111 protein-coding genes, 2 tRNA genes and 3 pseudogenes (2 of these 116 cut by a window edge) are annotated in these 111,587 nt (G+C 64.2%); 63 read left to right on the top strand and 53 right to left on the bottom strand.

Features of this window, described 5'->3' with window-relative positions; genetic code table 11:
• Window positions 1-687 carry the 5' portion of a ribose-5-phosphate isomerase RpiA gene (gene rpiA, locus C6W92_RS01105; protein WP_129431233.1) on the bottom strand. It extends 102 nt beyond the left edge of the window, so 687 of the gene's 789 nt are visible here — the first part of the coding sequence; it begins with the start codon at window positions 685-687; its stop codon lies off the left edge, out of view.
• Window positions 688-768: 81 nt separating this feature from the next.
• The gene (locus tag C6W92_RS01100; protein WP_129431232.1) at window positions 769-1,194 is read right to left on the bottom strand and encodes a tellurite resistance TerB family protein; all 426 of its coding nucleotides are present in this window, start codon (window positions 1,192-1,194) and stop codon (window positions 769-771) included.
• Between the two features lie 119 nt (window positions 1,195-1,313).
• Between C6W92_RS01100 and C6W92_RS01095 the strand changes: the two genes are divergently transcribed.
• Window positions 1,314-2,888: a lysine--tRNA ligase gene (locus C6W92_RS01095; RefSeq protein WP_129431231.1), complete on the top strand. Its 1,575-nt coding sequence runs from the start codon at window positions 1,314-1,316 to the stop codon at window positions 2,886-2,888.
• Window positions 2,889-2,953: 65 nt separating this feature from the next.
• Window positions 2,954-3,358: a cytochrome c gene (locus C6W92_RS01090; RefSeq protein WP_241691035.1), complete on the top strand. Its 405-nt coding sequence runs from the start codon at window positions 2,954-2,956 to the stop codon at window positions 3,356-3,358.
• 13 nt (window positions 3,359-3,371) lie between these two features.
• Here C6W92_RS01090 and C6W92_RS01085 read toward each other — a convergent pair whose 3' ends face one another.
• The 6 genes from C6W92_RS01085 to C6W92_RS01060 all read right to left on the bottom strand — a co-directional run bounded on the left by C6W92_RS01085 (window position 3,372) and on the right by C6W92_RS01060 (window position 8,357).
• Window positions 3,372-3,698 carry a DUF3775 domain-containing protein gene (locus tag C6W92_RS01085; protein WP_129431229.1) on the bottom strand — a complete coding sequence of 109 codons (327 nt, stop codon included), beginning with the start codon at window positions 3,696-3,698 and terminating at the stop codon, window positions 3,372-3,374.
• Between the two features lie 65 nt (window positions 3,699-3,763).
• Window positions 3,764-4,498 (bottom strand): SDR family NAD(P)-dependent oxidoreductase, encoded by a 735-nt coding sequence (locus C6W92_RS01080; protein WP_129431228.1) that lies wholly within the window; start codon window positions 4,496-4,498, stop codon window positions 3,764-3,766.
• Window positions 4,495-5,055, bottom strand: a complete 561-nt coding sequence (locus C6W92_RS01075; RefSeq protein ID WP_129431227.1) for a DUF3833 family protein — start codon at window positions 5,053-5,055, stop codon at window positions 4,495-4,497. The genes C6W92_RS01080 and C6W92_RS01075 overlap by 4 nt, the downstream gene beginning before the upstream one ends.
• A 4-nt stretch (window positions 5,056-5,059) precedes the next feature.
• Window positions 5,060-6,307, bottom strand: a complete 1,248-nt coding sequence (locus C6W92_RS01070) for an MFS transporter (RefSeq protein WP_129431226.1) — start codon at window positions 6,305-6,307, stop codon at window positions 5,060-5,062.
• Window positions 6,304-7,062 carry a DUF1365 domain-containing protein gene (locus C6W92_RS01065; RefSeq protein WP_129431225.1) on the bottom strand — a complete coding sequence of 253 codons (759 nt, stop codon included), beginning with the start codon at window positions 7,060-7,062 and terminating at the stop codon, window positions 6,304-6,306. Before C6W92_RS01065 ends, C6W92_RS01070 begins: the two co-directional genes overlap by 4 nt.
• Window positions 7,059-8,357, bottom strand: a complete 1,299-nt coding sequence (locus C6W92_RS01060; protein ID WP_206735481.1) for an FAD-dependent oxidoreductase — start codon at window positions 8,355-8,357, stop codon at window positions 7,059-7,061. Before C6W92_RS01060 ends, C6W92_RS01065 begins: the two co-directional genes overlap by 4 nt.
• 273 nt (window positions 8,358-8,630) lie before the next feature.
• Between C6W92_RS01060 and C6W92_RS01055 the strand changes: the two genes are divergently transcribed.
• The 4 genes from C6W92_RS01055 to C6W92_RS01040 all read left to right on the top strand — a co-directional run bounded on the left by C6W92_RS01055 (window position 8,631) and on the right by C6W92_RS01040 (window position 10,376).
• On the top strand, window positions 8,631-9,170 hold the full coding sequence (locus C6W92_RS01055) for a sigma-70 family RNA polymerase sigma factor (protein WP_206018391.1): 540 nt from the start codon (window positions 8,631-8,633) through the stop codon (window positions 9,168-9,170).
• A 5-nt stretch (window positions 9,171-9,175) separates the two neighbouring features.
• Window positions 9,176-9,829 (top strand): ChrR family anti-sigma-E factor, encoded by a 654-nt coding sequence (locus C6W92_RS01050; protein ID WP_129431223.1) that lies wholly within the window; start codon window positions 9,176-9,178, stop codon window positions 9,827-9,829.
• Window positions 9,830-9,963: 134 nt separating this feature from the next.
• Window positions 9,964-10,173, top strand: coding sequence for a mercury resistance system transport protein MerF (gene merF, locus C6W92_RS01045; protein WP_104020104.1), 210 nt, complete (start codon window positions 9,964-9,966; stop codon window positions 10,171-10,173).
• Window positions 10,170-10,376, top strand: coding sequence for a GDCCVxC domain-containing (seleno)protein (locus C6W92_RS01040; protein ID WP_129431222.1), 207 nt, complete (start codon window positions 10,170-10,172; stop codon window positions 10,374-10,376). The genes merF and C6W92_RS01040 overlap by 4 nt, the downstream gene beginning before the upstream one ends.
• Here C6W92_RS01040 and C6W92_RS01035 read toward each other — a convergent pair.
• The gene (locus tag C6W92_RS01035; RefSeq protein WP_129431221.1) at window positions 10,371-10,670 is read right to left on the bottom strand and encodes an SCP2 sterol-binding domain-containing protein; all 300 of its coding nucleotides are present in this window, start codon (window positions 10,668-10,670) and stop codon (window positions 10,371-10,373) included. The two genes, C6W92_RS01040 and C6W92_RS01035, sit on opposite strands and share 6 nt — an antisense overlap.
• Before the next feature lie 179 nt (window positions 10,671-10,849).
• Here C6W92_RS01035 and dddP point away from each other — a divergent pair, with 179 nt between their 5' ends.
• On the top strand, window positions 10,850-12,190 hold the full coding sequence (dddP, locus tag C6W92_RS01030; RefSeq protein WP_129431220.1) for a dimethylsulfonioproprionate lyase DddP: 1,341 nt from the start codon (window positions 10,850-10,852) through the stop codon (window positions 12,188-12,190).
• Between the two features lie 6 nt (window positions 12,191-12,196).
• On the opposite strand, the gene C6W92_RS01025 is transcribed toward dddP, so the two are convergent.
• The gene (locus C6W92_RS01025) at window positions 12,197-12,385 is read right to left on the bottom strand and encodes a hypothetical protein (protein WP_129431219.1); all 189 of its coding nucleotides are present in this window, start codon (window positions 12,383-12,385) and stop codon (window positions 12,197-12,199) included.
• Between the two features lie 123 nt (window positions 12,386-12,508).
• Window positions 12,509-13,258: a GGDEF domain-containing protein gene (locus C6W92_RS01020; protein ID WP_129431218.1), complete on the bottom strand. Its 750-nt coding sequence runs from the start codon at window positions 13,256-13,258 to the stop codon at window positions 12,509-12,511.
• Window positions 13,259-13,457: 199 nt separating this feature from the next.
• Between C6W92_RS01020 and C6W92_RS01015 the strand changes: the two genes are divergently transcribed.
• The 13 genes from C6W92_RS01015 to rpmE all read left to right on the top strand — a co-directional run bounded on the left by C6W92_RS01015 (window position 13,458) and on the right by rpmE (window position 22,858).
• Window positions 13,458-14,669 carry a bifunctional alpha/beta hydrolase/OsmC family protein gene (locus tag C6W92_RS01015; RefSeq protein WP_129431217.1) on the top strand — a complete coding sequence of 404 codons (1,212 nt, stop codon included), beginning with the start codon at window positions 13,458-13,460 and terminating at the stop codon, window positions 14,667-14,669.
• A 120-nt stretch (window positions 14,670-14,789) separates the two neighbouring features.
• Window positions 14,790-15,596, top strand: coding sequence for a mechanosensitive ion channel domain-containing protein (locus C6W92_RS01010; RefSeq protein WP_129431216.1), 807 nt, complete (start codon window positions 14,790-14,792; stop codon window positions 15,594-15,596).
• Window positions 15,597-15,813: 217 nt separating this feature from the next.
• Window positions 15,814-17,301 (top strand): signal recognition particle protein, encoded by a 1,488-nt coding sequence (ffh, locus tag C6W92_RS01005; protein WP_129431215.1) that lies wholly within the window; start codon window positions 15,814-15,816, stop codon window positions 17,299-17,301.
• Window positions 17,302-17,352: 51 nt separating this feature from the next.
• Window positions 17,353-17,916 carry a GNAT family N-acetyltransferase gene (locus C6W92_RS01000; RefSeq protein WP_129431214.1) on the top strand — a complete coding sequence of 188 codons (564 nt, stop codon included), beginning with the start codon at window positions 17,353-17,355 and terminating at the stop codon, window positions 17,914-17,916.
• The gene (locus tag C6W92_RS00995) at window positions 17,913-18,521 is read left to right on the top strand and encodes a GNAT family N-acetyltransferase (protein ID WP_129431213.1); all 609 of its coding nucleotides are present in this window, start codon (window positions 17,913-17,915) and stop codon (window positions 18,519-18,521) included. Before C6W92_RS01000 ends, C6W92_RS00995 begins: the two co-directional genes overlap by 4 nt.
• Before the next feature lie 83 nt (window positions 18,522-18,604).
• Window positions 18,605-18,904, top strand: coding sequence for a chorismate mutase (locus tag C6W92_RS00990; protein WP_104020091.1), 300 nt, complete (start codon window positions 18,605-18,607; stop codon window positions 18,902-18,904).
• A gap of 48 nt (window positions 18,905-18,952) precedes the next feature.
• Window positions 18,953-19,318: a 30S ribosomal protein S16 gene (gene rpsP / locus C6W92_RS00985; protein ID WP_129431212.1), complete on the top strand. Its 366-nt coding sequence runs from the start codon at window positions 18,953-18,955 to the stop codon at window positions 19,316-19,318.
• 18 nt (window positions 19,319-19,336) lie between these two features.
• Window positions 19,337-19,966, top strand: a complete 630-nt coding sequence (gene bluB / locus C6W92_RS00980) for a 5,6-dimethylbenzimidazole synthase (RefSeq protein ID WP_129431211.1) — start codon at window positions 19,337-19,339, stop codon at window positions 19,964-19,966.
• Window positions 19,967-19,991: 25 nt separating this feature from the next.
• Window positions 19,992-20,495 carry a ribosome maturation factor RimM gene (rimM, locus tag C6W92_RS00975; protein ID WP_129431210.1) on the top strand — a complete coding sequence of 168 codons (504 nt, stop codon included), beginning with the start codon at window positions 19,992-19,994 and terminating at the stop codon, window positions 20,493-20,495.
• A 5-nt stretch (window positions 20,496-20,500) separates the two neighbouring features.
• A complete protein-coding gene (gene trmD / locus C6W92_RS00970; RefSeq protein WP_129431209.1) occupies window positions 20,501-21,307 on the top strand; it encodes a tRNA (guanosine(37)-N1)-methyltransferase TrmD in 807 nt (268 codons plus the stop codon).
• Window positions 21,308-21,368: 61 nt separating this feature from the next.
• A complete protein-coding gene (cobO, locus tag C6W92_RS00965; protein ID WP_129431208.1) occupies window positions 21,369-21,980 on the top strand; it encodes a cob(I)yrinic acid a,c-diamide adenosyltransferase in 612 nt (203 codons plus the stop codon).
• A 261-nt stretch (window positions 21,981-22,241) separates the two neighbouring features.
• Complete coding sequence (gene rplS, locus C6W92_RS00960) at window positions 22,242-22,625, top strand: 50S ribosomal protein L19 (RefSeq protein WP_129431207.1); 384 nt, start codon at window positions 22,242-22,244, stop codon at window positions 22,623-22,625.
• Window positions 22,626-22,636: 11 nt separating this feature from the next.
• Complete coding sequence (rpmE, locus tag C6W92_RS00955; protein WP_129431206.1) at window positions 22,637-22,858, top strand: 50S ribosomal protein L31; 222 nt, start codon at window positions 22,637-22,639, stop codon at window positions 22,856-22,858.
• Between the two features lie 375 nt (window positions 22,859-23,233).
• Here rpmE and C6W92_RS00950 read toward each other — a convergent pair whose 3' ends face one another.
• Window positions 23,234-26,689, bottom strand: a complete 3,456-nt coding sequence (locus C6W92_RS00950; protein ID WP_129431205.1) for an AAA family ATPase — start codon at window positions 26,687-26,689, stop codon at window positions 23,234-23,236.
• A 180-nt stretch (window positions 26,690-26,869) separates the two neighbouring features.
• Between C6W92_RS00950 and C6W92_RS00945 the strand changes: the two genes are divergently transcribed.
• Window positions 26,870-27,337: a GNAT family N-acetyltransferase gene (locus C6W92_RS00945; RefSeq protein ID WP_129431204.1), complete on the top strand. Its 468-nt coding sequence runs from the start codon at window positions 26,870-26,872 to the stop codon at window positions 27,335-27,337.
• On the opposite strand, the gene C6W92_RS00940 is transcribed toward C6W92_RS00945, so the two are convergent.
• Genes C6W92_RS00940 through C6W92_RS00930 form a run of 3 tightly spaced genes read right to left on the bottom strand, consistent with a single transcriptional unit; the run spans window position 27,334 to window position 31,765 of the window.
• On the bottom strand, window positions 27,334-27,726 hold the full coding sequence (locus tag C6W92_RS00940) for a hypothetical protein (RefSeq protein ID WP_129431203.1): 393 nt from the start codon (window positions 27,724-27,726) through the stop codon (window positions 27,334-27,336). The genes C6W92_RS00945 and C6W92_RS00940 overlap by 4 nt on opposite strands.
• 48 nt (window positions 27,727-27,774) lie before the next feature.
• On the bottom strand, window positions 27,775-31,275 hold the full coding sequence (gene dnaE, locus C6W92_RS00935) for a DNA polymerase III subunit alpha (protein ID WP_129431202.1): 3,501 nt from the start codon (window positions 31,273-31,275) through the stop codon (window positions 27,775-27,777).
• A 46-nt stretch (window positions 31,276-31,321) separates the two neighbouring features.
• Window positions 31,322-31,765, bottom strand: a complete 444-nt coding sequence (locus C6W92_RS00930; protein WP_129431201.1) for a hypothetical protein — start codon at window positions 31,763-31,765, stop codon at window positions 31,322-31,324.
• A 244-nt stretch (window positions 31,766-32,009) separates the two neighbouring features.
• Here C6W92_RS00930 and C6W92_RS00925 point away from each other — a divergent pair, with 244 nt between their 5' ends.
• Genes C6W92_RS00925 through C6W92_RS00910 form a run of 4 tightly spaced genes read left to right on the top strand, consistent with a single transcriptional unit; the run spans window position 32,010 to window position 36,668 of the window.
• Window positions 32,010-33,527, top strand: coding sequence for an ABC transporter ATP-binding protein (locus C6W92_RS00925; RefSeq protein ID WP_129431200.1), 1,518 nt, complete (start codon window positions 32,010-32,012; stop codon window positions 33,525-33,527).
• A gap of 48 nt (window positions 33,528-33,575) precedes the next feature.
• Window positions 33,576-34,658 (top strand): ABC transporter permease, encoded by a 1,083-nt coding sequence (locus tag C6W92_RS00920; RefSeq protein ID WP_129431199.1) that lies wholly within the window; start codon window positions 33,576-33,578, stop codon window positions 34,656-34,658.
• Window positions 34,658-35,572, top strand: coding sequence for an ABC transporter permease (locus C6W92_RS00915; protein ID WP_129431198.1), 915 nt, complete (start codon window positions 34,658-34,660; stop codon window positions 35,570-35,572). The genes C6W92_RS00920 and C6W92_RS00915 overlap by 1 nt, the downstream gene beginning before the upstream one ends.
• Before the next feature lie 22 nt (window positions 35,573-35,594).
• Window positions 35,595-36,668 (top strand): BMP family ABC transporter substrate-binding protein, encoded by a 1,074-nt coding sequence (locus C6W92_RS00910; protein ID WP_129431197.1) that lies wholly within the window; start codon window positions 35,595-35,597, stop codon window positions 36,666-36,668.
• A gap of 56 nt (window positions 36,669-36,724) precedes the next feature.
• Here C6W92_RS00910 and C6W92_RS00905 read toward each other — a convergent pair whose 3' ends face one another.
• From C6W92_RS00905 to C6W92_RS00895, 3 genes are read right to left on the bottom strand one after another with little or no spacing between them, the layout of a single operon-like run.
• Entirely contained in the window at window positions 36,725-37,345 is a 621-nt protein-coding gene (locus C6W92_RS00905) for a methyltransferase domain-containing protein (RefSeq protein WP_129431294.1), read from the bottom strand.
• Between the two features lie 19 nt (window positions 37,346-37,364).
• Window positions 37,365-38,108 (bottom strand): phosphatidylcholine/phosphatidylserine synthase, encoded by a 744-nt coding sequence (locus C6W92_RS00900; RefSeq protein ID WP_129431196.1) that lies wholly within the window; start codon window positions 38,106-38,108, stop codon window positions 37,365-37,367.
• Window positions 38,105-38,767: a phosphatidylserine decarboxylase gene (locus tag C6W92_RS00895; RefSeq protein ID WP_129431195.1), complete on the bottom strand. Its 663-nt coding sequence runs from the start codon at window positions 38,765-38,767 to the stop codon at window positions 38,105-38,107. Before C6W92_RS00895 ends, C6W92_RS00900 begins: the two co-directional genes overlap by 4 nt.
• A gap of 110 nt (window positions 38,768-38,877) precedes the next feature.
• Here C6W92_RS00895 and C6W92_RS00890 point away from each other — a divergent pair, with 110 nt between their 5' ends.
• The 4 genes from C6W92_RS00890 to C6W92_RS00875 all read left to right on the top strand — a co-directional run bounded on the left by C6W92_RS00890 (window position 38,878) and on the right by C6W92_RS00875 (window position 41,707).
• The gene (locus C6W92_RS00890) at window positions 38,878-39,816 is read left to right on the top strand and encodes an aldo/keto reductase (RefSeq protein WP_241691034.1); all 939 of its coding nucleotides are present in this window, start codon (window positions 38,878-38,880) and stop codon (window positions 39,814-39,816) included.
• Window positions 39,813-40,472, top strand: a complete 660-nt coding sequence (locus C6W92_RS00885) for a DUF938 domain-containing protein (RefSeq protein WP_129431193.1) — start codon at window positions 39,813-39,815, stop codon at window positions 40,470-40,472. Before C6W92_RS00890 ends, C6W92_RS00885 begins: the two co-directional genes overlap by 4 nt.
• A 72-nt stretch (window positions 40,473-40,544) precedes the next feature.
• On the top strand, window positions 40,545-40,886 hold the full coding sequence (locus C6W92_RS00880; protein ID WP_129431192.1) for a carboxymuconolactone decarboxylase family protein: 342 nt from the start codon (window positions 40,545-40,547) through the stop codon (window positions 40,884-40,886).
• A gap of 83 nt (window positions 40,887-40,969) precedes the next feature.
• Complete coding sequence (locus tag C6W92_RS00875; protein ID WP_129431191.1) at window positions 40,970-41,707, top strand: GH25 family lysozyme; 738 nt, start codon at window positions 40,970-40,972, stop codon at window positions 41,705-41,707.
• A gap of 30 nt (window positions 41,708-41,737) precedes the next feature.
• Here the strand turns inward: C6W92_RS00875 and C6W92_RS00870 are convergent, their stop codons facing one another.
• Window positions 41,738-44,245 carry an FAD-dependent oxidoreductase gene (locus C6W92_RS00870; protein WP_129431190.1) on the bottom strand — a complete coding sequence of 836 codons (2,508 nt, stop codon included), beginning with the start codon at window positions 44,243-44,245 and terminating at the stop codon, window positions 41,738-41,740.
• Between the two features lie 195 nt (window positions 44,246-44,440).
• Here C6W92_RS00870 and panB point away from each other — a divergent pair, with 195 nt between their 5' ends.
• Both panB and panC read left to right on the top strand, forming a co-directional pair.
• Window positions 44,441-45,265, top strand: a complete 825-nt coding sequence (panB, locus tag C6W92_RS00865; protein WP_129431189.1) for a 3-methyl-2-oxobutanoate hydroxymethyltransferase — start codon at window positions 44,441-44,443, stop codon at window positions 45,263-45,265.
• A complete protein-coding gene (gene panC / locus C6W92_RS00860) occupies window positions 45,262-46,107 on the top strand; it encodes a pantoate--beta-alanine ligase (RefSeq protein WP_129431188.1) in 846 nt (281 codons plus the stop codon). The genes panB and panC overlap by 4 nt, the downstream gene beginning before the upstream one ends.
• Before the next feature lie 211 nt (window positions 46,108-46,318).
• On the opposite strand, the gene C6W92_RS00855 is transcribed toward panC, so the two are convergent.
• Window positions 46,319-47,311, bottom strand: a complete 993-nt coding sequence (locus C6W92_RS00855; protein WP_129431187.1) for a P1 family peptidase — start codon at window positions 47,309-47,311, stop codon at window positions 46,319-46,321.
• A 152-nt stretch (window positions 47,312-47,463) separates the two neighbouring features.
• On the opposite strand from C6W92_RS00855, the gene C6W92_RS00850 reads away from it, so the two are divergent.
• Window positions 47,464-48,672 (top strand): aminopeptidase P family protein, encoded by a 1,209-nt coding sequence (locus C6W92_RS00850; RefSeq protein ID WP_129431186.1) that lies wholly within the window; start codon window positions 47,464-47,466, stop codon window positions 48,670-48,672.
• 41 nt (window positions 48,673-48,713) lie between these two features.
• Here the strand turns inward: C6W92_RS00850 and C6W92_RS00845 are convergent, their stop codons facing one another.
• The 4 genes from C6W92_RS00845 to C6W92_RS00830 are packed head-to-tail and all read right to left on the bottom strand — an operon-like array spanning window position 48,714 to window position 52,218.
• The gene (locus tag C6W92_RS00845) at window positions 48,714-49,856 is read right to left on the bottom strand and encodes a saccharopine dehydrogenase family protein (protein WP_129431185.1); all 1,143 of its coding nucleotides are present in this window, start codon (window positions 49,854-49,856) and stop codon (window positions 48,714-48,716) included.
• A 3-nt stretch (window positions 49,857-49,859) separates the two neighbouring features.
• On the bottom strand, window positions 49,860-50,915 hold the full coding sequence (locus tag C6W92_RS00840) for a saccharopine dehydrogenase (RefSeq protein ID WP_129431184.1): 1,056 nt from the start codon (window positions 50,913-50,915) through the stop codon (window positions 49,860-49,862).
• A 10-nt stretch (window positions 50,916-50,925) separates the two neighbouring features.
• Window positions 50,926-51,540, bottom strand: a complete 615-nt coding sequence (locus tag C6W92_RS00835) for a glutathione S-transferase family protein (RefSeq protein ID WP_129431183.1) — start codon at window positions 51,538-51,540, stop codon at window positions 50,926-50,928.
• 27 nt (window positions 51,541-51,567) lie between these two features.
• Entirely contained in the window at window positions 51,568-52,218 is a 651-nt protein-coding gene (locus C6W92_RS00830; protein WP_129431182.1) for a histidine phosphatase family protein, read from the bottom strand.
• Window positions 52,219-52,545: 327 nt separating this feature from the next.
• Between C6W92_RS00830 and C6W92_RS00825 the strand changes: the two genes are divergently transcribed.
• Together C6W92_RS00825 and C6W92_RS00820 are read left to right on the top strand one after the other, a co-directional pair.
• Window positions 52,546-52,621, top strand: a tRNA-Thr gene (locus C6W92_RS00825).
• A gap of 299 nt (window positions 52,622-52,920) precedes the next feature.
• A complete protein-coding gene (locus tag C6W92_RS00820; protein WP_129431181.1) occupies window positions 52,921-53,670 on the top strand; it encodes a hypothetical protein in 750 nt (249 codons plus the stop codon).
• A gap of 315 nt (window positions 53,671-53,985) precedes the next feature.
• On the opposite strand, the gene C6W92_RS00815 is transcribed toward C6W92_RS00820, so the two are convergent.
• The 10 genes from C6W92_RS00815 to C6W92_RS00770 form a co-directional block, all read right to left on the bottom strand.
• Window positions 53,986-56,283 (bottom strand): VapE domain-containing protein, encoded by a 2,298-nt coding sequence (locus C6W92_RS00815; protein WP_129431180.1) that lies wholly within the window; start codon window positions 56,281-56,283, stop codon window positions 53,986-53,988.
• 725 nt (window positions 56,284-57,008) lie between these two features.
• Window positions 57,009-58,166, bottom strand: a complete 1,158-nt coding sequence (locus C6W92_RS00810; RefSeq protein ID WP_129431179.1) for a tyrosine-type recombinase/integrase — start codon at window positions 58,164-58,166, stop codon at window positions 57,009-57,011.
• A 282-nt stretch (window positions 58,167-58,448) separates the two neighbouring features.
• Entirely contained in the window at window positions 58,449-59,621 is a 1,173-nt protein-coding gene (locus C6W92_RS00805; protein ID WP_164989149.1) for a hypothetical protein, read from the bottom strand.
• A 457-nt stretch (window positions 59,622-60,078) separates the two neighbouring features.
• A complete protein-coding gene (locus tag C6W92_RS00800; protein WP_129431177.1) occupies window positions 60,079-61,929 on the bottom strand; it encodes a Z1 domain-containing protein in 1,851 nt (616 codons plus the stop codon).
• Between the two features lie 1,047 nt (window positions 61,930-62,976).
• On the bottom strand, window positions 62,977-64,371 hold the full coding sequence (locus C6W92_RS00795; protein WP_129431176.1) for an NAD(P)/FAD-dependent oxidoreductase: 1,395 nt from the start codon (window positions 64,369-64,371) through the stop codon (window positions 62,977-62,979).
• Window positions 64,358-64,660 (bottom strand): 2Fe-2S iron-sulfur cluster-binding protein, encoded by a 303-nt coding sequence (locus C6W92_RS17900; RefSeq protein WP_277815875.1) that lies wholly within the window; start codon window positions 64,658-64,660, stop codon window positions 64,358-64,360. The genes C6W92_RS00795 and C6W92_RS17900 overlap by 14 nt, the downstream gene beginning before the upstream one ends.
• Window positions 64,641-65,735: an FAD-dependent oxidoreductase gene (locus tag C6W92_RS00785; protein ID WP_129431174.1), complete on the bottom strand. Its 1,095-nt coding sequence runs from the start codon at window positions 65,733-65,735 to the stop codon at window positions 64,641-64,643. Before C6W92_RS00785 ends, C6W92_RS17900 begins: the two co-directional genes overlap by 20 nt.
• A 61-nt stretch (window positions 65,736-65,796) precedes the next feature.
• Window positions 65,797-66,792: a TRAP transporter substrate-binding protein DctP gene (gene dctP, locus C6W92_RS00780; RefSeq protein ID WP_129431173.1), complete on the bottom strand. Its 996-nt coding sequence runs from the start codon at window positions 66,790-66,792 to the stop codon at window positions 65,797-65,799.
• Between the two features lie 41 nt (window positions 66,793-66,833).
• Complete coding sequence (locus tag C6W92_RS00775; RefSeq protein WP_129431172.1) at window positions 66,834-68,144, bottom strand: TRAP transporter large permease; 1,311 nt, start codon at window positions 68,142-68,144, stop codon at window positions 66,834-66,836.
• Window positions 68,141-68,611 (bottom strand): TRAP transporter small permease subunit, encoded by a 471-nt coding sequence (locus C6W92_RS00770; protein ID WP_129431171.1) that lies wholly within the window; start codon window positions 68,609-68,611, stop codon window positions 68,141-68,143. The genes C6W92_RS00775 and C6W92_RS00770 overlap by 4 nt, the downstream gene beginning before the upstream one ends.
• A 116-nt stretch (window positions 68,612-68,727) precedes the next feature.
• Here C6W92_RS00770 and C6W92_RS00765 point away from each other — a divergent pair, with 116 nt between their 5' ends.
• The 5 genes from C6W92_RS00765 to C6W92_RS00750 all read left to right on the top strand — a co-directional run bounded on the left by C6W92_RS00765 (window position 68,728) and on the right by C6W92_RS00750 (window position 72,740).
• Complete coding sequence (locus tag C6W92_RS00765) at window positions 68,728-69,663, top strand: LysR family transcriptional regulator (RefSeq protein WP_104020055.1); 936 nt, start codon at window positions 68,728-68,730, stop codon at window positions 69,661-69,663.
• Between the two features lie 16 nt (window positions 69,664-69,679).
• Window positions 69,680-69,853: a hypothetical protein gene (locus C6W92_RS17595; protein ID WP_164989148.1), complete on the top strand. Its 174-nt coding sequence runs from the start codon at window positions 69,680-69,682 to the stop codon at window positions 69,851-69,853.
• A 312-nt stretch (window positions 69,854-70,165) separates the two neighbouring features.
• A complete protein-coding gene (locus C6W92_RS00760) occupies window positions 70,166-71,014 on the top strand; it encodes a 3-methyl-2-oxobutanoate hydroxymethyltransferase (RefSeq protein WP_129431170.1) in 849 nt (282 codons plus the stop codon).
• A gap of 47 nt (window positions 71,015-71,061) precedes the next feature.
• Window positions 71,062-71,760: a class I SAM-dependent methyltransferase gene (locus C6W92_RS00755; RefSeq protein ID WP_164989147.1), complete on the top strand. Its 699-nt coding sequence runs from the start codon at window positions 71,062-71,064 to the stop codon at window positions 71,758-71,760.
• A complete protein-coding gene (locus tag C6W92_RS00750; protein ID WP_129431168.1) occupies window positions 71,757-72,740 on the top strand; it encodes a helix-turn-helix domain-containing protein in 984 nt (327 codons plus the stop codon). Before C6W92_RS00755 ends, C6W92_RS00750 begins: the two co-directional genes overlap by 4 nt.
• A 4-nt stretch (window positions 72,741-72,744) precedes the next feature.
• On the opposite strand, the gene C6W92_RS00745 is transcribed toward C6W92_RS00750, so the two are convergent.
• From C6W92_RS00745 to C6W92_RS00735, 3 genes are all read right to left on the bottom strand, one after another.
• The gene (locus C6W92_RS00745; protein WP_164989146.1) at window positions 72,745-73,233 is read right to left on the bottom strand and encodes a MerR family transcriptional regulator; all 489 of its coding nucleotides are present in this window, start codon (window positions 73,231-73,233) and stop codon (window positions 72,745-72,747) included.
• The gene (gene nrtS, locus C6W92_RS00740) at window positions 73,166-73,456 is read right to left on the bottom strand and encodes a nitrate/nitrite transporter NrtS (protein ID WP_129431166.1); all 291 of its coding nucleotides are present in this window, start codon (window positions 73,454-73,456) and stop codon (window positions 73,166-73,168) included. Before nrtS ends, C6W92_RS00745 begins: the two co-directional genes overlap by 68 nt.
• A gap of 92 nt (window positions 73,457-73,548) precedes the next feature.
• On the bottom strand, window positions 73,549-74,250 hold the full coding sequence (locus C6W92_RS00735) for an OmpW family outer membrane protein (protein WP_129431165.1): 702 nt from the start codon (window positions 74,248-74,250) through the stop codon (window positions 73,549-73,551).
• A gap of 291 nt (window positions 74,251-74,541) precedes the next feature.
• Between C6W92_RS00735 and C6W92_RS00730 the strand changes: the two are divergent.
• A pseudogene (locus C6W92_RS00730) lies at window positions 74,542-74,901 on the top strand (ATP-binding cassette domain-containing protein); the annotation flags it as partial.
• Window positions 74,902-75,302: 401 nt separating this feature from the next.
• Here the strand turns inward: C6W92_RS00730 and C6W92_RS00725 are convergent.
• Window positions 75,303-75,872, bottom strand: coding sequence for a NapC/NirT family cytochrome c (locus C6W92_RS00725; protein ID WP_129431164.1), 570 nt, complete (start codon window positions 75,870-75,872; stop codon window positions 75,303-75,305).
• A gap of 94 nt (window positions 75,873-75,966) precedes the next feature.
• A complete protein-coding gene (locus C6W92_RS00720) occupies window positions 75,967-77,298 on the bottom strand; it encodes an ethylbenzene dehydrogenase-related protein (RefSeq protein ID WP_129431163.1) in 1,332 nt (443 codons plus the stop codon).
• A gap of 400 nt (window positions 77,299-77,698) precedes the next feature.
• Between C6W92_RS00720 and C6W92_RS17590 the strand changes: the two are divergent.
• Window positions 77,699-77,852 (top strand): annotated as a pseudogene (locus C6W92_RS17590) (IS481 family transposase); the annotation flags it as partial.
• Window positions 77,853-78,129: 277 nt separating this feature from the next.
• Here C6W92_RS17590 and C6W92_RS00710 read toward each other — a convergent pair.
• Entirely contained in the window at window positions 78,130-79,056 is a 927-nt protein-coding gene (locus C6W92_RS00710; protein ID WP_129431162.1) for an isoaspartyl peptidase/L-asparaginase, read from the bottom strand.
• 204 nt (window positions 79,057-79,260) lie between these two features.
• On the opposite strand from C6W92_RS00710, the gene C6W92_RS00705 reads away from it, so the two are divergent.
• The 4 genes from C6W92_RS00705 (at window position 79,261) to C6W92_RS00690 (ending at window position 84,741) form a co-directional block, all read left to right on the top strand.
• Window positions 79,261-80,121, top strand: coding sequence for a cyanophycinase (locus tag C6W92_RS00705; RefSeq protein WP_129431161.1), 861 nt, complete (start codon window positions 79,261-79,263; stop codon window positions 80,119-80,121).
• Window positions 80,108-82,750 carry a cyanophycin synthetase gene (gene cphA, locus C6W92_RS00700; RefSeq protein WP_129431160.1) on the top strand — a complete coding sequence of 881 codons (2,643 nt, stop codon included), beginning with the start codon at window positions 80,108-80,110 and terminating at the stop codon, window positions 82,748-82,750. Before C6W92_RS00705 ends, cphA begins: the two co-directional genes overlap by 14 nt.
• Before the next feature lie 70 nt (window positions 82,751-82,820).
• Window positions 82,821-84,119 (top strand): ATP-grasp domain-containing protein, encoded by a 1,299-nt coding sequence (locus tag C6W92_RS00695; protein WP_129431159.1) that lies wholly within the window; start codon window positions 82,821-82,823, stop codon window positions 84,117-84,119.
• A gap of 82 nt (window positions 84,120-84,201) precedes the next feature.
• The gene (locus C6W92_RS00690; protein ID WP_241691033.1) at window positions 84,202-84,741 is read left to right on the top strand and encodes a CocE/NonD family hydrolase; all 540 of its coding nucleotides are present in this window, start codon (window positions 84,202-84,204) and stop codon (window positions 84,739-84,741) included.
• A gap of 21 nt (window positions 84,742-84,762) precedes the next feature.
• Here C6W92_RS00690 and C6W92_RS00685 read toward each other — a convergent pair.
• From C6W92_RS00685 to C6W92_RS00660, 6 genes are all read right to left on the bottom strand, one after another.
• Window positions 84,763-84,837, bottom strand: a tRNA-Phe gene (locus C6W92_RS00685).
• Window positions 84,838-84,913: 76 nt separating this feature from the next.
• On the bottom strand, window positions 84,914-85,096 hold the full coding sequence (gene yacG, locus C6W92_RS00680; protein WP_129431158.1) for a DNA gyrase inhibitor YacG: 183 nt from the start codon (window positions 85,094-85,096) through the stop codon (window positions 84,914-84,916).
• The gene (locus C6W92_RS00675; protein ID WP_129431157.1) at window positions 85,093-86,121 is read right to left on the bottom strand and encodes a ribonuclease E/G; all 1,029 of its coding nucleotides are present in this window, start codon (window positions 86,119-86,121) and stop codon (window positions 85,093-85,095) included. Before C6W92_RS00675 ends, yacG begins: the two co-directional genes overlap by 4 nt.
• Window positions 86,118-86,696: a nucleoside triphosphate pyrophosphatase gene (locus C6W92_RS00670; protein ID WP_129431156.1), complete on the bottom strand. Its 579-nt coding sequence runs from the start codon at window positions 86,694-86,696 to the stop codon at window positions 86,118-86,120. Before C6W92_RS00670 ends, C6W92_RS00675 begins: the two co-directional genes overlap by 4 nt.
• A 10-nt stretch (window positions 86,697-86,706) precedes the next feature.
• Entirely contained in the window at window positions 86,707-86,925 is a 219-nt protein-coding gene (gene infA, locus C6W92_RS00665; protein WP_005978431.1) for a translation initiation factor IF-1, read from the bottom strand.
• Between the two features lie 82 nt (window positions 86,926-87,007).
• Window positions 87,008-87,892, bottom strand: coding sequence for a carbon-nitrogen hydrolase family protein (locus C6W92_RS00660; protein WP_129431155.1), 885 nt, complete (start codon window positions 87,890-87,892; stop codon window positions 87,008-87,010).
• Window positions 87,893-88,016: 124 nt separating this feature from the next.
• Here C6W92_RS00660 and C6W92_RS00655 point away from each other — a divergent pair, with 124 nt between their 5' ends.
• Entirely contained in the window at window positions 88,017-89,051 is a 1,035-nt protein-coding gene (locus C6W92_RS00655; RefSeq protein ID WP_129431154.1) for a hypothetical protein, read from the top strand.
• 106 nt (window positions 89,052-89,157) lie between these two features.
• Here C6W92_RS00655 and C6W92_RS00650 read toward each other — a convergent pair whose 3' ends face one another.
• The 3 genes from C6W92_RS00650 to C6W92_RS00640 are packed head-to-tail and all read right to left on the bottom strand — an operon-like array spanning window position 89,158 to window position 90,948.
• On the bottom strand, window positions 89,158-90,207 hold the full coding sequence (locus tag C6W92_RS00650; protein WP_129431153.1) for a YeeE/YedE family protein: 1,050 nt from the start codon (window positions 90,205-90,207) through the stop codon (window positions 89,158-89,160).
• A gap of 36 nt (window positions 90,208-90,243) precedes the next feature.
• Window positions 90,244-90,558, bottom strand: a complete 315-nt coding sequence (locus C6W92_RS00645) for a metalloregulator ArsR/SmtB family transcription factor (RefSeq protein WP_104020036.1) — start codon at window positions 90,556-90,558, stop codon at window positions 90,244-90,246.
• Window positions 90,559-90,585: 27 nt separating this feature from the next.
• On the bottom strand, window positions 90,586-90,948 hold the full coding sequence (locus C6W92_RS00640) for a hypothetical protein (RefSeq protein WP_129431152.1): 363 nt from the start codon (window positions 90,946-90,948) through the stop codon (window positions 90,586-90,588).
• Window positions 90,949-91,026: 78 nt separating this feature from the next.
• Between C6W92_RS00640 and C6W92_RS00635 the strand changes: the two genes are divergently transcribed.
• The 13 genes from C6W92_RS00635 (at window position 91,027) to C6W92_RS00575 (ending at window position 102,416) form a co-directional block, all read left to right on the top strand.
• Window positions 91,027-91,764, top strand: a complete 738-nt coding sequence (locus C6W92_RS00635) for a cytochrome c biogenesis protein CcdA (RefSeq protein ID WP_104020034.1) — start codon at window positions 91,027-91,029, stop codon at window positions 91,762-91,764.
• Between the two features lie 12 nt (window positions 91,765-91,776).
• Window positions 91,777-92,355 carry a thioredoxin family protein gene (locus C6W92_RS00630; RefSeq protein WP_129431151.1) on the top strand — a complete coding sequence of 193 codons (579 nt, stop codon included), beginning with the start codon at window positions 91,777-91,779 and terminating at the stop codon, window positions 92,353-92,355.
• A 117-nt stretch (window positions 92,356-92,472) separates the two neighbouring features.
• Window positions 92,473-92,943 carry a sulfur oxidation c-type cytochrome SoxX gene (soxX, locus tag C6W92_RS00625; protein ID WP_129431150.1) on the top strand — a complete coding sequence of 157 codons (471 nt, stop codon included), beginning with the start codon at window positions 92,473-92,475 and terminating at the stop codon, window positions 92,941-92,943.
• Between the two features lie 44 nt (window positions 92,944-92,987).
• Window positions 92,988-93,404 (top strand): thiosulfate oxidation carrier protein SoxY, encoded by a 417-nt coding sequence (soxY, locus tag C6W92_RS00620; RefSeq protein WP_104020031.1) that lies wholly within the window; start codon window positions 92,988-92,990, stop codon window positions 93,402-93,404.
• Between the two features lie 23 nt (window positions 93,405-93,427).
• Window positions 93,428-93,757, top strand: coding sequence for a thiosulfate oxidation carrier complex protein SoxZ (gene soxZ / locus C6W92_RS00615; RefSeq protein WP_129431149.1), 330 nt, complete (start codon window positions 93,428-93,430; stop codon window positions 93,755-93,757).
• 28 nt (window positions 93,758-93,785) lie between these two features.
• Complete coding sequence (gene soxA, locus C6W92_RS00610) at window positions 93,786-94,637, top strand: sulfur oxidation c-type cytochrome SoxA (RefSeq protein ID WP_129431148.1); 852 nt, start codon at window positions 93,786-93,788, stop codon at window positions 94,635-94,637.
• Window positions 94,638-94,736: 99 nt separating this feature from the next.
• Window positions 94,737-96,437, top strand: a complete 1,701-nt coding sequence (soxB, locus tag C6W92_RS00605; RefSeq protein WP_129431293.1) for a thiosulfohydrolase SoxB — start codon at window positions 94,737-94,739, stop codon at window positions 96,435-96,437.
• A gap of 26 nt (window positions 96,438-96,463) precedes the next feature.
• Window positions 96,464-97,747, top strand: coding sequence for a sulfite dehydrogenase (soxC, locus tag C6W92_RS00600; protein ID WP_129431147.1), 1,284 nt, complete (start codon window positions 96,464-96,466; stop codon window positions 97,745-97,747).
• Window positions 97,731-98,780, top strand: coding sequence for a c-type cytochrome (locus C6W92_RS00595; protein WP_129431146.1), 1,050 nt, complete (start codon window positions 97,731-97,733; stop codon window positions 98,778-98,780). Before soxC ends, C6W92_RS00595 begins: the two co-directional genes overlap by 17 nt.
• Window positions 98,781-98,805: 25 nt before the next feature.
• Window positions 98,806-99,486: a c-type cytochrome gene (locus C6W92_RS00590; protein WP_241691032.1), complete on the top strand. Its 681-nt coding sequence runs from the start codon at window positions 98,806-98,808 to the stop codon at window positions 99,484-99,486.
• Window positions 99,487-99,514: 28 nt separating this feature from the next.
• A complete protein-coding gene (locus tag C6W92_RS00585) occupies window positions 99,515-100,783 on the top strand; it encodes an NAD(P)/FAD-dependent oxidoreductase (protein WP_129431144.1) in 1,269 nt (422 codons plus the stop codon).
• Window positions 100,784-100,822: 39 nt separating this feature from the next.
• Complete coding sequence (locus C6W92_RS00580; protein WP_104020023.1) at window positions 100,823-101,251, top strand: DUF302 domain-containing protein; 429 nt, start codon at window positions 100,823-100,825, stop codon at window positions 101,249-101,251.
• A 100-nt stretch (window positions 101,252-101,351) separates the two neighbouring features.
• Entirely contained in the window at window positions 101,352-102,416 is a 1,065-nt protein-coding gene (locus tag C6W92_RS00575) for a YeeE/YedE family protein (protein ID WP_129431143.1), read from the top strand.
• A gap of 98 nt (window positions 102,417-102,514) precedes the next feature.
• Here C6W92_RS00575 and C6W92_RS00570 read toward each other — a convergent pair whose 3' ends face one another.
• The 4 genes from C6W92_RS00570 to C6W92_RS00555 all read right to left on the bottom strand — a co-directional run bounded on the left by C6W92_RS00570 (window position 102,515) and on the right by C6W92_RS00555 (window position 108,019).
• Window positions 102,515-103,459, bottom strand: a complete 945-nt coding sequence (locus tag C6W92_RS00570; RefSeq protein WP_129431142.1) for an MBL fold metallo-hydrolase — start codon at window positions 103,457-103,459, stop codon at window positions 102,515-102,517.
• Window positions 103,460-103,463: 4 nt separating this feature from the next.
• A complete protein-coding gene (locus C6W92_RS00565) occupies window positions 103,464-104,378 on the bottom strand; it encodes an MBL fold metallo-hydrolase (protein ID WP_129431141.1) in 915 nt (304 codons plus the stop codon).
• 295 nt (window positions 104,379-104,673) lie between these two features.
• Window positions 104,674-106,962 carry an adenosylcobalamin-dependent ribonucleoside-diphosphate reductase gene (locus C6W92_RS00560; RefSeq protein ID WP_129431140.1) on the bottom strand — a complete coding sequence of 763 codons (2,289 nt, stop codon included), beginning with the start codon at window positions 106,960-106,962 and terminating at the stop codon, window positions 104,674-104,676.
• A gap of 82 nt (window positions 106,963-107,044) precedes the next feature.
• Window positions 107,045-108,019, bottom strand: a complete 975-nt coding sequence (locus tag C6W92_RS00555) for a GlxA family transcriptional regulator (protein ID WP_129431139.1) — start codon at window positions 108,017-108,019, stop codon at window positions 107,045-107,047.
• A 70-nt stretch (window positions 108,020-108,089) separates the two neighbouring features.
• Here C6W92_RS00555 and C6W92_RS00550 point away from each other — a divergent pair, with 70 nt between their 5' ends.
• From C6W92_RS00550 to C6W92_RS00535, 4 genes and pseudogenes are all read left to right on the top strand, one after another.
• Window positions 108,090-108,998, top strand: a complete 909-nt coding sequence (locus tag C6W92_RS00550) for a 3-keto-5-aminohexanoate cleavage protein (RefSeq protein WP_129431138.1) — start codon at window positions 108,090-108,092, stop codon at window positions 108,996-108,998.
• Window positions 108,995-109,957: pseudogene (locus C6W92_RS00545) on the top strand (3-hydroxyacyl-CoA dehydrogenase NAD-binding domain-containing protein); the annotation flags it as partial. The gene C6W92_RS00550 and the pseudogene C6W92_RS00545, both read left to right, overlap by 4 nt.
• A 32-nt stretch (window positions 109,958-109,989) precedes the next feature.
• Entirely contained in the window at window positions 109,990-111,153 is a 1,164-nt protein-coding gene (locus tag C6W92_RS00540; protein WP_129431136.1) for an acyl-CoA dehydrogenase family protein, read from the top strand.
• Window positions 111,154-111,163: 10 nt separating this feature from the next.
• On the top strand, window positions 111,164-111,587 hold the beginning of the coding sequence (locus C6W92_RS00535) for an acetate--CoA ligase family protein (protein ID WP_129431135.1). Its footprint extends 1,571 nt past the window's final position; the window shows 424 of its 1,995 coding nt (coding positions 1-424); it begins with the start codon at window positions 111,164-111,166; its stop codon lies beyond the right edge, outside the window.

Below are 111,587 nucleotides of genomic sequence, written 5' to 3'. Positions count from 1 at the left end.
GCCAAAACCGAGAATCACCACGTCGCAGATATCGAGGAACAGACCGTTCTCGACCACCCCCGGCATCTGGTTGAGCGCCATCGAAAGCCGGTGCGGGTGGCCGATGCGGGCAAGGTGCAGATCGACGATATAATTGCCCTCGTCGGTGACGAAGGGACGGTCGCCATTCATCCGCAGTGACGCATCGCGCCCGAGCACGTCCATGTTGATGAGCAGTTCCTCGATCAGCGATTTCGTGGTCTGCCAACCGAACGGGATCACCTCGACCGGCAGCGGAAAGGCGCCGAGATGCTCGACCTCCTTGCCGATATCGGCGATCACGATCATCTGGTCGCTGGCGGTGGCGACGATCTTTTCCTGCAACAGCGCCCCGCCGCCACCCTTGATCAGGTTGAGGTTTGCATCGAACTCATCCGCGCCGTCGATGGTCACGTCCAGCCATTTCGCCTCGTCGAGGCTGATGACCTCGATGCCCACCTCGCGGGCAAGCTCGGCGGTGCGGGTGGAGGTCGGCACGCCCTTGATCTTGAGCCCGTCCTCGCGCACCAATTCGCCGAGGCAGCGCACCATCCACGCTGCGGTAGACCCGGTGCCAAGCCCCACGCGCATCCCGTCCTCGATGTAGTCGACCGAACGTTTGGCAGCGACGAACTTGGCCTTGTCGATGGGCGAAAGCTCTCCGGTCATGGCGGCGTCCCTCCAGGCTGTGGCACCTGACGTTATAGGCGCGTTGCGGTGGCGGCGCGAGTGGCAATCGCCGTCCCGCACTCAGATCGTGAGGTGGCGCGCGCGCGCGCCACGCTCGATCGCGGCGGCGTGCAGCCGATCAATATCGAGCTCGTAGCGCATTTCCTCCAACAGCCGCAACTCACGGTCGTTGAGCGTGCCATCGGCCGCCGCAACGTCGCAGGCAAGCGCGTAGGCGGTCTCGTTCAGCGCCTCGGGCAGGTTGGCACGCATGAGACCAAACAGCGCGTCAAGCCCGTCCTCGACCGAGAACAGGTCGAACACCGTCTGCGACATCACGCGCAGCCGGTCGAGATCGTAGCTGGCAAAGATGGGCAGGTTGTTGATCGTGCTCTCGATCTTGACGAGTTCGGCGGTTCGCATGTTCTCGTCGGAGGCGGAGACCGCGATCATCAGGGCGACGAGGCAATCCTGCGGCGAGAGCGAGTGGGGGATCGGGTCTGACATGGGGGGGCCTTTCAGGGGGCGCGTGTTGCGGTGCAGAATATTGACTGTCTCGCGCCCCGGCAATAGGAACCCGCAAGGTCGCGCGGGCCATTGCCTGCGACAAAACCGGAGTTTGAGCGATGTCCGATCTGCGCGAAGCGGCGATGAATTCGAAGGCGTGGCCTTTTGAAGAGGCGCGCCGCGTGCTCAAACGCTACGAAAAGGCCCCGCCGGAAAAGGGGCACGTGCTGTTCGAGACCGGCTATGGCCCGAGCGGATTGCCACATATCGGCACCTTCGGCGAGGTGCTGCGCACCACCATAATCCGCCGCGCCTTCGAGACGATCAGCGACATCCCCACGCGGCTCATCTGTTTTTCCGACGATCTCGACGGGATGCGCAAGGTGCCGGGCAACGTGCCCGATCGCGAAATGCTGGCCGAGCACCTGCAAAAGCCGCTGACATCCGTGCCCGACCCGTTCGGCACGCACGAAAGCTTTGGCGCGCACAACAATGCCATGCTGCGGCGGTTTCTCGATACGTTCGGGTTCGAGTATGAATTCGTCAGCGCCACGGAGTTCTACCGCTCCGGGCAGTTCGACGAGGTGCTGTTGCGCGCCGCCTCCGCCTATGACGACATCATGAAGATCATGCTCAAATCCCTGCGCGAAGAGCGTCAGCAGACCTATTCGATCTTCCTGCCCATCCACCCCGAGACGGGGCGCGTGCTCTACGTCCCGATGAAGCATGTGGACGGCGCCAGAGGCGAGATTACCTTCGACGACGAGCAGGGGCGCGAATGGACGCTTCCTGTCACCGGCGGCCGGGTAAAGCTGCAATGGAAGCCCGATTTCGGGGCGCGCTGGGCGGCGCTGGGTGTCGACTTCGAAATGTATGGCAAGGACCATTCCACCAACACGCCCATCTATGACGGCATCTGCCGGGCGCTGGGCGTGCGCCCGCCCGAGCATTTCACCTACGAGCTGTTCCTCGACGAGAGCGGGCAGAAGATCTCGAAATCCTCCGGCAACGGCATCTCGATCGACGAATGGCTGCGCTATGCCTCGACCGAGAGCCTCAGCTATTTCATGTATCAAAAGCCCAAGACCGCCAAGCGGCTGCATTTCGACGTGATCCCCAAGGCGGTGGACGAGTATCACCAGCAATTGCGCGCCTATGCCGGTCAGGACGCGGCGCAGCGGGCGGCCAACCCGGTCCATCACATCCACAACGGCGACGTGCCCCAGAGCCGGATGGTGGTGCCCTTCTCGATGCTGCTCAACCTCGCCTCTGTTTCCGCCGCCCATGACAAGGAGACGCTCTGGGGCTTCATCCGCCGCTACGCGCCCGGGGCAAGCGCCGCGACACATCCCGATCTCGATGCCGCGGCGGGCGGGGCGGTGCGCTATTACGAGGATTTCGTCGCCCCTACCAAGGTCTATCGCGCGCCCACCGATCTGGAGCGCGAGGCGCTGACCGATCTGCGCGATCAACTGGTAGCCTATGACGGGCCCACGGATGACGAGGCGCTGCAATCCATCGTCTACGCCGTGGGGCGCGACCGGTTCGACCCGCTCCGCGACTGGTTCAAGGCGCTCTACGAGGTGCTGCTGGGGGCCTCTCAGGGCCCGCGCTTCGGCGGATTCATCGCGCTCTATGGCGTGGCAGAGACGGTGGCGCTGATCGACCGGGCGCTGGGGGGCGAACTCGCGTGATCGGGACCATTGCGCCACGCGGGCGACGCGGATAGCCTCGGATGCAAACGCGAATGAGGCCCCCGATGCAGACCCGTCCCCTGTTCCTTGTCGCCGTGCTGGGCGTTGCCGCCTGCGTGCAGGCCGTTTCCATGCCCGATGCGGGCGAAGGCGCGGCGATCTATGCCGATAACTGCGCGCAGTGCCACGGCACGTCCGGAAAGGGTGACGGACCCTGGGCCCCGGCGATGACCCCGCCGCCCGCCGATCTGACCCGACTTTCCGAGGATGGCACCTTCCCGCGCCGTCACGTGCTGTCGGTGATCGACGGCTACGACCGCACCGGCCTGCCGGGGCAGGACATGCCGGAATTCGGCCTGCTGCTGGAGGGCGAGACAGTGCCGGTGGATGTGGGCGACGGGGTGCTCACGCCCACACCGCGCCCGCTCGCGGCGCTGATGGCCTACCTTGAGAGCATCCAGGAGGGGTGAGGGCAGCCCCCGGCTAGCCGCCGCGGATCAGGTCGTCCTCATCCGCCGCCGCCGACAGGCCGAGCGCGTCCAGCCCGTTCTCGAGGTGATCGGACAGGTGCGGCGTGCCGATCAGGTAATCGGCGCAAGGCGTCGTCGCCTCCTCAAAGGCGGTGCGCTTTGCCTCCTCGATCTCCTCGGCCTCAAAGCTGCCGCGCCCGATCCACATGACCGCGACGAGGCTGGCCTGCTCCTCCTCGCTCAGCCGGTCGATGAAGGCACGCAACTCGCCCTCGGCACGGCCAAGCTCGCGCGCCATAAGAACGATCTGAGCAATCTTGTAAACGGTGATGTCCAGCATGGGTGGCCTCCTCGCGCACGATCATGCCACACATTTGCCCGCGCGCAGAGACCCTTTCCTTGATCTCACGCAAACAGGCGATAATAGAGCCCGTCCGGCAAAAATCGCGACAGGCGAAACACGTAGCTGAAAAGCCGGGGAAAATGGCGCTGAAAGGCGCCCGCGTCGCACATCAGCTCGAACATTTCCTGCGCGGCGGCCTCGGGCGACATGATGAACGGCATGTGAAACGCGTTCTTGTCGGTGAGCCGTGTCCTGATAAAGCCGGGATTGGCAAGCTGCACGCGCACGCCACTGCGCCACAGGTCCGCACGCATCGATTCGGCGAGGCTCATCACCCCGGCCTTCGACGCCGCATACCCGATGGCGCCGGGCAGGCCGCGAAACCCCGACAGCGAGCCGGTCAGCACGATGTGCCCCTCGCCCTTCGCCACCATGCCGGGCACGACATGGCCCAGAACCCGCACCGCGCCGGTGAAATTCACATCGGCCATCGCCGTGGCCTCCTCCGCGCGCCATTCGGTCGCGGGCATCGGCCAGTAGACGCCAGCGAGGTAGACCAGGCCGTCGATCTCGCCCACCGCTTCAGCCGCCTGTGCCACGCTCGCATCGTCGCGCACGTCCACCGGCACGGCGCGCGCACGTCCCGGCAGTGCGGCGACAAGCTCCGCAAGCCGCGCCTCGTTGCGGGCGGACACGATCACCTCCACCCCCGCCGCGCTCAGCTTGTGCGCCAGCGCCGCGCCGAGCCCCTCGCTCGCACCAACCAGCCAGTAGCGCTTGCCCTGCCAGCCGGTCATGGCTCCACCCGGCGCATGGTGGCGACAAGCTCTGCCACCTTGATCCCGAACTTGCGGAACTGGCTGCGGTTCACGATCACGCCACCGGGGGTGAGATACATCCAGTCGGTCACGCTCAGCACATGGCCACCCGCCTCCCGCGGCAGGCGGATGCGATAGCTCAGCCGCGCCGCCGCGCCGGTCTGCTGCCCGTGGCCGGGGCCCACGAGATCGTCGGCCTCGGCGCGAATGGTTCCGTCATTGCTGAGCGTGAGCTGCCATTCGCGATCCTGCCGGTTGCCGCTGTCATAGCGGAAATGCTCGCGCATGATGCCACGCCCACCATGCCATTCCGCCTCGAAATCGGCGTCGAACCGCGAGGCGACCCGCCCCAGCGGGCCATAGATCACGCCCTCGCACTTGATCGGGCCATTGAGATGCTCGCGCAGGTCGAGACGCGGCGCAGAGGCGGCATAGTCACCGAGCCGCTGCGCGCCGAACCCGGCAAATCGCGCGGCCACCGCCATGAGCACCAGCATCCCGACCGCACCGAGGAGAATCAGTCCCACCGCGTCCATCCCGTCATCCTTTCCCGTCGTCGAGGTCCGTGCGCAAGAGCAGCGCGATAGCCCCCAGTTTCAGCAGGCAGGGCAGCCCGCCATACATCAGCGCAAGCAGCCACAGCGCCTGCGCGTCGTTCTCCCCACCCGCACGAAAGCCGCCCACCTCCAGCGTCGGCAACACCGCCACGGCGGCGAGCGCCAGCGTGAATTTCGACACAAAGGCCCAGAGGCCAAAGCCCTCGGCGCCACCCGGCGCGATGGCCGCCATGCGGCGGGCGAAAAGCGCGGGGAGCAGCGTCATGTCCGCCCCCGTGGCCGCGCCCGAGACCACGCAAATCACCGCAAAGGCCGCGAGATCGCCCGCGCCCAACGTGACCGCCCAGCCAAAGGCGACAATCGAGACGCCCATCGCCCAGAGCAGCATCCGTTTCGCACCATACCGCTCGGCCAGCGCACCCCAGAGCGGCGCGGCACAGGCGGCGCTGAGAAAGAACAACACGAGGTAAGGCCCCTCCCATCCCGGCGCGGCGAGGCGGCTTTCAACGAAAAACAGAAACAGCGTCGAGGTGACGGCCACCGGCGCGGCATTGACCAGCGCCACCGCCAGCAACCGCCGGGCGCGCGCGTCGCGCAGCACGGTGCCAAAGCCCGTTGCGGCCGTGCCATCGCCTCCGCCCTGCCATTGCCCAACCATCGCCAGCCAGGCCACCACCACCAGCGCGGCAAAGGCCAGCGCAAATCCCGCGTAGCCGCCCAACAGCGTCGGCGCCGTCGCCGCGGCACAGATGCCCAGCAGCGCGCCGGTCTCGCGCCAGCGCGCCAGCCGCAAATGCCCCGCGCCGGGCAGCCGGTCGGCGGCGGCGACGCCCTCGGCATACATGCAGATGGTCAGAAAGCTGAACGCGCTGAACACCAGCGTCAGCATCAGCGCGAACCAGACGAGCGGCGCGACGGGTGGGGCGATGGCAAAAAGCCCCAGCATCCCGCCCGCGATCATCGCGGCAGCGGCGCTCACCGCCAGCCCCCGCCAGCGCGCGCTGCGCGCCGCCAGCCAGCCAAGCGCCGGATCCTGCACCACGTCGATCAGCCGCAGCGCGAACAGCACCGTGCCCAGCGCCGCAAGCGAGACGCCATGCGCGTCGGCATAGACCTTGGGCGCGTGGATATAGACCGGCAATCCCGCCGCCGCGAGCATCCCGGCAAAAAGCGCGTAGCCAGGCAGGCGCGGGGTGGGGGCCGCACCGGACAGGGTGGCGGCGTGGCTCATCGACTGACCTCGTCGGCGGGCGGCGCGGGGCGTGCGTGAAACCGCGCCCCCTTCCACCACAGCCGCAGCGCCTGCCAATGGATCAGCGCCAGCACCCGGCGCGACCCGAACGGGCGGCGCAGCAGCGCCCCCGCCATGCCCCGCAGGCTCAGCGGGCGCACGGGGCCGGTGAGCGTGGCCACCACCCCGCCATTGCCCGCCGTCAGGTCGATCCAGATGCCGATGCGGTCGGGGCGCAGATCAAACCGGAATTCATACGCCCCCTCGACCGGCTGAAACGGCGAGACGTGGAATACCTTGCGCGCGCGCAGCCTGTCCGTGGCGGTGATCGGCGCGTGGTCGTCGCGGTGGCACAGGTAGGAATGGCGATCGCCATAGGTATTGGTCACCTCCGCGATGATGCAGCGGATCGCGCCGCCTTCGTCGTGGCACAGCCAGAATGCGACCGGGTTGAACACATGCCCCAGCACGCGCGGCTGCGCCAAAAGCTCGATCCGCGCAGGCTCGGGCAGACCGTGAGCGGCCAGCACCTCGCGCACCCATGCCGCGCCGCGCCCCTTGCCCGGCGGGCCACCGTGGTCGCGGTCATGAAGCGACATCACCCCCGCGCGGCCCCGCGCAAACAGGCGTGGCGCGGTCGGCGCGGCGTCCTCGGCATCCAGCAATAGGTAATCCACCCGATAGCGAAACGCGTTCTCCACCGCGCCCTTGCGCCCGTGCCATGTGTGGCCCGCGATATGGCGGACGATACTCATTCGGCGGCAATATCTGCGACGACCGGCGCGCTATCGCGGGCGAGGATCGCGTCGGCCACCTCGAGCCCGGTGGCAAGCCCGTCCTCGTGAAAACCGTGGCGCAGCCACGCACCGCAGAACCACGTATGTCGCGCACCGTTGCCCGCGCGCACGCGCTCCTGCGCGGCCAGCGCACTGAGGTCATAGACCGGGTGGCGCAGCGTCACCTGGTCATAGATCAGCTCTTCGCGGATGGGGCGCGTGGTGTTGAGGGTGACGAAATGCGGATCGTCCCGCGGGATCGGCTGCAGGCTGTTCATCCAGTAGGTCAGGTCGATCTGGCCCGCGCGCTTGGCCGGGCCCTCGGTATAGTTCCACGACGACCACACCGCCCGGCGCCGCGGCATGAGGCTCGTGTCGGCGTGCAACGTGATGTCGTTGGGCTGATAGGCGATGGCCCCGAGATTGCGGCGCTCCTCTGCACTTGGATCGGACAGCAGCGCCAGGCTGTCGTCGGAATGAGTGGCAAATACCACCTCGTCGAACCGCTCCCACTCCGCACCCTCGGCGCGCAGCATCACCCCGTGCGCATCGCGCCGCACACCCCGGACCGGCGTGCCGGGCCGCAGCGCAACGCCCCGCGCCCGCATCGACCTCTCCAGCCGGTCCACATAGGCCCGCGAGCCGCCCGCGACGGTGTACCACTGATGCTGTTCGTCATACCCCAGCAGCCCGTGGTTCTTGAAGAAACGCACCAGCGCATGCGCCGGGAAGTCGAGGACCTTTTCAACCGGGGTGGACCAGATCGCACCCGAGAACGGCGTGAGGTAATACTCGCGAAACCACCGCCCCAGCCGCATCCGGTCCATCAGCGCGCCGATGCTGAGGCTGCCATCCTCCGACACCGCCAGCGCGCGCGCGTTAAAGCGAAAGATGTCGCGCAGCATGAGCCAATGCCGCGGGTCGAGGGCGCGCGCCCCTTGGGCAAAATAGGCACGCGCACCCTCCAGCCCGTATTCAAAGGCACCGCCGCGGAACGACGCGCCAAAGCTCATGGTGCTTTCCGTCACCGGCACGTCCAGCCGGTCGAACATGGCCGTAAGCTCGGGATAGGTGGCGTAGTTGAAGACGATGAAGCCGGTATCGACCGGCTGATCGCCGCGCTTGCCCGCGATCACCGTGCGCGCATGCCCTCCAAGCCGCGGCTCGCCCTCGTAGAGCGTCACCGCGTGACGACAGGCCAGCCGCTCGGCCACCCCCATGCCGGTGATCCCGGCGCCGATGACGGCGATCTTTCGTTGCGCGGGATGGAGCATGGCGGGGTGGTCCTTCATTATCAAAACACTTCCCACGTTTACGCGGCACGGTCGCCACCGGATTAGAATGCGTGCGACACGGTCGTGGAACGGTGGTCAGCCCGGCAAAGTGATCCGGCCCGGTGCGCGGTGCGTAACAGGGGCATGTTCACCGAAACACTCCCCGCGACCGCCGCCCGCGTCGCCCCCCCCTCGCCGCCCGCACGCCTACGTGCTATGTGGCACGCTGACAGACGCAAGGGAGCGGACAGCAGCGTGGTATCAAAGGACCGGATGACCAGAGGCCAGGACGCTTGGGTGACGTCCATGATCGCGGTGCGCGACGCACGTGACGAGGCGGCTTTCGCCCGCCTGTTCGGCCACTTCGCCCCGCGGGTAAAGGCGTTCCTCATGCGCTCGGGCGCCGATGCCACGCTGGCCGAGGAATGCGCGCAAGAGACGATGGCGACGCTATGGCACAAGGCGCACCTGTTCGATCCGAACCGCGCCTCGGTGGCAACGTGGATATTCACCATCGCGCGTAACCGGCGCATCGACGTGCTTCGCCGCACAAGACACCCCGAGCCCGAAGACCTGCCCTGGGGCCCCGAGCCAGAGCCCGACCAGGCCGATGCGCTGGCCCTGCAACAGGAAAGCAAACAACTGGGCGAAGCGCTGGCCGCCCTGCCCGAGAAACAGCGCGTGCTGATCGAAAAGGCCTATTTCGGCGATCTCACCCATTCCGAGATCGCCACAGAGACCGGCCTGCCGCTCGGCACCATCAAATCCCGCATCAGACTGGCGCTCGACCGTCTGCGCCACGCAATGAAGTGACGACCATGACCATGCATGACATCAACCACCACCTGACCGACAAGCTGCTGATGGCTTATTCTGCGGGCGCATTGCCCGAAGCGTTCAGCCTGGCCGTGGCCACGCATGTCTCGATGTGCGACGACTGCCGCGCGCGGCTCGGCGCCTACGAGAGCCTTGGCGGCGCGGTCCTGGAACGGGCCGATACCGTGGCGATGGCCCCCGATAGCCTTGACGAGACAATGGCGCGCATCCGCAACGGCGCGCCCGTCGTCAACACCCCCGCGCCGCGCAGACGCGGCGTGCTGCCCGCGCCGCTTTGCGATTACGTGGGCGGCGATCTCGACGATGTGCGCTGGCGGTCCATCGGCATGGGGGTGAAACAGGCGATCCTGCCCACCTCGCGCGACGCCACGGCACGGCTTCTGTTCATCCCGGCGGGCGCGGCGGTCCCCGATCATGGACACCGCGGCACGGAACTGACACTGGTGCTGCAAGGCGCCTTCGTGGACGAAACCGACCGCTACGGTCCCGGCGATATCGAAATCGCCGACGAGGATCTCCACCACATGCCGGTCGCCGATATCGGGGCGGATTGCATCTGCCTCGCCGCTACCGACGCCCCCCTGCGCTTCCGCGGGGTGATCCCGCGTCTGGCACAACCCTTCCTGCGCATCTGACGGTTTGCGCGCGGGACCGGTTGTTCGCCCCCCCGGAATGAGCGCCCATCATGTCAATGTGACCGATATCCCCTTGATCCAGTAGCGGCGACAGGATGTAGACTGTGCCGAGAACTGACCCAGACGGGCAGCGTATGGCGGATTGGCGACTGGCATTCGGATTTGGGGGGACCACGATCACCGCACTTTGCTGCGTGACACCGCTCCTGCCGTGGGTGCTCGGGGCGCTTGGCCTGTCGGGACTGATCGGCGTTCTCTATCGCGACGCGGTGCTGTTGCCGCTGCTGGCCGGATTTCTGATCTTCACGGGGGTTACGCTATGGCGCCGCAAGAACCGCAAATGAGCCTGTCCTCACGGCTGACCTGCCCGCATTGCGGCGCCGCCGAGGATCTGGAGATGCCCACCGACTCCTGCCAATGGTTCCACGAATGCAGCGCCTGCGGCGCGGTGCTGCACCCGCAACCGGGCGATTGCTGCGTGTTCTGCTCCTACGGCACGGTGCCCTGCCCGCCTGTCCAGGCGGGCAAAGGATGCTGCGGCTCATGACCCGGTGAGGATGCCCGACACCTTGAGCGCGCGCTGCACGTTGCCCTCCACCCGCAGCTTGCCGGTCATGTAGGCGGTAATCGGGTTCTGCGCGCCCGACAGGATCGCGCGAAACACCGCGTCGCTGGCGCCGAGCACGACGTCGGCAGCGGCGTCGGACGTGCCCGGCTCGGCCCCCGCCTCGCTCAGCAGCACGCTGCCGTGATCCGCGATTTCCAGTCGGGCACGGCCCCGGATCCGACCCGTGGCCCGAGGCCCGAGCGTAGCGACATATTCGGCGATGAGGGGGCTCATGGGCACTATGGTCCTTGCTTCGCGCGCGTTGCGGTCACGGCCGAGCATGGGCCGCACGGCGGCGCGTGCAAGCCGGACCCTGCGTCACGAAGGGCGAAAATCGACATTGGCCCGCGTCGCAATCCGGCGCGCGGGCAATACCCGCCGCTTGCCAATCTGGCGGGAGGGAGGACCAACCGATGAACCGCCACTATCGCGATACCCGCAAGATCGACCCGACACGCGGCACCACGCTTGGCGACAATACCCCCAACGATGCCGACCGGATCGAGATCGGGCCGACGCGGCTCGCCTTCGACGAATGGGCGGCGGCGGGGCTGGAGCTGCCGGACTTGCAGGCGATGCGCCGCTATCGCTGGGCGCGGCTCACGCGGCACATCGTGGACCGAGATTACGCGGGCCTCCTGATGTTCGATCCCCTCAACATCCGCTACGCCACCGACAGCACCAACATGCAGCTCTGGAACGCGCATAACCCGTTTCGCGCGCTGCTGCTCTGTGCCGATGGCCACATGGTGATGTGGGATTACAAGAACGCGCCGTTCCTGTCCTCCTTCAACCCGCTGGTGGCCGAGGTTCGCTCGGGCGCGGACCTGTTTTATTTCGACCGGGGCGACAAGGTGGACGTGGCCGCCGACCTGTTCGCGGGTGACGTCCGCACGATCTTGGCCGAACACGCCCCCGGCAACACGCGGCTCGCCGTGGACAAGCCGATGATCCACGGGCTTCGCGCGCTAGAGGCGCAAGGACTCACCATCATGGAGGGCGAGGAGGTCACCGAAAAGGCGCGCAGCGTCAAGGGCCCCGACGAGATCCGCGCCATGCGCTGCGCGAGCCATGCCTGCGAGCGGGCCGTGCGCGCGATGGAGGATTTCGCCCGCGCCAACGTGGGCGACGGCAAAACCTGCGAGGATGACATCTGGGCCGTGCTGCACGCCGAGAACATCCGCCGCGGCGGCGAGTGGATCGAAACTCGGCTCTTGGCCTCGGGACCGCGCAGCAACCCGTGGTTCCAGGAATGCGGGCCGCGGGTGTGCCAGCGAAACGAGATCATCAGCTTCGACACCGACCTGATCGGCAGCTATGGCATCTGCGTGGACATCTCGCGCAGCTGGTGGATCGGCGATCAGCGGCCGCGCCCGGACATGGTCTATGCCATGCAGCACGCGGTGGAGCATATCCGCACCAACATGGAGATGCTGAAGCCGGGCGTGAACATCCAGGACCTGAGCCGCAACACCCACGTCCTGGACGAGAAATTCCAGGCGCAGAAGTACGGCTGCCTCATGCACGGGGTGGGGCTGTGCGACGAGTGGCCGCTGGTGGCCTACCCCGAAAAGATGGTCGAGGGGGCCTTCGACTACGTGCTGGAACCGGGCATGGTGCTCTGCGTCGAGGCGCTGGTGGGCGAGGTTGGCGGCGATTTCTCGATCAAGCTGGAGGACCAGGTTCTCATCACCGAGGACGGCTTTGAGAACCTGACGCGCTATCCGTTCGATGCGGCGCTGATGGGCGACTGACGCCGGTCAGCGCGACCGGCGGACATTGCCGTGCCAGTCCTCGTAGGCGGGCTCGGCCCCCTCGACGTTGCGCGGTTCCGGGGTTTCGCCGGAGACGATCACCGCCATCAGCAACGCCGCAAGGCCAAGTGTCACTGTAAAACGGGGAACGCGACCGGTGCGAGAGGCCGGGGGGAGGCAGATATCCTGGGGCATTGTGCTGTCCTTTCCTTGAGCATGGTACAAGGATAGATAGACCCGCGCCTTCAATCACCAAAACAAATGTTTATAGTGTTAATCATCAAATTTCGTTATGCACCGTGTTCCCTTCTTCAGCCCTCATTCCGCCGCCGTTCCCATCGGGATCGCCGCATCGTCACAGCCCGGATCGTAGAGCAAGGCGCGGTCGCGCCCGGCGTGCTTGGCACGGTAGAGCGCGCGATCGGCCTGCTGGATCGCGGTATCCATGTCGCCGCCGGGCGGCAGCGCCGCAACCCCGAAACTCGTCGTCAGACGCAGGGTATGCGCGCCGTGGTAGATCGCCGAGGCACGGACCCGCGCGGCGAGCCGCTCGGCCACGGCGAGCCCCTCATCGGCACCCACGTCGCGCAGCACGATCACGAATTCCTCGCCGCCGAACCGCGCGACGATATCGGCATGGCGGCAATTCCCGGTCAGCATGGCGGCGAACTGGCGCAGCGCCTGGTCGCCCGCGAAATGGCCGTAACGGTCGTTGAACCCCTTGAAATTGTCGATATCCGTGACGATCACCGCACAGGCCCCCGCGGTCATCGGTCCGGTGCGCTCGTAAAACGCCCTGCGCGTGTGCACGCCAGTGAGCAGGTCGTGGTTGATCGCGTGTTCCAGCCGCGTGCCGAGGCGGTGCACCTCGTACATCCGGCGGCCCACGAACCACGCGATCGGCGCGGCGAGCATCAACGCCATCGCCGACCCGGGAACGAGCGTGCGCGCGGCGAGATCGGGCGGCAGCATCCCGAAGCGCAGGCCCAGGCTGCCCAGCAGAACGATCACCGAGATCGCCACGGTGAATCGCCACACATCCCCTTTCGTGCGCACGCGCCAAGTCATCTCTCACCCTCCTGTTGCGCCCCGTTTCAACATGGCGCGATCCGGGTTAATGACGGGTGGCGGCGCGCCGGGATAATGTGGTCAATTCGATGCGAAAACCACGAAGCCTCACCATCGCGTGACGACCCGCGCCCGATGCTGGAAGCCGCGGCACCGCGCGCCTAGTCTCTAGGCGACGGAATTGAAAGGGGACGGGGATATGCCCACCGAACGCTTCACCTTCGCGGGCCATGACGGCCACGAGCTTGCCGCGCGGCTTGACCTGCCCGAGGGACCGCATCTGGCCACGGCCCTCTTCGCGCATTGCTTTACCTGCTCCAAGGACATTCCCGCCGCGCGCCGCATCGCGGCGCGGCTGGCCGGTGCCGGCATCGCCGTGCTGCGTTTCGATTTCACCGGGCTGGGTCATTCGGGTGGCGAATTCGAGAACACGTCATTTGCCTCGAACGTGGCCGATCTCGAACTCGCGGCGGCGGCGCTGGCCGCGCGCGGCATGGCGCCGGGGTTGATGATCGGGCACAGCCTTGGCGGTGCGGCGGTGCTGGCGGCGGCGGGCGGTATCGACAGCGTGCGCGCGGTCGTCACCATCGGCGCGCCGTTCGATCCCGGCCACGTCACCCATAATTTCGCCGGCGCGCTGGACCGGATCGAGGCCGAGGGCGCGGCCGAGGTCACGCTTGGCGGGCGGGCGATCCGCATCGGGCAAGGCTTCGTCGAGGACGTGCGCGCCGAACGGCTTGCCCCGAAAATCGAGGGCCTGCGGCGCGCTTTGCTGGTGATGCACGCGCCGCGCGACGCAGTGGTGGGGATCGAGAACGCCGCCGAGATCTTCAAGGTGGCAAAGCATCCCAAGAGCTTCGTCACCCTCGACGGGGCCGACCACCTGGTGACCGATCCGGGAGATGCCGAATACGCCGCAGAGGTGATCGCCGCATGGGCAGCGCGATACCTCGACCTGCGCACCCCCGCCCCGCCACCGGGCGCACCCGAGGGCGTCGTGCGGGTGAGCGAGGCCAATCCCGGCGGCTTCTTGCAGGACGTGAACGCCGGGCCGTCGCACCACGTTCTGGCCGACGAACCCGAGGCCTATGGCGGCACCGATCGCGGCATGTCACCCTATGGTTTTCTCGCCGCCGGTCTCGGGGCCTGCACCTCGATGACCATCCGCATGTATGCCCGACGCAAGCGATGGCCACTCGACCATGTCAGCGTCGATGTCTGCCACGACAAGGTCCACGCGCAGGACGCCGACAGCCGCGGCACGGCCAAGGCCGACCGCTTCCTGCGGGTGATCCGGCTGGAGGGCGACCTCGACGAGGATCAGCGCGCGCGCCTGATGGAAATTGCCGACCGCTGCCCGGTGCACCGCACGCTGGAAAAGAGCGCGGTGGTGGAGACGCGGGCGGGATAGACGGCGGGTGCGACGGGCGCAAGACGCACGATCTCGCATCCGGCGACGGCCGCGCCATTGCGAAACCGGCGGTCCTGCTGCAAGGCTGTGGACAGTTCATTCGTACAGACGGAGATCCAAATGCAGGACATCCTTTCATCTCTGGGCGGCTATGCCCCGCTCGTCATCGCCGCGGCCAAGGCGCTGGCGGTCCTTGTGGTGGGCTGGATCGTCGCCGGAGCGGTCAGCGCAACGGTGCGCCGCCGCGTCACCGCCAGCCCCCGCATCGACAAGACCATCGGCAATTTCGCCGTCTCCGTCGTGAAATGGGTGATCCTGCTCATGGTGCTCATCGCGGTCCTGGGCATCTTCGGCATCGAGGCCACCAGCCTCGTCGCGGTTCTGGGCGCGGCAACCCTCGCCATCGGCCTCGCGCTCCAGGGCACACTGAGCGATCTCGCGGCGGGGTTCATGCTGATCCTGTTCCGCCCCTACAAGATGGGCCAATACGTCGATATCGGCGGCACCTCCGGCACGGTGGTCGATCTCAACCTCTTCATCACAGAGCTTTCGACGCCCGACAACGTGCAGATCATCGTGCCCAACGGACAGGCATGGGGGGCGATCATCACCAATTATTCGCACCACGCCACGCGGCGCTGCGATCTCGGCTTCGGCATCGACTACGGCGACGACGCGGATCGCGCGATCGGGATCATCCTCGAACTCGCGCGCGCCGACGAGCGCGTGCATGACGATCCCGAGCCATGGGCGCGGGTGGTGAACCTCGGCGACAGCAGCGTCGATATCGGCGTGCGGCTGTGGTGCGACGCCGCCGATTACTGGGATCTGAAATTCCACATGACCAAGGCGGTCAAGGAGGCATTCGACGCGGGCGGCATCTCGATCCCCTATCCGCACCAGGTGAACGTGGAAAAGACGGGGTAACGCGGGGTGGGCCTGACCGCCGCGCTTCACCTTGACTCGCCCGCACGCCCGGCGTAAACGCCCCCAATCCCCGGAGGCTTGCCGCTTCCGGTCCCTTGGGCTGAATGCCCGGGATCGCCCCCCGTCAGCGCATTGCGCCCACGGGGGCATTTATCGTTTGAGACGTCACCCCCATCTCGGGTGACAGCCATGCAACCGGCGCGAAGGAGCGCGAGCGATGTTCGAAAACCTGTCCGAGCGCCTCTCCGGCGTCCTCGACCGGCTCACCCGGCAGGGGTCGCTCTCCGAAGACGACGTCAAGACCGCCCTGCGCGAGGTGCGCGTCGCCCTGCTCGAGGCCGACGTCTCGCTACCGGTGGCACGCGACTTCATCAAGCGGGTTGAGAAAGAGGCCACCGGCCAGGCGGTCACCAAATCCGTCACCCCCGGCCAGCAGGTCGTCAAGATCGTCCACGACGCGCTCATCGACACGCTGCGCGGCGAGGGCGATCCCGGCGCCCTCAAGATCGACAACCCGCCCGCGCCGATCCTGATGGTCGGCCTTCAGGGCTCGGGCAAGACCACCACCACCGCCAAGCTCGCCAAGCGCCTGACAGAGCGCGACGGCAAGCGCGTGCTGATGGCGTCGCTCGACACCAACCGCCCCGCCGCGATGGAACAGCTCGCCATTCTGGGTAAACAGATCGGCGTCGATACCCTGCCCATCGTCAAGGGCGAAGACCCCGTCGCCATCGCCAAACGCGCTAAGACCCAAGCCTCCTTGGGCGGCTACGACGTCTACATGCTGGATACGGCAGGCCGCCTCCACATCGACGCCGAACTCATCGCGCAGGCGGCGGCGGTGCGCGACGTGGCAAACCCGCGCGAGACGCTCCTCGTGGTCGATGGCCTCACCGGTCAGGATGCCGTCAACGTCGCCACCGAGTTCGACGACAAGATCGGCGTGACCGGCGTGGTGCTCACCCGGATGGACGGCGACGGGCGCGGCGGTGCCGCCCTCTCCATGCGCGCCATCACCGGCAAGCCGATCCGCTTCGTCGGCCTGGGCGAGAAGATGGACGCCATCGAGACGTTCGAGGCCGAGCGCATCGCCGGCCGCATCCTCGGCATGGGCGACATCGTCAGCCTCGTGGAAAAGGCGCAGGAAACGCTAGAGGCCGAACAGGCCGAGCGCATGATGCGCCGGATGCAAAAGGGTCAGTTCAACATGAACGACCTGCGCAGCCAGCTCGAACAGATGCAGAAGATGGGCGGCATGGAAGGGCTGATGGGCATGATGCCCGGCATGGGCAAGATGGCCAAGCAGGTGCAGGAATCCGGCTTCGACGACAAGATGATCACCCGCCAGATCGCCCTCATCCAGTCGATGACGAAAAAGGAACGCGCCAACCCCGCCCTGTTGCAGGCCAGCCGCAAGAAACGCATCGCCGCGGGCGCCGGGCAAGAGGTGTCGGACCTCAACAAGCTGCTGAAAATGCACCGCCAGATGGCCGACATGATGAAGAAACTCGGCAAGAAGGGCGGCAAGGGCATGCTCAAGCAGGCGCTTGGCGGCATGATGGGCAAGGGCGGCGGCATGCCCGACATGAACGACCCCAAGGCGATGGAAGAAGCCGCCCGCGCCATGGGCGGCAAACTGCCCGGCGGCATGGGCGGCGGCATGGGCCTGCCCCCCGGCCTCTCGGGTTTTGGCAAGAAGAAATAGCCCCATGACTTCATCTTGCCAAAAATATCCAGATTCAACGGGGGCCCGCCCATGACCCTCACCAACGCCCCCGTGCTCGACACGCCCCGCCTGATCCTGCGCGGGCCGGAACCGCGCGACATCGAGCCGATGATCGCCTTCCTGCTCGATCAGGAGCGCGCAGCGGGCTTCGGCGCGTCCCCCAACCGCGGCGACGCATGGCGCTGGTTCGCGCTCAACGTCGGGCACTGGCACATCCACGGCCACGGCTATTTCACGATAGAGGACCGCGAGACCGGCCAGCCCGCCGGCATCACCGGCATCTGGTATCCCGAAGGCTGGCCCGAACCGGAACTGGGCTGGGTGGTGTTCGACGGGTTCGAGGGCCGCGGCATCGCCTACGAGGCCGCGATGCGCGCGCGCCGCTATGCCTACGAGGATCTCGGCCTGACCACGCTCACCTCCAACATCGTGCCCGGCAACACCCGCTCCATCGCGCTGGCCGAACGTCTGGGCTGCTGGTTCGAGCGCGAATACGAAAACATCCACATGGGCCGCGATTACCTCTATCGCCACCCCGGCCCCGACGCAGCCTTGGGCCGCGACGACGATGGCTCGGTCGAGGCTTACGCATGACCAACTATCCCGACATCCCGGTGATCGAGACCCGCCGCCTCGTGCTGCGCGGGCCAGAGGTGGACGATTACCCCGATTTCAAGGCGACCTTCGCCTCCTACCGCTCGCGATTCATGGGCGGGCCTCTCAACGGCTACGAGGCATGGATGCTCTACGCTGCCGAGATCGGCCACTGGGCGATCCGCGGCTTCGGCATGTGGATGATCCACGACAAGGCAACCGACGAGACCCTCGGCATGACCGGCGGCTGGTTCCCCGCGAAATGGCCCGAGCGCGAGATCGCCTGGATCATCTGGCCCGACAAGGCCGGGCGCGGCTACGCGCTCGAGGCCACCCACGCCGTGCGCCGCCATTTCTACGAACATCAGGGCTGGGACGGCGCGGTGAGCTATATCGACCCCAAGAACCTCGACTCGATCCGCCTCGCCGAGCGTTTGGGCTGCACCAAGGACCACGATGCCGCGACCATCGACGGCTCCGACGCGGTCTATCGCCACCCCGCCCCCGGTGCCGCCGCATCGGGGCAGATCCGCGACGGCATCGAACTGGAAATCAACCACTACTGCGATCCGCTGTTCAAACCGAGGGGGATGCCCGTTGACTGATCCTTGCCCCACCGTCCGCCGCACAGGCCGAACCGTGCGGTTCGGCGCGCGAACCGTGAGGTTCGCCTTGCATGGAGGCCGTGATGCCTGACGCCACGACCACCCGCGCCGCTGAGCTTCTGGCCGAGCACCGCGAGAGCATCGACCGCCTCGACGCGATCCTCGTCTTCACGCTCGCAGAGCGTTTCAAACACACACAAGCCGTGGGCCGGCTCAAGGCCGCGCACGACCTTCCCCCGTCCGATCCCGCGCGCGAAGCCGCACAGATCGAACGGCTCGAAGAGCTGGCGAACGCCGCTGATCTCGACCCGGAATTCGCCCGCGAATTCCTCAACTTCATCATCGCCGAGGTGATCCGTCATCACCGAAAGCAGCAATCGTAAGGTGGGATTACACCTCACCAAACCCCTGCCATTAAAGGAGAAATCAAAATGGCCATGAAAATCCGCCTTGCCCGTGGTGGCTCCAAGAAACGCCCCTTCTACCGCATCGTCGCGGCCGACAGCCGCATGCCGCGCGACGGCCGCTTCATCGAGAAGCTGGGCACCTACAACCCGCTCCTGCCCAAGGACAGCGAGGACCGCGTCAAGATGGATGTCGAGCGCATCCAGCACTGGCTCGAAAAGGGCGCGCAGCCCACGGACCGCATCGCCCGCATGTTGGAGGCCGCCGGCGTCCGCGAAAAGGCCGAACGCGCCAACATGAAAAAGGCCCAGCCCGGCAAGAAGGCACAGGAACGCGCCGCCGAGAAGGCCGAGAAAGCCGCCGCCGCCGCCGAGGCACCAGCGGAAGAGTAAGATATGTAAGGCACTGGAATGTCAGAGTTTTCCATCGACTTCCAGGCCGATCTGCTGCGGCTGATGCGTTGGCGGCGCGACGTGCGCCGCTTTCGCACCGGCCCGGTGGACGAGGCGATCCTGCGCGATTGCCTCGCCACCTTCACCCTCGCGCCCTCGGTGGGGTTGAGCGAGCCGTGGCGCGTGATCCGCGTGCAATCCGACGCCGCCCGCGCCGCCGCGCTGGCGAACTTCACCGCCGCCAACGCCACCGCGCTCGACGGCTACGCGGGGGAAAAGGCACGCCTTTACAGCGGCTTGAAGCTTTCGGGCATGCAGGAAGCCCCTGTGCAGCTCGCCGTTTTCTGCGACGAGGGCACGGACAAGGGCGCCGGACTCGGGGCGCAGACCATGCCCGAGGCGCGCCGCTATTCGGTGGTGGGCGCGATCACGCAATTCTGGCTCGCCGCCCGTGCCCGCGGTCTCGGCCTTGGCTGGGTGTCGATCCTCGACCCCGCCCGCCTTTCCCAAGACCTTGATATTCCACAAGATTGGCGCCTCGTCGCCTATCTCTGCATCGGCTGGCCCGAGACCGACAGCGACACCCCTGAGCTCGAGCTTGCCGGATGGGAAGACCGCCGTCAGGATGTCCCGGTAGAGACACGATGATACCCCGCAACGAAAGGGTCCATCCATGAGCGACAAGGTCTGCGTCGGCGCCATAGCCGGGGGATTCGGTGTCCATGGCGAGGTGCGGCTCAAGAGCTTCACCGCCCAAGCCGAGGACATCGCCGCCTATGGCGCGCTCACCACGGAGGACGGCAAAAGAAGCTTCGACGTCACCCTCACCGGACAGACGTCGGGTGCGCTCACCGCGCGGCTGTCGGGCGTCAGGACGCGGGATGAGGCCGAACACTTGCGCGGCACGCGCCTCTACGTGCCGCGCGAGCGCCTGCCGGACCTGCCCGAGGACGAATTCTATCACGCTGATCTCATTGGACTTTCCGTTCATGACAGCGGTGGTGCGCTGCTGGGCCGCGTGCGCGCGGTGCTCAACCACGGGGCCTCGGACCTGCTCGAGATCGAGGTACCGGGCGAGAGCCGCACCGTGCTTCTGCCCTTCACCCGCGACGCGGTGCCGACCGTCGATCTCGCCGCTGGCCGGATCGTTGCCGACCCTCCCGAGGGGATATTCTGATCGCCATGACCGACACCCCCCGATCCCACGGTCGCAAGAGCATCCGCCCTTCGGCGCAACCCCGCGACCTGATCACGCCTGCCCCGACGCTCGCCGGGGTGTGGACCGCGCGCGTCATCACCCTGCTACCGCAGGCTTTTCCCGGCATCCTCGGCGAGAGCCTGACCGGCCGCGCGCTGCGTGAGGGGCTTTGGTCGCTCGATACCATCGACTTGCGCGACTTCGGCGAAGGGCGGCACCGCAACGTCGATGACACCCCCGCAGGCGGCGGCGCGGGCATGGTGCTGCGCGCCGACGTGATGGGCCGCGCCATCGACACGGCACAGGCCGGCACGCCGCCCGACCAGCCCCTGATCTATCTCAGCCCCCGCGGAGCCCCGCTCACGCAGGCACGCGCGCGCAGGCTCGCGGCAGGCCCCGGTGTCACGCTCATCTGCGGGCGATTCGAGGGGTTGGATCAACGGGTTATCGACCATTACGACATCGAGGAAATCAGCCTCGGCGATTTCGTCATGACCGGCGGAGAGATCGCCGCGCAGGCGGTGATTGACGCCTGCGTGCGGCTTTTGCCCGGCGTTCTCGGCAACGAGGCATCGACCGAGGAAGAGAGCTTTTCCGAGGGGCTTCTGGAACACCCCCACTACACCCGCCCCGCCGAATGGCGGGGGCACACCATCCCCGAGGTGCTCACCTCGGGCGATCATGGCCGCGTAGCCCGCTGGCGGCGCGAGATGTCCGAGCACCTCACCGCCGAACGCCGGCCCGACCTGTGGCAAGCACATCTTTCCCCGCGCGCGGATGAAAGCGACTGACTTGCGGCACCGGGCACGACCGGGCTAGGTCAGGTTTGACGCGCAGGAACAGGAGCCGCCGATGACCACCGACTCACAGGCCCATACCGAAAAGATGAAGCGGATCAAGGCCGCCCGCGACAGGCTGATGAAACACAAGACGGGCGAGAAGGGGCTAATCATCGTCCATACCGGCAACGGCAAGGGCAAGAGCAGCTCGGGTTTTGGCATGATCCTGCGCTGCATCGGCCACGGGATGCCCTGTGCGGTGGTGCAGTTCATCAAGGGCTCGATGCAGAGCGGCGAGCGCGACGTGCTCAAGGAGCGATTTTCCGATATCTGCGCCTTTCACGTCATGGGCGAAGGCTTCACCTGGGAGACGCAGGACCGCGACCGCGACACAGAGATGGCGCAGGCAGCATGGGACAAGGCCAAGGACCTGATCCGGGACGAGAGAAACCGCATGGTGCTTCTGGACGAGATCAACATCGCCCTGCGCTACGACTATCTCGACATCGACGACGTGGTGCGCTTCCTCGCCGAGGAAAAGCCGCCAATGACCCATGTCGTGCTGACCGGCCGCAGCGCCAAGGCGCCGCTGATCGAGATCGCCGATCTGGTCAGCGAGATGACCGAGGTCAAGCACCCCTTCCGCGAGCAGAACATCAAGGCACAGGCTGGCGTGGAATTCTGAACCGAAGGGTTGATCGCCGCCGCGAACCCGCCTATACGCCTCTGGTCTGGAATCGCCTTGGCGGTTGCGGGCATGTTTCCTGTGGCTTCCTTTCGTTCGGCTTTCTTCGGTCGATCACGGCAGCCACGGCGAACGCCGACAAACGAAATGACGACCTGATCTCTGGCGGGCGCATCCGCGGACCCGGAAGAAGACCAAGAGCTCTCAAGGACGCGACACATCTTTGCGGACCAAACCGCAAGCAAACCAGGAGATGCAGCGATGGATATTATCGCTCAGTTGGATGCGGAACAGATCGCCTCGCTCGGGAAGACCATTCCCGATTTCAAGGCCGGCGACACGATTCGCGTCGGCTACAAGGTGACCGAAGGCACCCGGAGCCGCGTGCAGAATTTCGAAGGCGTCTGCATCAGCCGCAAGAACGGCAAGGGCGTCGCCGGCTCGTTCACCGTGCGCAAGATTTCCTTTGGCGAAGGGGTGGAGCGCGTGTTCCCGCTCTACTCGACCAATATAGAGAACATCGAGGTTGTGCGCCGCGGCCGTGTGCGCCGCGCCAAGCTCTACTATCTGCGCTCGCGCCGGGGCAAATCCGCCCGGATCGCGGAAGACACCCACTACAAGCCCCTCAAGGGCAAGTCGGCGTAAGGACTGGCACGATGAAAAAAAACATCCATCCCGATTACCACATCATCGACGTCAAGCTGACCGACGGCACCGTCGTGCAGATGCGCTCCACCTACGGGTCCGAGGGCGAGACGCTGTCGCTCGACATCGACCCGTCCGTGCATCCTGCCTGGACCGGCGGCGGCACCCGCCTCACCGATGCTGGCGGTCGCGTGTCGAAGTTCAAGAACAAGTACGCGGGCCTCGGCTTCTGATAAGTCGCGCGTATCGCGAACCAGCAGCGCCGCTCCTCGGGGCGGCGTTTTCGTTTGCGCGGCCAGAGCTTTACTTTTCGCTAAGGAATGGGCAGTATACCGATTATTCGGAAGTTGTTTTCAGTCTGAGCACCGAAAACGTGACCCTGCGGAGCGGCTACTCCGCAGGGTCTTTACTTTTTCAGGGGCTCAGAACCCCATCAAAAGCCGGATGACTGTAACCAACAGCGTTCCCGCCGCCAGAAAAACCATCCATTTTCGGAAATCGGTTTCATTCAGTCTGATCACCTCCTTCTGCTGCTATGGACTGCAGCAACAGTACAGTCTGTAAGCAGCGTGAAGGAAAGGTTAAAATTAATAATATGGCTGCAAGGCTCACGCCACCATCGCCTCAGCCTTGTTGAGATCGACAGACACGAGCTGGCTTACCCCCTGCTCGGCCATCGTGACGCCAAAGAGGCGGTCCATTCGGCTCATCGTCACGGCGTGATGCGTGATGATGAGAAACCGCGTCTCGGTGCGGCGGCACATCTCGTCGAGCAGGTCGCAGAACCGCGTGACGTTGGCGTCGTCGAGCGGCGCGTCCACCTCGTCGAGCACGCAGATCGGCGCCGGGTTGGCCAGGAACACCGCGAAGATCAGCGCCAGCGCCGTCAGCGTCTGTTCGCCCCCCGACAGCAGGCTCAGCGTCGAGAGCTTCTTGCCCGGCGGCTGGCACATGATCTCCAGTCCCGCCTCCAGAGGATCGTCGCTTTCGACCAGCACGAGGTTGGCCTCGCCGCCGCCAAAGAGGTGCCGGAACAGCAGGGTGAAGTTGGAGTTCACCTGCTCGAACGCGGTCAAAAGCCGTTCGCGCCCCTCGCGGTTTAGGCTCGCGATGCCCCCGCGCAGGGTCTTGATCGCCTCTTCCAGATCGGCCTTTTCCCCGGTCAGCGAGGCGTGTTCGGCCTCGACCTCGCGCGCATCCTCCTCGGCGCGCAGGTTGACCGCCCCAAGCGCGTCGCGCTGCCGCTTGAGCCGCGCCACGTCGGCCTCGATCGCCTCCGAGGCGGGCATCGCCGCCGGGTCCACTTCGAGCGTTTCGCGCAATGCCACGGGTGTCAGGCCAAGCCCCTCCATGATCCGCTCCGCGGCCAATTCACAACTCTCGCGCGCGCCATCGCGCCGAGCCTCGGCGCGGGCACGGGCCTCGCGCGCCTCTGACGCATGGCGCTCGGCGTCGCGCTCATCGGCGGCGGCCTGCCGTGCGCGCGCTTCGGCAGTGGAAAGCGCGTCCGCCGCAGCGGCGCGGCGTGCCTCGGCACGGGTGATCTCCGCGCTCAATTCGGCGCGTTTCGCGGCCAGTGTCTCGGGCGTGGTCCGCGCCTCGGCCAGCTCCGCCTCCGAGGTCGCCTTGCGCTCAGCAAGTTCGGCACCGCGCGTCGCGGCGGTCTCGAGCCGGTGCCGCCAGCCGCTCACCTCGCGGGCGATCTCCTGTCCGCGAGCCGTGCGCCGCTCGCCTTCGCGGCGCAGGTCGTCAGCTGCCGTGCGCCGCGTCATCATGGTGATCCGCGAGGCCTCGACCGTGGTCTTGATATCCTCCAGTTCGGCCCGAGCCGAGGACAGGTCCCCAAGCTCCGCGAGCGCCGCTTCTGCCTCAGTCAACGCGGCGCGGGCGGCCTCCGCTTCTTCCTCGTGGCGCGCGGCGGCAAGGCCCAGCGATTCGAGCCGCGAGGCGGCGAGGTTGCGGTCGGCCTCGGCCCGGCTCAGCGCGCGGCTTGCCTCGGTCACGGCAGCATCGGCAGCGCGGCGCGCCTCGCGTGCGGCGCGGTCCTCATCGGTGCGCGCGGTCAGCGCGGCGCGCAACGCATCGTGTGCGCGCGCGGCCCCGTCGGCCCGGGCCTCTGCCTGCTCAAGTTGCTGCTTGAGATCCTCGAGGCGATTGAGCTGCTCCAGTCGCAGCGCTGCGGCAGAGGGGGCATCCTCGGCCCATGTCCGGAACCCATCCCAGCGCCACAGATCGCCATCGCGGCTGACCAGACGCTGCCCCGGCTTCAGCAATGGCTGAAGGCGCGGGCCGTCCTCGGGCTCGACAAGGCCGATTTGCGCGATCCGGCGCGCCAGCACGGTCGGCACGGTGACATGGTTGCCAAGCGCCGTCACCCCCTCGGGAAGCGGCTGCGGCGCGGAATAGCCGGGCAGGTCGCGCCAGCCCGAAGGCCCGTCCTCCTCCACCTCGGGCACGTGCAGATCGTCGGCGAGCGCGGCACCCAGCGCCTTCTCGTATCCGGGAGCCACCTGCAACAGGTCCATGATCTGGCCACCCTCGGCCGTGTCGCGCTCGACGAGCCGCGCCAGCGCCGACGCTTCGGCACGCAACGCGCCCAGCTCGCCTTCGGCCTCGGACCGGGCGGCGCGGGCCTCGGCCTCGCGGGACTGCGCCGCGGCGCGCGCCTCGTCAGCCTCCACGAGCGCAGCCTCCGCCGCCTGCGCGCGGGCCACCGCCTCCGCCTCGGCCGCCTTCGCGGCGGTGTAGGTGGCCACCGCCTCCTGCTCGGCCGTGCGCGCCTCACGTTGCGCGGTGCGCGCGCGTTCGGCCTCGGCATCGCTACGCAACAAGGTCTTGCGGTTGTCGTCAATCAGGCGCTGCGCGGATTGGTGCCGCGCCGAGAGGCGGGCCATGTCCTCGGTCAGTCGGCTCAGGTCCGCCTCGCGCGCCTCGAGGATGCGGGCCGCGTCTCTCGCCTCCTCAGCCGCTGCGGCAAGGCGCGCTTCGTGACCCTCCGATGCCTTGGCAAGCTCTGCTGCCTCCCATTCGAGGCGCTCGACGGTCTCCTGCGCGTCACGGTTGAGCCCCGCCTCTCGCTCCATGTCCCGATCAAGCTGGGTGATACGCGCCTCGAGCGTGGTGATCCGTTCGCGCGCGGTGTTTTCCTGCTCCGCGATCGTGTCGCGCTGCACACCGAGCCGCTGGAGGATCGCGGCAGCGACCGCCTCTTCCTCGCGCCGGGGGGGCAGGGCATCATCGGCCTCTGCGCGCAGGCGGGCCGCCTCGCGGGCCGCCCTTTCAGCACGGGCAGCCTCGGTCGTGGTCTCGCGCAGGGCCGCCTCGGCCGCCGTGTGGGCCTCGTCAGCCTCCGAATAGCGCCGCCACAGAAGCAGCCCCTCGGCGCGGCGCAGTTCCTCGCCGATCTGGCGATAGCGCGCCGCCTGCTTCGCCTGCCGCGCCAATTGCGCAATCTGCTGCGCCAGTTGCTCGATCACGTCATCGACGCGGGTGAGGTTGGTCTCGGCCCCACGCAGCTTCAGTTCCGCCTCGTGGCGGCGCTGGTAGAGGCCGGAAATCCCAGCCGCCTCCTCGAGGATACGCCGCCGCGCCTTGGGGCGCGCGTTGATCAACTCGGCAATCTGCCCCTGCCTGACAAGCGCGGGGGAATGCGCGCCGGTCGAGGCATCGGCGAACAGCATTTGCACGTCGCGCGCACGCACGTCCTTGCCGTTGAGCTTGTAGGCCGAGCCTACGTCGCGGGTGATCCGGCGGGTGATCTCTAGGTGATCGGCATCGTTGAACCCGGCCGGCGCGCGCCGGTCGGAATTGTCGAGATGGATCACGACCTCGGCAAAGTTTCGCGCCGGGCGGCTCGCAGAGCCCGCGAAGATCACGTCCTCCATCCCGTCGCCGCGCATCGCGGTCGGGCGATTTTCTCCCATCGCCCAACGCAGCGCCTCTAGCAGGTTGGACTTGCCACAGCCATTGGGGCCTACGACACCGGTGAGCCCATCGGCGATCACCAGGTCGGTGGGATCGACGAAGCTCTTGAAACCGGTCAGTCTGAGCTTGGAGAACTGCACGCCAGCGCGCCCCCGGGATGGATGATTCCGATGATAGGGAAGTGTGCTGGGCCACGGGCGGGGCTGTCAACATGGAAACACAGGATATGGGAAAGGTTGACCGCTTATCCACAGTATATTGCGTGCCTTCCCGCTGTCAGGCCGCTTGCAGGATGCGCAGGCTCGGCGTAAACCTGCGCCATGCACGACCCGTCCGGCCTCACCATTACCCCTGGCGACCCGCGCGACGCGGCGGTGGGGGCGCTGCTGCGGCAATCGCACGATCTCATGCGCACCCTGTTTCCCCCCGAGGACAATTTCTTTCTCGACACAGACGCGCTTTGCACCCCCGACATACGCTTCTTCGTGGCGAAGCGGGGCGACGAGACGCTCGGCACCGGCGCGCTTGCCCTGCGCGAGGGCTATGGCGAGGTGAAATCCATGTTCGTGGCCGAGGAGGCGCGTGGACAAGGCGTGGCCGAGGCGCTGCTCGCTCGGATCGAGGCCGAGGCGCGGGCAAATGGCCTGCCCCTCCTGCGGCTCGAGACCGGCGACCGGCTCGGCTCGGCACTACGGCTCTATGCGCGCCACGGCTTCGTGCGGCGCGGGCCATTCGGCGACTACCCGGATGCGGCCAGCTCGATCTTCATGGAAAAATCGCTCGGCTAATCCTCCGCTCGCGGGGTGCAGGCCATTTCGGTCCACCGCCTGCGCGTCGGCACCACGCGGCATTCTTGCACGCGCGGTACGCCACGCCGCGCGGAGGCGCCCGGCCCGCAGACAAGCGCCGCCTCCAGCATCGCCTGGTCGCCCCAGAGGCGGGGAACCGCGCAGCCGCTGACTTCTGCGATGGCGGCGGCGGCGCGCGGCGCGACGGAGATCGTGCGCGGTGCCCATTCCCGGCTTAGCCGGATCGCCTGCGCGTGCCGCCCCACGATCCGCACGTCAAAGGTGCTCTGCCCGACGCTGACGCGCACCGGGGCCACGCCCCAGAACGCCGGGGAGGGATGCGAACAGGCGGCCAGCATGGGCATGAGGACGAGCGCGATCCACCGCATGACCGAGCCTCGCCCCGCGCCGGTTAATATCAGCTTAAGCGCACCGGGCTATATCTCCTCGACCATGACCACGCCGGTCAGGCTTCGGATTGCGCCCTTGATCTGCGGGTTGACGGGGTATTCCGCGCCGCTGTCGATCTCCACCTCGCCGGGCAGCCCTGCGCCAAGGAGCCGGAACCGGATCGGACCGGGCCGCGCCCCTCGCACAGATTTGGCCGCGCCGTCCAGCACCGCCGCAACCGAGCCTATTGCCTCGACCTGATCGACAAAAACGCACAGCCCGACCGCCCCGGCATCGGCCACCATGCCGTCAACAGGCTGCACCGTTCGGCACAACAGCTTCAACTGGTCCGCCTCCATCGTCGCCTCGGCGGTGATCACCACCTGCGCGCCAGCCTCGAGAAAATCGCGGGACTTCTCCAGCACCTCTGAAAACAGCGTGACCTCGTAGCTACCGGTCGGATCGCTGAGCTGGGCAAAGGCAAAGCGGTTGCCGCGCGCCGATTTCCGCTCCTGCCGCCCGGCCACCACCCCGGCCATCTTGGCAAGGAACGGCCCCCGCTCGGCGCGCGTCATCACCTCGTCGAGCGTCTTGACCTCCTGCCGCTTGAGCACGGCCATGTAATCGTCGAGCGGATGGCCCGAGAGATAGAAACCCACGGCCTTGAATTCCTCGGTCAGCCGCTCGGCGGGCAGCCAATCCTCCACCGGTGCGAGGCGGGGCTCGGGCAAGTCCTCGCCCGCATCGCCGAAGAGCGAGACCTGGTTCGAATTCTTCTGCTCATGTATCGCCGCCGAATAGTTCATCAACGCGTCAATGCTCTCGAACACACGGCGGCGGTTGCGATCCAGCGCATCGAAGGCGCCCGCCCGCGCCAGCATTTCCAGCGACCGTTTGCCAATCCGCTTTAGATCGACCCGCCGGGCGAAATCGTGAAGCGTGGCAAAGGGCCGTTCACCCCGCCCCACCACGATGAGCTTCATCGCCTCGACACCCACGTTCTTGAGCGCGCCGAGCGCGTAATGCAGCACCCCCCCGCGCACCACGAAATCTGCCGCCGACCGGTTCACGCAGGGCGCGGCCCAGTCGAGCGCGAGCCCCTTCTTCACCTCCTCGAAATAGACGGCGAGCTTGTCGGTGAGGTGGATGTCGCAATTCATGACACCCGCCATGAACTCCACCGGGTGATTGGCCTTGAGCCAAGCGGTCTGATAGCTGACCACCGCATAGGCCGCAGCGTGGGATTTGTTGAAGCCGTAATTGGCGAACTTGTCGAGCAGGTTCCATACTTCGAGCGCCTTGGCATCATCGACACCGTTGGCCTTGGCGCCCTCGATGAACTTGGGCCGCTCGGCATCCATCGCCTCTTGGATCTTCTTGCCCATCGCGCGGCGCAGGAGGTCGGCGCCGCCGAGTGAATAGCCCGCCATCTCCTGCGCGATCTGCATCACCTGCTCTTGGTAGACGATGATGCCCTGCGTCTCGTCGAGGATGTGATCGACCGAGGGGTGCAGGTAATCGCGCGCGCTCAGCTCGTTCTTGACCTCGCAATATTTCGGGATGTTCTCCATCGGGCCGGGGCGATAGAGCGCGACGAGCGCCACGATATCCTCGATACAGGTGGGCTTCATGCGCTTGAGTGCGTCCATCATGCCCGAGCTTTCCACCTGGAACACCGCCACCGTGCGGGCGCGGGAGTAAAGCTCGTAAGTCTTGGGGTCATCGAGCGGGATTTGCCCGATATCGTTCTCGGCCCCCTCGAAGGGCTGATAGATTGTGCTGCCATCGGCAGCGATGTGAAGGTCGCGCCCCTCGGCGTGTATCTGCTCGATGGCGTTCTGGATGACGGTCAGGGTTTTCAGACCCAGAAAGTCGAACTTGACCAGCCCCGCCTGCTCTACCCATTTCATGTTGAACTGCGTGGCCGGCATATCCGACCGCGGGTCCTGGTAAAGCGGGACAAGCTCGTCGAGCGGGCGGTCGCCGATCACCACGCCCGCGGCATGGGTCGAGGCGTTGCGCAACAGCCCCTCGACCTGCTGGCCGTAGGTGAGCAGCCGATCCACCACCTCCTCGGCCTGTGCTGCCTCGCGCAGGCGCGGCTCGTCGGCGAGCGCCTTCTCGATCGAGACGGGCTTGACCCCCTCGACCGGGATCATCTTGGAGAGGCGATCGACCTGCCCGTAGGGCATCTGCAGAACGCGGCCGATGTCGCGCACCGCCGCCTTGGACAGAAGCGCGCCGAAGGTGATGATCTGCCCTACCTTGTCGCGCCCGTATTTCTGCTGCACGTAGGCGATCACCTCCTCGCGGCGGTCCATACAGAAGTCGATGTCGAAATCCGGCATCGAGACGCGCTCGGGGTTCAAGAACCGCTCGAACAGCAGCTTGTAGCGCAGCGGGTCGAGATCGGTGATGGTAAGCGCATAGGCCACCAGGCTCCCCGCCCCCGAGCCGCGCCCGGGGCCCACCGGGATATCCCGTCCCTTGGCCCATTTGATGAAGTCGGCAACGATCAGGAAATACCCGGGAAAGCCCATCCCCTCGATGATGCCAAGCTCGAACTCCAACCGTTTCTCGTACTCTTCCACGGGCGCCGCGTGGGGAATGACGGCGAGCCGCTTTTCCAGGCCCTCGCGTGCCTGACGGCGCAGCTCGTCTACCTCGTCATCGGCAAAACGCGGAAGGATCGGATCGCGCTTGTAGCAGCCAAAGGCGCAGCGCCGGGCGATCTCGACAGTATTCTCCAGCGCCTCGGGCAGATCGGCAAAGAGCGCGGCCATTTCGTCCTGGCTCTTGAAGTAATGCTGCGGCGTCAGGCGGCGGCGCGGCGCGTTCTGATCGACATAGGCCCCGTCGGCCACGCACAGGAGCGCATCATGTGCCTCGTACATGTCCGCCTTTGGGAAATAGACATCGTTGGTGGCCACCAATGGCAGGTCCAACGCATAGGCCATCTCGACATGGCCCCGCTCGGTCAGCCGCTCGGACTCGGGCGCGCCGTCCTCGCCGGGGTGGCGCTGCAACTCGACATAGAGGCGGTTGCCGAACGCCGCCTTAAGCCGCTGCAAGAGCTGTTCAGCCGCCGGGCGCTGCCCACCCTGCAACAGGCGACCTACCGGGCCATCCGGGCCACCGGTCAGGCAGATCACACCCTCGGCATGGGCTTCGATCTCATCGAGGGTAACATGCGCCACCTGCCCATCGCCACGCAGGTAGAGACACGAGTTGAGCTTCAGCAGGTTGCCGTAACCGCGCTCGTCCTGCGCCAGAAGAACCACCGGCGCCGGCGGTCTCGGTCGCTCGCCCGGCACCGGCTCCTGATAGGCGAGATCCACCTGGCAGCCCATGATCGGCTGCACCCCCGCGGCCTGCGCGGTAACGGAAAACTCCAACGCCGCGAACATGTTGTTGGTGTCGGTGACGGCCACGGCGGGCATTCCGGCCGTCTCGCACAGGCCCGGCAGCTTCTTGAGCCGCACCGCCCCTTCGAGCAGCGAATACTCGCTGTGCACGCGCAGGTGGATGAATCGGGGGGCATTACTCATGCCCCGATCCTAGCCCGGCATGTGGACGGCGGAAAGCCGTCTCTGTTCACCTAGGCCAGACCCGGTCGAGCCCCCAGAGAAACAGCCCGAAGAGGAAATGCGGCACAAACGATCCGGGGATCATCTGCGGTCCGACACCGAGACCGAAAAAGCCCCAACCGACAACGGGGAAGAACACCAGCAACACCCCGCCCCACAGCAGCAGAGACAACACGACGATGGCGCCCGCGCCCTGCCACGGCGAGCAGCGCAGGAAAAGCGCGGACCAGCCGGTCACATAGACGGTGTGAAACAAAAGCCCCACCGGCATCGGCAATTCCCGTCCGGCCAGCGTTTCCGCGAAGGCCAGAGCCGGAGGTTGCGGAAAGGGCGCCATGCCCGAGCGGTTGGCCAGGATCGAAACCACGGCCGTGAGGACCGCCACGCAGATGCCGATCGAAATCCCCTGACCCCAGCTTCGTCCGAGTTCCTTGAACGTTTCTTCACTCATAGTGGATTCTCCCGTGCTCAAGGGGGCTTTGCACCCCCGATCACGGTCACTGGGTTGCGTATCAGGGTGCGGTGGGTCAAGGGACGCGCCCGGCTGCTAAAGAAACCGTGATCGACAAGGGGGCCGCCGGTCCTTCTGCTTTCCCGATCTTTGCGCCTCCCGTCTCCTGCAAGGCATTGCCGCGGGCGGCGCGACTGGGCTAGTCATGGGTGGGCAGGTGATACCGCCACCGGGGAAGGAACGCGTGACGCAGACATTGCTCTCCATTTCAGACGTGACCAAGGCCTATCCCGGCGTGATCGCCAATGATGCCGTGTCCTTCGATATCCGCGAGGGTGAGGTTCACGCGCTGCTGGGCGAGAACGGCGCGGGCAAGTCGACCCTCGTCAAGATGATCTACGGACTGGTCAAGCCCGACAGCGGCAGCATGAGCTTGCGCGGCGCGCCCTTCGCCCCCGCGAACCCGTCGGCGGCGCGTGCGGCGGGCGTGGCGATGGTATTCCAGCATTTCTCTCTCTTCGACGCGCTCAGCGTGGCCGAGAACGTGGCGCTCGGGATGGAACACCCGCCGCCCCTGCGCACCCTTGCCACCCGCATCCGCGAGGTGTCGGAAACCTACGGCCTGCCGCTCGATCCGGGCCGCCTCACCGGAGATCTGTCGGCGGGCGAGCGTCAGCGCGTCGAGATCATCCGCTGCCTGTTGCAGGAGCCACGCCTGCTGATCATGGACGAACCCACCTCGGTGCTCACTCCGCAAGAGGTGAAGATACTGTTCGAAACGCTGCGCCGGCTTGCCTCCGAGGGCGTGGCTATCCTCTACATCTCGCACAAGCTCGAGGAGATTCGCGCGCTGTGCGATCACGCCACAATCCTGCGGCAGGGGCGCAACGTGGGCACCTGTACCCCGCGTGAGACTTCGGCGCGCGCGATGGCCGAGATGATGGTCGGCTCGACCTTCGCCGCGCCTGCGCGCACCGCGCACGCGCCGGGCGAGGTAGCGCTCGAAGTTGAGGAGCTGTCGCTGCCCGCACCCTCGGCCTTTGGCACCGCGCTCAAGTCGATCGGGTTCACCGTCAGACGGGGCGAAATCCTCGGAATCGGCGGCGTTGCGGGCAATGGGCAGGACGAGTTGCTCGCCGCACTCTCGGGCGAGATCACGACCAATGCGCCCACAGTGCGGCTCCACGGCGCACCCGTCGGGCATCTTGGCCCCGCCGAGCGGCGGCGTCGCGGCCTGCTCACCGCCCCCGAGGAGCGGCTCGGACACGCCGCCGCCCCGGACATGACGCTGACGGAAAACGCCCTTCTTACCGGTGCCGACCGCGAGGGGCTGCTCGCCCGCGGTTTCGTCCGTTGGCGGGCTGCACGCGCCTTCGCTGAGGCGGTCATCGTGCGGTTCGACGTGCGCACTCCCGGCCCCGAGACCGCCGCGCGGGCGCTCTCCGGCGGCAACCTTCAGAAATTCGTGATCGGGCGCGAGGTGCTGCAACGGCCCGAAGTGTTCGTCGTCAACCAACCCACCTGGGGCGTCGATGCCGCCGCCGCCGCCGCGATCAGGCAGGCGCTGCTCGATCTCGCCGCCGAGGGCACGGCGATCCTGTGCATCAGCCAGGACCTTGACGAGCTCATGGAAATCTCCGACCGCTTTGCGGCGCTCAACGAGGGACGGCTGTCGCCCGCCCGCCCCGCCGCGGGGCTGAGCGTGGAGGAAATCGGCCTGATGATGGGCGGCGCGCATGACATGGAGGTGGCGCATGTCTGAAGCAGCGGATTCGGGTATTTTTGCCAAGAAGAAGCCCGTGGGCGCGCCATGCTGAGGCTGGAAAAGCGGCCACAGCCCTCGCGGATCTGGACATGGGCGACGCCGCCCTTCGCCGTCCTCGTCACCATGATCGCGGGCGGCGCGCTTTTTGCCGCGCTGGGCAAGGACCCGGTCGAGGCGATCGCCACGATCTTCTGGAAGCCGCTCTTTGGCGAGTTCGCCTTTTACTACCGGCCACAGCTTCTCATCAAGGCGACGCCGCTCATCCTCATCGCCATCGGGCTCAGCCTCGGGTTCCGCGCAGGCGTGTGGAACATCGGGGCCGAGGGCCAGTATATCCTCGGCGCGCTCACCGGGGCGGGGGTGGGGCTCGCACTCTACCCACTCGACAGCGCGGTGGTGTTTCCACTGATGATAATCGCGGGTGCGCTCGGAGGCTGGGCCTGGGCGATGATCCCGGCGCTGCTGAAAGTGCGATTCGGCACCAACGAGATCCTCGTGTCGCTGATGCTGGTCTACGTGGCCGAGCAGCTTCTCGCCGCGATGGCGCTCGGGCCGATGCGCAATCCCGACGGGCACGGCTTTCCCGGCTCACGCAACCTGCGCGACTATCCCAGCGCCCACAACGCCGAGATCATCGAGGGCACCGGCATGCACTGGGGGGTGGCCGCCGCGGTGATCGCGGTGATCGCAGCCTATGTGCTGCTCAGCCGCCACATCCTCGGCTTCCAGATCCGGCTGGCCGGACAGGTCCCGCGCGCGGCGCGCTTTTCAGGGGTGCGGCCCGGGCGGCTGGTGGTTGTCTGCCTTGGCACGTCCGGGGCACTTGCCGGGCTGGCGGGGATGTTCGAGGTGGCCGGGCCTGCCGGGCAGGTCAGCATAGATTTCAACGTGGGCTATGGCTTCACCGCGATCATTGTGGCCTTTCTCGGACGGCTGCACCCGGTGGGTATCGCGCTTGCGGGGCTTCTGATGGCCCTCACCTATATCGGCGGCGAGATGGCGCAATCGACGCTGGGCCTGCCCGCCGCCGCGATCCAGCTTTTCCAGGGGATGCTGCTGTTCTTCCTGCTGGCGGTCGATCTTCTGACAAATTACCGCATCCGAATCCGCAAGAAGGAGGTCGCGTGATGGGTGCGATCGACCCGGCCCTGCTTCTGGCCGCGCTGGTGGTCGCGGCCACACCGATCCTGCTGGCCGCGCTGGGAGAGCTGGTGGTAGAGCGCGCGGGCGTTCTCAACCTCGGCGTCGAGGGGATGATGATCACCGGGGCGATCTGCGGCTTTGCCGTGGCGGTGAACACCGGCTCGCCTGCGATTGGCTTTGCCGCAGCGGCGGGGGGCGGCGCCGTTCTGTCGCTGCTCTTCGCCCTGCTCACGCAACTGGCGCTGGCCAACCAGGTGGCGTCGGGCCTCGCGCTAACGCTATTCGGGCTTGGGCTCTCGTCGCTCTTGGGGCAGGGCTATGTCGGCATCAAGCCACCGCCGACTCCCCGGCTCGACCTCGGCCCGCTAAGCGACATTCCCTTTCTCGGCCGGGTGGTATTTTCCCACGATCTGATGGTTTATCTGGCGCTGGCGCTGGTCGCGGCGATCTGGGCGATGCTGAAATACACGCGCGCGGGCCTGATCCTGCGCGCGGTAGGCGAAAACCATGACGCGGCCCATGCGCTCGGCTACCGGGTGGTGCGCGTGCGGGTGCTGGCGATCCTGTTCGGCGGGGCCTGCGCGGGGCTGGGCGGGGCCTATATCAGCCTCATCCGCGTGCCGCAATGGACCGAGGGGATGACCGCAGGCGCCGGCTGGATCGCCCTGGCGCTCGTCGTCTTCGCCTCGTGGAAGGCTGGCCGGGTTCTGCTGGGTGCCTGGCTTTTCGGCGGCGTCACGGTGTTGCAGCTCAATCTTCAGGCAGCGGGCCTTGCCATCCCGGTCGAATATCTTTCCATGTCGCCCTACTTGATCACCATCCTCGTGCTGGTCATCATGTCGGCAGACAAGTCGCGCGCCCCCGCCTCTCTGGGTCGCATCTTCCACGCCTCGCAATGACACCACAACAGGGAGACCCCACATGACACTCACCCGCCTGCTCACCTCTGCCGCGCTCGCGCTCGGCCTCGCGACCGGGGCCACCGCACAGGAAAAGACAAAGGTCGGCTTCATCTATGTCGGCCCCATCGGCGATGGCGGCTGGACCTACGAGCATGACAAGGGCCGCCTCGCCGTCGAAGAGCATTTCGGCGACGCAGTCGAGACCGTCTACCAGGAGAGCGTACCCGAGGGCGCCGATGCCGCGCGCGCGATCACGCAGATGGCGCTTCAAGGCGCGGACCTGATCTTCACCACCTCGTTCGGCTTCATGGAGCCGACGCTCGAAGTCGCCAAGAAATTTCCAAACGTGAAGTTCGAGCACGCCACCGGCTACAAGACCCTGCCCAATGTCTCGACCTATTCCGCCCGCTTCTACGAGGGGCGCGCGGTGCAGGGCCATATCGCGGGCGAGATGACGCAATCGAACATCATCGGCTACATCGCCTCCTACCCGATCCCCGAGGTGATCCGGGGCATCAACTCTGCCTATCTCCACGCGAAAAAGGTCAACCCCGATGTCGAGTTCAAGATCATCTGGGCCTATACGTGGTTCGACCCGGCCAAGGAGGCAGATGCAGCGCAGGCACTGATCGAGCAGGGGGCCGACGTGATCCTGCAGCATACGGATTCCACCGCGCCGCAGGCGGCAGCGGAGAAGGCCGGGAATGTCATCACCTTTGGGCAGGCCTCTGACATGACCGAATATAAACCGCTGCCGCGCGTCTCCTCGATCATCGACAACTGGGCGCCCTACTACATCGCCCGCACGCAGGCCGTGATTGACGGGACGTGGGAGAGCCAGCAGGTCTGGCACGGCATCGACGAGGGCATGGTCAAGATCGGCGAAATCACCGACGCGGTCCCCGCCGACGTCAAGTCCGAGGCGCTGGCGCTCAAGGAGACGATGGCGGCGGGCGAGTATCACCCCTTCACCGGCCCGATCAACCGCCAGGACGGCAGCGCATGGCTGGCCGAGGGCGAGATCGCTGATGACGGCACGCTTCTGGGGATGGATTTCTATGTCGAGGGCATCAGTGGTCAGATCCCCAACTGAGCTCGCCACAGAAGCAGGACCAGAGCCCCGCCGGTTCTGGCGGGGCTATTCTTCGGTCAGTTGAGACGCTTTTCAAGCACCAGGAATGTCATCATCCCCATCGGGGGCAGGTCGCGGCGGGTAACGACATGCAGCCGCGGGTCCTGCATCACCGTGTCGATCTCGAAATCCGAATGCCAGCCCAGCACCCGCTCTAGCGGCGCGGCAGCACGGGCCAGACCGGCCCAGACCCCGCGCTCGTGCCGGAAATGGTTGGTGATGACCACCTGCCCGCCTGGGCGCAGCACGCGGGCGATCTCGGCCATCACGCGCTCGGGCTCGGGGACCACCGACAGCACATGCATCGCCGCTACCGTGTCAAAGCTCGCATCCGGAAATTCGAGGTTGCGCGCATCCATCTGCCGCAGCTCTGCGACATGGTCGAGGCCCAGTTTCGACACGCGCGCGCGCGCCTTGCGCAGCATGTCCTCGCTGTAATCCATGCCGGTAACGCGCAGCGCACTGTTATAGGTCTCCAGCGACAGGCCGGTGCCGACACCTACCTCCAGCACCTCGCCACCACGCGCGTTGATATAGGCCACCGCCGCACGGCGACCGGCATGCGTGATCTTGCCGAAAGTCGCGTCATAGACAGGGGCCCACCGGGCGTAGCTGTTCTTGACCGCGTCGAGATCCATCGTCATACCCCTCCGTTGCTCATGAGGATCGGTCCTTGGGATACCAGAACACCGCCGCCCAGATCACGACCGCGACATAGGCGAGGCATATCATGATCAGTGCCGCCCAAGTGAAGAGCGTGAGCGCAGCGGCCACGCAGGCAAAAGCCAGCAGGAAGAATTTCACGTTCTCGCGCGAAATCCGCGTCCGCTTGAAGGACCACACCGGCACCGGCGAGATCATCAAAAGACCGACACCGGCCATGTAGAGCGCCACCAGCGGCGCGGGCGGCGGTGACATCCCCGGAATGGCGAAAGTAAAGAACATTGGCAGCATTGCCAGTAGCGCCCCCGCAGGCGAGGGCAGCCCCTGGAAATACGCCCCCGATCCGCCCTTGGCCCCCTCTTCGCGGGAACTGACGTTGAACCGTGCCAACCGCATGACGCAGCACACGGCAAAGAACAGCACCGCGATCCAGCCCGCGTGGCGCATGTCCTGCAAGCCCCAGAGATAGATCACCAGCGGCGCGGCCACGCCGAAATTGACGAAATCCGCGAGCGAGTCGAGCTCCGCCCCCATTGCCGAAGTGCTGCGCAACAGCCGCGCCAGACGTCCGTCGAGCCCGTCGAGAACCCCGGCGATGAGCAAGAGCTGCACCGCACGCACGTAATCGCCCTGCACGCCCATACGGATCGCGGTGATCCCGGCGCAGATCGCCGCCACCGTGAGCATGTTGGGCAAAAGCTGCGCCAGCGTCAGCTCCTTTCTCGGGGGGCGGCTCATGTGCCGGTCTCCGCGATCACCGTCTCACCGGCGATCATCGTCTGGCCCACGCGAACCAGCGGCGCCACCCCCTCGGGCAGGTAGACATCGAGCCGCGAGCCGAACCGGATGAGCCCGAACCGCGCGCCACGCGCGATCTCGTGCCCCTCGCCGGTGAAACACACGATCCGCCGTGCAACCAGCCCGGCGATCTGCACCACCGGCAACACGCGGCCGTCCGCCATCTCGATCACGATGCCGTTGCGCTCGTTGTCGGCGCTCGCCTTGTCGAGCGAAGCATTGAGGAACTTGCCGGGGCGATAGGCCACCTTCGTCACCCGGCCCGCCACCGGCGCGCGGTTCACGTGGCAGTTGAACACCGACATGAACACGCTGACCCGCGTGAGCGGCGTGTCCGGCAGGCCCAGCTCGGCGGGGGGCACGGCGGGCTCGATCAGCGACACGATGCCATCCGCGGGGCTAACGATCAGACCGGGGCGCGTGGGCGTTACGCGCTCGGGATCGCGAAAGAAATAGTAGCACCAGACCGTCAGCCCCGCACCGATCCAGCCCAAAGGCTCCCACAGCAAGAAGAGCACCAGCGCGACCCCGGCAAAGATCGCGACGAAGCGGCGCCCCTCGGGGTGCATCGGCTTTATAAAGGTCTCGTGCATCTTCATGGGCGCATGGTCCTTGGGCGCTATATCCTTTCCAATCGCCTAAGCCCCATGACCTTCAGATGCAAGGCGACACCTTTTCTTCGGTTCCACCGCATGGCACTCTCCACCGCATGAGCATCCAGATCACCTCTCCCGACGGGACCGCGGCCAGCCGCTTTGCCTTTGGCACCATGCAATTCGGCGGCACGGCGGACGCGGCGGCCTCGCGCGCCATGTTCGACGCCTGCCTCAACGCTGGCATCACCCATTTCGACACCGCCTATCTCTATACCGATGGCGCGGCTGAGACGCTGCTCGGCAAACTTGCCGCGCCGCATCGCGACCGGCTCGTGATCGCAACCAAGGCTGGCTACTCTGGTGGGGCCGGGGCCGCCAATATCCGCGCGCAGTTCGACATCTCGCGACAGCGGCTCGGGATGGATCACGTTGATATCCTCTACCTGCACCGCTTCGATGCCGGCACAGCCCTGGAGGAAACGCTGGAGTGTTTCGCCGACCTGAAGTCGCGCGGACAGATCAGCCATGTGGGTCTATCAAATTTCGCCGCGTGGCAGGTGATGAAAGCCGCCTGCATCGCGGCTCGGTTTGATCTTCAAATCTCGATCCTGCAACCGATGTACAGCCTCGTGAAGCGGCAGGCAGAGGTCGAAATCCTGCCGATGGCCGCCTCCGAGGGTATGGTCGTGGCGGGCTATTCTCCGCTCGCGGGCGGGTTGCTCACAGGTAAATACGCGCGCGGCGAAACGGGGCGGCTCACCGGCAACGAACGCTACGCGATCCGCTACGGGCAGAACTGGATGCAAGAGGCCGCCACGGCGCTGGTGGACATTGCCGCAGAGCTTGGCACCGATCCCGCGACGCTGGCCGTCGCTTGGGCCGCCGGCCATCCCGCCGGGCCGGTCCCACTCATCTCGGGCCGCTCGGCGGAGCAGATCGCGCCCTCGCTCGCCGCCATTGATTTCGAAATGGATGACGCGCTCTATCAACGGCTCGCGGCGCTCACCCCGGCCCCGCCCCCGGCGACCGATCGCACGGAAGAGGGTGCATGAGCACGCGCCGCACCCTGCCGCCGATGGCCTCGGTCGCGCATGAAACCGAGGGGGCCAAGCTGCACGCCCCCTCGGCTGAGCGCAACGCCGGACCGATTACCGACGCGCTGCGCGAGATCGCACCCGAGACGGGCCGCGCGCTGGAAATCGCCTCGGGCACCGGGCAGCATGTGGTGGCCTTTGCCCGCGCCATGCCCGGGCTCGACTGGCAGCCGACCGAAATCGACCCCGCTCGCCGCGCCAGCATCGACGCCTACGTGGCCGAGGCCGCCCTGCCCAACCTTTCCCCAGCCCGTCCGCTCGACGCGACCGCGCCGGGATGGGGGGCGGAGAATGGCGGGCAGGACCTGATCGTGCTGGTAAACCTACTGCACCTCATCAGCACGCCCGAAGCGCGCACGGTAATCCGCGAGGCGGCGCAGGCGCTCGCACCCGGCGGGCACCTTGCCCTCTATGGCCCGTTCCTGCGCGACGGGCAGGCCACCTCCGAGGGCGATGCCCGCTTTGACGCGAGCCTGCGCGCCCAGGACGCCGGGATCGGTTACAAGGACGTGGCCGAGGTCGCGGGATGGATCGAGGCCGCCGGGCTGACCCCACCCGGGACGCGCGTCCTGCCCGCCAACAACCTTCTTCTCGCTGCCCGCCGCCCCACCTGATCTGGATCAATGCCTCGCGGCCTTGCCGGTGCTTTCTGCGATCGCAGGACCCCCGGCAAAAAGGACGCGAAGATGAGCTGGAAAGAGAAAATCGACGACACGAGAACGGAGTTGCGCGCGATGAACGCGCTCATCCCCGACACGGCGCGCGCCTTCGGCGGCCTCGGCAAGGCGGTCAAGGAGGGTGGCACACTCGATTTCAAGACCAAGGAGTTCCTTGCCCTCGGCATGTCCATCGTCATCCGCTGTGAGCCCTGCATCGGCCTGCATGTCGAGGCGCTCGTGCGCGCCGGGGCCACCCGCGAGGAGGTGGGCGACGTGCTGGCCATGGCGATCCAGATGGGCGGCGGCCCGGCGATGATGTATGCCGCGCATGCGCTCGCCTGTTTTGACGAGCTGTCCGAAAGTTCCTGAATCGCGGGCGTGCGAAACATGCTGACCGGCAAGGTCGGGGCGGTTAGGATCGGCGCAAGTCCTCCGCCCGGAGATGCCCGCCGATGCTGCGTATCCTGTCTCTTTGTGTTTGGCTCGCCCCCCTGCCCGCCCTGGCCGGCGGACCCTTCGGCGATTACGATCCTGTGGATTTCGGGCCCCGAGGACCTGCGCGCTACGCGGTGCACGGTATCGACGTGGCGCGCTTCCAGGAAGAGATCGACTGGCGGCGCGTTGCGGCCTCGGGCGTGGCCTTCGCCTGGATCAAGGCGACCGAGGGCGGCGACGTCAAGGACCCCAGCTTTGACCGAAACTGGCAGTTGGCCGCGCGCCACGGCATCCCGCGAGGGGCCTATCATTTCTACTATTTCTGCACCCAGCCCGAGGTGCAGGCGCGCTGGTTCATCCGCAACGTGCCGCGCCGGGGCCGCTCCTTGCCGCCCGTGCTTGATATGGAATGGAACCCGTTCTCGCCCACCTGCACCACCCGCCCACCGGGGGCTGAGGTGCGCAGGCAGGCACGAATTTTCCTTGATATAGTAGAGCGTTACTACGGCCAACGCCCGATTATCTACACCACCCCGGAATTCTACGCCGTCACCGGGATCGGACAGGTGCGCGCAGAGTTCTGGCTACGCTCGGTGGCGAAAACGCCCGACAAGGTGTATCCGGGGCAACCTTGGGTATTCTGGCAATACACCGGCACCGGCGTCGTACCGGGGGTCGCGGGCGGCGTCGACATCAACGCGTTTCGCGGCACACGGGGCGCGTGGCGCCGATGGTTGCGCCGGCACGAAAAATGAGGGGGCGCCCGAAGGCGCCCCCGTCATTGCTCACCCATCCTTGCGGATGGTTTCGTTCTTCGGGTCGTAGGGGCTGTCGCAGGTAACGGTCGCGTCCCAGAGCTTGTCGAACATGCGAACCTGTAGCTTCGTGCCCTCAACCGCAAGGTTCGGACGGACATAGCCCATGCCGATGGACTGACCGAAGGCCACCGAATAGCCGCCCGAGGTGAGACGGCCCACCCGCTCGCCCTCGGGCGTGTAGAGCGCCTCGCGGCCCCACGGATCGGCGTCCTCAGGCCCGTCGATCAGCAGCGTGCAGCATTTCACGCGAACGCCGGTCTCCACGAGCTTCTCCTTGCCACGAAACTCCTTGTCGAGATCGACGAAGCGGGGCAGGTCGGCCTCGAGCGGGGTGGCATCCCGGCCCAGCTCGTTGCCGAAGGCGCGATAGCTCTTTTCCTGCCGCAGCCAGTTCTGCGCGCGCGCGCCCACCAGCTTCATCCCGTGCTTCTCGCCAGCGCTCTCAAGCAGGTCGAAGAGGTAATTCTGCATCTCGATCGGGTGATGCAGCTCCCAGCCCAGCTCGCCGGTATAGGCCACGCGGATGGCGTTGACCGGGCACATGCCCAGTTCGATCTGCCGCGCCGAAAGCCAGGGGAAGCGCTTGTTGGAGAGCGCCGTTGCCGGGTCGGCATCCTTGATCACCTCAAGCAGCACGTCGCGCGATTTCGGCCCGGCAATGGCAAAGACACCGTATTGCGTGGTCACGTCCTGAATCTCGATATAGCCGAATTCGGGCGCCATATCCTCGGCCGCCTTGCGCATGTAGTCGGCGTCGTATTCCGTCCAGCCGCCCGAGGAGACGAGGTAATATTCGTGCTCGGCGCGGCGCACGATGGTGTATTCGGTACGCGTGGTGCCGGCATCGGTCAGCGCATAGGTCAGGTTGATCCGGCCTACCTTGGGCAGCTTGTTGCAGGTGAACCAGTCGAGGAACGCGGTGGCGCCGGGGCCCTTGACCACATGCTTGGTAAAGGCCGAAGCGTCGATCAGGCCCACGCCCTCGCGGATCGCCTTGGCCTCTTCCACGGCATATTGCCACCAGCCGCCACGGCGGAAGCTGCGGGCGTCGTGGTCGAAATTCTCGGGCGCGTCGAGAGGGCCATAATAGTTGGGACGCTCCCAGCCGTTCACCCAGCCGAATTGCGCGCCGCGCGCCTTTTGCCGGTCATAGGCAGGTACGGTGCGCAGCGGGCGGGCGGCGGGGCGTTCTTCATCCGGGTGGTGGAGGATGTAGACATGGTCATACGCCTCCTCGTTCTTGCGCGCGGCGAATTCGGTGGTCATCCAGTTCGACGAATACCGCTTGGGATCGAGGCTCGCCATGTCGATCTCGGCCTCGCCCTCGACCATGAGCTGTGCGAGATAATATCCGGTGCCGCCCGCGGCGGTGATGCCGAAGGAAAAGCCCTCGGCCAGCCACATGTTGCGCAGCCCCGGTGCGGGGCCGACCAGCGGGTTGCCATCGGGTGTGTAGCAGATCGGGCCGTTGAAATCGTCCTTCAATCCGCTTTCCTCGCAGGACGGGATGCGGTGGATCATCGCCATGTACTGCTCTTCGATCCGCTCCAGGTCGAGCGGGAAGAGATCGGCGCGGAAGCTGTCGGGCACGCCATATTCAAAGCAGGCGGGGGCGTTTTTCTCATAGACGCCGAGAATCCAGCCGCCGCGCTCTTCGCGCACGTAGGATTGCGCGTCGGCATCGCGGACCACGGGGTGCTCCTGCCCGCCATTCGCGCGATATTCGACCAGCGCCGGATCCTTGTCCATCACGATGAACTGATGCTCGACCGGGATCGCGGGGATCTTGATGCCGAGTTTCTTCGCGGTGGTCTGCGCGTGGTTACCGGACGCGGTGACGACATGCTCGGCGGTGATCACGATCTGCTCGTCCGAGGGCACGAGGTTGCCGCCCTTTTCCACCATCTTGGTGCAGGTGACTTCCCACGCCTCGCCGTTCCAGTGGAATGCATCGGCCTGCCATTTGCGTTCGATCATCACGCCGCGCTGGCGCGCGCCCTTGGCCATCGCCTGCGTCACATCCGCGGGGTTAATATAGCCGTCGGTATTGTGATAGATCGCACCCTTCAGATCCTCGGTATTGATGAGCGGCCAGCGCGCCTTGATCTCGTCCGGCGTCAGCCACTCGTAAGGCACACCACAGGTCTCGGCGGTCGCGGCATAGAGCATGTATTCGTCCATGCGCTCGTCAGTCTGCGCCATGCGCAGGTTGCCGACCACCGCAAAGCCAGCGTTGAGCCCGGTCTCGGCCTCGAGCGTCTTGTAGAAATCCACCGAATACTTGTGGATATGCGTGGTGGCGTAGGACATGTTGAAAAGCGGCAACAGGCCCGCAGCGTGCCAGGTGCTGCCGCTGGTCAGCTCGTCGCGCTCCAGCAGCATGATGTCCTGCCATCCTGCCTTGGCCAGATGATAGGCGATTGAGGTGCCGATCGCTCCGCCGCCGACGACGAGGGCTTTGACTTCGGTTTTCATGGCGTGCGACTCCGTTGGGATAACGTCTTTGGGCAGATGTTTATCAATCCTGTGAAATCACGCGCAGCCCATCCGACACAACGCCGCACGAAAGCGACGCTGCCCGCCGATCACGGTGCGATAACAGAGAGGTGGATTTCCCCCGCGCAGCTTGATAGCTAGCGCGCCAACACGGACATCACGGAACCGACAGCCATGAGCGCCACCGCCCGCAAGACCGCCCCCCTGCCCGAGGACATCCGGGCGATGAAGGGCCGCGCGCCCATCGTCTCGCTGACCGCCTATACTACGCCGATGGCGCGGATGATGGATGCGGCCTGCGATTTCGTCCTCGTGGGCGACAGCCTCGGGATGGTGGTTCACGGCATGACCTCGACCCTCGGTGTCACGATGGAAATGATGATCCTGCACGGGCAGGCGGTGGCGCGGGGGCTGTCGCGCGCGATGCTGGTGATCGACATGCCCTTTGGCAGCTACGAGGAAAGCCCCGCACAGGCGTTCCGCAACGCCGCGCGCATCATGCGCGAGACGGGCGCGGCGGCGGTCAAGCTCGAAGGTGGGCAGCACATGGCCGAGACCATCGCCTTTCTGGTGGCGCGCGGTGTGCCGGTGATGGCGCATATTGGCCTCACACCGCAATCGGTGAACACGCTGGGCGGCTACAAGGTGCAGGGCCGTGGCGAGGCGGCCGAGCGTCTGATGGCCGACGCGCGCGCCGTTGCCGAGGCCGGGGCGTTCTCGGTGGTGCTGGAAAAGCTGCCCTCGGTGCTGGCCGATCGGATCACTGCCGGGATCGACATTCCCACGATCGGTATCGGCGCCGGGGCTGGCTGCGACGGGCAGATCCTCGTGGTCGATGACATGCTGGGCCTGTTTTCCGAGTTCAAGCCGAAATTCGTCAAGCGTTATGCGGAGTTGGGGGACGCGGGCACCGCCGCCATCGCCGCCTATGCCGAGGACGTGCGCGCGCGCACCTTTCCCGCGCCGGAGCACGGATTCGCCGAGGAGTCGCCGAGTTGAGCGCGCCGATCCTGCGCCGCCTCGACGACCTGCGCATCGCCACCCGCCCCTGGACGCTTGCCGGCGAGCGCATCGGCGTGGTGCCGACGATGGGCGCGCTGCATGACGGGCACCTGTCGCTTGTGGCGGCGGCCAAAGAGCGCTGCGATCGGGTGATCGTGACGATTTTCGTCAATCCAAAGCAGTTCAACAACGCTGCCGATCTGGATAAGTACCCCCGCACCGAGGAAGAGGACGCGCGAAAGCTGGCTCGATTCGGGGTGGATGCGCTGTGGGTGCCGGAGGCTGACCAGATGTATCCGGCGAGTTTCGCCACGACCGTTTCGGTCAGCGGGTTGACCGACGTGATGGAGGGGGCGTTCCGACCCGGCCATTTCGACGGGGTGGCCACGGTGGTGACCAAGCTCTTTACCCAGACCAGCGCCACCGACGCGTTCTTCGGCGAGAAGGATTTCCAGCAGCTCCTGGTGGTGCGCCGCATGGCTGCCGATCTGGACCTGCCGGTGACGGTGCATGGCTGCCCGACGATCCGCGATATCGACGGGCTGGCGCTCAGCTCGCGCAACCTGCTGTTGTCGGACCGCGCGCGCACCTCCGCGCCGCGCCTGCACGAGGAGATGGAGGCGCTGGTCGAGGGGCTGCGGTCGGGACAGGCATTCCCGGCGCTTCGCGAGAGGGCGGTGGCGCGGCTGGAGAAGGCCGGGTTCACCCGCGTGGATTACCTCGACCTGCGCGCACAGGACGACCTTGCAACCCTCGACGCGCCCGACCGTCCCGCGCGGCTCTTTGCCGCCGCGTGGCTCGCCGGGGTGCGGCTGATCGACAATATCGCCGTCGCCTGAACCGGTGAGTGACACAACGTAATGCGCCTCCGAGGGGAAAAGGTAAGGATTTCCTGACGGGACAAGCGCGCGATTCTTCCCCATGTGACGGGTGCCGGGATCGCGCAAACCGCGCTGGTCAAGAGTGTCCTGATTGACGGTGCCCGGTGAGCCACCGCTCACGTCTGTTGTGTCCCAGGGCCCCGGTGGAAACACCGGGGCCGCTTTTCTCTCAGCCGAACCGCTCCGACCACGTCGGCAGCAGGTCGCCGGGCACCGGGCGGGCGGCGTGGATCGCGCGGGCGATGGCGCGGGCCATGGTGCAGGCGGCGGCGTGGCCCAGCAGCACCTGCGCAGCAAGGTCGGGCGCGGGGCGCGCCCCTGTGGCGGCGGCGAAGACCAGGTCACCATCCATCAGCGTGTGCGACGGCAGCAGAGCGCGGGCCAGCCCGTCATGCGCGGCAGTGGCAAGCCGGGTGCATTGCGCCTGTGTGAGGGCGGCATCGGTGGCGACGATGCCGATGGTGGTGTTGGCGTGATGCGCCAGTTTCGTGGGGGCCTGCATCGGATCGCCAAACCCCTGAGCCAGGCCGAGCCCACCGAATTCGCCGTCGATCTCGAAGGGCGCGGCCCAGAAATGCGGCCCCGCGCCCACGGTGGCCGAGCCAAGAGCGTTCACGGCCACCAGCGCCCCCACCGTGCTGCCGTCAGGCAAGAGGACCGAGGCCGAGCCGAGCCCGCCTTTGAGGGTCGCCGTGGTCGCCCCCGTGCCCGCGCCGGTGCTGCCAATCTCGAACTCCTCCGACACGTCGGCGAGCGCTGTGCGGCCAAGCGCCTTGTAAGGATTATCCGACCAGCCCTTGTCCCCGCCGTTCAGCAGATCGAACAGGATGGCGGCGGGCACGATGGGAACGCGCACGTCCCCCACGGCAAAGCCGCGCCCCATGTCGCGCAGCCCCTCCGCCACGCCCGAGGCCGCATCGAGGCCAAAGGCCGAGCCGCCCGACAGCACCAGCGCATCGACCTGTTGCACCGCGCGGTCGGGGGCGAGCAGATCGGTCTCGCGCGTGCCCGGCGCGCCGCCCATGACGTGCACCCCGGCGGTAAAAGGCGCGTCGGCGGCGAGCACCGTCACACCGGAGCGAAGCCGCGCATCCCCGGCATTGCCCACGCGCAGCCCGGCCACATCGGTGATAAGGTTGCGCGCACCTGTCCGCGTAATCATGCCGCAAATCTCCGTTCGGGCCACAAACCACCTTGCCAGAGCGCATGCGATCGGCAAGAAAAGGTATCAGGCCCGGGCGATGGCGTCGCCCCGATCAGGGCCTTTCCCAACAGTCCTGAACGCCGGGACCTTCTTTTGCAAGGAGGGTCACTATGACTGCACGTCCTGATTTCTATCGTTTCCACAACGGCGAAAAGGCCCCGTTGCCCTTTTCCATATCCGAGTACGAGGCCCGGGTTGCGGGCCTGCGTGAGATCATGGATGAGGCGGGGGCAAGCGCCGTCGTCCTCACCTCGATGCACAATATCGCGTACTATTCGGGCTTTCTCTATTGTTCATTCGGGCGGCCCTACGGCCTTGTCATCACCGAAACCGACTGCGTCACCATCAGCGCGGGCATCGACGCGGGCCAGCCGTGGCGGCGGTCATTTTGCGACAACATCACCTATACCGACTGGCAGCGCGACAATTTCTGGCGCGCGGTGCGGTCCGTGGCAGGGACAGGCGGGGTCGTCGGCTACGAGGGCGATCACCTGACGCTGATGCAGCGCGACAGGCTGGAGGATTTCCTCGAGCCCTTGACGATGCTGGACCTCGCCCCGGCCACGATGCGGCAAAGGATGCGCAAGTCCGAAGCCGAGATCGCATTGATCCGGTCCTGCGCACAGGTGGCCGATGTGGGCGGCTACGCCATCCGCGACGCGGTGAAGGTCGGCGCGCGCGAGCTCGACGTGGCGATGGCAGGCCGTGACGCGATGGAGGTGGAGATCGCCAAGCGCTTTCCCGATGCCGAGTACCGCGACACCTGGGTGTGGTTCCAGTCGGGGATCAATACAGATGGCGCGCACAACCCGGTGACGGCGCGCATGATCGAGCGCGGCGATATCCTGTCGCTCAACACCTTCCCGATGGTGTCGGGCTATTACGTGGCGCTGGAGCGCACGATGTTCGCGGGCGAGGTGGACGCGGCCAGCCGCAAGATCTGGGAGGCCAATGTTGCCGCCCATGAGTACGGCATGTCACTGCTCAAGCCCGGGGTGAGCTGTGCCGACGTCACGCACCAGATCAACGCGTTCTTCGAAGAGCGCGACCTGCTGCAATACCGCACCTTCGGCTATGGCCACAGCTTCGGCATTCTCAGCCACTACTATGGCCGCGAGGCGGGGCTGGAACTGCGCGAGGACATCGACACGGTGCTGGAGCCGGGTATGGTGATCTCGATGGAGCCGATGCTGACGCTTGGCGAGGGACAGCCCGGCGCCGGTGGCTACCGCGAGCACGATATTCTCGTGATCACCGAGGACGGCAACGAGAACATCACCGGCTATCCTTACGGCCCGGACTTCAACGTGGTGGGTTGAGCCCGGTGCCGGGGCGGCATCGCGCCGCCCCGGCACATCGTTCAGGCGAGGTGATCCACCACCTGCAAATGCTGCGCCAGCCGGTCAACCTCGGACAGGTAGCGCGCCACCAGCTTCGGGTCGTGTGGCGCGGGGCTGACGCCCGCAGGTATTTCGCGTGCCAGCACCGATTCGACCGCCAGCGAGACGGGCACCGACACCAGCCGCGCCATCGCCGTCCCGCGCAGATCGCCCCAAGCGTCCATCAAGTAGGTCTTGTGCCAGACCGGCATGCCGTCCCGCTCGGCGCGCAGCCCAACGCAGAGTACGACACGATCTGGCTCGCCCTCGTCATAGGCGTTCTCTTGCCAGAACTGATCGGACATTTCCCTGAGCCGCGCCTCGCCGGCATCGCCCTCGAGCGTCTCGATCTCGGCAAACACGTCCTTCCACGCCTCTGACCAGCCGTTGAGCCGCAGCGTGCCGCGCACGAAATCCCTGACCCGCCAGTCGGGATCGAAGCGGTAATCCTCGATGAAGGGGATGGAATCGCGGTTGGGGTAGACCTCGAAGGTCTCGGGCGTCGGCAATGGGGCCTGGTAGGACGAGATCGCATCCCACGGCCGCGCGACGTTCAACTCCGCGAACTCGCGGATCGAGCGCGAAGGCGAGCGCAGCGCCTTGAGCACGCCCAGCGGCGACCAGCTGAACTTGTAGCGGAACGGGTTCGGGTGCTTGGGCACGCCGCCGCAATATGAGGTGAAGCTGAGGTCGTTGGCCGCGTCGCACACCCCCGAGGCGCGGTAATCGGCCACAAGGTGATGCGCCATCAGGTGGTCGATGCCCGGGTCGAGGCCGATCTCGTTGACGAGGCTCAGCCCGCGTGCGCGTGCGGTCTCATCCAGCGCCCGCATCTCTGGCGCGATGTAGGAGGACGAGACGAAATGCGCGCCCTTGGACAGGCACAGCTCCGCCAGCGGCACATGCCAGTCGCCGGGCAGCATCGAGACGACCACGTCGCCGGGCTTGAGCGCCCCGGCCAGCGCATCGCGATCGAAGGCGTGGATATCGGCGGTCAGGTCGCCCACCGCCGCCTGCGCCTTGCCGGTGGAGCGGTTCCAGACGGTCACGTCATGGCCCGCCTCGATCAGCCGCCGCAGGCCGGGGATGGCCGAAAGGCCGGTGCCGCACCAGTGAATCGTCATGTTTCAGACCTCCTTGATATGGGTGTCGAATATCGCCCGCGCCCGGCCCCAGACGCCCGTGTCGAGCCGATCGAGCGTCGCGAGGTGCGGGAGAAGCTGCGCGGCGAAATCCTCCGAGGATTCGCGCGGCAGGAGCGAGGGCAGGTTGTCGATGGCCATCACGTCCAGCGGCGGCGCGTCGTGGACGCGCACCGCCGGTTCGGCCCATGTCGTGGCCGTGTCATAGACCGGCACCGGGTTGTAATCGCTGTCGGGATCGCAGGCCACGTCACCGATCACCGTCAGGCGGCGGGGTTCAGCCACCGCCGATTTCGGCACGAAGACCGGCGTGCCGGGGCGCGCGAGGATGCAGTTGATGAACAGGTCATGCGCGAGAATTTCCGGGAACGGCCCGCCATGCGCGGTCTCTGCCATGTCCCAGCGGGTCACCGTCACGTCCAGCGCCTCGCACAGGTCGCTCGCCCCGGTGCCGACGCGGCCCAGCGCGCCGATGACGATGGCCGTGGGCCGGGGCGCGCCGGTGGCGTCGAGCTGCGCGGCGAGCACGGAGATCAACGCATCGCGGCCCGCAAAGGTATCGACGGGCGGACAGGTCTTGCCCTGCCGCTGCGCCGCCCATGCCATGAGCGACACCGCCGCGCCCGCATAGCCCGCCCAGTAGCCGAAGGCGGCGACGCGGCGTCCGTCCTCGTCCACGAGATACTCCAGGTCATAGAGCGCGCCGCCCCCGGCCCTGAACCGCTGCAACAGCCGTTTGCCGGAATGCTGCCCCTTGAAGGCATGGCCGAACATGACGTGACGATGGCGTAGCGGCGTGCCATCCTCGGGCAGTTCCTTGAGCCCGAAGATGATGGCATCGGCGGGGGCATCGGGCCACGCGCCCTCGGGCGCGATCTCGCAGCCCGCGTCGCGGTAGCCGTCAATCGGGATCGCACGATTGCGGCTTTCCTCGATCGTCACGCGCATACCCTTGGCGACCAGTTGCGCCGCTCCGTCGGGCGTGATCCCCACCCGTTCCTCATTCGGCCGCTGCTCGGCCCGGACCCAGAGATGTGTCATGGTTGTCCTCTCAGATCATGTCGTCGGCGATGACCTGCGCCACCGAGGCACGGGTGCGCATCGCCTCGACAAAGGCGGTGATCTTTGGATAGGCCGCCATGTCCACCCCGTCACCGGGCAGCCAGCTACAGGCGACGTAGAGATACGGATCGGCCAGCGAGACCGCCTCGCCCAGCACGTAGGGCCCCTTGAGCATGTGATTTTCGACATGGGCCGCGCTCGCGGTCATGGTCTCGACGGCCTTGGCCTTCATGTCGGCGAGCGAGCTTTCCTCAACGGCCCAGCGATGGCCGCGCACGCGGTGCGCATGGTTCACATGCATGGTCGAGGCGAGATAGCACATCGCCTCGCGCATCTTCGCGGCCTCAAACGGATCGGTCGGGCGCAGCCCGGCGGCAGGCGCGAGGTCGGCGATGTGCTCAAGAATGGCGGCGGTCTCGGTCAGGATGCCGCTCTCGGTCACGAGTGCCGGCACGCGCCCCTTTGGGTTGACCGCGTGATACCGCGGCTGCGTCTGCTCGCCCGCCTTGAAATCGAGCCGCACCGGCTCGAACTCGAGCCCCGCCTCGTGGAGTGCGATGGCCACGGCGATGGCGATTGTGCCCCTTGCATAATAGAGTTTCATGTTCCTCTCCCGTCTCAGATGCCCGTTTCAGATAAAGGTGCGGGCATGGGCCCGGTCCGGTGCGTCGAGATGCGGCGTGGCGTTGAACGCCCCCACCATCAGCATGTCATGGACATGGTGCACACGGTGCAGCGAACTGTTCATCACTTGCAGCATGACCTTGGACATGCCGCCAATGTCGAGCCCGAGTGCGTGGCGCATGGCCATGCCGATCACGCCCCCGGAGGTGACAACGAGCACGCGCCCGCCGCTGCCCGACAGCTCGTCGAGCAGGTCCGTCACGCGGGCCGAGAAGCTCTCGTAACTCTCGGGCAACCCGTCGAGATTGCCTTGCGCCCAATGCTCGATGACCCGCGGCAGGTAGCGCGCGAATTGCGTGGCATCCTGCGGGGCGGGGATGCCGTGCTGCGCCTCCACGGCCTGCGCCAGCGCGAAATAGCTCAGCTCGTCGAGGCGCGCGTCCACGTCGCCGCCGCCATAGCCCATGGCGTCGGCCGTGCTCCGCTGCCGGGCGAGCGTGCCGGTGATGACCCGGTCGAAATGCGGATCGGTGGCGCGCATGTGCATGCCGAGCCAATCCGCCTGCTGCACGCCCAAGGGCGAGAGCCGGTCATATCCCGCCTCGTCGGTGGCCCTGTTGTTGGCCTGCCCGTGCCGCACCAGAACGATCTCGGTCACATTTCGCCCCCCGTCTTTCGCCGCGACGTTAGCGCCCCGCGCGACCGGGCGAAAGGTGGCATGGGCGGATTTCTCGGAGCACCGGACCGGGCGCGTGGGCGCGCGCGCAATTCCTGTTGCGCCCTGCCCCCGGCTCGGTTAAAGCGGCACCCGGTCCCGCCGCGCCAGACCCGGCCCGCGGGCGAGAAGGTGGCCGCTGTAGCTCAGCTGGTAGAGCACGTCATTCGTAAGTAGCGGGTCCGCTCGTGAATGATGTTAAAAGCCAGTCGCTTACAGGTGGCGCGTTGGAACTAGTAGGGCCATAGTAGGGCCGAACGAGAGAAGGATGCCGGTGTAGCTCAGCTGGTAGAGCACGTCATTCGTAATGATGGGGTCGTAGGTTCGAGTCCTATCACCGGCACCACTCTTCTCCGCCTTCAAAGCAAATTCGGAACTGGAATCAACACCTTCGGCATAGCCGCGAGGTGACGTTTGCGCTTTCGATTTTCAGACATCCGGGCTAGGCTGCGCTCAGGATTGGCAGAAAGAGCCAGTCTCGGGGCGTAGTAACCCCACCGCAAGCGGCCGGTGTCGGCCGAAATGACACCTCCTCGATCCCTATGGTCGGGGAGGCACTGGCGTATGTCCAGGGCTCCGGCCTAAAGGCCAGCGCGGTCGTCTTGCGGCGGCTTACTAACTCCCCGGCTGCCAGAGGAAACTCTGGTGGCCGATTTCGTTAGTAAAGAGGCCGTTATGAGCAGTAGCATTAAGAAACAGAGCGCGTCAGTGTTCCGCGTATTCGTCCGTTCCCAGATCGTGATGTTGGAGCTGGTCGCCTTGGGCGTCGCCCTGTACCTCATTCAGCAGAAAAGCGCGAACGCCCAGACCACCATTGCCATCCTGCTGTTCTGCGTCTTCGTCTTTACGTTGCTCACCGGCAAGGGCTTTCCCCATTTTCGGCATCGAGGTAAGGCATTGCTTCTTCTTGCCGTCACGGGGTTCTTTGCCGTCCAAGGCGCAACCATAGTTGAACAACAGCGGGAGGCGCATCTGGCGGAGCTTCGGGCCAGCGATCCCGCCGCCTTCCTGACGGAACTGCGCGAAATCGACGAGGACCGTTGGTTCGAGGAACTGCGCGAACTTGATCCCGATGCCCATGCTGTCGAAGCGGCCCGCAGGTCTGCCTTGGCAGAAGCGGAACGCCTAGCCCAGTGCACCGACCAGAAGGCGTCCCAAGCCTACGTCATGATCCAAGCGGACGTGCGGCGGACGCTAGTTGCACCGTCAACCGCCGAGTTTCCATCGCGATACGGTGCGGGCACTGGTCATGCCGGAGATTGCCTATACCAAGTGAACGGGCACTTTGACGCACAAAATGGATTCGGGGCGATGCTGAGGGGCACGTTTACCGGCACGATCCGGTATTTTCCTGAACGCGATAGTTGGCAGACCCAAACGCTGAGCGTCAATTAGCCGTATAAGCTGACCCCGGCGTGAGGGGCAACCTATCCGCCAGCATTATGCAACGGGGCGGAGAGGCCCGGAGAGGGCCATACAGGCCCCACCTAGGGGTTGCGCCACCCCCTTTGCCCAATGTGTCCTACGCGCCCCTCTGCCGCCCTCAAACGCCCGTAGCAAATTTGTCTGCCGCTGGCCTTTTTGTAACTTGTAACCGTAACTTAGCTCTGAAGGTTTCAGAAATAAAATAAGGCGGGGCACCATAGCGCCCCGCCGGGTAGTGCAGGCCAGTTTGGGCCTTATGTTACGTTACAAGGTACGCCACGCCGTTCAAAACGGCGGTTCCTCATGACGTTGCGCGTCTAGGCGGTCGATGACCACGATGCCCCCGTCGACCCGGCGAGCAATGTACTCGACCTTCCGTTCGTCGGCATCGCCACGCACGAACCCCTTGCGCTGAGCCTTGTCCCGCCGCCCGAGATCGTGCAGGCGATGGGTACCGTAGTCCCACCCCAGCTTGGCCATAACCGCATTGATCCGCCGCTTGTCCACCGGTGACATACGCGCCGTGTCGAGGCCGAGGAGGAGCTTCACGCTGTCCATAGATACCCGGCCTTTGGTCTCGCCAAAGGCGTCCTCCAGCACGTCCGCATAGGCATCCTCGACCATACGCCGACCCTGCACCTTCTTGGCGACATCCCACAGATGCGGCGACAAGTTAATCGATTCGCCCGCCGCCTCACGCACAACCGCTTCGGCCCAAAGCTGATCAACGTCAGCGGAAAAGCGCCCGAGATCAATCTCCCCGACTGTCACCGGCCAGATGCGACGATTGCCGGTCAAGTCGCGTAGGTATGCCAGTTCATTGGTCGTACCCAAAATAATACAGTGACGACGGTATTCCGCCGCGTTGCGAGCATATGCCGGGCGGAACATATCGACGGCTGTACTCAGGAACTTCTTCAAGCTCTGGCTGGTGGTCTTGTTCATCCCGTCCAGTTCTTGGCACTCGACAATCCATGCACGGGTCAACATTTCGGCCTTGGTCTTGTCGTCGCTCTTGAGGTCGAGGCTGCCACAGAACCATTCATCGCGGATTGCTAGGCGCTGGGCGATTTGGGATTTGCCCGCACCTTGCGCACCTTCGAGCACAAGCATTGTGTCGAATTTCACGCCCGGCTGCTTGATACGGCGCACGCCCGCGATCAAGAGCTTGCTGCCGAATTCGGCGTTCAGCTCGTTGTCGTCTGCACCACAGTAGACCGCCAGCCACCTGTCGATACGCGGCGTCCCGTCCCACACCAGCCCGTCAAGGTAATCCTCGACAGGGTGGTATTGCTGCTCATGTGCAACCGCCAACAATTCGCGCTTCACGTATGTCGGTGCCGCGACGAAATCCAAATCGCGGAGGAACGCACTGGACAGAATTTCCGCGATATCGTTCAGGTCGCGCCCATCAAGGCCGTAGCCGCGAAACTCGTCCGTTTGCGTGAACGTGTTGCGCTGGGCATCGACACCCACCACAGCCAGCGCGTAGCGGATGTTCTGCGGGAAATTTTTGATGGGACGACCGTCATCATCACGGACCGGCCAGCCGCCAGTACGCAATTCAATCGCAGCCATTGCACGCACCACCTGACGGTGCCCATAGGCAAGCGGGTTGGGTTTTTCGAGAACATGGGCGCTAATGCCCACGTCCGGCGACACAATGATCGACAAAACGTGCCCCGGTTGCATCCCTTTCCCAAGCATCCAGAAAACGGCGGCATATACCAGTTCCGAACGGGATACGTAGGTCTTCCCCGGCGGATTGTTCCCGGTCATGATTGCTTCGACCCATTCCGGTTCAGGCGGCAGCACTTCATAGAGATGGTCGGGGAGCGGGAGCGGTTCGACCTCGACCATAGGTGCGGCCAACGCCGAAGGCTTCCCGGCGGGTTTGGCTGCCTCTTTGGGCAGTTTCACCCGGAAGTCAGCCACCGAGTAGGTGCGGGGAGGTTTGGTCAGATCCATCGGCTCGAAAGCCCACGCCAAGGCAGGTTCACGGCCATCCGCGCGCTTCTTGTCATTCAGCCAGTTCATCGTCCAGGGCAGGCGCAACAACCGGTCGGCATTGTGCGTCCCCGGTCCGCCCTGAAGTACAAATAGCAGGGCTTTGTTGAGTTCCTCGGCCTTCTGGATGTCCAGCGGCTCATCCAGCTTCCACACCGCTTGACAGCCGCCACCCGTCTCCCAGATGGCGGACGGCAGCGGAACACCTTTCGGGCGCTTCTTGTCATCATGCAGAATGCCTATGACGAAGTCGGCCTGTTCCTCTGGCGTTCCCGGATAGTCCTTGTAGTCCAGATCAACATGCAGGAAACGCACGGCGGAAAGGTTCTGCTTTTTGCGGTTGCCTTCCAAGAATTCTGCATTCGGTAGGAAGTACATATTGCGCTGGGCATCGTCCGAGTTGCCGGATGCAACGAAGGAAGTCGCCTCCGAGATTTCCAGCCGGGAAAACCGCCTTGCGATTGGCCTTGCTTCTCCTTGGTTTGCCATGGACTCGAGGTAGATGGGCGCGTCAGGGTTCAGCCAGTGCAGGAATTCGATGGCGCGCGCGGGGTTGGGTGCCAGATTACCGACCATGGGTGTACACCCCCGGCTCACACTCCTGCTCTTTCAGCCATTCTTCGACCGCCTCAACACGGTAGAGAACCTTGCCGGTTTTACCAATTGATTTCAGGCGGATGAATTTTGGGCCGTAGCCATAGACGCGGCCCTTTTCGAAGTACGAGGCGCTCAGGCCAGTAAGGCGCGCGACGTCTTTGGTTGTTAGAAGCGATTTCGTTTTTGGGTTACGAGGCTTCGTGCTTGTAGCGGTGGATTGGGGGTATTCTGCCCCCAATAGGTACGAATGTTTCATTTTCGGTACTTTCGCAGAGCGTGACGGAGCACGGCTCAGTTGAAGCTGATGCCCGGAAGCACGCAATTGATGCCCACTTCCCCTAATGTCTCGGCCATACGCCCCGGTCGGTTAGCACGATCTATATTCCGATCGGCCATAGCCTTCCCCGTCGCGACTACGGACTTTCACCGCCCCACGGCTGCGACCCCGCTTTTGGGTTTGCTTTCGCCATGCTTTGATGGCGCAGGTTATGGCGAGGGTCAAGAAATGTTCGTTGCGATTCTAGTGCCGTCCAAGACACTCCAGCGCCAGCACGCGCCCGCGCGCGTCGCCGAAGCATAGGAGATCACCCGCTATAGAGGTTTCTGTCGGTGGAAGCTGGCAGCAACACAGCGCAAATGGAACCACCGGACAACTTCGACAAGCGGCCCGATGAAGGAACCCGAATTCTAAGGAATCCGAATCTTTACGATCCGGATAGTTCCAAAATGCGCTTAGCCACCAATTCCACCGGCTCGCGCAGGCGTTCGGCGTTCACCACGATATAGCCGCCGGTCACGTCGCCGTTGGTGCGGTGGTTCAGCAGGCGCTTGAGCGCGTAGTAGGGCACGTCAAGGCTTTCCGCGATGGTGATGAAGGTGCGCCGAAGGTCGTGTAGGGTGAAGCTAACGCCGGACCCGGCTGACACGCGAAGGAGGAACTTCTTGGTTTCAACCAGATGGCCGCTCTTGCCCGGCCCCGGAAAGACCCAAGGCGAGCCGTTGTTGCGCACCCAGCGCTCACTCAGCAGGTCGGCCAGAAAATCGGACAGCGGGAGGTTCAGCGGGTCGCCGTTCTTCGTGGTCGGCAGATGCAGAACCTTGCTGTTCAGGTCCACATTCTCCCAGCGGAGCTTGGTCAGTTCACCCCGGCGCATCCCGGTGAACAGCGCGGTCAGCAGGAAGTCCCGCGAATACTCCGGCTCCGCCATCACGGCTCCCCACCATGCAGGCAGGTCCAACGCGGTAATCACCGTCTGACGCCGCCGTTCCTTATACCATGCCCGCGCCTGCGTCAGGATTTGCACCGGGTTCGGCGGGAAGTCGTCTTGGGTGGCGGCAACGAAATTATAGATCGACCGGAAGTGCCGCATTACGTTATTGGCCGTGGTCTCGCCATGCTTCTTGCCAATGTCCTGATGCTTTTTCAGCACCATCTGGCGGGTGATCGCGTTCAACGGCTTCTTACGCCACGACTTGAGGTACAGGCGCTCGGTGCGTTGGTAGTGGCTGACGGTATGCGCTGACAGGCTGCGCACCTCCAAGAAGCGCTTCAGCGCCAGTTCCAGCGTCACTTGTTCGGCAGCCTCTTGGCGCTTTTCGGCGTTTGGGTCATGCCCGTCAGCCATGTCCCCCAAGATCGTCAGCGCCTTCTTGCGGGCAACCTCGGGCGCAAAGACGTCTGCCCGGCCAATGGTGACGCGCCGCGTGCGGCGGTGCACCTGCCCTTCGGCGAAGTACACCTTGGATTGCGCACCGACACGTAGCCCAAAGCCGGGGAGCATCGTATCTCGGTAGAGTACTTGCCCCTTCCGGGCAAAGGGGATTTCATCAACCGCGCGGCGGGTAAGACGTAGGCTGGGCATCGTGACCTCCTTCTGGCCACGCTCCATTATAGGCACATGTCGAGAAAAAGCTCGACTTTTCATCATGTTATGTGGCTGTGTGGGAGAGAGTCATGAAGAGTGAAGCTCCATCCAGTTCCAGGCAAGTGTTGAACTGGCCTCATTGCGACCAAACATCTGGGTTTGATCGGAGAAGTATTAAGCACGTACCCAGTTATGATGGGAAATCTCGGCAGATGTAGACCCCCGTCGGCGCAGCGCTCTCCGCCGACAGGGGTCAGCTGCGGGAATCAGAATTCCGAATTACTTTTCAAAAACGATTACATGTTCCGATCTCATCCGATTGGAGAGGGATGAGCCAGATGAATTATGAAACGGCATATATCTGCGGTTCTCTGGAATATCCCGTTCGTAGCTATCTACAACACGAAAACCGCTTTTGCTTGCGGCAGTAATCAGTAGATCGGAATTCCTGACTTCTTGCGCCTTAATTCTAGAGTTCCCAATAACGTATGTAGCAGTGCGTTGTGGCTTGAGCACCCTGTAGGCCTCATCGGTCAGCGCACATAGGTCGCGATAGTAGCGCCGCAATATTCGCCTTTTTTTGTCATCGACACTTTCATGCAAGGATGAAAAAAAAGCCTTGAGTTCGGTACAATCCGCGCGATTGTCAACCACTTCAGCGCCTACCGAACGAGCGCGGATTTTCCGGAGTTCGGATACACTATACCCCAACCAGACCAAAGAAAGCCGATGGCCTCGCATGTAGTCGATTGCGTTCAGGTAAGGAGGAGAGGTCACAATGCAATCTACCGAGCAATCAACAAGCCGCCCCATCTTGCGCGCGTCACCACGATAGGTTCTAGTTTGCTTCAAGACTTTCTCAGGGTTGAGTGCCGACAGCACGTGTTCGACAGACTTGGGTAGTGCTTGAAATACATCAAAGTCGTTCTCTAAGATCGTCCGGTGTGGTCTGCTATGTGCAGTGTCACGGGCCAGTGACGCTTTCGGCTCCTTGGTAACAATCAGCCGGGATACAGCAACTTTCAATAGGTCCAAATATTTCTGGTTTGAGGTGAAAGGCCGGGCAACAAGAAGGTAGCTAAGAGTTCTAAGTTGCGCTTGCTGCTTTTTCCCGAACCAGAAATCAACATACTGGCAAGTCTCCTTGTCCAAGTCGATCCAAGAAAGCTCGATCCTTGTCGGCTGTACTTGCTGGCATTGTTCCAATAGCTGCACGCAAAGCTCTCTTGCCTTTTTTGGGTTGACGGAAGTGCCGTTCACCCTTGAAATCAAACATGCAAGAGGGTCGAGGTCGTAGCCAATGGAGTTGAGACCAAGCTTTGAGGCAGTACCAATGACCATTCCGGAACCGGACATGGGGTCGAGAACCAGAGCATCCGTCTGCAAGTTCTCAAGACCCCGAAGGGCGATTTCTGGGGCCATTCTTGCTGGAAATGGATGAATATGAATCATGCTACCTGCGCTCTTTCCATTGATTTTATTAGTTTTTCGAACACGGATCGGCGACCGATACGCCTAGCAAGTTCGCCATCCCGGCCTTTGATCTGATACATGGTCTTTAGTCGACGCCGTACTGAAACACACTCCTGTTCTTCGAAATTTCCATCAAGTACGTGCCTGAACTCGACCATACTAAGGCCGGCTACCCCATCTCGGCCGCAAATCATGCAAGTGAAGCACTCTCCAAAAGTTTCAAAGAGTGTTTGCTGGGCCTCTTGATGTGAACGGAAGAAGTTGAACGTCCAAGGCCCCTTCCGCCGAGTCGAGTGTTTCAAGTAGACCGGAACACTTCCCTCCAACAGGTAGTAGCCTGTTCCTAGGTCGGCCAACCTCTCAATTTTCACGCCTAGGCTCACTTCCTCAAAAAGAAGGGAAAAGAAAGAGCCATGATATCTTGCGGTATCGGAGATCATTTTCGGTTCTGGATAAACTTAATGGCGCCGCCGTTGATTTTGTAAAACAATCGAGCCTTACCAAGTCCGTTATGAAATACTTTCAGATGATGCCGAGCATTTGGGAGTTCACTTCTCCTATACTCGTTTGTAGCAAATATTCCTTTCGTTCTTCGAATATCCCGCTTTTCTTCCTCTGTATATTTGCTTGCGGCTGTGCCAAAACCACTCGGGGGATGAAACGAAATTAGTCTCGATCCGGGTTGCAGTTCCTGCTCAAGATAATTTCGGACATACTGGGGAAATTCGTCAGTATTTAGTGCGGCATAGAGGTCTGCCAAAACCGCAAGATCGTCCCTATCCTTTCTTTGAAATAGTTCTTCGAAGCGTTGCTCGTCAAAGTCAAAGATCGCGAAGGACATTTCTCCGCCTTCAAAATCTACGCTTGACTTGTCAATGGAAGCAGGAGAGGTGGGCGTCGTTTTGTGGTCAGAGAGCCAAACCGGCGCCCCCGCGCCACTCCGTAAAGCCTCTAGTGCTAGCTTATGAAAGGCGAAGCACTTGCTCCAATTCCCCATCACACTTTCAGGTATCCAGAGCTGGAAATATTCCTTGTATCCTTCGCGAGTTCCAAACATCCGGGCTCTTTGAATGTAAGTGTCTTGCGAAAACTTTCCCTTGACTGAACGTGTGAAGTACATCGAAAGCAAGTTATCAAAGGTGACTCCGCGGGAAATAATATTCCCGCCAACACCAAAGGAGAACAGGCTAGTTGGATTGGCTATTTCCGCCACCTTTCCCGGCTTTGGGTTTCGAGAGTTGATCTCAACTAATGTGTTCTTTCTAATGTTTCGCAGAACAAACTCGCCAATATTGTCCGCCTCTCCATATTCAGAAGCGACATTCCAAAGCTTCTTTCGGAGCGCTTCGAATCCTGGACTTTGTGCATTCGAAAGGGTCGCAAGTGTTGATTGAATTAGCTCCACATCTTCCGCATGCTCTACCTTTTTTCCACTTGTGTGGACGAGCATAGTGTAATTTTGGGCCTTTCCCAGCCCATGCAATTCCGCAACACCACACAAAAAGTGCAATATTGCTTTCTGAATTTCTGCTCTCTCATTGCCTTCATGTGCATCAAACGTATGTAGGCGATATCCGCACTGCTCGCTGTGTGGGAAAAAGAAATCCTGCCCAACGTAGTATGGATGCGGTGCAAAATCGACCCATCGTTCGCTCTGGTTGTCAAATGTGTTATTCAAATTCAAACGCGCAGGTGTTGCCGTGACACCTAGATATTTGCCATCGTCGCCAATAAGAGTGGAGATCAGCTTGTTGATCTTAGTTTTTTCGTACTCCGGCTTATTAACGTTTCCATCCGGTGACGCGTAGTCAGCCTCATCATCGATTACAATCAGTCCCTTTTCCAGCCTAAGAAACTCGATGAGTTTTTCTAGGTCTCGTGCGTTTTTCTTACAGAAGACTACCCACTCTTGCCCACGTAAACGTTTAGGGTCACTAGGAAGATCGTTGAACTGCTTTGGAGAGGGGTTAAGACCAGAGCCGCGAAATCTCTTTAGGCTTTGGTCGAGCAGGTCGACGCTGTCCGTAAGCAAGTTGATGATGATCGGATACCCTTCGTCGAGCAGCTTGGCGTTGAGAGCAATCATCATTTCTGTTTTTCCGCTCTGCGGTTCACCGAAAATCACAAACGACCGAGACGCTTGCTCCTTGAGATTCTGAATGGTTTGTGTGACGGTCGCTTCTATAGAGGCGGTGTCGATATTTTTTGCTTTCAAAGCCGCGATACGCTGCTCGTATTGATCATTTCCGGACTTGCCGACAATTGCGGACCAATCTGTTGTATTCATTGTCGAGCAACCCTCATCATATAGTTAATCCCTACAATCTAGAGCGTACCGTCTGACCCGTAAAGTGCCTTCTAGGCTGTGCAGGTTCCGAACGTCGTGCCGTTCCCAAAGCTTAAGTAGTTTCATGTATTTAAGGCGACATCGCATCGGCCGGCGTGCTGCCTGCTCTATCGCCCCTTGCTCCAGAGAGGCCTCACCACGAGAGGGCCTACCCCGCCTAGCCTCGGTGTCGCCGTGCTTGGGGTGGGGTGTAGGGGATGCCTCAAGTGAGAGGCACCAGCGTCGCACCAGCACAGGCTTTTGTCGGATTAGTAGGGCAAACCGAAATCTGTAGGGGATTAGTAGGGGAGCGGAGTACAACCGGTGACGGGCGGGTGCGACGTCGTGCAAGATCAAGACTAGAAAATTGCGTTTCGTACCAAAGTGTTGTAAGAACTGAGCAGGCGCGATGCGCCCGAATGCAACACGGTCCAGCCAAACCACCAAACAATTCGTAATGATGGGGTCGGGGGTTCGAGTCCCTTCAGCGGCACCACTTCCTCAACTGAAAGAGTCGTTTCGCTCCAGCTCCTTGAAGTTGAACGGAGCCGGTAGACCATGTCGCGCCCATTCATCGTCGCGAAGACCGGGATATTCTACTTCCGTCGTGAGAAGCACCTCGACGCATAGGCTGTATTGCTGCTTCATGAATGGTTGCGACCGCGCGCGGGTTGCGGCGCTGCGGGCTGGTCAGGCCGTGCGGACGTGCGAGGGCTGATTTCTTGAGCTGCGTCCAGTGGCGGGCGAGATCGACGAGTTGCTGGCCGCGCACGAGGCCGAGACTGCCCACGCCCGCGCCGCGGACCTGGCCCATGAAGGAACAAGCTTGGACTGCGTCTGCAGCCCACCCCCGTTCCGGGCCGTCCTGACCCTTGGGCCGATCATGATATCCAAGGTCGACGAATAGCCCCGTCAACACCGGGGAGATGCGGCCGATTTCGCTGCACTGTCCTTGATGCGCTTGCTCATGCTTTGGTCGGGTCCGATCCGTTGCATGATGCGGTGATCCTATCCTGCCGCGTCCTTCTCGGGCCCGTCCATGGAGGCCAGCTCGCCCAGCGTAATCGGTTTGAGCGGCGGGCGTATGCGGTAATAGCCGGTTTCATCGGGCGATTGCCCGTTCGCCTCGGCCAACAGGGCGGTAACGGTCAATCCGCAATAACGGCCCTGGCACGGCCCCATACCCGCACGGCCAAAGGCCTTGGTCTGGTTGGGGCCAAGGCAGCCGATCCTGGCGTAATTTCTTATGTCGCCAGCGGTGACTTCCTCGCAGCGGCAGATCACGGTGGTGTCGGCCGGCGCGATGGCGCCAGCATAAGGGGGATAGGCCACATCGAGAAAGGGCCGCGCCGCCCGCTCGACCGACAGGGCAGCGTGTAACGGGGTGGCCCTGTCATCACGGTCGGACGCGGACAAGCGCCCGGCTTCCTCGGCCAGCTTCAACGCGGCCAGCCGCCCGGCGATCTCGGCCACCCTGGCCCCGCCGATCCCGGCCCCATCCCCGGCGATGCAAACCCCGGGCACATCGCTCTGGCCCCACTCATCGAGGACCGGCACGAAGCAAGCCTGCGCCGCGTTCCATTTATGACTGACACCAAGGGAGCGCGCGGCTTGCGTGTTCGGCACTACGCCGTGATGCAGGTAGACCGTCTCGCAGGCGATGCGGTGGTGCTTGCCCCGGCTCTCGAAGGACACCGCCTCGGCTCGGCCCTCGCCCTCGACCTCAATCTCCGTGGCCCCGGTATGGCGCGGCACGCGGGCGCGCGCGATCTCGGCCAGCAGGCCCAGCCCCTTGAGCAGGTAGCGCCAGCCGCGCAGCGCGCCCCCCAAATGCTGTGCGGAACGGATGAGGTCCGCGCGCCTCTGCGTCTCGACCAGTGCCAAGGGCGGCGTGCCTGCCCGCACCATCTGCACCGCAATGAGATAAAGCAGCGGGCCCGAGCCCACCAGCACCGCGCGCCGCGCCAAGACGCCCGACTGCTTGAGCAGGATTTGCCCCGCCCCTGCCGTCATCACGCCTGGCAAGGTCCAGCCCGGGAGCGGCATGGGCCGTTCCAGCGCACCGGTGGCGAGCAACACGCGCGCCGCCTCGACCTGCGCCGCTGCCCCGTCGCAGGTGTAGGAAAGACGAAAGCCCGGCTCGATGGCCCAGACCACCGCGCCGCCGACATGCGTGATCCCCGCCTGCCGCAGCCCCGCCACCAGCGGCGCGCCTTGGGTGTAATCCTTGCCCAGAATATCCCCGCGCAGGCCCGCCGCGCGCTCCACTTCGCGATAGATTTGCCCGCCCGCGCGGGGCTGTTCATCCAGCACGCAAACCGACATCCCCACCTCCGCCGCCGTAGCGGCAGCGGCCATACCGGCGGGCCCCGCGCCGATGATGGCCAGGTCAAAGCGTGTCATCGCAAGGCCCCTCATGCGGGCGGGCGATCTCGAGCCCCTCGGTAACCTCGATCATGCAAGCCTGCCGCACGACGCCCTCCACCTCGAGCAGACAGTCAAAACAGGCCCCCATCATGCAAAAGGGTGCGCGCGGCGCGCCCGAGACTGGCGTGTGCCGCAGCACCGTCACCCCGGCGGCCAGCAGGGCGGCGGCCAGATTCGCGCCCTCGGGCAGCATCAGCGTTTCCCCGGCAAAGCGCACCGGCACGCGGTGCACAGCGGGGGACAATTCAAGAAAAGCGGGCTTCACCGAACACCTCCAGGTCGGGTGCTGCCTCGGTCCCCTCCAGCCAGTCGGGCAGGAACCGGGCATGTGCTGCGGCGAGCGTGATGCCGCTATGACAGGTCACGAGATAGGCGCCAGGCATCTCGGCGCTCTCCTGATAGATCGGCAAGCCATCGGGCGAGAGCACCCGCAGCGCGCCCCATGACCGCACAAGCTGCGCGCGGCCAAGCACCGGGTAGGCGGCGATCGCCTCGGCGGCGAGGCTTGAGAGGCCCGGTTGAGTCACGCCGTCGTCGAGCCCCACCTCCTCGTTCGTGGCCCCGATCTGCACGCCGCCCTCGTCCACCTGCCGCGCGATGAGCGACGGGCGGTTGATGATCTTGGGCAGTTTCTCGGTGATCAGCACCTGCCCGCGCTGTGGCCGCACCGGGGCCTTGAAGCCCAGCTTTGGCCCAAGCAGCGCCGCACCCAACCCTGCCGACAGCACCAGCTTGCCCGCCTCGACGATAGCGCCGTCAGCGCAGACCACGCGGAAGCCGTCGGGCTTGGTCACATCCGTCACCGTTCTGCCGGTCAGCACCCGCCCGCCCATGCGCCGCACATCGGCGGCGAGCGCGCGCAGCAGGCGCAGCGGATTGGCATGGCCATCCTGATGATGCAGGATCGCGCCCATGACCTTGGGTCCGATATGCGGCTCTTCCTTGCGCAGGGCGTTGCGGCCCAGCACCTCGAACGGGTAATTGCCGTCCAGTTTTTCCTTCAGCACCTCGTAGTTCTCTACCGTTGCCTGAAGGCTCTCCTCGGTGAAATGGAAATCATAGCCGCCCTTCTGCTCCAGCCCGAGGTCCTGCCCCGTGGCCTCGCCCAACTCGGCGGCGAACTCGGCCCACGCGGCGGCTGAGGTTTGCGACCAGCGCGCATAGCGCGGCTGGTTCATGCCCTTGGATTGCACCCAGACAAGGCCGAAATTGCCCCGGCTGGCCCGGAACGACCCGTCATCACCATCCAGCACCGTCACCCGAAGCCCGCGCTTGAGCAGGCCCCAGGCGGTGGAGAGGCCGACGACCCCGCCGCCGATGATGACATAATCGCTGCTCATGGGTTCCGATCCCGGCTTGAGCGACGACAGGGCGGCACGCGCCGCCCTGTCCTATTGAGGCTCAGTTGCTCGCCGCCACCTTGTCGAGGATCGCCTGGCCCCAATCGGCGCCTACATCCTCCAGCACGGCGGGCCAGACATCGGCGCGCGCCTTGGCGGCCATTGCGGCCAGTTGTTCGTCGCTCAGCGCAACCACGGTCGCACCCAGATCATCTACCAGCCGCTGCTCGTTGCGCGCCTGATCGGCCTCGGCCACCTCCCAGCGGGTTGCCTCGAACGCCGCCGCCTGGTCCTTGAGCGCCGCCTGATCCTCGTCGGACAGCCCGGCAAGGCTCTCGTTCGAGATGATCATGTACCAGACCTCGAAATGGGTATTGGCGGGGATATAGGTCTTGGTCACGTCGCGGAACGACGCATAGTAGCCCTCGGCCCCGGATCCGATCACACCATCAACGACGCCGGTCTGCACGGCGGTAAACGCCTCGGAGAACGGGATCGGCGACGGGATGTAGCCGAGCGCTTCGCCGGTCAGCTGAAAGCTCTTGATGCCCGGCACGCGCACCTTGATGCCGTTGGGTTCGACCGATCCAGCCTGCGGGTTGTCGACATTGAGCGAGATGCCCCCGAAATACACGGGGTAGGCCGCCAGCATGGTGATGTCCTGCTCGGCATAAAGCCCGGCCATCACCTCGCGCACCACGCCGCCGGGGCCATAGACCGCGCGGGCCTGCTCCCAGTTACCAGCGAGATAGGGGAAAGAGCTGATCTGCATGCGGCGATCGGCGGCGGTGGCGGCGGGCTGCGTGGCCATGTCGATGGCGCCCACGCTGATGCGCTCCTGCACCGTGGTGTAATCGCCCAGTGCGGAGGCGGCAAAGATATTGACGCTAACATCGCCGCCGGTGGCCTCACCCACCGACTCGGCAAAGGCCTTGAGCTCGACGTCGATTGTCGCGCCCTGCGGGCGGACATGGCTCATCTTGAGGTCCTGCGCCTCGGCCATGGGCGTGAGCGCCATGAGCGCGGCGGCAGCGGTGGCCAGCATGGTATGTTTCATTGGGATAATCCTCCGTGTTGGGTTTGGGTTGAGGGGTGTAGTCAGGGGGCCACGTCGTAGCCGAAGAAACGCGGTAGAAAGAGCGACAGGTCCGGCCAGAGCGAGGTGAGGAACACCACCGGCACGTAACCGAAGAGAATGAGCTTCATCGCGGGCGGGATCACCTTGGTGACCTTCACCTTGCCGATCCGCGCGCCAAGATAGAGGATCGAGGCATAGGGCGGCGTCACGCCCCCCATGGCGGTGTTGACCCCCATGATCGCGGCGAATTGCACCGGGCTCACCCCGATGGCGTTCATCAAGGGCAGCAGAAGCGGCGCAATCAGGATGATCGCGGTCACGTCATTGACCACCATGCCCACCAGGAATAGCAGGATGTTGATCATGATCAGCAGCAGCACCTTGTTCTCGGTGATCGAGAAGATGCCCTGCACCAGTTGCTGCGGGATGCTTTCATAGACGAACATCTGGCTGAGGATCATGGAAAACAGGATCATCATCATTATCGCGCCCACCGCCGTTGCGGCCTCGCGCCCCGCCGACAGGAAATTCGACCATTTCAGCCCCTTGTAGATCAGGAAGCCAACCGGCACCGCGTAGATCACGGCGACGGCGGCGGCCTCGGTGGGCGTCATGATCCCGCCATAGATGCCGCCGAGGATGATCACCGGCATCAGAAGCGCCGGAAAGGCGTGAAACCCGCGCCGCGCTACCTCGCCCGACAGTTCCGAAAACGACGGCTTGTCATCGAGGACGAGGTTGAACTTGCGGCTCATCACGAGGTTGATCACGGAAAACGCCACCATGATCAGCAGGCCCGGGCCGAGCGTGGCCAGGAAACAGGCGAGGATCGAAGTGTCGGTGACCCAGCCATAGACGATCATCGTGACCGAGGGCGGGATGAGCAGCCCGAGGATCGAGGAATTGGCGATCAGGGCAGTGGCGTATTCGCGCGGATAGCCGCGCTTTTCCATCTCTGGGATAAGCAGCGGGCCGATGGCCGCGATGCCGGTGAGGCCCGAGCCGGAGATCGCCCCGATCACCGCACAGGAGACGGCCGCCACGACGCCCAGCCCACCGCGTACATGGCCGATAAAGGCGTTGACGAAGCGAAGCAGCGAAGCGGCGATGCCACTCTCGGACATGATCGTGCCGGCCAAGACGAAGAGCGGAATGGCCAGCAACACCGGGTTGCCCAATTGCTGGAACCCCCAGAGCATCATGCCCTTCATCGTCACGTCGCCGAGGAAGTACATCACCATCAGCGCCGCGCCAAAGCAGTAGGGCAGCGGCACCCCCAGCGTCAGCGTGATCACCAGGAGGGCAATGGCCAGAAGGGCGATCTCGATCATGACGCGCTTCCTTGTGCGAGACGGCGGACATGCGCCGCGAGATGCGAGGCGGTGTAGGCCATCATCAGTCCCAGCCCCACGAGGAGCGCGATGTCAGAATAGAAGGTCGGGATGTAGAGCGTCGGGCTCTCGCGCCAGACGCGCCAGGCGTATTGCGTGTAATCCCAGGCCCAGGACAGCAGCCACAGGCCGATGATCAGGCTGATGATCTCGCCCAGGATGGCGAGAATATTGTGCCCCCGCTCGGTCTTGATGAATATCTCCAGCACATTGGCGCGGATATGGGTGTTCTCGCGCGAGGCGTTCACGGAACCGAGGATATAAAGCCAGAGCGTGGGATAGAGCATCGTCTCCTCCAACCCCATCACCGGCACCTGCAAGACATAGCGCGTGATGACCTGAACGAACTGGCCGAGCGCCACCACGCAGATCAGTGTCGTCAGCAGGTATTTCGAGAGTGTATCCATGACCTCCTCCTTGCCGGTGCCTGTCCCACACCGACGTTCTGGGAATTACACTGGACACAACTTATAAATTCAATTTGATTATATCTTTGAGTCCATCAATTTGGATTATGAGCAAAATGCATCTCTCCCTGCGCCAGCTCACCACCTTTCGCGAGGTCATGCGGTCGGGCTCGATCAGCCAGGCGGCGCGCAGCGTAGGGCGCACGCAACCGGCGGTCTCCACCATGATCCGCACGCTCGAGGATCAATTAGGCTTTGCGCTCTTCGTGCGCATGCAGGGCAAGCTCACCCCCACCCCCGAGGCGCATTACTTTCTGGAGGAATGCGAGGAAATCCTCGGTCGGGTCGAACGCACCGAACGCACGCTCAGCCGGATCAGCACGCTGCAAGCGGGCAAGCTCAAGATCGCCTGCCACCCGGCCGCCTCCAGCGTATTCCTGCCGCGCCTGCTGACGCGGTTCCTGCTGGACAAGGACGATCTCGAGCTGTCCCTCATCATGCGTTCCTCGGACGTGATCGAAGACCTGATTGCCTCACAGCAATACGACGTTGGTTTCGCCGAAACGCCCGCGCCCCGCGCCTCCATCGCGCAGGTGGAGTACGATCTCGAATGCGTTTGTGTGCTGCGCGCCGACGATCCCTTGGCGCGCGCCCCCGTCATAACCCCCGACAATCTCGACGGAAGTCCCATGGCGGTGCTCTTCGACGAACACAACACCGCCGTGCAGACCGAAGCCGCATTTCGTGCCTCGGGCTGCCGCTTCAACAAGCGTCTTGAACTGCGCACTTTCCTGCCGGGTCTGCAGTTCGTCGCCGCCGGGGTCTGCGTGATGGTCTGCGACATGATCACGGCCTACAGTTACCTTCTCCAAACCCAGGAACCGGCGCGTCTGGCGATCCGCCGGTTCCGGCCCCGCATTTCCAACAGCGTCTCGATCCTGACCCCTGGTTACGCGACGCCATCCATGGCCAGCCGCGCATTTATCGCGGACCTGCAGGCGGCGGTTGAAAAGATGCAAAGCGATATTGAAGACTCATTGCAACAGCGATGAATGTCGGGCGCCAATTGTGCCCCGCGCGGTGTTGCTCATCTTTCATCTCATCTCACGGTTTGACGGTGAAGGCCCGGCCGCGAGCCAGGCGCCGAGCCTGTTGGGTGAGGATAAAGCAAAGCTCTTGTCGACGGATATCGGCCTCAGTGACGAGCTGATCGCGAAAGGTATCGTCAAGGCTGCGAGCTGAAATGCGAGGCGGTGCAGGGAGTTGATGAATGGAACACCAACCCGGCCCGCCGCCAGTTCGTGCCGTCCTCTGACAGTTTGACCATTCGATCTCGTCATCTGGTGGGCTGGATAAGCGGCACCGACGTCGCTCGGAAAACTGGCAGGTTTTCGAGATGGCAACATTCACTGACCCCACAAGCGAGGGACAAGTGGATTCCTCACCTTTTCCCGCCGAGTTTGAGCATCGGATCGATTCTTGTTGAAATCTAACATTAATGTCAGATAACGTCGGAATCTCATCACTTGTTCTGTCCATAGGGAGGAAATCAGAATGGCAAAGCGTAGAAAGACCCGAATGAAACATCTGGCGGAGAAGGTCCAGAAGGGAGAGCGCATCGTCGGTATGGAGTGCCACGACACACCGAGCGCGATCATGGCCGAGGAACTCGGGATGGATCTTCTATGCTGTGGCAGCCCCGGTCCGATGGGGCTCATGGGGCACAAGTCGATGGCCACTGTGGATTTCGAGGAGCAGCTTTATATGCTGGAAGGTGTGCTCCGCGGCGCATCCTCCCCGTTCATCATCTGCAACATGCCCAACACCACCGCTTGCATTTCCATCGAGGAATCCGTGCGAAACGCGGCGAAAGTGGTCAAGCTGGGTGCCGATGGCGTCCATATCGAACCCTCGCTTGGAACGGTTCCTCACATCCGCGCCATCGTCGATGCCGGGATCCCCGTTGTGGGCCATTTCGGCGTACAAGGAGAGCGGGCCGTGATGAATTCCGGCCATAGACCCGCGGGGCGCACGGCAGAGGAAGCGGCCGCAATCATCGAACTGGTCCGTGCATCCATAGATGCGGGCATTTTCGCGGCCTTGTTCGAGCATACCGCGGTCGAGTTGACAAAATGGTGCTACGAGAACCTGCCCGTCGCTGTCGCCAGTCTGGGGTCGGGCCCCTATGCGCATGGTATTTTCCATGTTTCGAGCGACATCATCGGGTGTTCCGTGTTTCCGATCCCGCCAAAGCGTGAAGTCTTTGGTGACGTCTGGGGCGAGATGCAAAAGGCCTATTCTGCCTATTTCGCTGCGGCAAAGGGCGGTCAGTTCCCCAAGCCGGATCTTTCGCACACCATGCTTGAAGGGGAACACGAGAAGTTCATGTCGCTTGTCGGCTGAAATACATGTGCGATCGTAGCACCCCGTCTCTGGAGCCGGCGCAATTCATGCGCTGGCTCGCAGGGTTGCCGCGACAGCGCCGGGTCATCGTTGAATGCGGTGCCGGCGAGGCCGAGATCAGTGGCTTCATGTCGAAGCATTTCAACCTCGCCATTGCCACGGACCCGAAACCACCAAAATCCGCCTACCCAGCGCCCGCCGCATCACCCGTGGGATACGTCAAGTGCAGCGCGGAAAATCTACCATTGCCATCAGATAGCGTCGACATGGTGGTGTCCATGCAAGCGCTGCATCACTTCGATTTGGCACCGCATCTTGCCGAGGCCCATCGCGTACTGGACGCGGGCGGAATCTTTGCCGCGCTCGCATGGGGAGAGATCGAATTACCGGAGGATGTCCGAGGTGCCTGCACGGATTTTTTTTCGCTAATCGACCACTTCTGGGAACCAGAGCGCGGCTGGGTGGTTTCAGGCTACGCGGGGCTCGCGTTTCGCGGAGAGAAGGTCGAACTGCCTCGTGCCGCCCTGTGCAGGACCGTTTCCGTGGAGGACTTGATCGGGGTCTTTCGCGGGTGGAGCGCTTGCAAGGCGGGGCAGCGGGAGTGTCCGGGGCCGCTTGAAACTGCGCTTGCAAGTCTGCGTATGCTAAGATGTTCTGGCATCCGGATATCCTGGCCCATTGTGGGCCAAGTATTTCGAAAGACCCGAAACCCGTCGAAGATATCAAACTCGAATAGACAGACGTGACGACATCAGAACACAACACCACGGTCTTCGAGATTTTCGTGCAGGGCAAGTTCTGCGATCTGGAGCTTGCCGCGATCATCCACACTCTCCAGACCGCGAACATGGTGCATGGCGCACAGCGCTTTGCCTGGCGGATCATTTCGGATCGACCCGGGATCGTTCAGGGGGCCGGCGCCTGCCTCGTGCGGGCGGAGCCGGTCATTCCCGACCACTGTCTGGCCGATTTCCTCATTGTCATTTCGTCGAGAACCGCCGATCCCGCCGTCTGGATGGCACGCATCCGCAGCATGCGACGGCTGGGGCGCACGGTGATCCTGCTGGCCGATGCCGCCACCACCTTCATCGCCCGCACCCAGATCGAGACCGGCGCCGTCACGACCCATTGGGCCGATGCGGTTGTCCTGCGCGAGACCCAGGATCAGCCGCGCCTGACCGAGAACCTGTCGGAATTCTCCAACGGCATCATTACTGCGGCGGGCCGCGCGGCAACGGCGGAATTGGTCATCGGCCTGCTAGCCCGTGACCCGCCCGTGTCAGAGATTACCGAGATCGGCCGCCACCTGCTCCTGCCCGAGATCCGCACCAGTTCCAGTACCCAGCCCTTCGCCCCAGAGGCCTTTCACAAGTTCTATGACGAGGCCGTGTCGGACGCCCTCGCCATCATGGGAGAGAATCTTTCGGACCCGCTCTCCATCGCCGAGATCGCCAGTCAGGTAGACATCTCGCAGCGCTGCCTAGAACGGCGTTTCCGCGCCGTGTTCGAAACCTCGCCGGGCCATTACTACAAGCAATTGCGAGTCCGGCGGGCGCATCACCTGATCCAGAGTACGAAACTGCCGCTGATCGACATCGCCGCCGCCACCGGCTTTGGCGCGACCGGCACGCTCGCAACCGCCTTCAGGAAATTCTACGGCATCACGCCCACGGATTTCCGTGGCAAGCACAGAGAGCGTGTACTGGACTATTCAGCCGAGGTTTGAGGGCTCAGGCGGGTTCGCCGCGCCAGATCATATCCGCCAAGGGCGAGGTTTCCGATACCGTGTTCATCGGACAGGTAGGACATCCCGATCGGGATGGCTTGTTCTTGCAGCCACGGCATTCATTGACCGCGCTCAAAACACTGTTCACTTCGCCCTGAAGTTCGATAGCAAGGCGGGCCATGAGCATCAGGGTATCGGACAGTTCACCGAGCCTGGCCGTCACCTCTTGCGAAGAGCCTGCGCCGGTGGAGTGATGGGCCCGGACCCCCGCGATCGATGCGATGACTTCGAGCGGGATATCAAGATCCCGCATGTTCTGGATCAGCTTTGCCAGAACGACGTCACGCTCGCCATAAGTCCGCGTCCCTCCGTCGCTGCGCTCCGGATTCAGGATGCCGAGATCCTCGTAATGGCGCAACGATCGCTCACTCAAGCGACTGCGCCGCGCGAGCTCCCCGATCTTCATCTGTCTTGTGGCGCTGGTCTTGGCCAAGGGAATTCTTCCTGTAATCTCTCGTTGCGGATAGCGCCCCATACATAGCAACAAAAAACGGAACGCAATAGGTCAGGCCGGCCTTTGCAAGATCACTTTCGGCGGAGCCGAAAATTGCGTCGCTCTGGTTGATAAGGTTGAGGATGGTCCCGACGATGATGGCAACCCGGGCGGACCGCGTGACGATGGCTTTCGATACCCCGAGTCCCGAGAAAATTTCCATGTGCTTCTCCTACCCTGTGGTCATTTCGTGGCCATTGCTGCGAATGCCCCGGCAAGTCGGGGCATTCGCGCTTTTCCGGTCGCAGATCGTGATCAGAATCGATACCCGATCCCGATACCCGCGACGACAGGATCAATGGAGGCCTTGCCGAAAACGGCGCCTCCGGCGGTCGTGACCCGTGCGTTGATGTCAACGAAGAATTTCTTGATATCGGCGTTGAGATACCAGTTGTCCTTCAACTTGATATCAACACCAGCTTGCAGCACGAAGCCTGGATTGTAGGTCTCCAGATTGAACGATGTTGCCGGACCCATGCGGCTCTCGGAGGTAACAACCACAAGCGCCGGACCCGCCCCGACATAGGGCTTTATGCCGCCGCTCCGGGCGTGGAAATGATACTGGGCCATTACAGAAAGCGGCACGAGCCATGCGTCACCGATGTTCGGACCGCCGCCAGCCAGGGAAATCTTGTGATTCGTGATGCAGCAAATGGTTTCAAGCGCGATGTTGTCCGTCAGGAAATACGACAGGTCGATTTCCGGAATGATCTGATCGGACACATGGGTTCTCACGGGGACGTTGTATCGCGCGCTATCTTCGGGGAGAACACCGGCAAGCCTGCCCCGGACCAGAAATCTGTTTGCCCATCCGTCGCCTGACACCCTGGCGTCCTGCGCCAGTGCGCCCCCCGCGAGCAAGGCGATTGCCGACAGGATGAACGGAAAGGAAAACAGTATTTTTCGGAGTCGATTCACCCGTCTTGGAATCGCTCCCGGTTCGCTCACGTAATTCATCGCTATCTCCTCCCAATTGGAAATTGTATTTTGGAAGAGAGATTTTATATGCGATCTCCTCTGGAAATTGCAGTTTTCCCCTCCATAAATCTGACGTTAATGTGAGATTTATGGAGAATCAAGCATCCTCTTCGCGCACTTGTTGAGGCGGACATCCGCATGATGGACGCGGCCCTCTTGTGACCGCATTTCCACCGCGCAGCGCGGCTTGACTGGCCCTATAATCTCTTTGGCCTTCGCCCATGCTCACCGGTGTGGACGGCGCGCTGCCTGTCCGAGAAAGCGCGCATCATGGGCGCAGTATTCCGAACGCAAGACCTGACAAAGGTTTACGACACCGGCGAATTGCAGGTCCGGGCGCTGGATGGCGTCAACCTAGAGCTTTACTCCGGCGAGCTGGCGGTGCTGCTCGGGCCGTCCGGCAGCGGCAAGTCCACGCTGCTCAATATCCTCGGCGGGCTTGATCATGCGGCCTCGGGCAAGGTCTGGTTTCGCGACTTGGAGCTGTCCTCGCTCAAGGACCGGGATTTGACCCTCTATCGGCGAGATCATGTCGGGTTCGTTTTTCAGTTCTATAACCTTGTGGCCAGCCTGACGGCGCGCGAGAACGTGCAGCTGGTCAGCGATGTCACGCCCAACCCGATGCCCGCCCAAGCTGGACATGGTCAGCTATCCCTACTTGCCACGCGCCGAGGTCGAGACGATCTTTGACCTGCCGCTCCATCATCCATGAGATGCTGCGGTGTGGCCCGTGGAAGCGAACATTCACCGCGAGCGTGAATTCTGCCTTTCAGGGGCCAGTAGCCAAGCACGACAAGCCGGTCACCTCTCACCGTGGCCCTGAGAAATCGTCTCGCAGTCAGTCGAGACGTGCCTGGATTGCCGGGTGATTGCTGCGCCGCGTGCCGCGGAAGGTCGAGATTTCGGTCGGGCATCAGGTGGCTTTTTCACAGGCCGGATCAGTTTCTCCTCGTCCAGCAGGCCGCTCGCAACGCCCGACCGCGAGGTGGATCATCGGCGGTGTAGGCCTGCCCCGATCTTGGCCCGCCTCATCAATAGGAACTGACGATGGCGTCGAACTCCTCGGACAGCGCCGTTTCCTTGTGCACCAGATCGTAATGGCACACGATGCAGGTGATGTTCTTTTCCTGTGCCTCGGCATGTTGGCGCTGGCCGCGCACGCGCTCGGGCTTGATCTTCTCCATCACATGGCAGGAGCGGCAGTTCTCGCTGTCATTGTTGACAAGATGCATGCGCACCCGGTTCGCGGCATCAAAGCGAACCTCCTCGAACTCCTCTACCGTGTCGATGCCCAGGATGAGGTTGGCATAAAGCTCCCGCGTCCCCTTGATGTGATCGATATAGGCACCGATCAGATCCTCGGACACATGGCAGTCTTTGCACTGCGGAACGACACCGGAGATGGTGGTCCCGTGGGCGGATTCTGCCAGTTCGACTGCCACTGTCGCCTCCATTACATGGCAGGTCTGTGCGCAGAACTTGTTCGACGAAAAGTACCGGTCGACGCCATCGGCGGCTGGCGCGCCAACGACAACCCCGACACCTATGCCGACCAGCACGGTGATGCCTGTCAGCCCGCCTGTCCATTTCCAGAGCCGCATCTCGTCTCCCCTTCCTGTGAAGTTGTCCGGGATCGGACTGGGGTCGCATCATGTGCCGGTGCGACGCCAACCCGAAATGCGTGGGGCAAGCCGCTTACTGAAGCGGCGTTGCCTGGATATCACCCTCGGCCCCGAAGCCTATGGAGACCGGGAAGCCAACGTAGTGGAAGCGAGTGGTGACATTGTCGTCGTGAACCGCGAAGCCAAAGTTGTAGGCCTTGCCGTCTTCGATGATCTTGTCGTCCTCCGGGTGGCCGGTGTCCCGCTTGCGCGTCCACTCAACCGTCCAGACACCGTCTTCCCACTTGCTCGTCACCTGGTCGTTGTCAGCGGCCGAGCCCTCGGCGCCGGCACGGCTCACCAAACGACCGGGAAGCACGTCACCCGCCTTCCAGCCCGCGTCGGGATCGTAGGCGACGACGTTCTCCTCGTGGATAAGCACATAAGGCTTCGAAGGATCGCCGATGTCATCGACGGTGATCGCCTTCACGCCGACTTTCTCGGCGTCGAACATGAACTTCGGCGTCATGGTCTTGCGATCGACGTTCCAGCTGAACGGGTTCTTGCCGGCGTCGAACAGGCGATATTCAAGCACATAGCCGTCGTCCGCCATGCCCACCGGCGCGCTGCGCGCCGCCCGCCACTGCATGAGGTCGACGAACTTGCCCTCGGCCTTGAGCGCGGCGATCTCGTCGGCGAGCTTCGTCGCGTCCCAGCTCGCCTCCTCATCGGTGCGCGAGGACGGCAAGTACTTGCGGATGTCGCCCTTGTTCAGGCCCTCGCTTCCCAGAATGGGGTTTGAAGCGATGTCGTCCTTGCTCGCCTCCTCGGGCATGTCGCGCATGCCGTTGTGGCACGAAAGCCAGCAGCCCTGCGCGGCGAAATTCGGCACCGAGCCGTCATCGACCATGATCGCCAGCCGGTCCTCGTAGAGCGGCGGCTGCTCGCCGCTGCGCACCTTCGAGGACGCCCGGTGGCTGCCGTAGAACTCCCACGCCTCGCCGTTGTAGCGGATGTAGTTGTGCATTTGGCCCGGGCGGTCCATTTGGGTCTTCCACTGGAACCGGAAGTGGGTGTTTTCATCGTCGTAGGCGACCTGCATGGCAAGGTCGACAGTGGCGTTCTTGCCCTCGATCGGATCGGGCTCAAGCCGCTCGCCCGTGACGATAAGCTGGCCGATATCCTTCTCCTCGCCCTCGTGGCAGGAGACGCAGGAATCGCCCTCGATCACCTTTGAATAGGCCCGCTTGTGGTCGGAACTGCGCAGCCAATCATAGCCGCTCTGCCCGGGATAAAACAACGTAAGGGTGGTTTTCGGGATCGCCGACCAGTCCACCGCCGATTCCGCCCGGACATTCGATGGAAGCGAGAGCGCTGCAAGAACCCCCATGGCAAGCCCGATCACAGGTGCAAGTGGTAACTTCATGGCAGACCCTCCTCTCGTTGTTGGGCTTCGATCTCAAAGAGCCCCCTGAAACGGGGCGCCCTCCAAACACGTTGATCGACATCGAGAGAACCGGCTATGATCGGCTAAAGCGCCCACAAGCAATGGTTGTACCTCAGCGGAGGCTACGGCCTCCGTTGCGTCCGCACACTGATCTCGATCAAGGCGGAACGCTCAATGCGTGCTCCGCCTGGCTGATTCGTTGCTCATAGATGTGTCTGGGGGATTCAAGTCGGTCGACCCGAGCCAAGGCCACGTTGGCTCGACCGTGCTGCGTCCGCTTGTTCAGGCATATCTGAATGGCACTGCCAGTCTGGAAAGTGGTATCAACGATGCCGTTTGGGAACTCGGTGTCAGCAGGGCAGCGGTCTGGCGTTGGATAAAGCGTCTCGCCGACTTCATGGACGCATACAACTTCGCTCGCAGACTCAAGACGCTCAGCGCGTCTCACACCCAACGAATACATCTGCAAGATCTGGACTTCAGACCCAGATCGATTCATCCTCGATCCGATCCACCAAATGCCGGGACTGAACACCTTATGGACGGTTCCGATTTTCCATTCTTACACAGAGTTGTTCGATGCCGTGTGCAGCGGGTTTTCATGTTCTGATCGTAAGATTTCGCGCTGTGGCGAAAATTGTTTGTTTCGAGTCCTGGTCTTGGAATGGATTACTTTACGGGAATAGATACCAACTACTGAATAACGGTATTGGCAGATAACGCCTGACCCTCGTCAAACGCGTAGCGACGCGTATCTGGATGCAAACTTATGAGTTTGGTGTCCTGGGGGGTGCCTTTTCGGACGCGGTTTCAATAAATAGCCGTTACCGGCTCGCCGCCTTCTATCACGCAACCCCGATACATCCCGTCGCAGTTGAACGGCATGGCGAGTGCCCCGTCACGGTCGACACAAATCAATCCGCCCGAGCCGCCGATGGCGGTCAGGTCGCCCAAGATGACCTGGCGTGCCGCTTCGGCCATCGGTTGTCCGGCCAGCCTCATGCGCGCGTCGATTTCATGCGCGACCGACAGGCGGATATAGGCCTCGCCATCGCCGGTGGCCGAAACCGCGCAGGTGGCCTCGTCGGCGAAGGTTCCAGCACCGATGATCGGGCTGTCGCCGACACGGCCCCTACACTTGGCCGTCATCCCGCCTGTTGATGTCGCAGCGGCGAGATTGCCAGCACGGTCAAGCGCGACGGCCCCCACCGTTCCGTGACGCCGTGCGGGGTCATCGTCGAGCGTGCCATCAGCTTCCATCTGCAGTGTGCTTTGCAAACTGTCCCAGCGTTCGTGCGTGAAGAAATAGGCATCGTTCTCGAAGGCCAGCCCCGCGTCCCGCGCGATCTCAAGCGCCCCATCACCGACCATCAACACATGTTCGGTCCGCTCCATGACAGCACGTGCAAGGCGCACGGGATTGCGCACTCCAGAAATACCGGCGACCGCCCCGGCCATGCGCCCGCGCCCGTCCATGATCGCGGCATCCATTTCATGTGTGCCATCCCGAGTAAATACTGCGCCTCGACCGGCATTGAAGAGAGGTTCGTTCTCAAGCGCCTCGACCGCGACCGTGACTGCATCAAGGGCAGTGCCGTTGCGCGACAAAACCGCCTCTCCGGCGGCCAGAACGCGTGCGAGGGCGGCGTGGCAGGCACCCTCGCGTTCGGGCGACATCTCGGCACGAGGCAAGACACCGGCACCACCGTGAATGGCGAGCACGAAACCTTTGGTCATGGGATACCCCTTTCCGATTCATGGGCAGGCGGCGTTGCCCTTGCGGCGGCATGACGCCCGGACAGCCTGCATGAACGAGTGACAAGCATGTTACGTTGCGATGAATACCTGCACACTAGTCCAGTATCTAGTAACGAACTTGTTTGTAGAGTAAAGATTTCCACAATATGTAGGAGGTGTGTACCATTGACTGGAGGTCCGTTCATGGACATGTCGATTCGCCCCGTGCCCAGAGGCAAACTCGTCGCCATCGGCGGTGCCGAGGATAAAGCCTCGAACACCGAGATCCTGAGACAGGTCGTGGCGTTGAGCCAGACCGAGGAACCGGTCGTCGGTGTCATAACCACCGCCAGCAGCATCCCCGACGACGTATTCGCCGAGTACCGTCAGGTGTTCGAGGGGTTGGGTGCCGGCGAGGTGCTGGACGTGCGTATCCGCGAGCGTGCAGATGCGGCCTCATCGGCCTTGCTCGACATGCTTTCGCGCAGCGACGTGATTTTCATTTCCGGCGGCGACCAGATGCGCCTGACCAGTATTCTGGGCGCGTCTGATGCACTTGCGATGATCCGCAAGCGCTACGGCGAGGGGGCTGTCATCGCGGGGACGAGCGCGGGCGCGGCGTGCCAGTCGACCACGATGGTCTATGGCGGGCACGCGACGGATTCGCTGCGCAAGGGCGCGGTCAAGATGTCTGCGGGCTTCGGGCTGATCGAGGGCGTGATCATCGACACGCATTTCCTTGAACGGGGGAGATTCTCGCGTCTGATGGAGGTTGGGGCGACAAATCCCGAGTATCTCGGCGTGGGTCTCGGAGAAGATGCGGCAGTCCTCTTTGAGAACGACAACATCTACGCTTTCGGCCCCGGTCACGTCATCCTCGTTGACAGTTCGGCCATTACCGGTTCCAATGTTTTCGATCTTTCTGACGGTGAGGCGGTGAGCGTCCACAACGTCATAATGCATGCGCTGGTCGGCGGGAACGGGTACAGTTTGACGGACCGGCGGGTCCTTGGGCCGAAAGAGCTCAGGACTGGCAGCCTGGAGCATAGGAATGCGTATACTTGAGCACCGCGCGCTGCGCGGGCCAAACTATTACAGCCGCTATCAAGCGATCTACATGCGGCTCGACATCGAAGAACTTGAAGATCGCCCGAGTGACAAAGTTCCCGGTATTTCCGAAAAGCTGGAAGCGATCATACCTTCAATCCACGAGCATCGCTGCTCGGTCGGTAAGCCGGGCGGATTTCTGCAAAGGGTACAGAACGGCACTTATGCCGGTCACATGGTCGAACATGTGGCAATCGAATTGCAGAACATGATCGGGTTGTCGGTCGGCTACGGCAAGACCGTCGATAGCTATGAAACCGGTGTCTACAACGTGGTCTATCGCTACCGTGACGAGGCCACCGGCCTCGCAGCGGGGGAGGCCGCGGTCGAGATCGTTCAAAAGCTTTACAATGGCGAGTATGTCGATCTTGAGCCGATCATCGAACATCTCAAAGAGGTGCGTGACGCCAACGCGCTCGGCCCCTCGACAGGGTCAATCGTAAACGCAGCCAAGGCGCGCAACATCCCCTGGTACAATCTGACCGAGGGCACCAGCTATACCCAGCTGGGGCACGGCGTCAAACAGCGCCGGTTCCAGGCCACGGTCACCGACGAGTCGGGTATCATCGGCCACTCCATCGCCGACGACAAGGACTGGACCAAACAGATACTGGGCGAAGCGGGTATCGCGGTGCCGCGGGGCTATACGTGCTATTCCTGGGACGAGGTCAAGGAGGCCGCAGAATGGATTGGCTGGCCGGTGGTCACCAAGCCGCTGGCGGGCAATCACGGGCGCGGCGTGACCACCGATATCACCAATCTGGATGACCTGAAGTCGGGATACGAGGCGGCTCTTGCGCGGGTGCGCGATGATTCCGGTGCCGTGATCGTCGAGAGCTACATCAAGGGAGAGGATCACCGCATGCTGGTGATCGGTGGCAAGCTGGTGGCCGCCGCGCGCCGCCGCCCGGCGCATGTCACCGGCAATGGCAAGTCGACGATCCAGGCGCTGATCGACACCGCCAACGAGGATCCGCGCCGCGGCGTGGGCCATGAGAATCTGCTGACCCAGATCCATGTCGACGAACAGACCCATCGCATGCTCGAACAGGCTGGGCTCACGCTCGACAGCGTACCACCCGAGGGTGAGATGGTGTTCCTGAAATCGACGGCCAATATCTCGACCGGCGGGACAGCCACCGATCTCACCGACGAGGTGCATCCCGATATCAGGTTTTCGATGGAACGGATCGCGCGGCATATCGGGCTCGACGTGATCGGGATCGACCTGCTGGCCGAGACGCTGACGAAACCGCTCGACCAGCAATCTGCGGGCGTGGTCGAAGTCAACGCCGGCCCCGGGTTCCGGATGCACATGGCCCCCACCCATGGCACCCCGCGCCCGGTGGGCGAGCATGTCGTCGATATGCTGTTTCCCGACCCCACCGAGAATGGCCGCATCCCGATCACCGCGATCACCGGCACCAACGGCAAGACCACGACGACCCGCCTGACCACGCATATCCTGCGTCAGTCGGGGTATTCGGTGGGCATGGGCTGTACCGGAACGGTCGAGATCGACAACTATGTAATCCTGCGTGGCGATTATTCCGGCCCGGCGGCTGCACAAGCCGTGCTGCGAGAGCCTACGGTCGAGCATGCGGTCCTCGAGGTTGCGCGCGGCGGCATCATGCGCCGAGGTCTGGGCTTTGACGAATGCGATGTGGGTGTATTGCTCAACATTGCGTCGGATCATCTGGGCGAACGCGACATCCACACGCTGGAAGAGCTGGCACGCTGCAAGACCGTGGTGGTTGACGCCGTCAAGAAAGAAGGCGGCTATTGCGTGCTCAATGCCGATGACCCTTTGGTGATGGAGCATGGCACCTACTGGGCGCGCGGCGAGATCATCTATTTCACGATGGACCCGGAGAACCCTGCGCTACTGGAACACCTGAGCGAACGGCGCATGGTCGTCACGGTCAAGAACGGCCGCATAGTCTTGCTGCGAGGCAAGGTTGAGGTCGATGTGGTGGATGTGAACGACGTGCCAATCGCCTTTGAGGGCCATGCGCCCTTCAACGTGCAGAACGCGATGGCGGCCGCCGCCGTGGCGCTGGCACACGGCATCGAGATCAACGACATCCGCGCCGGGCTGCTGACCTTCCACCCGACCCCTGCGCAGATGCCCGGGCGCACCAACTATTTCGAGGCCGACGGCGTCTATTGCCTGATTGACTACGGCCATAACGTGCCGGCGCTGGTGGCGCTGGAGCCGCTCGTGAACGGGCTTGGGCAACAGCGCAAGATCGGCGTGTCGACCGCACCCGGCAATCGCCGTGACGATGACCTTTCCGCTCTGGGCGCGCAGCTCGCCAAGATGTGCGACGTGCTCTACGTCTACGAGTCCGACGCGCGCGGTCGCGCCGAAGGCGAGACGGCGGAGCTGATCCGGAAAGGCGCAGCCGACGCCGGATCAGAGTGCGTGGTCGAGGTCATCATGAAGGAAAAAGACGCCGTTGACCGGGCCATGGCAGATGCCGTGCCGGGCGATTTCCTGCTGTTGCTGGTGGACGATATCATTGGCACCACGGAACGGCTCAAGGGACGGAGTTTTCCGGTTCAGTCTGATCTCGCCCAGGCCTGAGGAGAAACGGCACGCACACGGTGCGTCGGCCTCACCGATGCGCACGCCCTGATCAGGAAGGACCAACATCATGACCGAGAATGTTTTCGTCGTCGGATTGAACGCAATGAATACCGAGCGACTGACCCGGCTGCGGGGTGTCGAGGATGTCGTCTTTCACCCGCTCCTGACCTCCGAGGCGGTCTCGGACACGCAGGAATTCGATATCCCCGCCATGCTGCGTGAAGCCGAGGCGACGCTCGACGCCTTTGACGGCTCAATCGACGCGATCGTCGGCTATATCGACTTTCCCGTCTCCACCATGCTGCCCCTGCTTTGCAAGAAATACGGCACCCGGAACGCGTCGCTGGAAAGCCTTTTGAAATGCGAGCATAAATTCTGGTCGCGCAAGGTGATGGCCGAGGTGATCCCCGAGCACGTGCCGAAATTCACTGCTTTCGACCCGTTCGACGACAACGCGCTGTCGCGGATCGGCAAGGCCGATCTGCGCTTTCCGTTCTTCGTCAAGCCGATCAAGTCATCCGGATCCCGTCTCGGCTTTCGCATCGACAGTCCCGAGGATTTTGAATACGCGGTTGCGGCGTTTCGTGCCGAAATCGGCCAGATTTCAGAGCCGTTCAACTATGTGCTGAATCAGGCCGATCTGCCGGATGAGATCAAGGCGATCGAAGGGCATTACTGCATGGCAGAACAGGTCATCGGCGGGCGTCAATGCACTGTCGAGGGATATGTGCACGAGGGCGAGGTCGTGCCCTACGGCACCGTGGATTCGATCCGCTATCCGCAGGTGCTCAGCTTTTTCTACTATCTCTACCCCTCGACCCTGCCGCGCCGTGTGCAGGACGACATGAACGAGATCACCCGCAAGGTGATGGCGCATATCGGCTATGACAATGCCGGATTCAACATCGAATATTACTGGGACGAGGTGCAGGATAAGATCTGGCTGCTGGAGATCAACACCCGTATCGCGCAATCTCATTGCGACCTGTTCGAGATGGTGGACGGGGTGAGTCATCAGCAGGTGACGGTCGATCTGGGTCTCGGGCGCAAACCCGACATGCCCCAGGGCGAAGGGCCGGAAAACGTCGCCGCGGAATTCTTTTACCGGGTGTTTTTTAATGACGCCGCGGTGGCGCGCGCACCGTCGCGCGCCGAACTCGAGGTGGCGGCCGAACAGGTCGAAGGCACGAGGATCGCGTCCTATGTCACACGGGGCATGCAGCTCTCGGAATTGCCCGAACAGGATGCCTACAGCTATGCCGTGGCCTCGATCTGGATGGGCGCGCGCAAGCAATCCAAGCTGTTGTGGAACTACGAGCAGGTGATGAAACGGCTGAATTACGAATTCACCGATATCGTGGAGTAACGGGGGCTGACGCTGGACATCGCCCTGTAACGGGGCGATAGGCGCGGCACCCCTTAACCGTCAAAGGCCTGGGAGCTTCCGGATGAAACTCGATCACCGGCTTCCCGTGCCCGTTCGGGAGATTGAGCATCTTGAAATCCCGATGCCCGATGGCACCCGGCTCGCCGCACGCATCTGGATGCCGACGAATGCCGAAACCCTGGCCGTGCCCGCGATCCTCGAATACATCCCCTATCGCAAGAACGACAAGACTCTGGAGCGTAACCATGCCCGCGCGCCGTGGATAGCGGCGCAGAGCTATGCCTATGTCCGGGTCGATCTGCGCGGAACGGGCGAATCCGAGGGGGTGATGACCGACGAGTATACCGAGATCGAGCTTCGGGACGGATGTGATGTCTTCGCCTGGATCGCCGATCAAGCGTGGTGCGACGGCGGCGTCGGGATCGTGGGCATTTCCTGGGCCTTCGTTCGAGCGACTGCGGGTGCACCAGAGGCAGACTGGGAACCTTTTGTCAGGTCACGAACACTAGATCGAGGTTGTGAGGTTGCCCAGCCTTGGGTCAGAAATTTAGCTAGGTTACACATGAATTACACGCGCCTCTGTTCGAAACTCAGGAAGTGACCTATAAGTCATTGATTTTAATGGTGCCCGGGGGCGGAATCGAACCACCGACACGAGGATTTTCAATCCACTGCTCTACCCCTGAGCTACCCGGGCACGGGTGAGGGTCTGGCCCTCGGGTGGGCGTGTCTTAGGCGAGCGTGGGCGGGCTGTCCAGAGGCTTCGCGCGATTTCAGTGCGGTTTTTGCGCTTCGTTTTCCGCCGCTTCCACGGCCTCGGCGATCTCGTCGGGATCGTCAGACGGCACGCGGTATCCCTCGGCGAACCACTTGCCAAGATCAATATCGGCGCAGCGGCGCGAGCAGAACGGGCGGTAGCGCGCCACCGTCGCCTTGCCGCAGATCGGACAGCTCATCGCATCACCTCGGCAAGCGGGATGCGCGCGCGCTGTCGTTGTAACTCGTAATGGCCGAGCGGGGTCCATCCGGCCAGCACCGTCTCCACCTCGTCGCGGCGGAACGCGGCGCGCAGCGCGTCCTCGAACACGCGGCGGTCTTTCTTCGGCATCGGCGCGAGGTCGAGCGTGATTTGCCCGCCGAGGCCCCGCAGCCGCAACTGCCGCGGCAGGTCGCGCGCCAGCGCAAGGTTGGCCTTGAGACCGGCAGCGGGGCTTGTGTCGGTGCCGGTGTTCACATCCACCGCGACGAGCGCGCGCGTCGGCTCGACAAAGGCACTCGCGCCACCCGGCAGGGTCATCCTCGGCGTGCAGAGATCGTCGATCCGCTCGAGAACCCCGAACTCCTCGAAACAGCCGGGCTCGCGGCCCAGCTCGTCGGGCAGCGGCCAGTCGCGCCACGCACGGGCATGGGGACCATCCCCCTCGAGCAGCTTTTCCGGCGCACGCCCCTCGGCGTCACTCTTCACCGCCTCGGCCACCTCCCGCATCTGCGCGATATCGGCGGCGATCTCGTCATCCCCGGCGCTCTCGCATGCCGAGCGCAGGATCAGCCCCATGCCACTCCCGCCCATTGCCTCCGCCGCGATCGCGTGGAGCCGCGCACGCGTTTCTTCATCGCGGATCGCGCGCGAGACATTCTGCCCCGGCGCCTCGGGGGTGACGATGGCATACCGGCTCTTGAAGAGTACCCGCACGGTGACCGGGATTGCCTTGCCCGGCTCGGCATGACCCGTCACCTGGACGAGCAGCGCCTGCCCCGGTGTAATCCCCTTGACCTGCCGCAGGAAGGCATTGCCATCAGGCGTGCGCAGGAACAGGCCGCCCTGCCCCTTGACCGGGCGGTCCGCGATGGCGCGATAGATGGTGCCAGGACGGGGAGTTTCACCGTCGATGAGAAGATCCTCGAGCCGACCACCATGCATCAGTGCCGCCGCCTCGCGACCGCCAAGGTGATCGAGCGCGACAGTGATGCGTTCCGTCATGCGTCGGCCTTCCACATTGGGTAGCCTGCGGCCTGCAACAGCCCGGCGGTTTCAGTCAGCGGCAGCCCGACGATGCCTGTGAACGATCCCGATATCCACGGTGCAAACGCTCCGGCCATGCCCTGGATGCCATAGCCGCCCGCCTTGCCCTGCCACTCGCCGGAGATGAGATAGGCGTTGATCTCCTCGTCCGAGAGCCGCTTGATCTTCACCGCGCTCACCACGTCGCGTTGCCACAACCGCTCGCCGCGCCGCACCGCCACCGCGGTGATGACCCGGTGCCGCCGCCCCGAGAGCGCGTGGAGGAATTGCGCCGCCTCGCCCACATCGGCGGGCTTGCCGAGGATGCGGCGACCCATGGCGACAGTGGTATCGGCGGCGAGCACTATGTCATCCGTGTCGGCTTCGACGGCCCGCGCCTTTTCCCGGGCCATGCGCGCGCAATAGGGGCGGGGCAACTCGCCCTTACCGGGGGTCTCGTCGATCTCGGGAGGGCGGATCGCATCGGCGATCACGCCGATCTGCGCCAGCAGGTCACGGCGGCGCGGGCTGCCCGAGCCGAGGATCAAGCGCATCGAACCGCGCTTACTTGAAGCGGTAATTGATCCGACCCTTGGTCAGATCGTAGGGGGTCATTTCCACCTGTACCTTGTCGCCCGCAAGAACCCGGATCCGGTTCTTGCGCATTTTGCCTGCCGTGTGCGCGATGATCTCATGGCCGTTCTCAAGCTCGACCCTGAATGTCGCGTTCGGCAGGAGTTCCTTGACGACACCGGGAAATTCGAGCGTGTCTTCCTTGGCCATGGTCTCTCCTTGCACATAAATTCCGCCCTCGTGCGGAACGCGCCTTTAAATGCGCCCGTTTCCCGCGATTTTCAAGGTCTAATCAGCGCAGGCGCACGGGTGTGACCGTGGCGTCACGACCGGTCTGATCATCCCAGTGACGGCGGTTGAGCACGACGCCATCGGCGCGCACATGGGCGACGGTGCCGAGGTCCACCTCCGCCACGGTCCATCCGGGGCGGTTGAGCGTGCCCTCGGCGATCACGCCGGTGGGCGGAAAGCCGGTATCGGGCGGGCCGAAGATGCCGCCCATGCCGGTATTGGCATCAACCGCCGGTGACCAGGCCGCATCCCCCACCGTCGAGGCCATGACGGTGACGCATTGCGCCTCGAGCGCGCGGGCCATCGCACCGATGCGAACGCGGGAATAGCCGGTGAGCGCCTCGGTGCAGGACGGGGCGAGGATCAGGTCGGCGTCGCTCAGCGCGCGGCCCAGCAGGGGAAACTCGCAGTCATAGCAGATCAGCACGCCGATTTTCCCAAGCGCAGTGTCGAAGAGCCGCAGCGGCCCGCCGGGCGCCACGCCCCACTCCTCGCGCTCGAAGCGCGTCATGATCTGCTTGTCCTGATGCCCACGCGCGCCGGTTGGGGTGTAGAGCGTGGCGCGATTGACAGGCCGATCGCCGAGTGCGGAATCGAAGACCGGGGCCGATGCACCGAGGATATGCAGCCCGTGGTGCGCAGCCAGATCGGTATGAAGATCGCCCGCATCCGTCATCGCGGCATCGACTGCGTGCAACGACCGCTCCAGGTCACCCGCGGCCTCCGCGCCCGAGAGCATCGCAAGCTCCATCGCCCCGTATTCGGGAAAGACGGCGAGATCGGCACCTTCGGCCGCCGCCCGGCCCACCCAGTCCGACAGCTTCGCGGCATACTCCGCCCATTGGCTGAGCGGATCGAGGGGATAGGCGGCGGTGGCGATCTTCATGGTGGTCGACTCCGGGGTTGTGGTGTCTTCCTTCCATATCGCCCGCATGCGGGCACGTCGAGCAATTGCCGCCATGTGCCGCACCGTGCTACGCTCACGCGAACGAGGCAGGGCAGCCCGGCACATGAGAAGAACGGCACTCCGTAAATACCAGCGGCTAGAGGCGGCGGGGCTGTGGCGGCCTGAACCGGGCGCACAGCGGCTCGATGTCGTCGTGTCGCTCGGCGAGGCGACGCTCACCATCACCGATATCCGCGACCGCGTGCAGGCGCACTGGTCACTGGCGGCCATAGCCCGTGCAAATCCCGGTGCGTCCCCTGCGCTCTATCACCCCGATGCCGATCCCGGCGAGACGCTTGAGATCGCCGAGGGCGAGGACGAGATGATTGCTGCCATCGAGATGCTGCGCACCGCCATCGCGCGCCAACGGCCAAGACCCGGGCGCCTGCGCTTTGCCGGGATGGCGGTGAGCCTTCTGGCGGTGGTTCTGGTTGTCACGCTCTGGCTCCCGTGGGCAGCGCGCGATCACGCGTTGCGCGTCGTGCCAGAGGCGAAGCGCACCGAGATTGGGCAGGCGTTGCTCGATCACGTCTTTCGGGTGACAGGGCCGCCGTGCCGGACGCCGGGCGGCGCGGGTGCAGTCGCCGCTCTGGAACAGCGGCTGCCGCCGGAAGATGGGCGCGCACGGCTCGTGGTAGTGCGCAGCGGTGTCCGTGACGCGCTGCGGCTGACCGGCGGCACAACGCTTGTCAACGCCGATCTCGTGGAGGATCACGACACGCCGGACGCGGTGGCCGGTCACATCATCGCGGCACATCTGCGCGCCGAGGCCCGCGACCCACTCGACCGGCTTCTGGCCGACGCCGGTTTGTGGGAGGTGCTTCGGCTGATGGCCACCGGAAGCCTCAGCGACGAGACCCTGCGCGCCCATGCCGAAGCGTTGCTCAGGAACCCGCCTGAACCGCCGCCCAACGATGCGCTGATCGCCGGGTTTGCCCGCTGGCAGGTACGCGCCACGCCCTACGCCTATGCCCGCGACATCACCGGCGAGACGGTCCTCGCCCTGATCGAGGCCGATCCCTTCGCGCGTGACGCCGACCTGCCCCCAATCCTGAGCGACGGCAACTGGCTGCGCCTGCAGGGTATCTGCGGGGGGTGAAGCATCGATGGCCTGGGCGGTGGCAAGGGGCACGGGTGCCTAGCCCTGTGCGGCAGCGCTATCCCGGATGTCAGCAAAAACCCGTTCGCCCCGCAAATCCAGGCGTTCACGCAAAGCCGGTGATGAGCTGCCGCAGGCCGAGCGCCGCCCCTGCGAAGATGGCAGCCAACGTGACCGGCGCGCTCAGCGCCAGCACCGAAAACGCCGACATACCCTGCCCGACCGAGCAACCCACAGCGATCACCCCGCCAAAGCCCATGCACACCCCGCCGAGAATCTGGCGGCGCAGTTCGCGCGGGTCTTCGCACGCCTCCCAACGGAAATGGCCCTGGACAAAGCTGCCCAGGAGCGCCCCCGCCAGCACGCCAAAAACCGAGGCAACGCCAAAGCTGATGCCGGTTCCGCTGCTCGCGGTCATCAGGTAGAGGATCGTATCGCCCAGCGGGGCCGAAAACGTGTGCGAGATCACCTCCTGCGGGGCGAAGCCGTGGGTAGCCACATGCGAGGTCACCGCCCAGCCCGAGGCAATGGCGAGTCCGACTGCCGAGCCCCAAAACACCGCGCGCCGATTGGCGAGGAACGGACCCGACGCCAGCGCCATCACCGCGATGCCGAACGACAGGCCAAGCCCTGCCCAGACCAGCGGTAGCCCAGTAAGCGTGGACACAATCTCGGCATAGCTGCGGGTCTGCCAGCCAAGGCTGGTGGCGTCGGTCAGGGCCACGCGTAGCGCGGCCAGCGGGCCGGACATCATGATATAGGCCGAGATGCCCATCACCAATACGATGACGAAGGCCCGTAGATCGCCTCCGCCCAACCGTGCCAGCGCACCGTGGCCGCAATTCCCGGCGATCGACATGCCATAGCCGAAGAGCAGCCCGCCAACCACGCTGGCAAGCGGCGACCACGGCGTGCGCCAGTAGACATTAGCGCCGATGTCGAAGAGGCCCAGCGCTGCCATGCCGAACCCTGCCACCCCGGCAAACCCAATGGCCAGCCCCCACATCCGCAGGCGCGTGTCGCTACCTTGGTAGAGCAGGTCCTCGATCGCACCCAGCGTACAGAACCGCCCGATCCGGGCCGCGAGCCCCAGAAGGATACCGCCACCGAACGCCACCAGCGCGATGAGGATCGGATCGGGAATGTCGGTGGCCATTACGCTTCCTCCCTCCGCCCGGCGCCACGACCCCTGTCACGCAGTATGGCAGAACAGGTCATACACCACCGAGAGCATTCTCCTGGTGCGCTCGTCTGTCAAACGATAATAGATCGTCTTGCCCTCACGTCTCGGAGTGACCAGCCCCTCCTGCCGCAGCCGCGAAAGCTGTTGCGACACCGCCGCCTGCCGCGCGGACAGCAGCGTTTCAAGCTCGGAGACAGATTTCTCGCCGGTGGCAAGGTAGCACAGGATCATCAGCCGCCCCTCGTGGCTGATCGCCTTGAGAAACTCCGCCGCGTTGCAGGCGTGGCGGTGAAAATCGTCAAGGCTTTGCGGGGTGATGTCCATCGGATCAGGTCCGTCATTTGGGTGGGGTCACGGCAGGGACGTGGCCTTGGGATGCGCGTCAAGAAGCTGGCCGAGCAGGAACCAGAAGAACTCGTCGCCTGCGTAGCCCTCGATCCGGCCAAGCTCGCGCCCGTCGTCGATCAGCACGAAGGTGGGCGTGAACACTGGCCGCGAGGCGAACTCGACATTCTCCGGCAGGTCATTGATCTGCGCGCGGCGCAGCGGCGCGCGGGTGGCCTCGTCGGTCTTGGGATAGATCGGGCCGATCTCGGCGTTCCAGCGCTCGCACCAGTGACAGCCGTGCCGCTCAACCATCAGCAATTCCGCCGCTTGCGGCGCGCCGGGCAGGATGGCGAGGATCAGACCGAGAATGAAGACGGGCACGCGCATAGGCGCTCCGATTGACGGATGTTCAAAAACATATGATAGTTTGAATGTGAATCTGTTGCAACCTTCCCGGGGTCCCTGATGTTCGATGTCTCCTTGCTGAGTGCCTTTCTTGGTGGGCTCGTGGTGTTCTTTTCGCCCTGCGTGCTTCCGATCGTGCCGTTCTACCTCAGCTACATGGCAGGGGCGTCTGTCTCTGCGGTAACGGCTGAGGGCGCCATTCCAGCGGGAGTGCGGGCGCGTGCTTTCGCCGCCTCGGTGATGTTCTCGGCGGGGATCATTACGGTTTTTGTCCTTCTGGGTGCTGCTGCCTTCGGGCTGAGCCAGGCGTTTCGCGCGCATCAGACAGAATTTCGCGCAGTGGCCGCGCTCATCGTACTGGTGATGGGGTTGCACTTCCTGGGCGTGCTGCGCATCGGCTTTCTCAATCGCGTGTTCCAGATCGAGGCGGGCGAGACCAAGGGCATGTCGGTGATGGGCGCATATCTCGTCGGCTTTGCCTTTGCCGCCGGCTGGACGCCCTGCGTGGGCGGCGTGCTGACTGCGGTGGTGTTCACCGCGAGCACAGAGGCCACGGCGATCAAGGGGCTGGGGCTGATGCTTGTCTTCGGGCTCGCCATGACAACGCCGTTCATGGTGGCGGCGCTGTTCATCGGGCCGTTCCTGCGCTTCGTTGCGCGGTTTCGGCAGTACCTGCCGGTGGTGGAGAAGGCGATGGGCGCGTTGCTAATCGTTTTTGCCGTTCTGATCGCCACCGACAGCGTCAACTACATCGCGCAATGGATGCTCGAGGCCTTTCCGGTCTTTCAGAAAATCTAGGGAGGAGACGACATGACACGAATTCTGACCCTGATGGCGGCGCTCCTGCTGGCGGTGCCGGTCGCCGCGGCGGAGCTCGGCGATGACGGGCTGCACAAGACCGACTGGATGCGCGAGACGTTCAAGGACTTGCGTGAGGATCTTGCCGAGGCCAATGCCGAGGGAAAGCGCCTGATGCTGATCGTGGAGCAGCGCGGCTGCATCTACTGCACAAAGATGCACGAGGAGGTGTTTCCGCGCGCCGAGATCGCAGACTATATTCGCGAAAACTATTTCGTGGTGCAGATCAACCTGCACGGCGATATCGAGGTGACCGATTTCGACGGGGAATCACTGAGCGAAAAACAGGCCACGCGAAAGTGGGGCCTGCTGTTCACTCCGTCGATCCTGTTCCTGCCCGAGGAGGTGCCGGAGGGGCAAACCGCGGCCGAGGCGGCGGTTGCGATGATGCCCGGCGCATTCGGCCCACAGACTACGCTCGACCTGCTGACATGGGTGAGGGAAAAGCGATACGCGCTTGATACGGATGAGGATTTTCAGAGGTATCACGCACGGATGATCGAGCAGCGCGCTGCCGCAAAGTCGGAGTGAACACGGCCAATCATGAGCGCGCGAATACATCAAATTCAATAATCAGAATTTAATGTTGTGTGCTCGCGCGTTTGTGTTCTATGATATACTGAATTCTGAATGTGTTAGGGAGGACGCATGAGACGCAACATTATTTCCCTGGCCCTCGCCTGTGCGGCTTCGGGTGCCGCGGCGGCGGAGGTCGCGCCTGGCGACGTGGTCTTCGAGGTGGGCGCCGTGGCGCAGTCTCTGACCGGACAACCTGGCGACCCGGTTCGGGGGCGCGAGGTGGTCGGGACGAAGTCACTCGGCAATTGCGTGGCCTGCCACGTCAATTCCGAGATGAGCGACGTTCCGTTTCAGGGCGAGATCGGCCCGCCCCTCGACGGGGTCGGCGACCGCTGGAGCGAGACGGAACTGCGCGGCATCGTCACCAACGCCAAGATGATGTTTCCCGGCTCGATGATGCCGTCCTTCTACAAGGTCGACGGGTTCATCCGCCCTGGCAACGCTTATACCGGCGACGCGGCGGACGACAGCTTTGGCCCGCTTCTGACCGCACAACAGATCGAAGACGTGGTCGCCTACCTGCTGACCCTCAAGGAATGATACCGCGCCCGCGCGCCGGGCGGCCTGTAAAGGAGAAACACGAGATGACACTGACAAGACGCAGCGTGATGGTGATGGGGGCGGGCGCGTTCGTGGCCTTCGGCCTGCCGATGCGGGCGACCGCCGCCGCCGAGGACCGGATCGCCGAGTTCACCGGCGGGGCGGAAATGGGCAGCGAAGGCATCACCCTGACCGCGCCCGAGATCGCCGAGAACGGCAATACCGTGCCGATCGAGGTGGATGCGCCCGGCGCCGAGGCGATTCTTGTGCTGGCAACGGGCAATCCGACGCCCGGCGTGGCCGAGTTCAAATTCGGCCCGCTGGCTGGATCCCAGAGCGCCTCGACCCGCATCCGGCTGGCCGGAACGCAGGACGTGGTGGCGATCGCCAAGATGAAGGACGGCTCGTTCGCCAAGGCATCGAGCAACGTCAAGGTCACCATCGGCGGCTGCGGCGGCTGAGGCAGAGACAGGAGACTAGGACAATGGCAGACAACGTCAGACCCCGCGTGAAAGCACCGCGCAAAGCCAAGGCCGGTGAGGCGGTTACCATCAAGACCCTCATCAGCCACCCGATGGAATCGGGCCAGCGCAAGGACAAGGATGGCAACACCATCCCGCGCTCGATCATCCACCGCTTCACCTGCGAGTACAACGGCGAGATGGTCGTCGACGTGGCGATGGAGCCCGCGATCTCGACCAACCCGTATTTCGAGTTCGAGGCCGTGGTGCCCGATGCCGGTGACTTCAAGTTCACCTGGTACGACGACGACGGCTCCGTCTACGAAGAGACCAAGAGCGTCGCGCTGGCCTGATCGGCCTCATCGTCAGGGAGGGACGAACATGAAAAGAACCGCAGCCATAACGGCGCTACTGGGCGCGATCACGGCGGGGGCGGCTTGGGCCGAACCCGTCGAGGATAAGCTGACCATCAATGGCGAGATCGAGATGACCACCTGGACCGAACCCTCTGCGGTGGTCGAGGGCGCCCTACCCGAGGTGATCTCGGGCTGGCACTTCCGTGGCACCGAGACCCGGGCCATGCAGTCGGACGATTTCGACAATCCCGGCATGATCTTCGTCGAGGACGCGATGGCGGCCTGGGACAAAGTCGAGGGCGAGGCAGGCAAATCCTGTGCAAGCTGCCACGGTGACGTGGAGGACAGCATGAAGGGCGTGCGCGCGGTCTATCCCAAGTGGAACGAGACCGCGGGCGAGGTCCGCACGCTGGAGATGCAGGTGAATGCCTGCCGCACCGAGAACATGAAGGCCGAACCGCTGAAATATACCGGCACCGACATGACGAGCATGGTGGCACTGATTTCCTCGGTCTCGCGCGGTCTGCCCGTCAACGTGGCCACGGATGGCCCGGCGGCCGAGACGTGGGAGAAGGGCAAGGAGCTCTACTACACCCGTACCGGCCAACTGGAGCTGAGCTGTGCCAATTGTCACGAGGACAATTACGGCCGCATGATCCGCGCCGACCATCTTAGCCAGGGGCAGATCAACGGCTTCCCCGTCTATCGGCTGAAAAACACCAAGCTGAACTCGGTGCATGCCCGGTTCAAGGGCTGTGTGCGCGACACCCGCGCCGAGACCTACAAGCCCGGCAGCCCCGAATTCGTGGCGCTGGAACTCTACGTCGCGAGCCGCGGCAATGGCCTGTCGGTCGAGGGACCGTCGGTCCGCAACTGATTGGAGAACCCCGCCGGGCGCTGCCCGTGCGGGGTTTTCTTCAAGCTTAAACATTCAAAAAACCGCATGGGTTTCATGCGGAACGTGGAAAGGCCCGACATGATCTCGCGTCGCGATTTTCTTCAAACGAGCATGGCCGCGTCGGCCATCCTTGGGGCATCGTCCTTTGGTAACTGGGCCAAGCTGGCCGCGCAGCAGGCGCTGACGCAGGACCAACTTTTGCAGTTCGACACATTCGGCAATGTGAGCCTCATCCACATCACCGACATTCACGGACAGCTCAAGCCGATCTACTTCCGTGAGCCGTCGATCAATATCGGCGTGGGCGACAACAAGGGCGCCGTTCCGCACGTCACCGGAGCCGACTTCCGCAAGCTCTATGGCATCGACGATGGCAGCCCGTCGCATTACGCCCTGTCCTCGGGTGATTTCAGCGCCCTCGCGCAGGCCTATGGAAAGGTGGGTGGACTGGACCGCATGGCCACAGTCATCAACGCGATCCGCGCCGATCGCCCCGACGCGATCCTGCTCGACGGCGGTGATACCTGGCACGGCTCCTACACCTGCTACCACACCGAAGGGCAGGACATGGTCAACGTGATGAACGCGCTCAAGCCGGATGCGATGACCTTTCACTGGGAATTCACCCTGGGTTCCGCCCGGATGCAGGAACTGGTCGAGGGCCTGCCTTTCGCCGCGCTCGGGCAGAACATCTTCGACGCCGAATGGGACGAGCCTGCCTCGGATCTCTACCCTCCTTACAAGTTCTTCGAGCGGGGCGGCGCCAAGATCGCCGTGATCGGTCAGGCATTCCCCTACATGCCAATCGCCAACCCTGGCTGGATGTTCCCGGAATACTCCTTCGGTATCCGCGACGAGAACATGCAGGCCATGGTCGACGAGGTGCGCGGGCAAGGGGCCGATCTGGTGGTCGTGCTCAGCCATAACGGCTTTGACGTGGACAAGAAGATGGCGGGCATCGTCAGCGGTATCGACGTGATCCTGTCGGGTCACACCCATGACGCCCTGCCCGAGCCGGTGCTGGTGGGCGAGACGATCATCGTGGCCTCCGGCTCCAACGGCAAATTCGTCAGCCGCGTCGATCTCGACGTGCGCGATGGCCGCATGATGGGCTTCCGCCACAAGCTGATCCCGATCTTCTCGGACGTGATCGCACCGGACAAGGAGGTGGCCGCCCTCATCGATGAGCAGCGCGCGCCGTTCAAATCCGAGCTGGAAGAGGTGATCGGCCAGACCGAAAGCCTGCTCTACCGGCGCGGCAATTTCAACGGATCGTGGGACGATCTCATCTGCGAGGCGCTGATCGAGGAGCGCGAGGCGGATATCGCCATGTCGCCCGGCGTGCGCTGGGGTCCGAGCCTCATCCCCGGGCAGGACATCACCCGTGAGGATATCTTCAACGTCACCTCGATGACCTATGGCAAGGCGTATCGCTCGGAGATGACCGGCGAATTCATCAAGGTCATTCTCGAGGACGTGGCCGACAACATCTTCAACCCCGACCCCTATTACCAGCAGGGCGGCGACATGGTGCGGATCGGCGGTATGGGCTACCGGATCGACATCAACCAGACGCAGGGCAGCCGGATCAGCGACATGACACTGCTCAAGACCGGCGAGGCCATCGACCCTGAGAAGAATTACGTGGTCGCCGGTTGGGCCAGCGTCAACGAGGGCACCGAGGGGCCGCAGATCTGGGACGTGGTCGAGAGCCATATCCGCAAGCAGGGCACCGTGCGTGTCGCACCGAACGAGAGCGTCAAGGTTATTGGCGCGTAAAAGCATGTTGAAAGGAGGCATTGGCAATGTCTGAATTCTTCAAGGGCAAATCGACCTCGCGCCGCGCTTTCCTGCGCGGCAGCGTCGCTGCGGCGGCGGCGGGGGCGGTGACGGCGGGGGCGGCGAAGGCCGGTCCCGATCCCCTCATCACCGAGGTGCAGCCCTGGGCCACTGGGCTGGGTGACGGGGTGGATGCCACGCCCTATGGCCTGCCCATCGAGTACGAATCCGACGTGGTGCGCCGTAATGTCGAGTGGCTGACCGCCGACACGATCTCCTCGATCAACTTCACGCCGATTCACGCGCTCGACGGCACGATCACACCGCAGGGCTGCGCCTTCGAGCGGCACCATTCGGGTGCGATTGATCTGACGAAAGAGGATTATCGCCTGATGATCAACGGGCTGGTGGATACGCCGCTCGTGTTCACCTATGCCGATCTCGAACGCTTCCCGCGCGAGAACCACGTCTATTTCTGCGAATGTGCCGCCAATACCGGAATGGAATGGGCGGGTGCGCAATTGAACGGCGCGCAGTTCACCCACGGCATGATCCACAACATGGAATATACCGGCGTGCCGCTGCGCACTCTGCTGGAAGAGGCCGGGCTCGACGTGGCGGGCGATCTGCAGGACAAGTGGGTCTATGTCGAGGGCGCGGATGCGTCCTCCAACGGCCGCTCGATCCCGATGGGCAAGGCCCTTGGCGATTGCCTCGTGGCGTTCAAGGCCAATGGCGAGGCGCTGCGCAAGGAGCATGGATACCCCGTGCGCCTCGTCGTGCCCGGTTGGGAAGGCAACATGTGGGTTAAGTGGATCCGCCGGATCGAGGTGACCGACGGCCCGGTGGAAAGCCGCGAGGAAACCAGCAAGTACACCGATACGCTGGCTGATGGCACAAGCCGCAAATGGACCTGGGTGATGGACGCCAAATCGGTCATCACCAGCCCCAGCCCGCAAGCGCCGATCACCCACGGCACGGGCCCGCTTGTCATCACCGGCCTCGCATGGTCCGGTCACGGCGCCATCACCCGCGTGGATGTGTCGAAGGACGGCGGCAAGACGTGGGAAACCGCCCGCCTGGCCAAGGAAGGCGAGGCCAAGGCGCTGACCCGGTTCTACCTCGATACCGAGTGGAACGGCGAGGAGATGCTGCTGCAAAGCCGCGCGATGGACGAGACCGGCTATATCCAGCCCACCAAGGCGCAGCTACGCGAGGTGCGCGGGCTCAACTCGATCTATCACAACAACTGTATCCAGACATGGTGGGTGCGACCGAACGGGGAGGCGGAAAATGTCGAGGTTTCTTAAGTTTACCCTGGTCGCGGGCCTGACTATCAGCGCCACCGCCACCGCCGTCTGGTCGGGCGAATACGGCCTTGGCCGCCCCGCGCTGCCCGAGGAGGTCGCCGCCTGGGATGTGAATGTCATGCCCGACGGGCGCGGCCTGCCCGAAGGGTCCGGCGACGTGTGGACCGGCGAGCAGGTGTTCATCGAGAACTGCGCCGTCTGTCACGGGGATTTCGCAGAAGGCGTGGGCAACTGGCCCAAGCTCGCCGGCGGCGAAGGCACGCTGGCCAACGAGGACCCGCTCAAGACCGTGGGCTCCTACTGGCCCCATCTCTCGACGGTCTGGGATTACGTGAACCGCTCGATGCCCTTCGGCAATGCGCAATCGCTTAGCCCCGACGATGTCTACGCGATCACCGCCTATATCCTCTATTCCAACTTCCTGGTTGAGGACGATTTCGTGCTCAGCCACGAGAACTTCGCCGAATTCGAGATGCCCAACGCGGACGGCTTCATCGTCGATGACCGCGCCGAAACGGAATACGCGACCTGGCATGGCGAGCCTTGCATGGAAAACTGCAAGGACAGCGTCGAGATCACGATGCGCGCCGCCGTCCTCGACGTGACGCCGGAGGAAGCGGGCACCGAGGCGGAGGAGGCCGCCGCCCCCGCCGCCGAGGAACCGCCGGTCGAGGTGGCTGCCGCCGAGCCGGAGACCGCCGCCGCCCCCGATCCCGAACTGGTGGCCGCCGGTGAAAAGGTGTTTCGCCAATGCAAGGCCTGCCACATGGTGGGCGAAGGCGCCAAGAACCGTGTCGGCCCGCAGCTCAACGGGGTGACGAACCGCGCCGCAGGGGCGGTGGACGGGTTCAAGTATTCCTCCGCGCTTCAGGACATGGCCGCCGACGGTCTGGTCTGGAACGAGGAGAACCTCGCCGCCTTCCTCGCCGATCCGCGCGGCTTCATGAATGGGACGCGCATGGGCTTTGGCGGCCTGCGCTCGGACGAGGATATCGCGGCCATCACTGCCTATCTCTCGACTTTCGGAGAATAGATCGTTGCGCCCGCTGCTGCCCGCCTTGACACTCGCCGCACTGATCGTCGCGGGTGGCGCTCGGGCAGACCTGATCGGCGATGCCGAAAAGGGCGCGCGGCACTTCAACGCATGCACGGGCTGTCACCAGGTCGGCAAGGGGGCCGAGGACCGCATCGGCCCCCATCTCAACGGCCTTTTCGGGCGACGCGCAGCCGCACACGAGGGCTATCGCTATTCCGCCTCGATGGAGCGGGCGGGCATCGACGGGCTGACATGGACGCTGGAGACGCTCGACGCCTATATTGCCAATCCGCGCGCGCTCGTCTCCAAGACGCGGATGAGCTATCGCGGCATGAAGGACGACCAGGCGCGCGCTGATCTGCTAGCTTTTCTACGCCAGTTCTCGGACAACCCGGCAAACATCCCCGAGGCCGCGCCCACGGCTATCGGCACCGATCATTCGGTCGCCCCCGAGATCCTCGCGATCCAGGGCGACCCGGAATACGGCGAATATCTCAGCAGCGAATGCGTGAGTTGCCACCGCGCCGATGGCAGCGCCGAGGGCATCCCCTCGATCACCCGCTGGCCAGAGCAGGATTTCGTTGTGGCGATGCACGCCTACAAGGAAAAGCTGCGTCCCCATCCGGTGATGCAGATGATGGCCGGGCGCCTGTCGAACGAGGAGATCGCGGCGCTGGCGGCCTATTTCAAGGACCTCGAATAATCGGGGGCCATTCAAGGGAGGAAACATTGTGACTTTGAACCGACGCAAATTCATTGCCGTTGGAACGGCTGCGGCTGCCACCCTCTCGGCGCCTGCGTTGCTGGCTGACGGGCACGGCAAGCCACGCGTCGTCGTGATCGGCGGCGGCTCGGGCGGGGCCACGGCCGCGCGCTATATCGCCAAGGACAGCAAGGGCGCCATCGACGTCACGCTGGTCGAGCCCACGCGCAGCTATTTCACCTGCTATTTCTCCAACCTCTATATCGGCGGCTTCACCGACCTCGAAGATATCAGCCACACCTATGGCACCCTGGCCGCGAAATACGGGATCAACGTGGTGCATGACTGGGCGGTGGACGTGGATCGCGATTCCAAGACCGTCAGCCTCGCCGGCGGCGCGGTTCTGCCCTATGACAAGCTGATCCTCAGCCCCGGCATCGACTTTGTCGAGGATGCCGTGCCGGGCTGGTCCGTGGCCGAGCAGAACAAGATGCCCCATGCCTACAAGGCCGGATCCCAGAGCGAGCTTCTAAAGGCACAGATCATGGCCATGCCCGAGGGCGGGCGCTTTGCCATGGTGGCCCCGCCCAATCCCTATCGCTGCCCGCCGGGCCCCTACGAGCGTATCTCGATGGTGGCGCATGTGCTGAGCCAGGTGAACCCCACCGCCAAGATTCTCGTGGCCGACCCCAAACCCAAGTTCTCCAAACAGGCGCTGTTCGAGGAGGGATGGCAGCGGCACTACAGCGGCATGATCGAGCGGATCGGCCCCGATTTCGGCGGCGAGAACGTGAGCGTGGACACCGAGGCAATGACCATCGACATCGACGGCATGGTCGAGACGGTCGATGTCTGCAACGTGATCCCGGCGCAGAAAGCGGGCCGCATCGCCGATATGGCGGGCGTCACCGATGGCCGTTGGGCTCCGGTCAACGCCGCCGATCTCTCGTCCACGGTCGACCCGGACGTGCACGTGCTTGGCGACGCCGCCGCTCAGGGCGACATGCCCAAGTCCGGCTTTGCCGCCAATTCACAGGCCAAGGTCTGTGCAATGGCGGTGCGCGGGGCGCTGACGGGGTCCAAGGTGTTCCCGGCCAAGTTCACCAATACCTGCTGGTCGCTCATCGCCGAGGATGACGGCGTCAAGGTGGGGGCAACCTACGAGGCCACCGAGGAAAAGATCGCCAAGGTCGACGGTTTCATCTCGCAGACCGGCGAAGACGCCGCAACGCGCAAGGCCACCTACGAGGAATCGGTAGGTTGGTACTCGGGGATCACCACGGACATGTTCAGTTGACCGGCGCGCGAACGCCCGTCTTATAAAGGAGTAAAGGAAATGAAACAGACAATTCTGGCCGGGGTTTTCGGCCTCATGGCGCTGCCCGCAATGGCGCAAGAGGCGGTGACCTATCCATTCAATGGCACATTCGGCGATGCGACATTCGCGGTCGAAAGCGCCATCCTCGATCGAGGGCTGGTGATCGACCTCACCAGCCATGTCGGCGACATGCTCAACCGCACCGGCACGGATGTGGGCAGCGACGTCAAGATCTTCGAAGCGGCGGACATCTTCCTGTTCTGCTCGGCCACCCTCTCTCGCGAGGTGATGGAGGCCGACCCGATGAACATCGCTCATTGCCCCTATGGCGTCTTTGTCGCGGAACGTGAGGGAGAGGTGATGGTGGGCTATCGAACCTACCCCGAGGGCGAGATGCAAAAGGTGCAGGCATTTCTCGACGAGATCGTGCAAGACGCGCTGGAATAAGGCCTCCGACCGGGCCGCGCAGGCGGCCCGGTTGACCTGACTCAAGGCAGGCAGGCCGCGTGCAGGCCAAACCCGTGCAAGACCATGTGAAAGGCCCGCGATGCTGGAAACACTGATCGACACCTACGGGGATGGGGCCGTGCTGGCGATGGCCGGCGCGCTTGTCGGCGTGATCTTCGGGGTCGCGGCACAGCATTCGCGCTTCTGCCTGCGGGCAGCGACAATCGAGGTGGCCGAGCGCCACCTCGGCCCGCGCCTATCCATCTGGCTCATCGCGTTCTCCGCCGGGGTACTCTCCGTTCAAGGGGCCATCGCGGCCGGGGTTCTCGATGTGAGCCAGTCGCGTCAGCTTGCCGCAACCGGTAGCATGTCCGGGGCAGTCATCGGCGGATTGATGTTCGGCGCGGGCATGATCCTCGCGCGCGGCTGCGCAAGCCGCCTGCTGGTGCTCTCCGCCACGGGCAACCTGCGCGCATTGATCACCGGGCTGGTCCTGACAATCGTGGCACAATCGGCGCTGCGCGGGGCCCTCTCGCCCGCACGCGAGGGGCTGGCGCGGCTCTGGCTGGTTCCGGGCGGAGAGGCGCGCGACCTGCTGGCGCATCTGGGCCTGACGCACGCCACGGCGGCGACGCTGGCCGCTCTGGCGCTGATGGCCAGTGTCATGCTGGCGCTGATGCGCCATGTACGGGTGAGCCATGTTCTGGCCGGGATGGGCGTCGGATTGGCCATCGGACTAGGCTGGCTCGCGACCTACGCGGTCTCGCAGACTTCTTTCGAGGTGATCCCGATCTCCTCGGTCACCTTCACCGGTCCCTCCACCGACACGCTGATGGGGCTGGTCAACAGCACCTCGCTTCCCCTTGGTTTTGGCGTGGGGTTGGTGCCGGGTGTGTTCGTCGGTGCCGCCTCGATGGCGCTTGTCACCCGCGAGTGGAAGATCGAACGCTTCGGACCCGACACACCGATGGAGCGCTATCTTCTGGGCGCGGTGCTCATGGGGTTCGGCTCGATGCTGGCGGGGGGCTGCGCCGTGGGCGCGGGAATGTCCGGCGGTGCGATCTTTGCGCTGACAGCCTGGGTCGCGGTCACCGCGATGTGGCTGGGCGCGATGGCCACGCATCTGCTGATGCTGCGCCCCACCCGGCGGGCAGCGCCGGGTTAAACGGCACACCGGGGTATTGCTGCCAAGACGAAACCCGGTCCGGTTCACGCGATTGCCCGGCTTTTTCCTGGTTCAAATACTCTGCCCGAGCACCGCTCTCATTCCCATTCCATCTGCTCGTAGACGCGACCCGCGTTCTTGGTGGCCAATTCCTCGAACGTGTCGAGATGCGCGTAGGGGGACTGGTCCACGTAATAGGCGTCCGCGAGGTCACCGCCCGCATCGAGATGCTCGGCGATGCGCGCGCGCAGATACTCGAGATAGCCCTTCGTGTAGCGGCGCACCTGGTCCATGTTCGTGGGGTGGCCATGTCCGGGGATTACGTAGGTGGCGTTTAGCGCCTCGAACTCGGCATCCCAGGTATCCAGCCAGTCGCGCGTGATCGTCTCGGGAAAGATCGGCAGCATGCGCTCATGAAACGCCATGTCGCCGGAGATGACGAGGCTCTGTTCGGGCAGCCAGATCACGATATCGCCGGGGCTGTGGGCTGGGCCCAGGTGACGCGCCTCGATCCGATACGCGCCCATCTCCAGCAGGTAGTCGTCGGCAAAGGTTTCGGTGGGCATCACCACCTCGGTCCCCTCGGCGCGTTCCTTGGTGACGCGGCGCGCGGCCTCCAGCGACGAGCCGCCGTGGCGCTCGATCTCGTGCAGCGCATCCTCGTGGGCGATCACCGGTACGCCCTGTTCCACCCAGTAGGAATTGCCCAGCATCGCGTGACCCTGCCCGTTCTCGTTGAAGACATGGGTCACGGGTTGATCGGTGATCACCTTGATTTCGTCGTGCAGGGCCTTGGCCAGCCCGTAGGAGGCACCGCCATTGATGACCACGACGCCGTCGCCGGTGACGATGAAACTCAGGTTGTTGTTGTGGCCCGCGTTCTCGTAAGTGGGCGGCGCGGTGGCGCCTATGGCGGACCAGACACCGGGGATGAACTCCACCGGTTTGGAATAGAGCAGCGAGCCGGGATACTGGTCGGCGATATCCTCGCTGGCAAGCGCGGGGGCGGCGGCGAAAAGGGCGGCTATGAAGAGACTGCGCATCTGATCACACCTCCGTCACGAAGCGATAGGCGCCATCCGCGCGCTCCACCCGGCCAAGCCCGCCGCCGGGCAGGTGAAAGCCCACCATCGCCATGCCGTCGGTGGCCAACTGATCGAGCAGACGCACCCGCGTGGCGATGCCTTGTTCGGCATCCTGATCCGCGCCGCTGGCCCAGTCGGGATGCGCCAGCGCAAGGTGGCCGTTGCCGATGGCGTCCCCCACCACCATCACCGCCTTGCTGTCCTGTCGGACCTCGAAGCTGATATGGCCGGGCGTGTGGCCGGGCGTATCGTGGGCGAGGATTCCGGGCAGCACCTCCTGTCCGCCAGTGAAGGTCTCAAGCCGGTCCGCGATCGCCTCGAGCCGCCGTGCCGCGCCAACGGCAAAGCTGGCGCGCGCTGTACCGATGGTGTCGACGGTGGCGGGATCGGTCCAGTAGTCCAGCTCCGCCTGCCCGATCATGTGGGTGGCATTGACGAAGACCGGATCATCAAAATCGTCGAGCACGCCCCAGAGGTGATCGGGATGGGCATGGGTGAGCAGCACGTGGGTGATCTCGTCTGCGGAGACCCCGGCGGCGTCGAGCGCATCGGCAAGACGGCCCGCGCTGGGCATGAAGGCATGGCCCGAGCCCGCGTCGAACAGCACCGTGTTGGTGCCGTCGCGGTAGAGGGTAACGTTGCAGGGCGGGGTGAGCGTGTCGCCGGTGATACCGTGCTGCGCAAGCGCCTCGATGGCCTGCGCCCGCGGCAGATCGCCAATGAGGAAATCGAGCGGCAGCACGAGATTGCCATCGCTGAGCGTGGTCAGGCGCGCGGTGCCGAGTTCCATGTCAGTGGCGGCGAAAGCCCGCAGCCCTACGCCTCCGGAGAGCGCAGCCAGCCCCCCGACCATGAGCTCGCGTCTGGTAATCCGCATCTCTCCCCCCGTTCGTTAAATGCAAATATACGAATATGATTTCACGATGGAGGACAAATTGCAAGGAAGATGCGACGGACACACCGCCCGGCAGAGTCATGTCCGTCGGGGAGCGGGCCGTGACCGGGAAAGCCCGCATTCGTGCGAATAACGGCATAAGCGGCAAGCGAGGTTAGCAGATGCGTTACTGCAGACCTCCGAGCATGAAGGGTTCGCAGCACGAATCCACGAAGTCAGTCGAGGCGTATCAGACCCATACGCTTGCCTGTCATCGCACCATGAACCTGCTCCATGCCTATTGGCACTTGCTGTGCCCGCAGCTTGCGCAGGTCATGCAGCCCTCGATCATGCGCATCTCGTAGCTGCCGCAGGCCGGGCAGACGGGGCCCCTCGGGACATTTTCCAGCCCCACGACCTGCGCCGTCGGATCGGACTTGAGGCCCAGCCCCTCACCCTCGAGAAATCCGATCTGCACCATGTGCCGCTCCAGAATGCCGCCGATCGCCGCGAGGATCGAGGGCACGTACTTGCCCTGCATCCACGCCCCGCCGCGCGGATCGAACACGGCCTTGAGTTCCTCCACCACGAAGGACACGTCGCCACCGCGCCGGAATACCGCCGAGATCATCCGCGTCAACGCCACGGTCCAGGCGTAATGCTCCATGTTCTTGGAATTGATGAACACTTCAAAGGGGCGCCGGTGCCCGTTCAGCACGATATCGTTCACCGTCACATAGATCGCATGGTTGCTGTCGGGCCATTTGAGCTTGTAGGTCGCCCCCTCCAGCTCCGCGGGCCGGTCGAGCGGCTCGGACATGTAAACGACTTCACCGCCCTCGGCGGGAAAGTCGCCCCGGGCCTGATCCGAGCCCTCCCCGGGCACCTTGTCCTCGGCCTCGCTCACGCTCAGCACGGACCCCGTCACCTCGTTGGGCCGGTAGGTTGTGCAACCCTTGCAGCCGGACTCCCAGGCCTGCATGTAGACATCCTTGAACGCCGCGAAGGAGATATCGGCGGGGCAGTTGATGGTTTTCGAGATGCTCGAATCCACCCATTTCTGCGCCGCCGCCTGCATCTTCACGTGATCCTCGGGTGCCAGCACCTGCGCGTTCACGAAATGCTCGGGCAGCGGGGCATCACCCATCTTCTCCCGCCACATCTGCACGGCGTAATCGACGACCTCTTCCTCGGTGCGGCTTCCATCCTTTTGCAGCACCTTGCGGGTATAACTGTAGGCGAATACCGGCTCGATGCCGCTGCTGACATTGCCTGCGTAGAGGCTGATCGTGCCCGTCGGCGCGACCGAGGTCAGAAGCGCGTTGCGGATGCCATGTTTCGCGATCGCATCGCGCACGCTCTCGTCCATGTCCCGCATGGTGCCGGACGCGAGGTACTTGTCGGCATCAAACAGCGGAAACGCCCCCTTCTCCCGGGCGAGGTCTACCGAGGCGAGATAGGCGGCGACGGCGATCTTGTGCATCCAGATTTCGGTCTGCCGCGCCGCCTTGTCAGAGCCATAGCGCTGCCCCAGCATCAAAAGCGCATCCGCCAGCCCCGTGACCCCAAGCCCGATGCGGCGCTTGGCACGCGCCTCCTCGGCCTGCGCCTCAAGCGGGAATTGCGACACGTCCACCACGTTGTCCATCATCCGCACCGCCACGCGCACCAGATCCTTGAGCGCGGCCGCGTCAAGCCGCGCACGCGGCCCGAACGGGTCAATCACCAGCCGTGCGAGGTTGATCGAGCCCAGCAGGCAGGCGCCGTAGGGCGGAAGTGGCTGTTCGCCGCAGGGATTGGTCGCAGAGATATTCTCTACATAGCTCAGGTTATTCGCCTGGTTGATCCGGTCGATAAAGATCACCCCGGGCTCGGCATAGTCGTAGGTGGCCTGCATGATCCGGTTCCACAGGTCGCGCGCAGGCAGCGTGTGATAGACCTTGCCGCCGAATTGTAAATCCCACGGCCCGTCGGCCTTGACCGCGTCCATGAAGGCATCGGTCACCAGAACGCTCAGGTTGAACATGCGCAACCGCGCCGCGTCGGATTTGGCAGCGATGAATTCCTCGATATCGGGATGGTCGCAGCGCATCGTCGCCATCATCGCGCCCCGGCGGCTCCCCGCAGACATGATCGTGCGGCACATCGCGTCCCACACATCCATGAACGACAGCGGCCCGCTCGCATCCGCCGACACGCCCTTGACCACCGCGCCCCTGGGCCGGATCGTCGAGAAATCATAGCCGATCCCGCCGCCCTGCTGCATGGTCAGCGCCGCCTCGCGCAGGTTATCGAAGATACCGCCCATGTCGTCGGGGATGGTGCCCATGACGAAGCAATTGAAGAGCGTCACCTTGCGCCCGGTGCCCGCCCCGGCGGTGATCCGGCCCGCGGGCAGGAACTTGAAGTCCTCAAGCGCGGCATAGAACCGCTCCTCCCAGACATCCGGTTCGGCCTCGACCGCGGCCAGCGCCCGCGCAACACGCCGCCACGTGTCCTCGACGCTTGCATCGCCGCCCTCGTCGGCAACATAGCGGTACTTCATGGACCAGATCTGTTCGGCGATCGGGGCGGAAAAGCGGGTCATGAGGCGTGTCCCTTGCGCTGGAGCGGAGATTGACAATAGCCCGCGCGTCGCGCGATTTCCAGCCGTGCCGGTCGCTCCCGTCTCAACCCCTGGACCTGCGTGCCTCGCGCGGGGCGTGGCCGAACCGGCGGCGATAGGCGCGCGAAAAGCTCGACCTGTCCGAGAACCCTGTGCGCAGGGCGATCTCCAGAAGCGGGTGATCGGTGTCGCTCATCATCCGTCGCGCCGCCTGTAGCCGCAAATCCAGGTAGCAGGCCGCAGGTGCCATCCCGAGCCCGTCTCGGAATATCTGTTCCAGCCGCCGCGTCCCGACCCCGAGCGCCGCGGCAATCCGGGGGACAGGCAAGGGCGCATCGACCGCCTGCCCCATTATCGTCAGCGCCTCTGACAGCCGCCGGTCGCGCGCGCCGGGGACCAGACCGGGGCGTTGCGGGCGCGTGGCATCGGAATACTGATTATAGAGAAACGAATCAGCCACCTGCCCCGCCACGCCGAGGCCGCAGCGCGCGCCGATGAGGTGCAACATCATGTCCGCCGCGGGCACCGCCCCGCCCGCCGTCAGCCGGTTGCCCGAGCGCACGTAGCGGTCCGCCACCACCTCGACTGCCGGAAAGGCGGCAGCGAAATCCTCCAGGTCCTCCCAGTGCACGGTGGCGCGGTGCCCGTCGAGCAGCCCGGCCCGCGCCATGATCCACGGCCCCGCATCGATCCCGCCGATCACGCCGAACCGCCCGGCCATCCGGCGCAGCGCGGCAATCAGGCTCCGGGTTGCCACCTCGGCCTGATCGTAGCCGGAGATCACCATCAGAAGATCGGCCCCCGCAACGTCGGCAAAGGCCCCCGATGCGGGCAGTTCGATCCCGCAGGTCAGCGGCGCCGCCACCCCGTCGGGGGTCACCACCCGCCAGCGGAACGCCTCGCGCCGCATCTGCCGGTTGGCGTTGCGCATCGGATCGAGCACCGAGGCCACCTCGAGGATCGAGGCGCGCGGCAGGACCAGCACCGCGATGTCGAGGGTGGCGCGCGAGGGCGCAAAGATCGTTTCGAAATTTGCCATCTTCCTTTCGTAAATCGTCAATCATCTCACCGCAACTCTGCTAGGCTTTGCGACAGCCAAGGAGGAATCCATGCCACTCAACATGAATCGCGAGGTGTTCATCACCTGTGCCGTGACCGGATCGGGCGGCACGCAAGACCGCAGCCCCAACGTTCCCCGCTCGCCCGAGGCCATCGCCGAGAGCGCCATCGCCGCGGCAAAGGCCGGCGCGGCGGTGGTGCACTGCCATGTCCGCGACCCCGAGACCGGCGCGCCCTCGCGCGATCCCGCGCTTTTCCGCGAGGTGACAGAGCGCATCCGCGACAGCGCCACCGACGTGGTGCTCAACCTCACCGCCGGGATGGGCGGCGACCTGATGTTCGACGGCACCGAGGCGATGGCCCGGATGTCGGCCGCGTCGGACATGGCTGGCGCGGCGGAACGGGTGGCCCATGTCGTCGACTGTCGCCCCGAGATATGCACGCTCGATTGCGGCACGATGAATTTCGCCGAGGCCGATTACGTCATGGTCAACACGCCGGGAATGCTGCGCGACATGGCCGCACGGATGGTGGCCGCCGGCACGCGGATCGAGATCGAGGCGTTCGATACCGGCCACCTGTGGTTCGCGAAACAGCTCGTGGACGATGGGATCATCCCCGAGCCGGTGCTGGTGCAGCTTTGCATGGGGGTGCCGTGGGGCGCGCCCGACGATCTCAACACCTTCCTCGCGATGGTGAACAACGTGCCCGCAGGCTGGCACTGGTCGGCATTCGGCCTCGGGCGCAACGAGATGCCCTATGTTGCGGCGGCGGTGCTGGCCGGGGGCAACGTGCGCGTGGGGCTAGAGGACAACCTGATGCTCGACCGCGGTGTGCTCGCCACCAACGCCCAGCTTGTCGAGCGCGCGGTAGGCATCGTCGAGGCGATGGGCGCACGCGTGGTCGGCCCCGACGCGGTGCGCGAGCGGCTGTATCTGGAAAAGAGGGCACCACTGTGACCGGCGCACCCCGCAAGGCGGCCATCATCGGCGGCGGCGTCATCGGTGGCGGCTGGGCCGCGCGCTTCCTGCTCGCGGGCTGGGACGTGGCGGTGTTCGACCCCGACCCGCAGACCCCGCGTAAGATCGGCGAAGTGCTCGACAATGCCCGCGCCGCACTCCCCGCGCTTTTCGACCTGCCGATGCCGGGTGAGGGCCACCTCACCTTCGCCGACAGCATTGCCGAGGCGGTGGCGGGCGCGGCCTATGTGCAGGAATCGGTGTCCGAGCGGATCGCGCTCAAGCACCGGGTCTATGCCGAGATACAAAAGACCGCGCCGGATGCGCCGCTCGGCTCCTCGACCTCGGGCTATCGCCCCTCGGTGTTGCAGGAAGAGGCGGCCAACCCGGCCTCGATCTTCGTTGCGCACCCGTTCAACCCGGTCTACCTGCTGCCCTTGGTCGAACTCGTGCCCTCTCCCGCCACCGCGCCGCAGGTCATCGAGACGGCCAAGGGGATATTGCAGGAAATCGGCATGTTCCCCCTCCATGTCCGCAAGGAGATCGACGCCCATATCGCCGACCGCCTGCTAGAGGCCGTCTGGCGCGAGGCGCTGTGGCTGGTGCGCGATGGCGTGGCCACAACCGAGGAAATCGACGACGCGATCCGCATGGGCTTTGGCCTGCGCTGGGCACAGATGGGCCTCTTCGAGACCTACCGCATCGCCGGGGGCGAGGCCGGGATGCGCCATTTCCTCGGTCAGTTCGGCCCCTGCCTGCAAGAGCCGTGGACGCGGCTTATGGACGTGCCCGAGTATGACGACGCCCTTGTTGACCTGATCGCCGGACAATCGGATGCGCAATCGGGCCACCATTCCATCCGCGAGTTGGAGCGTATCCGCGACCGCAACCTCGTGGGCTTTTTGCGGGTGCTGAAGGAAAACGGCTGGGGCGCGGGACGGGTGATCGCCGATCACGACGCGCGCCGCGCAGGCGCAGGGGAGTGACCGCAATGGACTTTGCCCTCACCGACGAACAGCGCATGATCGTCGAAACCACCCGCGCCTTTGTCGAGGCCGAACTGTTCCCGCACGAGGCCCAAATCGAGCGCACCGGCCACCTGCCGATGGACCTCGTGGCCGAGGTTCAGAAAAAGGCGATGGCCGCCGGGCTCTACGCCGCCAACATGCCCGAGGACGTGGGCGGCGCCGGGCTCGATACGCTGACATGGCTGCTCTACGAGCGAGAGCTTGGCCGCGCCAATTACGCGCTGCACTGGACCTGCGTGGCACGCCCCTCCAACATCCTGCTCGCGGGCACGCCAGAACAGCGCGAGCGCTATCTCATGCCCTGCATCCGCGGTGAGACGTGGGATTGCCTCGCCATGACCGAGCCCGACGCCGGATCGGACCTGCGCGGAATGCGCGCCACCGCCCGCCGCGTGGGCGGCGACTGGGTGCTCGACGGCACCAAGCATTTCATCAGCCACGCCGACATCGCGGGTTTCACCATCGCCTTCATGGCCACCGGCGAGGAGGACACGCCAAGGGGCAAGCGCAAGCGCATCACCGCGTTCTTCGTGGACAAGGGCACGCCCGGTTTCACGATCCGCCCCGGCTATCGCTCCGTCTCGCATCGCGGCTATACCAACGCGATCCTCGAATTCGACGGCTGCCGGGTGCCCGACGCCAACGTTCTGGGCGAGGTGCACAAGGGCTTCGACGTGGCCAACGAATGGCTGGGGGCCACCCGTCTCCAGGTCGCGGCCACAAGCCTCGGGCGGGCCGAGCGCGCGCTGGCCCTGTCCCTCGGCTGGGCCGCCGAGCGCCGCCAGTTCGGACAGCGGATCGGCAAGTTCCAAGGCGTGTCCTTCAAGCTCGCCGACATGGCGACGGAACTGAAGGCCGCCGAATTGCTCACCCTCTGGGCGGGTTGGAAGACGGACCAGGGCACGGTCACCGATTCCGACATGGCGATGGCCAAGCTCAAGGCGACCGAGGTGCTGGCGATGATCGCTGACGAGGCGATCCAGATTCACGGTGGAATGGGCCTGATGGACGAATTACCGCTTGAGCGAATCTGGCGCGACGCGCGGATCGAGCGCATCTGGGAAGGCACCTCCGAGATCCAGCGCCACATCATCAGCCGCGCGCTACTCCGCCCGCTGGGCGGCTGAGGGAGGGGAGATGGGCGATCTGACGCGCCTCCTGCGACCCCGGAGCATCGCCGTGATGGGCGCCGGCTGGGCGGCGAACGTGATCGCGCAATGCGACCGGATGGGGTTTTCGGGCGAAGTCTGGCCGGTGCACCCGACACGGGCCGAAATCGGCGGGCGACCCTGCTACCCGAGCCTCGCCGCCCTGCCCGCCGCGCCCGACGCCACCTTTCTCGGCATCAACCGCCACGCCACGGTCGAGACGGTGGCCACACTCGCAGGTCTGGACGCGGGCGGGGCGGTCTGTTTCGCCTCTGGCTGGCGCGAGGCGGGCGAGGACGGTCTGCAAGCCGCGCTCGTCGAGGCTGCCGGGCCGATGGCCGTGCTCGGCCCCAATTGCTACGGCTTCATCAACTACCTCGACGGCGCGCTCCTGTGGCCCGATCAGCATGGCG

The organism is Roseovarius sp. A46, assembly GCF_004126395.1.
Lineage (GTDB): Bacteria > Pseudomonadota > Alphaproteobacteria > Rhodobacterales > Rhodobacteraceae > Roseovarius > Roseovarius nitratireducens.
The sequence above is the reverse complement of the archived record's forward strand: the minus strand, read 5'-3'. Positions and strand labels throughout refer to the sequence as shown.

Excerpts from the sequence above, each read along its gene's own strand:
- C6W92_RS00560 (WP_129431140.1), bottom strand. The coding sequence starts at position 106,962 with ATGACCCGCTTTTCCGCCCCGATCGCCGAACAGATCTGGTCCATGAAG.
- C6W92_RS00660 (WP_129431155.1), bottom strand. The coding sequence starts at position 87,892 with ATGAAGATCGCCACCGCCGCCTATCCCCTCGATCCGCTCAGCCAATGG.
- C6W92_RS00870 (WP_129431190.1), bottom strand. The coding sequence starts at position 44,245 with ATGAAAACCGAAGTCAAAGCCCTCGTCGTCGGCGGCGGAGCGATCGGC.
- cobO (WP_129431208.1), top strand. The coding sequence starts at position 21,369 with ATGACCACCGACTCACAGGCCCATACCGAAAAGATGAAGCGGATCAAG.
- C6W92_RS01015 (WP_129431217.1), top strand. The coding sequence starts at position 13,458 with ATGCCCACCGAACGCTTCACCTTCGCGGGCCATGACGGCCACGAGCTT.
- C6W92_RS01100 (WP_129431232.1), bottom strand. The coding sequence starts at position 1,194 with ATGTCAGACCCGATCCCCCACTCGCTCTCGCCGCAGGATTGCCTCGTC.
- C6W92_RS00940 (WP_129431203.1), bottom strand. The coding sequence starts at position 27,726 with ATGCGGTGGATCGCGCTCGTCCTCATGCCCATGCTGGCCGCCTGTTCG.
- nrtS (WP_129431166.1), bottom strand. The coding sequence starts at position 73,456 with ATGGAAATTTTCTCGGGACTCGGGGTATCGAAAGCCATCGTCACGCGG.
- C6W92_RS00845 (WP_129431185.1), bottom strand. The coding sequence starts at position 49,856 with ATGACGATTCACTGGTGCGGCACCGGCCTTTCGGCCATCCCCGGCCTG.
- C6W92_RS00945 (WP_129431204.1), top strand. The coding sequence starts at position 26,870 with ATGCACGACCCGTCCGGCCTCACCATTACCCCTGGCGACCCGCGCGAC.
- C6W92_RS01080 (WP_129431228.1), bottom strand. The coding sequence starts at position 4,498 with ATGACCGGCTGGCAGGGCAAGCGCTACTGGCTGGTTGGTGCGAGCGAG.
- C6W92_RS01020 (WP_129431218.1), bottom strand. The coding sequence starts at position 13,258 with ATGACTTGGCGCGTGCGCACGAAAGGGGATGTGTGGCGATTCACCGTG.
- C6W92_RS00765 (WP_104020055.1), top strand. The coding sequence starts at position 68,728 with ATGCATCTCTCCCTGCGCCAGCTCACCACCTTTCGCGAGGTCATGCGG.
- C6W92_RS00755 (WP_164989147.1), top strand. The coding sequence starts at position 71,062 with ATGCGCTGGCTCGCAGGGTTGCCGCGACAGCGCCGGGTCATCGTTGAA.
- C6W92_RS00570 (WP_129431142.1), bottom strand. The coding sequence starts at position 103,459 with ATGCGCAGTCTCTTCATAGCCGCCCTTTTCGCCGCCGCCCCCGCGCTT.
- C6W92_RS01085 (WP_129431229.1), bottom strand. The coding sequence starts at position 3,698 with ATGCTGGACATCACCGTTTACAAGATTGCTCAGATCGTTCTTATGGCG.
- C6W92_RS00835 (WP_129431183.1), bottom strand. The coding sequence starts at position 51,540 with ATGAAACTCTATTATGCAAGGGGCACAATCGCCATCGCCGTGGCCATC.
- C6W92_RS00695 (WP_129431159.1), top strand. The coding sequence starts at position 82,821 with ATGACCGAGAATGTTTTCGTCGTCGGATTGAACGCAATGAATACCGAG.
- C6W92_RS00710 (WP_129431162.1), bottom strand. The coding sequence starts at position 79,056 with ATGACCAAAGGTTTCGTGCTCGCCATTCACGGTGGTGCCGGTGTCTTG.
- C6W92_RS00805 (WP_164989149.1), bottom strand. The coding sequence starts at position 59,621 with ATGATTCATATTCATCCATTTCCAGCAAGAATGGCCCCAGAAATCGCC.
- bluB (WP_129431211.1), top strand. The coding sequence starts at position 19,337 with ATGTCAGAGTTTTCCATCGACTTCCAGGCCGATCTGCTGCGGCTGATG.
- soxA (WP_129431148.1), top strand. The coding sequence starts at position 93,786 with ATGAAAAGAACCGCAGCCATAACGGCGCTACTGGGCGCGATCACGGCG.
- C6W92_RS01095 (WP_129431231.1), top strand. The coding sequence starts at position 1,314 with ATGTCCGATCTGCGCGAAGCGGCGATGAATTCGAAGGCGTGGCCTTTT.
- C6W92_RS00850 (WP_129431186.1), top strand. The coding sequence starts at position 47,464 with ATGACTGCACGTCCTGATTTCTATCGTTTCCACAACGGCGAAAAGGCC.
- C6W92_RS00795 (WP_129431176.1), bottom strand. The coding sequence starts at position 64,371 with ATGACACGCTTTGACCTGGCCATCATCGGCGCGGGGCCCGCCGGTATG.
- C6W92_RS00875 (WP_129431191.1), top strand. The coding sequence starts at position 40,970 with ATGCTGCGTATCCTGTCTCTTTGTGTTTGGCTCGCCCCCCTGCCCGCC.
- C6W92_RS00880 (WP_129431192.1), top strand. The coding sequence starts at position 40,545 with ATGAGCTGGAAAGAGAAAATCGACGACACGAGAACGGAGTTGCGCGCG.
- infA (WP_005978431.1), bottom strand. The coding sequence starts at position 86,925 with ATGGCCAAGGAAGACACGCTCGAATTTCCCGGTGTCGTCAAGGAACTC.
- C6W92_RS00905 (WP_129431294.1), bottom strand. The coding sequence starts at position 37,345 with ATGGATCTCGACGCGGTCAAGAACAGCTACGCCCGGTGGGCCCCTGTC.
- C6W92_RS01075 (WP_129431227.1), bottom strand. The coding sequence starts at position 5,055 with ATGGACGCGGTGGGACTGATTCTCCTCGGTGCGGTCGGGATGCTGGTG.
- C6W92_RS00890 (WP_241691034.1), top strand. The coding sequence starts at position 38,878 with ATGAGCATCCAGATCACCTCTCCCGACGGGACCGCGGCCAGCCGCTTT.
- C6W92_RS00800 (WP_129431177.1), bottom strand. The coding sequence starts at position 61,929 with ATGAATACAACAGATTGGTCCGCAATTGTCGGCAAGTCCGGAAATGAT.
- C6W92_RS00580 (WP_104020023.1), top strand. The coding sequence starts at position 100,823 with ATGAAACAGACAATTCTGGCCGGGGTTTTCGGCCTCATGGCGCTGCCC.
- C6W92_RS00595 (WP_129431146.1), top strand. The coding sequence starts at position 97,731 with ATGTCGAGGTTTCTTAAGTTTACCCTGGTCGCGGGCCTGACTATCAGC.
- rplS (WP_129431207.1), top strand. The coding sequence starts at position 22,242 with ATGGATATTATCGCTCAGTTGGATGCGGAACAGATCGCCTCGCTCGGG.
- panB (WP_129431189.1), top strand. The coding sequence starts at position 44,441 with ATGAGCGCCACCGCCCGCAAGACCGCCCCCCTGCCCGAGGACATCCGG.
- trmD (WP_129431209.1), top strand. The coding sequence starts at position 20,501 with ATGACCGACACCCCCCGATCCCACGGTCGCAAGAGCATCCGCCCTTCG.
- merF (WP_104020104.1), top strand. The coding sequence starts at position 9,964 with ATGGCGGATTGGCGACTGGCATTCGGATTTGGGGGGACCACGATCACC.
- C6W92_RS00720 (WP_129431163.1), bottom strand. The coding sequence starts at position 77,298 with ATGAAGTTACCACTTGCACCTGTGATCGGGCTTGCCATGGGGGTTCTT.
- C6W92_RS01055 (WP_206018391.1), top strand. The coding sequence starts at position 8,631 with ATGACCAGAGGCCAGGACGCTTGGGTGACGTCCATGATCGCGGTGCGC.
- C6W92_RS00630 (WP_129431151.1), top strand. The coding sequence starts at position 91,777 with ATGACACGAATTCTGACCCTGATGGCGGCGCTCCTGCTGGCGGTGCCG.
- C6W92_RS00655 (WP_129431154.1), top strand. The coding sequence starts at position 88,017 with ATGAGAAGAACGGCACTCCGTAAATACCAGCGGCTAGAGGCGGCGGGG.
- C6W92_RS00815 (WP_129431180.1), bottom strand. The coding sequence starts at position 56,283 with ATGGTCGGTAATCTGGCACCCAACCCCGCGCGCGCCATCGAATTCCTG.
- rimM (WP_129431210.1), top strand. The coding sequence starts at position 19,992 with ATGAGCGACAAGGTCTGCGTCGGCGCCATAGCCGGGGGATTCGGTGTC.
- C6W92_RS01065 (WP_129431225.1), bottom strand. The coding sequence starts at position 7,062 with ATGAGTATCGTCCGCCATATCGCGGGCCACACATGGCACGGGCGCAAG.
- yacG (WP_129431158.1), bottom strand. The coding sequence starts at position 85,096 with ATGAGCTGTCCGATCTGCGGCAAGGCGACGGTGGCGCGCTACCGCCCG.
- dctP (WP_129431173.1), bottom strand. The coding sequence starts at position 66,792 with ATGAAACATACCATGCTGGCCACCGCTGCCGCCGCGCTCATGGCGCTC.
- dddP (WP_129431220.1), top strand. The coding sequence starts at position 10,850 with ATGAACCGCCACTATCGCGATACCCGCAAGATCGACCCGACACGCGGC.
- C6W92_RS01040 (WP_129431222.1), top strand. The coding sequence starts at position 10,170 with ATGAGCCTGTCCTCACGGCTGACCTGCCCGCATTGCGGCGCCGCCGAG.
- C6W92_RS01010 (WP_129431216.1), top strand. The coding sequence starts at position 14,790 with ATGCAGGACATCCTTTCATCTCTGGGCGGCTATGCCCCGCTCGTCATC.
- C6W92_RS00635 (WP_104020034.1), top strand. The coding sequence starts at position 91,027 with ATGTTCGATGTCTCCTTGCTGAGTGCCTTTCTTGGTGGGCTCGTGGTG.
- C6W92_RS00900 (WP_129431196.1), bottom strand. The coding sequence starts at position 38,108 with ATGAGCCGCCCCCCGAGAAAGGAGCTGACGCTGGCGCAGCTTTTGCCC.
- C6W92_RS01070 (WP_129431226.1), bottom strand. The coding sequence starts at position 6,307 with ATGAGCCACGCCGCCACCCTGTCCGGTGCGGCCCCCACCCCGCGCCTG.
- C6W92_RS00675 (WP_129431157.1), bottom strand. The coding sequence starts at position 86,121 with ATGACGGAACGCATCACTGTCGCGCTCGATCACCTTGGCGGTCGCGAG.
- C6W92_RS00855 (WP_129431187.1), bottom strand. The coding sequence starts at position 47,311 with ATGATTACGCGGACAGGTGCGCGCAACCTTATCACCGATGTGGCCGGG.
- C6W92_RS00550 (WP_129431138.1), top strand. The coding sequence starts at position 108,090 with ATGCCACTCAACATGAATCGCGAGGTGTTCATCACCTGTGCCGTGACC.
- soxB (WP_129431293.1), top strand. The coding sequence starts at position 94,737 with ATGATCTCGCGTCGCGATTTTCTTCAAACGAGCATGGCCGCGTCGGCC.
- C6W92_RS00990 (WP_104020091.1), top strand. The coding sequence starts at position 18,605 with ATGCCTGACGCCACGACCACCCGCGCCGCTGAGCTTCTGGCCGAGCAC.
- C6W92_RS00645 (WP_104020036.1), bottom strand. The coding sequence starts at position 90,558 with ATGGACATCACCCCGCAAAGCCTTGACGATTTTCACCGCCACGCCTGC.
- C6W92_RS00915 (WP_129431198.1), top strand. The coding sequence starts at position 34,658 with ATGGGTGCGATCGACCCGGCCCTGCTTCTGGCCGCGCTGGTGGTCGCG.
- C6W92_RS01050 (WP_129431223.1), top strand. The coding sequence starts at position 9,176 with ATGACCATGCATGACATCAACCACCACCTGACCGACAAGCTGCTGATG.
- C6W92_RS00670 (WP_129431156.1), bottom strand. The coding sequence starts at position 86,696 with ATGCGCTTGATCCTCGGCTCGGGCAGCCCGCGCCGCCGTGACCTGCTG.
- C6W92_RS00775 (WP_129431172.1), bottom strand. The coding sequence starts at position 68,144 with ATGATCGAGATCGCCCTTCTGGCCATTGCCCTCCTGGTGATCACGCTG.
- soxZ (WP_129431149.1), top strand. The coding sequence starts at position 93,428 with ATGGCAGACAACGTCAGACCCCGCGTGAAAGCACCGCGCAAAGCCAAG.
- C6W92_RS00785 (WP_129431174.1), bottom strand. The coding sequence starts at position 65,735 with ATGAGCAGCGATTATGTCATCATCGGCGGCGGGGTCGTCGGCCTCTCC.
- C6W92_RS00565 (WP_129431141.1), bottom strand. The coding sequence starts at position 104,378 with ATGCGGATTACCAGACGCGAGCTCATGGTCGGGGGGCTGGCTGCGCTC.
- C6W92_RS00575 (WP_129431143.1), top strand. The coding sequence starts at position 101,352 with ATGCTGGAAACACTGATCGACACCTACGGGGATGGGGCCGTGCTGGCG.
- C6W92_RS00840 (WP_129431184.1), bottom strand. The coding sequence starts at position 50,915 with ATGACACATCTCTGGGTCCGGGCCGAGCAGCGGCCGAATGAGGAACGG.
- C6W92_RS00650 (WP_129431153.1), bottom strand. The coding sequence starts at position 90,207 with ATGGCCACCGACATTCCCGATCCGATCCTCATCGCGCTGGTGGCGTTC.
- C6W92_RS00640 (WP_129431152.1), bottom strand. The coding sequence starts at position 90,948 with ATGCGCGTGCCCGTCTTCATTCTCGGTCTGATCCTCGCCATCCTGCCC.
- rpmE (WP_129431206.1), top strand. The coding sequence starts at position 22,637 with ATGAAAAAAAACATCCATCCCGATTACCACATCATCGACGTCAAGCTG.
- dnaE (WP_129431202.1), bottom strand. The coding sequence starts at position 31,275 with ATGAGTAATGCCCCCCGATTCATCCACCTGCGCGTGCACAGCGAGTAT.
- rpsP (WP_129431212.1), top strand. The coding sequence starts at position 18,953 with ATGGCCATGAAAATCCGCCTTGCCCGTGGTGGCTCCAAGAAACGCCCC.
- C6W92_RS00540 (WP_129431136.1), top strand. The coding sequence starts at position 109,990 with ATGGACTTTGCCCTCACCGACGAACAGCGCATGATCGTCGAAACCACC.
- C6W92_RS00770 (WP_129431171.1), bottom strand. The coding sequence starts at position 68,611 with ATGGATACACTCTCGAAATACCTGCTGACGACACTGATCTGCGTGGTG.
- C6W92_RS00555 (WP_129431139.1), bottom strand. The coding sequence starts at position 108,019 with ATGGCAAATTTCGAAACGATCTTTGCGCCCTCGCGCGCCACCCTCGAC.
- C6W92_RS00735 (WP_129431165.1), bottom strand. The coding sequence starts at position 74,250 with ATGAATTACGTGAGCGAACCGGGAGCGATTCCAAGACGGGTGAATCGA.
- C6W92_RS00690 (WP_241691033.1), top strand. The coding sequence starts at position 84,202 with ATGAAACTCGATCACCGGCTTCCCGTGCCCGTTCGGGAGATTGAGCAT.
- ffh (WP_129431215.1), top strand. The coding sequence starts at position 15,814 with ATGTTCGAAAACCTGTCCGAGCGCCTCTCCGGCGTCCTCGACCGGCTC.
- C6W92_RS00995 (WP_129431213.1), top strand. The coding sequence starts at position 17,913 with ATGACCAACTATCCCGACATCCCGGTGATCGAGACCCGCCGCCTCGTG.
- C6W92_RS00895 (WP_129431195.1), bottom strand. The coding sequence starts at position 38,767 with ATGAAGATGCACGAGACCTTTATAAAGCCGATGCACCCCGAGGGGCGC.
- C6W92_RS01035 (WP_129431221.1), bottom strand. The coding sequence starts at position 10,670 with ATGAGCCCCCTCATCGCCGAATATGTCGCTACGCTCGGGCCTCGGGCC.
- C6W92_RS00930 (WP_129431201.1), bottom strand. The coding sequence starts at position 31,765 with ATGAGTGAAGAAACGTTCAAGGAACTCGGACGAAGCTGGGGTCAGGGG.
- soxC (WP_129431147.1), top strand. The coding sequence starts at position 96,464 with ATGTCTGAATTCTTCAAGGGCAAATCGACCTCGCGCCGCGCTTTCCTG.
- C6W92_RS01060 (WP_206735481.1), bottom strand. The coding sequence starts at position 8,357 with ATGCTCCATCCCGCGCAACGAAAGATCGCCGTCATCGGCGCCGGGATC.
- soxY (WP_104020031.1), top strand. The coding sequence starts at position 92,988 with ATGACACTGACAAGACGCAGCGTGATGGTGATGGGGGCGGGCGCGTTC.
- C6W92_RS00725 (WP_129431164.1), bottom strand. The coding sequence starts at position 75,872 with ATGCGGCTCTGGAAATGGACAGGCGGGCTGACAGGCATCACCGTGCTG.
- C6W92_RS00920 (WP_129431199.1), top strand. The coding sequence starts at position 33,576 with ATGCTGAGGCTGGAAAAGCGGCCACAGCCCTCGCGGATCTGGACATGG.
- C6W92_RS00910 (WP_129431197.1), top strand. The coding sequence starts at position 35,595 with ATGACACTCACCCGCCTGCTCACCTCTGCCGCGCTCGCGCTCGGCCTC.
- C6W92_RS00705 (WP_129431161.1), top strand. The coding sequence starts at position 79,261 with ATGGACATGTCGATTCGCCCCGTGCCCAGAGGCAAACTCGTCGCCATC.
- C6W92_RS01025 (WP_129431219.1), bottom strand. The coding sequence starts at position 12,385 with ATGCCCCAGGATATCTGCCTCCCCCCGGCCTCTCGCACCGGTCGCGTT.
- C6W92_RS00885 (WP_129431193.1), top strand. The coding sequence starts at position 39,813 with ATGAGCACGCGCCGCACCCTGCCGCCGATGGCCTCGGTCGCGCATGAA.
- C6W92_RS00810 (WP_129431179.1), bottom strand. The coding sequence starts at position 58,166 with ATGCCCAGCCTACGTCTTACCCGCCGCGCGGTTGATGAAATCCCCTTT.
- cphA (WP_129431160.1), top strand. The coding sequence starts at position 80,108 with ATGCGTATACTTGAGCACCGCGCGCTGCGCGGGCCAAACTATTACAGC.
- C6W92_RS00760 (WP_129431170.1), top strand. The coding sequence starts at position 70,166 with ATGGCAAAGCGTAGAAAGACCCGAATGAAACATCTGGCGGAGAAGGTC.
- soxX (WP_129431150.1), top strand. The coding sequence starts at position 92,473 with ATGAGACGCAACATTATTTCCCTGGCCCTCGCCTGTGCGGCTTCGGGT.
- C6W92_RS01000 (WP_129431214.1), top strand. The coding sequence starts at position 17,353 with ATGACCCTCACCAACGCCCCCGTGCTCGACACGCCCCGCCTGATCCTG.
- C6W92_RS01090 (WP_241691035.1), top strand. The coding sequence starts at position 2,954 with ATGCAGACCCGTCCCCTGTTCCTTGTCGCCGTGCTGGGCGTTGCCGCC.